This is a genomic window from Salmonella sp. SA14318 (assembly GCF_029866905.1).
Taxonomy (GTDB): Bacteria; Pseudomonadota; Gammaproteobacteria; order Enterobacterales; family Enterobacteriaceae; genus Salmonella; species Salmonella enterica.
In genome coordinates this window covers 516408-630810 of the sequence record NZ_CP123282.1, presented here as the reverse complement: position 1 = coordinate 630810, position 114403 = coordinate 516408, and the positions used below count along the sequence as shown (strand labels likewise).

115 protein-coding genes, 2 tRNA genes and 1 other RNA gene (2 of these 118 only partly in view) are annotated in these 114403 nt (G+C 53.5%); 45 read left to right on the top strand and 73 right to left on the bottom strand.

Annotated features, from left to right (window positions below; genetic code table 11):
• The 9 genes from tdcD to garL all read right to left on the bottom strand — a co-directional run.
• On the bottom strand, positions 1-823 hold the 5' portion of the coding sequence (tdcD, locus tag QEN32_RS03025) for a propionate kinase (protein WP_023205496.1). It extends 386 nt beyond the left edge of the window; 823 of the gene's 1209 nt are visible here — the first part of the coding sequence; the start codon lies at positions 821-823; the stop codon falls past the left edge of the window.
• Between the two features lie 66 nt (positions 824-889).
• Positions 890-2221, bottom strand: a complete 1332-nt coding sequence (gene tdcC / locus QEN32_RS03020) for a threonine/serine transporter TdcC (protein ID WP_000108129.1) — start codon at positions 2219-2221, stop codon at positions 890-892.
• A 20-nt stretch (positions 2222-2241) separates the two neighbouring features.
• Complete coding sequence (gene tdcB, locus QEN32_RS03015) at positions 2242-3231, bottom strand: bifunctional threonine ammonia-lyase/L-serine ammonia-lyase TdcB (protein WP_000548368.1); 990 nt, start codon at positions 3229-3231, stop codon at positions 2242-2244.
• A 97-nt stretch (positions 3232-3328) separates the two neighbouring features.
• Complete coding sequence (gene tdcA, locus QEN32_RS03010; RefSeq protein ID WP_001094907.1) at positions 3329-4267, bottom strand: transcriptional regulator TdcA; 939 nt, start codon at positions 4265-4267, stop codon at positions 3329-3331.
• A 540-nt stretch (positions 4268-4807) separates the two neighbouring features.
• Complete coding sequence (locus QEN32_RS03005) at positions 4808-5146, bottom strand: hypothetical protein (protein WP_265321931.1); 339 nt, start codon at positions 5144-5146, stop codon at positions 4808-4810.
• Between the two features lie 164 nt (positions 5147-5310).
• Positions 5311-5685: RNase P RNA component class A (gene rnpB / locus QEN32_RS03000), an RNA gene on the bottom strand.
• 32 nt (positions 5686-5717) lie between these two features.
• Positions 5718-6863, bottom strand: coding sequence for a glycerate 2-kinase (gene garK, locus QEN32_RS02995; RefSeq protein WP_000706464.1), 1146 nt, complete (start codon positions 6861-6863; stop codon positions 5718-5720).
• A gap of 97 nt (positions 6864-6960) precedes the next feature.
• Positions 6961-7851 (bottom strand): 2-hydroxy-3-oxopropionate reductase, encoded by an 891-nt coding sequence (garR, locus tag QEN32_RS02990; RefSeq protein WP_000178106.1) that lies wholly within the window; start codon positions 7849-7851, stop codon positions 6961-6963.
• Positions 7852-7876: 25 nt separating this feature from the next.
• Complete coding sequence (gene garL / locus QEN32_RS02985; RefSeq protein WP_001057715.1) at positions 7877-8647, bottom strand: 2-dehydro-3-deoxyglucarate aldolase; 771 nt, start codon at positions 8645-8647, stop codon at positions 7877-7879.
• A 529-nt stretch (positions 8648-9176) separates the two neighbouring features.
• Here garL and garD point away from each other — a divergent pair.
• The 8 genes from garD to QEN32_RS02945 all read left to right on the top strand — a co-directional run bounded on the left by garD (position 9177) and on the right by QEN32_RS02945 (position 17393).
• Positions 9177-10748, top strand: a complete 1572-nt coding sequence (gene garD / locus QEN32_RS02980) for a galactarate dehydratase (protein WP_001273720.1) — start codon at positions 9177-9179, stop codon at positions 10746-10748.
• Positions 10749-11005: 257 nt separating this feature from the next.
• Positions 11006-11860, top strand: coding sequence for a tagatose bisphosphate family class II aldolase (locus QEN32_RS02975; RefSeq protein WP_000469979.1), 855 nt, complete (start codon positions 11006-11008; stop codon positions 11858-11860).
• A gap of 119 nt (positions 11861-11979) precedes the next feature.
• The gene (gatZ, locus tag QEN32_RS02970; RefSeq protein ID WP_001805535.1) at positions 11980-13251 is read left to right on the top strand and encodes a tagatose-bisphosphate aldolase subunit GatZ; all 1272 of its coding nucleotides are present in this window, start codon (positions 11980-11982) and stop codon (positions 13249-13251) included.
• Between the two features lie 14 nt (positions 13252-13265).
• The gene (gene gatA / locus QEN32_RS02965; RefSeq protein WP_000080445.1) at positions 13266-13730 is read left to right on the top strand and encodes a PTS galactitol transporter subunit IIA; all 465 of its coding nucleotides are present in this window, start codon (positions 13266-13268) and stop codon (positions 13728-13730) included.
• Positions 13731-13760: 30 nt separating this feature from the next.
• Positions 13761-14045, top strand: coding sequence for a PTS galactitol transporter subunit IIB (gatB, locus tag QEN32_RS02960; RefSeq protein WP_000824293.1), 285 nt, complete (start codon positions 13761-13763; stop codon positions 14043-14045).
• Between the two features lie 3 nt (positions 14046-14048).
• Entirely contained in the window at positions 14049-15422 is a 1374-nt protein-coding gene (locus QEN32_RS02955) for a PTS galactitol transporter subunit IIC (protein WP_000490601.1), read from the top strand.
• Positions 15423-15465: 43 nt separating this feature from the next.
• Positions 15466-16509 (top strand): galactitol-1-phosphate 5-dehydrogenase, encoded by a 1044-nt coding sequence (gatD, locus tag QEN32_RS02950; RefSeq protein WP_000844174.1) that lies wholly within the window; start codon positions 15466-15468, stop codon positions 16507-16509.
• A gap of 110 nt (positions 16510-16619) precedes the next feature.
• Positions 16620-17393 (top strand): DeoR/GlpR family DNA-binding transcription regulator, encoded by a 774-nt coding sequence (locus tag QEN32_RS02945; protein WP_265321930.1) that lies wholly within the window; start codon positions 16620-16622, stop codon positions 17391-17393.
• Between the two features lie 157 nt (positions 17394-17550).
• Here QEN32_RS02945 and rsmI read toward each other — a convergent pair whose 3' ends face one another.
• Positions 17551-18414: a 16S rRNA (cytidine(1402)-2'-O)-methyltransferase gene (gene rsmI / locus QEN32_RS02940; protein ID WP_000812290.1), complete on the bottom strand. Its 864-nt coding sequence runs from the start codon at positions 18412-18414 to the stop codon at positions 17551-17553.
• Between the two features lie 63 nt (positions 18415-18477).
• Here rsmI and QEN32_RS02935 point away from each other — a divergent pair, with 63 nt between their 5' ends.
• The 4 genes from QEN32_RS02935 to dolP are packed head-to-tail and all read left to right on the top strand — an operon-like array spanning position 18478 to position 22070.
• A complete protein-coding gene (locus QEN32_RS02935) occupies positions 18478-20520 on the top strand; it encodes a penicillin-binding protein activator (RefSeq protein ID WP_265321929.1) in 2043 nt (680 codons plus the stop codon).
• The gene (locus tag QEN32_RS02930; RefSeq protein ID WP_000057285.1) at positions 20478-20873 is read left to right on the top strand and encodes a YraN family protein; all 396 of its coding nucleotides are present in this window, start codon (positions 20478-20480) and stop codon (positions 20871-20873) included. Before QEN32_RS02935 ends, QEN32_RS02930 begins: the two co-directional genes overlap by 43 nt.
• A gap of 21 nt (positions 20874-20894) precedes the next feature.
• Complete coding sequence (diaA, locus tag QEN32_RS02925; RefSeq protein ID WP_000893481.1) at positions 20895-21485, top strand: DnaA initiator-associating protein DiaA; 591 nt, start codon at positions 20895-20897, stop codon at positions 21483-21485.
• A 9-nt stretch (positions 21486-21494) separates the two neighbouring features.
• Positions 21495-22070, top strand: coding sequence for a division/outer membrane stress-associated lipid-binding lipoprotein (dolP, locus tag QEN32_RS02920; RefSeq protein ID WP_000643280.1), 576 nt, complete (start codon positions 21495-21497; stop codon positions 22068-22070).
• A gap of 66 nt (positions 22071-22136) precedes the next feature.
• On the opposite strand, the gene QEN32_RS02915 is transcribed toward dolP, so the two are convergent.
• Entirely contained in the window at positions 22137-22772 is a 636-nt protein-coding gene (locus tag QEN32_RS02915) for an NAD(P)H-binding protein (RefSeq protein ID WP_058110207.1), read from the bottom strand.
• A gap of 130 nt (positions 22773-22902) precedes the next feature.
• Between QEN32_RS02915 and yhbO the strand changes: the two genes are divergently transcribed.
• Positions 22903-23421 (top strand): protein/nucleic acid deglycase, encoded by a 519-nt coding sequence (yhbO, locus tag QEN32_RS02910; protein ID WP_000037599.1) that lies wholly within the window; start codon positions 22903-22905, stop codon positions 23419-23421.
• Here yhbO and QEN32_RS02905 read toward each other — a convergent pair.
• A complete protein-coding gene (locus tag QEN32_RS02905) occupies positions 23401-23844 on the bottom strand; it encodes a YhbP family protein (RefSeq protein WP_001608176.1) in 444 nt (147 codons plus the stop codon). The two genes, yhbO and QEN32_RS02905, sit on opposite strands and share 21 nt — an antisense overlap.
• 37 nt (positions 23845-23881) lie before the next feature.
• On the opposite strand from QEN32_RS02905, the gene QEN32_RS02900 reads away from it, so the two are divergent.
• Positions 23882-24199: a GIY-YIG nuclease family protein gene (locus QEN32_RS02900; protein WP_000928379.1), complete on the top strand. Its 318-nt coding sequence runs from the start codon at positions 23882-23884 to the stop codon at positions 24197-24199.
• On the opposite strand, the gene QEN32_RS02895 is transcribed toward QEN32_RS02900, so the two are convergent.
• A complete protein-coding gene (locus tag QEN32_RS02895) occupies positions 24186-24689 on the bottom strand; it encodes an N-acetyltransferase (protein ID WP_000908562.1) in 504 nt (167 codons plus the stop codon). The two genes, QEN32_RS02900 and QEN32_RS02895, sit on opposite strands and share 14 nt — an antisense overlap.
• Positions 24683-25207 carry an SCP2 domain-containing protein gene (locus QEN32_RS02890; protein ID WP_000884721.1) on the bottom strand — a complete coding sequence of 175 codons (525 nt, stop codon included), beginning with the start codon at positions 25205-25207 and terminating at the stop codon, positions 24683-24685. Before QEN32_RS02890 ends, QEN32_RS02895 begins: the two co-directional genes overlap by 7 nt.
• Positions 25208-25423: 216 nt before the next feature.
• On the opposite strand from QEN32_RS02890, the gene QEN32_RS02885 reads away from it, so the two are divergent.
• The 3 genes from QEN32_RS02885 to QEN32_RS02875 all read left to right on the top strand — a co-directional run bounded on the left by QEN32_RS02885 (position 25424) and on the right by QEN32_RS02875 (position 28491).
• On the top strand, positions 25424-26419 hold the full coding sequence (locus QEN32_RS02885) for a peptidase U32 family protein (protein WP_000421309.1): 996 nt from the start codon (positions 25424-25426) through the stop codon (positions 26417-26419).
• Complete coding sequence (locus tag QEN32_RS02880) at positions 26410-27306, top strand: U32 family peptidase (protein WP_077905270.1); 897 nt, start codon at positions 26410-26412, stop codon at positions 27304-27306. Before QEN32_RS02885 ends, QEN32_RS02880 begins: the two co-directional genes overlap by 10 nt.
• A gap of 177 nt (positions 27307-27483) precedes the next feature.
• Positions 27484-28491, top strand: coding sequence for a luciferase-like monooxygenase (locus QEN32_RS02875; protein ID WP_265321928.1), 1008 nt, complete (start codon positions 27484-27486; stop codon positions 28489-28491).
• Between the two features lie 90 nt (positions 28492-28581).
• Here the strand turns inward: QEN32_RS02875 and mtr are convergent, their stop codons facing one another.
• The 12 genes from mtr to QEN32_RS02815 all read right to left on the bottom strand — a co-directional run bounded on the left by mtr (position 28582) and on the right by QEN32_RS02815 (position 42374).
• Entirely contained in the window at positions 28582-29826 is a 1245-nt protein-coding gene (gene mtr / locus QEN32_RS02870; protein WP_023254747.1) for a tryptophan permease, read from the bottom strand.
• Between the two features lie 153 nt (positions 29827-29979).
• Positions 29980-31869 (bottom strand): ATP-dependent RNA helicase DeaD, encoded by a 1890-nt coding sequence (gene deaD, locus QEN32_RS02865; protein WP_000807248.1) that lies wholly within the window; start codon positions 31867-31869, stop codon positions 29980-29982.
• Positions 31862-31942 (bottom strand): protein YrbN, encoded by an 81-nt coding sequence (gene yrbN, locus QEN32_RS02860; protein WP_010723222.1) that lies wholly within the window; start codon positions 31940-31942, stop codon positions 31862-31864. The genes deaD and yrbN overlap by 8 nt, the downstream gene beginning before the upstream one ends.
• A gap of 105 nt (positions 31943-32047) precedes the next feature.
• Positions 32048-32932, bottom strand: coding sequence for a lipoprotein NlpI (nlpI, locus tag QEN32_RS02855; RefSeq protein ID WP_000802069.1), 885 nt, complete (start codon positions 32930-32932; stop codon positions 32048-32050).
• 109 nt (positions 32933-33041) lie between these two features.
• Positions 33042-35177: a polyribonucleotide nucleotidyltransferase gene (gene pnp, locus QEN32_RS02850; RefSeq protein WP_001670767.1), complete on the bottom strand. Its 2136-nt coding sequence runs from the start codon at positions 35175-35177 to the stop codon at positions 33042-33044.
• A 241-nt stretch (positions 35178-35418) separates the two neighbouring features.
• On the bottom strand, positions 35419-35688 hold the full coding sequence (rpsO, locus tag QEN32_RS02845; protein WP_000059465.1) for a 30S ribosomal protein S15: 270 nt from the start codon (positions 35686-35688) through the stop codon (positions 35419-35421).
• A 150-nt stretch (positions 35689-35838) separates the two neighbouring features.
• Positions 35839-36783, bottom strand: coding sequence for a tRNA pseudouridine(55) synthase TruB (truB, locus tag QEN32_RS02840; protein WP_000089678.1), 945 nt, complete (start codon positions 36781-36783; stop codon positions 35839-35841).
• On the bottom strand, positions 36783-37184 hold the full coding sequence (gene rbfA, locus QEN32_RS02835) for a 30S ribosome-binding factor RbfA (protein WP_001040200.1): 402 nt from the start codon (positions 37182-37184) through the stop codon (positions 36783-36785). The genes truB and rbfA overlap by 1 nt, the downstream gene beginning before the upstream one ends.
• Positions 37185-37404: 220 nt before the next feature.
• Positions 37405-40083, bottom strand: coding sequence for a translation initiation factor IF-2 (infB, locus tag QEN32_RS02830; protein WP_000133064.1), 2679 nt, complete (start codon positions 40081-40083; stop codon positions 37405-37407).
• 24 nt (positions 40084-40107) lie between these two features.
• Positions 40108-41610: a transcription termination factor NusA gene (gene nusA / locus QEN32_RS02825; RefSeq protein ID WP_001031038.1), complete on the bottom strand. Its 1503-nt coding sequence runs from the start codon at positions 41608-41610 to the stop codon at positions 40108-40110.
• 27 nt (positions 41611-41637) lie between these two features.
• Complete coding sequence (rimP, locus tag QEN32_RS02820) at positions 41638-42090, bottom strand: ribosome maturation factor RimP (RefSeq protein WP_000105461.1); 453 nt, start codon at positions 42088-42090, stop codon at positions 41638-41640.
• A 207-nt stretch (positions 42091-42297) separates the two neighbouring features.
• A tRNA-Met gene (locus QEN32_RS02815) sits at positions 42298-42374 on the bottom strand.
• A gap of 343 nt (positions 42375-42717) precedes the next feature.
• Between QEN32_RS02815 and argG the strand changes: the two genes are divergently transcribed.
• Complete coding sequence (gene argG, locus QEN32_RS02810) at positions 42718-44061, top strand: argininosuccinate synthase (RefSeq protein ID WP_265321927.1); 1344 nt, start codon at positions 42718-42720, stop codon at positions 44059-44061.
• Positions 44062-44146: 85 nt separating this feature from the next.
• On the opposite strand, the gene QEN32_RS02805 is transcribed toward argG, so the two are convergent.
• The 7 genes from QEN32_RS02805 to rlmE all read right to left on the bottom strand — a co-directional run bounded on the left by QEN32_RS02805 (position 44147) and on the right by rlmE (position 51148).
• Positions 44147-45211: a YwqG family protein gene (locus QEN32_RS02805; protein ID WP_265321926.1), complete on the bottom strand. Its 1065-nt coding sequence runs from the start codon at positions 45209-45211 to the stop codon at positions 44147-44149.
• Positions 45212-45546: 335 nt separating this feature from the next.
• Positions 45547-45633 (bottom strand) — tRNA-Leu (locus tag QEN32_RS02800).
• Positions 45634-45646: 13 nt separating this feature from the next.
• A complete protein-coding gene (gene secG / locus QEN32_RS02795) occupies positions 45647-45979 on the bottom strand; it encodes a preprotein translocase subunit SecG (RefSeq protein ID WP_000272680.1) in 333 nt (110 codons plus the stop codon).
• Positions 45980-46201: 222 nt separating this feature from the next.
• Positions 46202-47539, bottom strand: coding sequence for a phosphoglucosamine mutase (glmM, locus tag QEN32_RS02790; protein ID WP_000071169.1), 1338 nt, complete (start codon positions 47537-47539; stop codon positions 46202-46204).
• On the bottom strand, positions 47532-48380 hold the full coding sequence (folP, locus tag QEN32_RS02785) for a dihydropteroate synthase (RefSeq protein ID WP_265321925.1): 849 nt from the start codon (positions 48378-48380) through the stop codon (positions 47532-47534). The genes glmM and folP overlap by 8 nt, the downstream gene beginning before the upstream one ends.
• Positions 48381-48483: 103 nt before the next feature.
• Positions 48484-50418 (bottom strand): ATP-dependent zinc metalloprotease FtsH, encoded by a 1935-nt coding sequence (gene ftsH, locus QEN32_RS02780; protein ID WP_001107481.1) that lies wholly within the window; start codon positions 50416-50418, stop codon positions 48484-48486.
• Between the two features lie 103 nt (positions 50419-50521).
• Complete coding sequence (gene rlmE / locus QEN32_RS02775) at positions 50522-51148, bottom strand: 23S rRNA (uridine(2552)-2'-O)-methyltransferase RlmE (protein ID WP_000145974.1); 627 nt, start codon at positions 51146-51148, stop codon at positions 50522-50524.
• Between the two features lie 126 nt (positions 51149-51274).
• Here rlmE and yhbY point away from each other — a divergent pair, with 126 nt between their 5' ends.
• On the top strand, positions 51275-51568 hold the full coding sequence (gene yhbY / locus QEN32_RS02770) for a ribosome assembly RNA-binding protein YhbY (protein ID WP_001592995.1): 294 nt from the start codon (positions 51275-51277) through the stop codon (positions 51566-51568).
• A 155-nt stretch (positions 51569-51723) separates the two neighbouring features.
• Here the strand turns inward: yhbY and greA are convergent, their stop codons facing one another.
• Positions 51724-52200 carry a transcription elongation factor GreA gene (greA, locus tag QEN32_RS02765; protein ID WP_001148008.1) on the bottom strand — a complete coding sequence of 159 codons (477 nt, stop codon included), beginning with the start codon at positions 52198-52200 and terminating at the stop codon, positions 51724-51726.
• Positions 52201-52447: 247 nt separating this feature from the next.
• On the opposite strand from greA, the gene dacB reads away from it, so the two are divergent.
• Positions 52448-53881 carry a serine-type D-Ala-D-Ala carboxypeptidase gene (gene dacB, locus QEN32_RS02760; protein ID WP_265321924.1) on the top strand — a complete coding sequence of 478 codons (1434 nt, stop codon included), beginning with the start codon at positions 52448-52450 and terminating at the stop codon, positions 53879-53881.
• 130 nt (positions 53882-54011) lie between these two features.
• On the opposite strand, the gene cgtA is transcribed toward dacB, so the two are convergent.
• The 4 genes from cgtA to rplU all read right to left on the bottom strand — a co-directional run bounded on the left by cgtA (position 54012) and on the right by rplU (position 56883).
• A complete protein-coding gene (cgtA, locus tag QEN32_RS02755) occupies positions 54012-55184 on the bottom strand; it encodes an Obg family GTPase CgtA (protein ID WP_000673556.1) in 1173 nt (390 codons plus the stop codon).
• Between the two features lie 15 nt (positions 55185-55199).
• Positions 55200-56165 (bottom strand): DMT family transporter, encoded by a 966-nt coding sequence (locus tag QEN32_RS02750; protein WP_000813052.1) that lies wholly within the window; start codon positions 56163-56165, stop codon positions 55200-55202.
• Positions 56166-56294: 129 nt separating this feature from the next.
• Positions 56295-56552, bottom strand: coding sequence for a 50S ribosomal protein L27 (rpmA, locus tag QEN32_RS02745; protein WP_000940593.1), 258 nt, complete (start codon positions 56550-56552; stop codon positions 56295-56297).
• Positions 56553-56571: 19 nt separating this feature from the next.
• Positions 56572-56883 carry a 50S ribosomal protein L21 gene (gene rplU / locus QEN32_RS02740; RefSeq protein ID WP_000271396.1) on the bottom strand — a complete coding sequence of 104 codons (312 nt, stop codon included), beginning with the start codon at positions 56881-56883 and terminating at the stop codon, positions 56572-56574.
• Between the two features lie 257 nt (positions 56884-57140).
• On the opposite strand from rplU, the gene ispB reads away from it, so the two are divergent.
• A complete protein-coding gene (ispB, locus tag QEN32_RS02735) occupies positions 57141-58112 on the top strand; it encodes an octaprenyl diphosphate synthase (protein WP_001047354.1) in 972 nt (323 codons plus the stop codon).
• A gap of 231 nt (positions 58113-58343) precedes the next feature.
• Positions 58344-58631, top strand: coding sequence for a DNA-binding transcriptional regulator SfsB (sfsB, locus tag QEN32_RS02730; protein ID WP_000444168.1), 288 nt, complete (start codon positions 58344-58346; stop codon positions 58629-58631).
• A gap of 57 nt (positions 58632-58688) precedes the next feature.
• Here sfsB and murA read toward each other — a convergent pair whose 3' ends face one another.
• The 7 genes from murA to mlaF form a co-directional block, all read right to left on the bottom strand.
• Positions 58689-59948, bottom strand: coding sequence for a UDP-N-acetylglucosamine 1-carboxyvinyltransferase (gene murA / locus QEN32_RS02725; RefSeq protein ID WP_000357288.1), 1260 nt, complete (start codon positions 59946-59948; stop codon positions 58689-58691).
• Between the two features lie 53 nt (positions 59949-60001).
• Positions 60002-60256 (bottom strand): BolA family iron metabolism protein IbaG, encoded by a 255-nt coding sequence (gene ibaG, locus QEN32_RS02720; RefSeq protein ID WP_001518349.1) that lies wholly within the window; start codon positions 60254-60256, stop codon positions 60002-60004.
• 187 nt (positions 60257-60443) lie between these two features.
• Positions 60444-60740 carry a lipid asymmetry maintenance protein MlaB gene (gene mlaB, locus QEN32_RS02715; protein WP_265321923.1) on the bottom strand — a complete coding sequence of 99 codons (297 nt, stop codon included), beginning with the start codon at positions 60738-60740 and terminating at the stop codon, positions 60444-60446.
• A complete protein-coding gene (gene mlaC / locus QEN32_RS02710; protein ID WP_000476475.1) occupies positions 60740-61375 on the bottom strand; it encodes a phospholipid-binding protein MlaC in 636 nt (211 codons plus the stop codon). The genes mlaB and mlaC overlap by 1 nt, the downstream gene beginning before the upstream one ends.
• An 18-nt stretch (positions 61376-61393) precedes the next feature.
• Positions 61394-61945, bottom strand: a complete 552-nt coding sequence (gene mlaD / locus QEN32_RS02705; RefSeq protein ID WP_001193591.1) for an outer membrane lipid asymmetry maintenance protein MlaD — start codon at positions 61943-61945, stop codon at positions 61394-61396.
• A 4-nt stretch (positions 61946-61949) separates the two neighbouring features.
• Positions 61950-62732: a lipid asymmetry maintenance ABC transporter permease subunit MlaE gene (mlaE, locus tag QEN32_RS02700; protein ID WP_000925786.1), complete on the bottom strand. Its 783-nt coding sequence runs from the start codon at positions 62730-62732 to the stop codon at positions 61950-61952.
• A 7-nt stretch (positions 62733-62739) separates the two neighbouring features.
• Positions 62740-63552 (bottom strand): phospholipid ABC transporter ATP-binding protein MlaF, encoded by an 813-nt coding sequence (gene mlaF, locus QEN32_RS02695; RefSeq protein WP_000531566.1) that lies wholly within the window; start codon positions 63550-63552, stop codon positions 62740-62742.
• A gap of 212 nt (positions 63553-63764) precedes the next feature.
• On the opposite strand from mlaF, the gene QEN32_RS02690 reads away from it, so the two are divergent.
• From QEN32_RS02690 to yrbL, 12 genes are all read left to right on the top strand, one after another.
• On the top strand, positions 63765-64742 hold the full coding sequence (locus tag QEN32_RS02690) for a calcium/sodium antiporter (protein ID WP_000922736.1): 978 nt from the start codon (positions 63765-63767) through the stop codon (positions 64740-64742).
• A 13-nt stretch (positions 64743-64755) separates the two neighbouring features.
• Entirely contained in the window at positions 64756-65742 is a 987-nt protein-coding gene (gene kdsD, locus QEN32_RS02685) for an arabinose-5-phosphate isomerase KdsD (RefSeq protein WP_000018617.1), read from the top strand.
• A gap of 20 nt (positions 65743-65762) precedes the next feature.
• The gene (gene kdsC, locus QEN32_RS02680) at positions 65763-66329 is read left to right on the top strand and encodes a 3-deoxy-manno-octulosonate-8-phosphatase KdsC (RefSeq protein WP_000030029.1); all 567 of its coding nucleotides are present in this window, start codon (positions 65763-65765) and stop codon (positions 66327-66329) included.
• Entirely contained in the window at positions 66326-66901 is a 576-nt protein-coding gene (gene lptC / locus QEN32_RS02675) for an LPS export ABC transporter periplasmic protein LptC (protein ID WP_000047845.1), read from the top strand. Before kdsC ends, lptC begins: the two co-directional genes overlap by 4 nt.
• A complete protein-coding gene (gene lptA / locus QEN32_RS02670; RefSeq protein WP_000669770.1) occupies positions 66870-67424 on the top strand; it encodes a lipopolysaccharide ABC transporter substrate-binding protein LptA in 555 nt (184 codons plus the stop codon). Before lptC ends, lptA begins: the two co-directional genes overlap by 32 nt.
• A gap of 6 nt (positions 67425-67430) precedes the next feature.
• Positions 67431-68156, top strand: coding sequence for an LPS export ABC transporter ATP-binding protein (gene lptB / locus QEN32_RS02665; RefSeq protein WP_000224104.1), 726 nt, complete (start codon positions 67431-67433; stop codon positions 68154-68156).
• A gap of 47 nt (positions 68157-68203) precedes the next feature.
• Positions 68204-69637, top strand: coding sequence for an RNA polymerase factor sigma-54 (gene rpoN / locus QEN32_RS02660; protein WP_000809020.1), 1434 nt, complete (start codon positions 68204-68206; stop codon positions 69635-69637).
• Positions 69638-69659: 22 nt separating this feature from the next.
• Positions 69660-69947, top strand: a complete 288-nt coding sequence (hpf, locus tag QEN32_RS02655) for a ribosome hibernation promoting factor (protein ID WP_001176589.1) — start codon at positions 69660-69662, stop codon at positions 69945-69947.
• A gap of 117 nt (positions 69948-70064) precedes the next feature.
• Positions 70065-70556: a PTS IIA-like nitrogen regulatory protein PtsN gene (ptsN, locus tag QEN32_RS02650; protein WP_000609332.1), complete on the top strand. Its 492-nt coding sequence runs from the start codon at positions 70065-70067 to the stop codon at positions 70554-70556.
• A 45-nt stretch (positions 70557-70601) separates the two neighbouring features.
• Complete coding sequence (gene rapZ / locus QEN32_RS02645) at positions 70602-71456, top strand: RNase adapter RapZ (RefSeq protein ID WP_000243749.1); 855 nt, start codon at positions 70602-70604, stop codon at positions 71454-71456.
• Positions 71453-71725 carry a PTS phosphocarrier protein NPr gene (gene npr / locus QEN32_RS02640; RefSeq protein WP_000216797.1) on the top strand — a complete coding sequence of 91 codons (273 nt, stop codon included), beginning with the start codon at positions 71453-71455 and terminating at the stop codon, positions 71723-71725. The genes rapZ and npr overlap by 4 nt, the downstream gene beginning before the upstream one ends.
• A gap of 249 nt (positions 71726-71974) precedes the next feature.
• Entirely contained in the window at positions 71975-72607 is a 633-nt protein-coding gene (gene yrbL, locus QEN32_RS02635; RefSeq protein WP_000602192.1) for a PhoP regulatory network protein YrbL, read from the top strand.
• Between the two features lie 74 nt (positions 72608-72681).
• Here the strand turns inward: yrbL and mtgA are convergent, their stop codons facing one another.
• The 4 genes from mtgA to QEN32_RS02615 form a co-directional block, all read right to left on the bottom strand.
• On the bottom strand, positions 72682-73410 hold the full coding sequence (gene mtgA / locus QEN32_RS02630; protein ID WP_265321922.1) for a monofunctional biosynthetic peptidoglycan transglycosylase: 729 nt from the start codon (positions 73408-73410) through the stop codon (positions 72682-72684).
• Positions 73407-74060, bottom strand: a complete 654-nt coding sequence (gene elbB, locus QEN32_RS02625) for an isoprenoid biosynthesis glyoxalase ElbB (protein WP_000719811.1) — start codon at positions 74058-74060, stop codon at positions 73407-73409. Before elbB ends, mtgA begins: the two co-directional genes overlap by 4 nt.
• A 226-nt stretch (positions 74061-74286) precedes the next feature.
• Positions 74287-76623 (bottom strand): aerobic respiration two-component sensor histidine kinase ArcB, encoded by a 2337-nt coding sequence (gene arcB / locus QEN32_RS02620; protein ID WP_000809826.1) that lies wholly within the window; start codon positions 76621-76623, stop codon positions 74287-74289.
• Positions 76624-76716: 93 nt separating this feature from the next.
• Complete coding sequence (locus tag QEN32_RS02615) at positions 76717-77646, bottom strand: TIGR01212 family radical SAM protein (RefSeq protein WP_079841748.1); 930 nt, start codon at positions 77644-77646, stop codon at positions 76717-76719.
• A 671-nt stretch (positions 77647-78317) separates the two neighbouring features.
• Here QEN32_RS02615 and gltB point away from each other — a divergent pair.
• The 5 genes from gltB (at position 78318) to QEN32_RS02590 (ending at position 88153) form a co-directional block, all read left to right on the top strand.
• Positions 78318-82778: a glutamate synthase large subunit gene (gene gltB / locus QEN32_RS02610; RefSeq protein ID WP_001748595.1), complete on the top strand. Its 4461-nt coding sequence runs from the start codon at positions 78318-78320 to the stop codon at positions 82776-82778.
• Positions 82779-82787: 9 nt separating this feature from the next.
• On the top strand, positions 82788-84206 hold the full coding sequence (gltD, locus tag QEN32_RS02605; RefSeq protein ID WP_000081642.1) for a glutamate synthase subunit GltD: 1419 nt from the start codon (positions 82788-82790) through the stop codon (positions 84204-84206).
• Positions 84207-84413: 207 nt separating this feature from the next.
• Complete coding sequence (locus tag QEN32_RS02600; RefSeq protein ID WP_000184305.1) at positions 84414-85517, top strand: PDDEXK nuclease domain-containing protein; 1104 nt, start codon at positions 84414-84416, stop codon at positions 85515-85517.
• A gap of 115 nt (positions 85518-85632) precedes the next feature.
• Entirely contained in the window at positions 85633-86886 is a 1254-nt protein-coding gene (gene codB / locus QEN32_RS02595) for a cytosine permease (protein ID WP_079966984.1), read from the top strand.
• Positions 86873-88153 (top strand): cytosine deaminase, encoded by a 1281-nt coding sequence (locus tag QEN32_RS02590; protein WP_001648384.1) that lies wholly within the window; start codon positions 86873-86875, stop codon positions 88151-88153. Before codB ends, QEN32_RS02590 begins: the two co-directional genes overlap by 14 nt.
• 83 nt (positions 88154-88236) lie before the next feature.
• Here QEN32_RS02590 and nanQ read toward each other — a convergent pair whose 3' ends face one another.
• The 12 genes from nanQ to zapE all read right to left on the bottom strand — a co-directional run bounded on the left by nanQ (position 88237) and on the right by zapE (position 98465).
• A complete protein-coding gene (nanQ, locus tag QEN32_RS02585) occupies positions 88237-88704 on the bottom strand; it encodes an N-acetylneuraminate anomerase (protein WP_000979900.1) in 468 nt (155 codons plus the stop codon).
• Complete coding sequence (nanK, locus tag QEN32_RS02580) at positions 88701-89576, bottom strand: N-acetylmannosamine kinase (RefSeq protein WP_000208981.1); 876 nt, start codon at positions 89574-89576, stop codon at positions 88701-88703. The genes nanQ and nanK overlap by 4 nt, the downstream gene beginning before the upstream one ends.
• Positions 89573-90262: an N-acetylmannosamine-6-phosphate 2-epimerase gene (locus tag QEN32_RS02575; RefSeq protein ID WP_000054439.1), complete on the bottom strand. Its 690-nt coding sequence runs from the start codon at positions 90260-90262 to the stop codon at positions 89573-89575. Before QEN32_RS02575 ends, nanK begins: the two co-directional genes overlap by 4 nt.
• Positions 90263-90308: 46 nt before the next feature.
• Positions 90309-91799 (bottom strand): sialic acid transporter NanT, encoded by a 1491-nt coding sequence (gene nanT / locus QEN32_RS02570; RefSeq protein WP_000108074.1) that lies wholly within the window; start codon positions 91797-91799, stop codon positions 90309-90311.
• A 115-nt stretch (positions 91800-91914) separates the two neighbouring features.
• Positions 91915-92808, bottom strand: a complete 894-nt coding sequence (gene nanA / locus QEN32_RS02565; RefSeq protein ID WP_265321921.1) for an N-acetylneuraminate lyase — start codon at positions 92806-92808, stop codon at positions 91915-91917.
• Positions 92809-92942: 134 nt separating this feature from the next.
• Complete coding sequence (gene nanR / locus QEN32_RS02560) at positions 92943-93734, bottom strand: transcriptional regulator NanR (RefSeq protein ID WP_000382926.1); 792 nt, start codon at positions 93732-93734, stop codon at positions 92943-92945.
• 108 nt (positions 93735-93842) lie between these two features.
• Complete coding sequence (gene sspB / locus QEN32_RS02555) at positions 93843-94343, bottom strand: ClpXP protease specificity-enhancing factor (RefSeq protein ID WP_000366112.1); 501 nt, start codon at positions 94341-94343, stop codon at positions 93843-93845.
• Between the two features lie 5 nt (positions 94344-94348).
• Positions 94349-94987, bottom strand: coding sequence for a stringent starvation protein SspA (sspA, locus tag QEN32_RS02550; protein WP_000257298.1), 639 nt, complete (start codon positions 94985-94987; stop codon positions 94349-94351).
• Between the two features lie 262 nt (positions 94988-95249).
• Positions 95250-96002, bottom strand: coding sequence for a DUF695 domain-containing protein (locus QEN32_RS02545; RefSeq protein ID WP_000950539.1), 753 nt, complete (start codon positions 96000-96002; stop codon positions 95250-95252).
• 199 nt (positions 96003-96201) lie between these two features.
• Positions 96202-96594, bottom strand: coding sequence for a 30S ribosomal protein S9 (gene rpsI / locus QEN32_RS02540; RefSeq protein WP_000829815.1), 393 nt, complete (start codon positions 96592-96594; stop codon positions 96202-96204).
• Between the two features lie 15 nt (positions 96595-96609).
• The gene (rplM, locus tag QEN32_RS02535; protein ID WP_000847559.1) at positions 96610-97038 is read right to left on the bottom strand and encodes a 50S ribosomal protein L13; all 429 of its coding nucleotides are present in this window, start codon (positions 97036-97038) and stop codon (positions 96610-96612) included.
• A gap of 302 nt (positions 97039-97340) precedes the next feature.
• A complete protein-coding gene (gene zapE, locus QEN32_RS02530; RefSeq protein WP_001191220.1) occupies positions 97341-98465 on the bottom strand; it encodes a cell division protein ZapE in 1125 nt (374 codons plus the stop codon).
• Between the two features lie 192 nt (positions 98466-98657).
• Between zapE and zapG the strand changes: the two genes are divergently transcribed.
• The 3 genes from zapG to degS all read left to right on the top strand — a co-directional run bounded on the left by zapG (position 98658) and on the right by degS (position 101743).
• Positions 98658-99056, top strand: a complete 399-nt coding sequence (gene zapG / locus QEN32_RS02525) for a Z-ring associated protein ZapG (RefSeq protein WP_001519074.1) — start codon at positions 98658-98660, stop codon at positions 99054-99056.
• Positions 99057-99212: 156 nt separating this feature from the next.
• The gene (degQ, locus tag QEN32_RS02520) at positions 99213-100580 is read left to right on the top strand and encodes a serine endoprotease DegQ (protein WP_000716690.1); all 1368 of its coding nucleotides are present in this window, start codon (positions 99213-99215) and stop codon (positions 100578-100580) included.
• 92 nt (positions 100581-100672) lie between these two features.
• Positions 100673-101743, top strand: coding sequence for an outer membrane-stress sensor serine endopeptidase DegS (gene degS, locus QEN32_RS02515; RefSeq protein WP_000497705.1), 1071 nt, complete (start codon positions 100673-100675; stop codon positions 101741-101743).
• A 33-nt stretch (positions 101744-101776) separates the two neighbouring features.
• Here the strand turns inward: degS and QEN32_RS02510 are convergent, their stop codons facing one another.
• The 10 genes from QEN32_RS02510 to mdh all read right to left on the bottom strand — a co-directional run bounded on the left by QEN32_RS02510 (position 101777) and on the right by mdh (position 111399).
• Positions 101777-102508: a triphosphoribosyl-dephospho-CoA synthase gene (locus tag QEN32_RS02510; protein ID WP_023206698.1), complete on the bottom strand. Its 732-nt coding sequence runs from the start codon at positions 102506-102508 to the stop codon at positions 101777-101779.
• A gap of 19 nt (positions 102509-102527) precedes the next feature.
• On the bottom strand, positions 102528-103829 hold the full coding sequence (locus QEN32_RS02505) for an oxalacetate decarboxylase subunit beta (protein ID WP_265321920.1): 1302 nt from the start codon (positions 103827-103829) through the stop codon (positions 102528-102530).
• A gap of 12 nt (positions 103830-103841) precedes the next feature.
• The gene (oadA, locus tag QEN32_RS02500) at positions 103842-105617 is read right to left on the bottom strand and encodes a sodium-extruding oxaloacetate decarboxylase subunit alpha (RefSeq protein ID WP_280144439.1); all 1776 of its coding nucleotides are present in this window, start codon (positions 105615-105617) and stop codon (positions 103842-103844) included.
• A 15-nt stretch (positions 105618-105632) separates the two neighbouring features.
• Positions 105633-105875 carry an oxaloacetate decarboxylase subunit gamma gene (locus QEN32_RS02495; protein ID WP_265322417.1) on the bottom strand — a complete coding sequence of 81 codons (243 nt, stop codon included), beginning with the start codon at positions 105873-105875 and terminating at the stop codon, positions 105633-105635.
• Positions 105876-106031: 156 nt separating this feature from the next.
• Entirely contained in the window at positions 106032-106649 is a 618-nt protein-coding gene (ttdB, locus tag QEN32_RS02490) for a L(+)-tartrate dehydratase subunit beta (RefSeq protein WP_000162405.1), read from the bottom strand.
• Positions 106649-107548, bottom strand: a complete 900-nt coding sequence (ttdA, locus tag QEN32_RS02485; RefSeq protein WP_000045349.1) for a L(+)-tartrate dehydratase subunit alpha — start codon at positions 107546-107548, stop codon at positions 106649-106651. The genes ttdB and ttdA overlap by 1 nt, the downstream gene beginning before the upstream one ends.
• Positions 107549-107580: 32 nt before the next feature.
• Positions 107581-108849 (bottom strand): SLC13 family permease, encoded by a 1269-nt coding sequence (locus QEN32_RS02480; RefSeq protein WP_000433390.1) that lies wholly within the window; start codon positions 108847-108849, stop codon positions 107581-107583.
• A gap of 210 nt (positions 108850-109059) precedes the next feature.
• Positions 109060-109725 (bottom strand): GntR family transcriptional regulator, encoded by a 666-nt coding sequence (locus QEN32_RS02475; RefSeq protein ID WP_001171581.1) that lies wholly within the window; start codon positions 109723-109725, stop codon positions 109060-109062.
• Positions 109712-110341, bottom strand: a complete 630-nt coding sequence (locus QEN32_RS02470) for a GntR family transcriptional regulator (RefSeq protein WP_000723776.1) — start codon at positions 110339-110341, stop codon at positions 109712-109714. The genes QEN32_RS02475 and QEN32_RS02470 overlap by 14 nt, the downstream gene beginning before the upstream one ends.
• A 119-nt stretch (positions 110342-110460) precedes the next feature.
• Positions 110461-111399, bottom strand: coding sequence for a malate dehydrogenase (mdh, locus tag QEN32_RS02465; RefSeq protein ID WP_000861586.1), 939 nt, complete (start codon positions 111397-111399; stop codon positions 110461-110463).
• Between the two features lie 414 nt (positions 111400-111813).
• Here mdh and argR point away from each other — a divergent pair, with 414 nt between their 5' ends.
• The 3 genes from argR to yhcN-B all read left to right on the top strand — a co-directional run bounded on the left by argR (position 111814) and on the right by yhcN-B (position 113282).
• Positions 111814-112284, top strand: coding sequence for a transcriptional regulator ArgR (argR, locus tag QEN32_RS02460; protein WP_001257852.1), 471 nt, complete (start codon positions 111814-111816; stop codon positions 112282-112284).
• 364 nt (positions 112285-112648) lie between these two features.
• Positions 112649-112912, top strand: a complete 264-nt coding sequence (yhcN, locus tag QEN32_RS02455; RefSeq protein ID WP_000695693.1) for a peroxide/acid stress response protein YhcN — start codon at positions 112649-112651, stop codon at positions 112910-112912.
• Positions 112913-113015: 103 nt separating this feature from the next.
• A complete protein-coding gene (gene yhcN-B, locus QEN32_RS02450; RefSeq protein WP_000853277.1) occupies positions 113016-113282 on the top strand; it encodes a DUF1471 family stress response protein YhcN-B in 267 nt (88 codons plus the stop codon).
• Between the two features lie 59 nt (positions 113283-113341).
• Here the strand turns inward: yhcN-B and QEN32_RS02445 are convergent, their stop codons facing one another.
• Together QEN32_RS02445 and aaeB are read right to left on the bottom strand one after the other, a co-directional pair.
• Entirely contained in the window at positions 113342-113614 is a 273-nt protein-coding gene (locus tag QEN32_RS02445) for a barnase inhibitor (protein ID WP_023194496.1), read from the bottom strand.
• 171 nt (positions 113615-113785) lie between these two features.
• On the bottom strand, positions 113786-114403 hold the 3' end of the coding sequence (gene aaeB, locus QEN32_RS02440) for a p-hydroxybenzoic acid efflux pump subunit AaeB (protein WP_000510913.1). It continues 1350 nt past the right edge of the window; the window shows 618 of its 1968 coding nt (coding positions 1351-1968); the start codon falls outside the window, past its right edge — the gene reads right to left on this strand; its stop codon occupies positions 113786-113788.

The following is a 114403-nucleotide window of genomic DNA, read 5'->3' as shown; positions in this document are numbered from 1 at the left end:
AACCGGAGATGCCGAGCAAACCGGACTCTTTATTCACCACTCGCTCCAGATCGCTCAACGTCTGCCCGGTTTCTTTGGCTATCCACGCCATCGCGCCGAAATCAACGTCGCCGCTGCGAGTGCCCATCATCAGCCCCTCAAGCGGCGTCATCCCCATTGAGGTATCCACGCTCTGACCATTGCGTACCGCGCAGATAGACGCCCCATTGCCCAGATGCGCGACAATCAGACCCGAGTTTTTTTCATCGAGGTCAAGCAGTTCATACGCGCGCCGCGAAACATAGCGATGCGACGTACCGTGAAAGCCGTAGCGACGCACACCCAGGCTGGAAAAATATTCCCACGGCAATCCGTATAAATAGGCTTCCGGCGCCAGCGTCTGGTGGAAACTGGTATCAAATACCGCCACCTGACACACGGCCGGGAAAAGGTGCCGCGCCGCGTCAATGCCGCTTAAATTAGCGTAATTATGCAGCGGCGCTAAAGGCGATACCCGACGAATATTATCGATAATCTCATCGGTAATAATGACGGACTGCGTAAATAGCTCTCCGCCGTGCGCGATACGGTGGCCAATTAATGCCACGCTATCCGTTAAATCACGTTTTTCCAGCTCAAAGGCAATGGCTTTTAACGCGTCCTCATAATTAGAGTGCGCGAGGTTTATCGGCTTATCGCCATTAATAGATAAAAAGGCGTTTTCAGTATTCATTCCATCTGCTATTCCCGCCATTAAAACATCACAGGTAGCGACATCCAATACAGAGAATTTGATAGAAGATGATCCGCAATTAATGACCAGAACGACCGGAAATTCATTCATGTAGTGCCTCCGTCGATGTCAGCCTGCGTCCGCGCCCTGGGGCGGAACGCAGGCTAAACGTGAGGATTAGAACAATTTGTAGACAATATTCAGGATGGTCAGCAGACCAATCAGGGTGACGAACACGTTATCCAGACGACCACGGTACTTCGCCAGCGACGGCGCTTTACGAATGGCGTACATCGGCAGCAGGCATAACAGCGAGGCGATAATCGGCGCGCCCATCGCTTCAATCAGGTCCAGAATGTTCGGGTTTGCGTAAGCTACGACCCAGGTAGACCCCATAATGAAGATCATGCTGATGGTATTAAGCTTGCCCATAGAGACTTTGGTTTTATCGCCTTTATAACCGAATTTCAGCACCAGGCCGTTCAGCCCTTCCAGCGTCCCCAGGTAGTGGCCGAAGAAAGATTTGAAAATAGCAACCAGCGCGATGATAGACGCGCCATACTCCAGCACCGTTGCAAAAGTGGATTTTGTCCCCGACAAAGAGGCGAAATGGTTGGCCAGGTAGGAAAGTACCGGAATGTTCTGCGCTTTCGCATCCGCCATGTTCTGCGGAGAGAGCGTAAACAGGCAGCTAAAGGCGAAGAACATCACCACGGCGACCATCAGCATACTGGCGCGCGAGATGATCTGTGAACATTTACGCTCGGTAAATTCGCGGCCAAACTCTTTCTCATACTCTTCCCGCTTAGACACCACGAAGGAAGAGACGATGGGCGAAAAGTTAAAGGAGAACACCATGATAGAGATGCCCAGCCACACCGTAACCAGTATGCCATCGTGCCCGGTCAGCGCGATATTACTGAGATCAACCTGATCGATAACCGCCGAGTTCCAGTAAGGAATCAGCGATAATGAGATTAGCACCAGGCTGGCGATAAACGGCCATACCAGGTAACTCATCACCTTAACCATCAGATCTTTACCAAACCAGATCACAAAGGCCATCAGCAGCAGCAAGAACAGCGCCACGAAACCGCGATTCAACGCTGGCATCTGCAACTGGTTTTCCCAAAACGTCATGAACGTGTTAGTAATGGTGACGCCATAAATCCACAGCAGCGGACAAATCGCAAAGAAGTAAAGGAACGTGATAACTACCCCGCCCGTTTTACCAAAGTGCTCTTCGACCGTTTCCGTAATATTGCCGGACGGATTAGATCCGGATAAACACAGACGCGCCAGCGCCCGGTGACAATAGAACGCAATGGGGTAAGCTAAAACCAGCATCAGCAGAATGGGGATAAGCCCGCCAAACCCGGCGCGGATAGGGAAAAACAGCACCCCGGCGCCAATGGCGGTACCAAATAAACCCAGCGTCCACGTCGTGTCCGATTTACGCCATGACGACTGTTTTGCCTGGCTGGATACAATGCTATCAGTAGTACTCATATCCTATCCTCACGAAAAGATTAAGCGTCAACTAAACCCGTAATTTGTGATACACGAGAAAGATCGATATTGCCGCCAGAAATAATACTGACCGTTTTTCTGTTCTGAATATGGCTATCTAATTTCCCGCTTAATAGTGCGGCGCAGGCCAGAGCGCCAGCGCCTTCAGTAATAACCTTATTGCGCTGAATTAAAGCGATCATGCTGTTACGAATTTCATCTTCGCTAACCAGGACAATGTCATCGACTAATTCACGAACGATTTCATAGGTTAAATTACCCGGGCGGGAGACATCACAACCATCCGCCAGGGTGCCGGTCGTTCGGTGCGTGGTTATTTCGCCAGCGTAATAAGACGCCGCCATACCGTGAACATTTTCGGCCTGTACGCCGATAACTTTAATGGTCGGGTTAATCGATTTAATCGCAATGGCAATACCTGCAATTAAACCACCGCCGCCAATAGGCACGATGACATTATCGACATCGTACAGATCTTCCATAATTTCCAGACCAATAGTGCCCTGCCCGGCAATGACTTTTGGATCGTCGTAAGGCGGAATAAAAATGCGGCCTTCGGTTTCGACAATTTCACTCACCTTAGCAATGGTGTCATTGAAGTTGTCACCGTGGAGCACCACTTCCGCCGAATAATCACAGGTGGCCGCCACTTTTGACTTTGGCGCGCCCTTCGGCATCACGACTTTGCCGTCAATACCCAGCATTGCGCAAGAAAGAGAAACGCCCTGTGCATGATTACCTGCGGAACAGGCCACGACGCCTTTACGTTTTTCCGCCTCCGTTAACGAGCTAAGTTTGTTAAAAGCGCCACGAATTTTAAATGAACCCGTACGCTGCATATTTTCAAACTTGAGAAATATTTCGCCTTTGCAACGTTCACTAAAATAGTTAGAGCGAGGCATTCCCGTTTTATATATCTTCCCCGCCAGTCTTTTTTTCGCTTCGAGGATATCTTCAATTGCAACCGGGAGATCGTATGTAATGTGCATTATAACCTCTTAACCTGGGTATTAAAAATAAGTTACCGTTGCCCACTGTTCAAAAGAAACAGGTGGCGTCAATTTCGCTAAATATGTTTATTCCATATCATTCAATTTCTATTAACTGCCTGCGTCTGCATCCATTATATGATGAATATTGCTTAGCCAATTCCACTAATACTGAAGCGGCTTTTTTGATACGATAATTTTTAGACCATACCGCCGCATAACGTGCGACGGGTAACGTGTCTTTTATGGGTATCGTGATAAATTGATTAGAGCCAAAAGGCGTGGTCATATCGCAGGGAATAACAGTTAAGAAATCAGCATTGAGAACAAGATTATATATTGTGACAACGGAATCTGTTTTAACAATGTTTTCGATGCTGATGCCATTTCGTTGTAGAGTGGTGAGTAATTCGCTGTAGTAGCCCATATTCGTTTGCGGCAACACCCACTGTTCGTCTTTTAACGATTCCAGTGTGATGGTGCCGGTGCATGTTCGGGACTTGCTGGCTACCAGGACAAACTCTGATTCAAACAGCGGCTCGACATGCAGATCCTGTAGCTGCATTTCATTACTGAGCGTACCGATAGCAAAGTCCAGCCGCCCGTCGCGCAGGGCCGGCAGGAATGAAGAGAGCTGGGCTTCGTACATGGATACCTGCGCTTTTGGAAAGACCTCTTTGAACTTATGAATCATATCGGACATGAAGGTAAAGCCAATCAGCGAAGGAAAGCCAAACGAGACGTCGACAACGGTATTGCACGTCATACTGTTCATCTCGTTGATCATGTTTTTCATTTCGCGGGTGATAGATTCAGACCAGGAAAGCAGTACCTGTCCCGCTTCGGTCAACGTAACGCCGGTATTTTTACGTACAATTAGCTCAACGCCAAAATAGGCCTCAACATCGCTAATGATTTTACTGACGGCGGGCTGGGTTAACCCTAACGATTTTGCGGCAGAACCGATAGAACCACTTCTAATGACTTCCTGAAAGACCACCAAATGCTGTGTTTTAGGGAGAACAAGAGTATTCATATCTACCGCTCTGAAATAACATTGTGAACGGCAGGAAGTGTAGCAAATTAAATCTTAAAGGTTATGTGCGACCACTCACAAATTAACTTACCGCAATTTTTACATGGTCTTTATTAAATAAAGAAAGCCTATTACTTCAATGAGTTACAAAAATAAAACAGCAACTTAGTCTGATTTCAATCAAAAAATAGGGTCGGGATAACGATATATTATGGCGATAACCAGTCTATTTTACCTCCTATTTTCGACATCCCATGAAGACGATATTTCAATCAATTACGGGGCATTTTATCGACAATTCCAGCGTTAAATTTAAAACGTAATTTCTCAAATTTAAGTATAAACCGAAGGTAAATGCGCTTAAAAACCGTTACGCGTCACATTTTTTTACCTTATTTGTTTGTAAAGAAACATTTAATAAAATTTTAACCAAAATATTTCATACATTTAATTTTCATTTACAACAAATAATTTACACCGCTTTCTTGCTGTTTTTCAGGATGTAATTTTGTGAAAGAAATCGATTGCTTTTCACTTCAACTAAAAAGAGCGCAATCCATAGCGTTTTGTGTTTATCATCACAAAAACGAATAATATTATGTCACCACGGCTGTCAATTAATTGCCGGATGGTGACGCTGGCGTCTTCTGCAACCTCTATACCCTTCACCGGCCTGATAAGCAAAAACCCGCCGAAGCGGGTTTTATGAAGAGATGAAACTGACCGATAAGCCGCTTTCTTTTGGGTATAGCGTCGTGGACAGTCATTCATCCTGTCGCCCGGTAAAAGCATAAACCCGCCGAAGCGGGTTTTATGAAGAGGTGAAACTGACCGATAAGCCGCTTTCTTTTGGGTATAGCGTCGTGGACAGTCATTCATCCTGCCGCCCTGTAAAAGCAAAAACCCGCCAGCTTACACTGACGGGTTTTATGAAGAGGTGAAACTGACCGATAAGCCGCTTTCTTTTGGATATAGCGTCGTGGACAGTCATTCATCCTGCCGCCCTGTAAAAGCAAAAACCCGCCGAAGCGGGTTTTATGAAGAAGTGAAGCTGACCGATAAGCCGGGTTCTGTCGTGGACAGTCATTCATCTAGGCCAGCAATCGCTCACTGGCTCAAGCAGCCTACCCGGGTTCAGTACGGGCCGTACCTTATGAACCCCTATTTGGCCTTGCTCCGGGTGGAGTTTACCGTGCCACGGACTGTTACCAGCCGCGCGGTGCGCTCTTACCGCACCCTTTCACCCTTACCTGATCCCACTTGCGTGGGCCATCGGCGGTTTGCTCTCTGTTGCACTGGTCGTGGGTTTCCCCCCCAGGCGTTACCTGGCACCCTGCCCTATGGAGCCCGGACTTTCCTCCCCTCCGCCCGTCTCCCCGAAAGGACGACGACGAAGCGGCGACTGTCTGGTCAGCTTCGGCGCGCAGTATAGAGGGTTCGCGCGACTTTGTCACCCTGCGCTGCGCATTCCTATCGCCAGAGCGGCAGCAACATTTCTGGATGCCCGATAAATATTGTCAAAAGCGCCCCGAAAAGCCTCCTCCAGCGTCACGATGCGCGTGAGTACGCTAAAGACAGCGTCGATGCCATAATGATGCACTATCCCTACATCGTGCGTCAGGCTGCCGGCAATGCCAATCACTGGCTTATGATATTTTTTCGCCACATTCGCGACGCCAATCGGCACTTTACCGCGAATACTTTGGCTATCAATCCGCCCTTCTCCCGTCACCACCAGCGTACAGTCGTGGATATGCTCCTCCAGGTTCAGTGCCGCCGTGACAATTTCGATCCCGCTGCGTAATTCCGCGCCGAGAAAAGCCATTAACGCCGCCCCCATACCGCCTGCCGCGCCTGCGCCGGGCGCCGCCTTTACGTCGACATTCAGCGATTTTTTTATGATGTCGGCATAGTGAGCAAGATTTCTGTCCAGCTCAACAATGTTCTCTTCGGTCGCGCCTTTCTGCGGCCCAAAAATTCGTGATGCGCCGTTGTCGCCGATCAGAGGATTAGAGACATCGCAAGCGACACGAATCGCGCAGAGTTTTAAACGGGGATCGAGCTCTGAAATATCAATGTCGCTTAGACAATGAAGGCTTCCGCCACCGTAACCGATATCCGCGCCGTTTGCATCGCGCAGTTTTGCGCCCAGCGCCTGCATCATCCCTGCGCCGCCGTCATTTGTCGCGCTGCCGCCAATGCCGATAATGATATTGCTTGCGCCGCTTTCCAGCGCCTGCAATATCAGCTCCCCCGTTCCCCGCGAGGTAGTAATCAAAGGGTTGCGTTTTTCTGGTGGAACCAGCGCCAGTCCGCTGGCCGCCGCCATTTCAATAAACGCGGTTTTACCATCCCCGGACATTCCCCAGCAGGCTTTCACTTTTTCACCCAACGGCCCGGTCACCCATGCGGTGCGTTCAACGCCCTGCGTCGCGGCAATCATGGCTTCGACCGTTCCTTCGCCGCCATCGGCAACCGGAACAGAGACATATTGCGCATCGGGGAAAATTTCCCGAAATCCTTTTTCTATCGCCTGCGCTACCTCGGCGGCAGAAAGGCTTTCTTTATAGGAGTCGGGGGCAATTACGATTTTCATAGTGGTAGCCTGTTACTGCACAACGCCGGATGGCGTTTCACTTATCCAGCCTGAAATTCAGGCCCGGATCGCTACACGCCATCCGGGCACAACGTCGTTAGCGAGTGACTTCCACTTTCGCCAGTTTTTCGTAGTAGCACGCCAGCGCGCTATGGTCGTCATTACCGTGTCCATCCGCGCGTAACGCCTGCATCATTTCCATAACGGCGGCGGTCAGCGGGAGCTGCGCGCCAACGCCGTGGGAGGTATCCAGCGCATTCGCCAGATCTTTAATGTGCAGATCGATACGGAAACCTGGTTTAAAGTTTCGGTCCATGACCATCGGCGCTTTCGCATCCAGTACCGTACTGCCAGCCAGACCGCCGCGAATCGCCTGATAGACCAGATCCGGGTTGACGCCCGCTTTAGTCGCCAGCGTCAGCGCTTCAGACATGGCGGCGATATTCAACGCCACGATCACCTGGTTAGCCAGTTTTGTGACGTTGCCTGCGCCGATATCGCCGGTATGCACCACTGAACCCGCCATCGCTTTCATCAGGTCGTAGTACTTGTCGAAAATGGCTTTATCGCCCCCCACCATCACCGACAGCGTGCCATCAATCGCCTTCGGCTCGCCGCCGCTGACCGGCGCATCCAACATCTCAACGCCCTTCGCCTTCAGCGCATCGCTGATTTCACGGCTTGCCAGCGGCGCGATAGAACTCATATCAATCAATACGGTTCCCGGCTTCGCGCCTTCGATGATACCGTTCTCGCCCAGCGCAACCTCTTTCACATGCGGAGAGTTAGGCAGCATCGTGATGATGACGTCACACTGTTCAGCGATCGCCTTCGCCGTAGAGGCCGTTTCCGCGCCTGCGGCAATGACGTCGGCAATCGCTTCAGGATTACGATCGGACACCACCAGCGAATACCCTGCTTTCAGTAAGTTTTTGCTCATGGGCTTACCCATGATGCCTAAGCCAATAAAGCCAACTTTCATCGTCATAGCGTTCTCTCTTTCCATACCAGGATTATTTTTTAAAGGTGTCGGCAAGCTTCTGCGTGCTGGCGCGGAATGCGCCTAAATCGCTGCCAACGGCGACAAAGGTCGCGCCCCATTCCAGATAACGGCGGGCATCCGCCTCTACCGGCGCCAGAATGCCGCACGGTTTACCGTGCGCTTTAGCGCGGGCGAAAATATGTTGAATCGTCTGCTGCACGTCAGGGTGAGAAGCATTGCCGAGATGACCCAGCGCGGCGGCCAAATCGCTTGGGCCGACAAAAATGCCATCAACGCCTTCCGTTGCGGCGATGGCATCAACATTGTCGACACCCAACTGGCTTTCGATTTGAACAATAATGGTGATGTTTTTGTTCGACTGCGCAAAGTAATCAGGCACCGTACCGAACATATTCGCGCGGTGAGAAACGGAGACGCCGCGAATGCCTTCCGGCGGGTAACGCGTCGAGGCGACGGCGCGAGCCGCTTCCTCTTGCGTTTCAACAAAGGGGATCAGGAAGTTATAAAACCCAATATCCAGCATCCGTTTGATAATGACCGGTTCATTGGTTGGCACACGTACCACAGGCGCGCTGGCGCTGCCTTTCAATGCCATTAACTGCGGAATTAAGGTGGTCACATCGTTCGGCGCATGTTCGCCATCCAGCACCAGCCAGTCAAATCCCGCCAGACCAAGAACTTCGGTGGTGATTGGGCTTGCCAGTGCAGACCAGCAGCCAATCTGCACCTGTTGCGCCGCCAGCGCCGCTTTAAACTTATTCGGGAAAATAGCGTTATTCATCGCTTATACCTTCGCTTATTTCTTTAATTCTCTACATGTGATGCCGCCACCATAACTTATAGCAACGACAATAAAATGCTTATCTGAAATCAGAATGGGTCTCCGCATTCTATTTCTAATGTGGTACACATCCTGTAGCACAATATACCGTTCTGATATCTTTATCGTCTTTTATTATTATCATGGTATTTTCAAATAACTCGTCAGATACACTGAATTCGCCATTCAGTATAAACAGCCTATGGCGGATAATCATTGTGCAAACGCTCATTAAAAAGGGATTATTTAACGCTTATTTTTGAGCATACGCCCATGATACTGGGCGCTAATGCACACATTTACGCTTTACCCGGCCTACATAAAAAATTTCATAATTTGCGGTGATCTGGATCACATTCTTATATTTATACTCCTGTCATTCTTATTTCATTATGCATGAACTTTATTTCTTATATTGAGATTTAACGATTTAACCATAACCAAAATAGATAATCCTATTTCTATCATCCAGGCTGGAGAATGTTGAACAATGGCCAATATCGAAATTCGCCAGGAATCGCCATCGGCGTTTTATATAAAAGTACATGAAACCGATAATGTCGCAATTATTGTTAATGACCACGGTCTTAAAGCCGGAACACGTTTTCCGGATGGCCTGGAACTGACTGAACATATTCCGCAAGGCCATAAAGTTGCTCTGACGGATATCCCCGCTCACGGCGAAATCATCCGTTATGGCGAAGTCATCGGTTATGCGGTACGCGACATCCCACGCGGAAGCTGGATCGACGAGTCGCTGGTTGAACTGCCAAAAGCGCCGCCGCTGAATACGCTACCGCTGGCGACCAAAGTACCGGAACCGCTGCCGCCGCTGGAAGGCTATACGTTTGAGGGCTATCGTAACGCCGATGGCAGCGTCGGCACCAAAAATCTGCTTGGCATTACCACCAGCGTGCACTGTGTGGCGGGCGTGGTCGATTATGTGGTGAAAGTGATTGAGCGCGATCTCCTGCCCAAATACCCGAATGTCGATGGCGTTGTAGGGCTAAACCATCTGTACGGCTGCGGCGTGGCAATCAACGCGCCGGCGGCGGTCGTGCCGATTCGCACGATTCATAATATCGCGCTCAACCCCAATTTTGGCGGCGAAGTGATGGTGATTGGCCTCGGTTGCGAAAAACTGCAGCCGGAACGACTGCTGGAAGGCACCGAGGATGTTCCCGCCATCGCCGTTGAAAGCGCCAGTATTGTGCGTTTACAGGACGAGCAGCATGTCGGCTTTAAATCAATGGTCGACGATATTTTGCAGGTCGCCGAACGCCATCTGACGAAACTGAACCAGCGCCAGCGCGAAACCTGCCCGGCCTCCGAGCTGGTCGTCGGGATGCAGTGTGGCGGCAGCGATGCGTTTTCCGGCGTCACGGCAAACCCGGCGGTGGGTTATGCTTCCGATCTGCTGGTACGCTGCGGCGCGACCGTCATGTTCTCGGAGGTCACCGAAGTGCGCGATGCCATTCATCTTCTGACGCCGCGCGCCATCAACGAAGCCGTGGGTAAACGCCTGCTGGATGAGATGGCCTGGTACGATAACTATCTTGATATGGGGAAAACCGATCGCAGCGCTAACCCGTCCCCTGGCAACAAAAAAGGCGGCCTGGCGAACGTCGTGGAAAAAGCGTTGGGCTCTATCGCTAAATCGGGTAAGAGCGCCATTGTCGAAGTATTGTCGCCGGGCCAACGCCCCACCAAACGCGGCCTGATTTACGCCGCGACGCCCGCCAGCGATTTCGTCTGCGGCACGCAGCAGGTCGCTTCCGGCATTACCGTACAGGTCTTTACCACCGGACGCGGCACGCCGTACGGGCTGATGGCGGTGCCGGTCATTAAAATGGCGACGCGTACCGAGCTGGCGAACCGCTGGTATGACTTAATGGATATCAATGCAGGCACCATCGCCACGGGTGAAGAGACAATCGAAGATGTGGGCTGGAAGCTGTTTCACTTTATTCTCGATGTCGCCAGCGGCCGGAAAAAGACTTTCTCGGACCAGTGGGGCCTACATAACCAACTGGCGATATTTAACCCGGCGCCAGTGACCTGATCCAGTCAGTACCCTTCTCCGACCAGGGTATAACCGCATAATCTGTAGACCGGGTAAGCGCCAGCGCTACCCGGTATTTTTTCGCCCTTAGCCTGTAGCCTGAAGTATGTCTGCCCGACATGCTTTTTTTATGCCTGACTTTCGATAACTTCCATTTTATTTCGAAACTTTCACTTATCAGATCAAAATCACAAAAAAACATTCCGAAAGCCTATAAATTCTTTCACAGAAAACAAACGAAAGATTTCGGAGGAAGGATGTTTATCATTTCAGGCAGAACAATGCTAAAGAAGGCGCAGCAGGAAGGTTATGCTGTGCCGGCGTTTAACATCCACAACCTGGAGACATTGCAAGTGGTGGTGGAAACCGCCGCAGAATTGCGCTCTCCGCTGATTGTCGCCGGTACGCCAGGCACCTTTAGCTACGCAGGCGTCGGTAATATCGTGGCCATCGCCGCAGAACTGGCGAAAAGCTGGAACCATCCTCTCGCGGTACATCTCGATCATCATGAAAAACTGGCCGACATCAAAATGAAAGTCGCCGCCGGGGTACGCTCGGTCATGATCGACGGGTCGCATTTCCCCTTTGCCGACAATATTGCGCTGGTGAAAAGCGTGGTTGATTACTGTCATCGCTACGATGTCAGCGTTGAAGCTGAACTTGGGCGTCTCGGCGGGCAGGAAGACGATCTTATCGTTGACGGCAAAGATGCGCTTTATACCCATCCGGAACAGGCCCGGGAATTTGTAGAAAAAACGGGTATTGACTCGTTAGCCATTGCTATCGGCACCGCTCACGGCCTCTACACCGCTGAACCAAAACTTGATTTTGAACGACTGACGGAAATTCGTCAGCGGGTTGATGTCCCCTTAGTCCTTCACGGCGCCTCTGGCCTGCCGACCCGCGATATTACCCGCGCTATTTCGCTGGGCATCTGCAAAGTTAACGTCGCGACCGAGCTTAAAATCGCCTTTTCCGGCGCGCTTAAAAACTATTTAACGCAACACGCAGAGGCCAGCGATCCCCGCCATTACATGATCCCGGCGAAAGCGGCCATGAAAGAGGTTGTACGTAAAGTGATTGCCGACTGCGGTTGTGAAGGGAAGCTCTAAAGCCCCCGGATTTAGCACGGCAAAGGGCGTTTTCATAGCTGGATCACGAAAGCCATTATTATCCTTTGCCTTCAAACCAAAAATATTATGAAGATAAACAAAAGATATCGGAGCCAGAAGTGAAAGAAATAATTTCTCGTCACAAAGCAGGGGAACAGATAGGGATCTGTTCCGTATGTTCAGCACACCCGCTGGTGATTGAATCCGCATTACGTTTTGATCTGAATAGCGGGAACAAAGTTCTGATCGAAGCGACCTCTAACCAGGTGAATCAGTTTGGCGGTTATACCGGAATGAAACCGGCTGATTTTCGTGATTTTGTTTATGGCATTGCTCAGGAAGTGGGATTTCCACGTGAGCGGTTGATTCTTGGCGGCGATCATTTAGGGCCTAACTGCTGGCAGAACGAACCTGCAGATACGGCGATGGAAAAATCCGTCGAACTCATTAAGGCTTACGTCGCTGCCGGGTTTAGCAAAATCCATCTTGATGCCTCTATGTCCTGCGCTGACGATCCGACGCCGCTGGACCCAATGGTTGTCGCTAAACGCGCCGCCCTGCTTTGCCAGGCAGCGGAAACGACGGCGACCGACGAACAAAAACGCCATTTAACCTATGTTATCGGCACTGAAGTTCCGGTTCCGGGCGGGGAAGCCAGCGCCATTAACGCCGTGCATGTTACCCGCGAACAGGATGCGGCCCGCACGCTGCAAACGCATCAGGCTGCTTTTCGCGCCCTGGGGCTGGAGGAGGCATTGAACCGGGTTATCGCGATTGTCGTACAGCCGGGCGTAGAATTCGACCATACACAGATTATCCACTATCAACCGCAGGCCGCTAAAGCGCTTTCCGACTGGATAAAAGAAACGCCGATGGTCTATGAAGCACACTCCACCGATTACCAAACTCGCCAGGCCTACCGTGCGCTGGTACGCGATCATTACGCCATTCTGAAGGTCGGCCCGGCGCTCACTTTCGCGCTGCGCGAAGCCATTTTCGCACTTGCGCAAATGGAAAACGAACTGATCTCCCCGGAACAACGTAGTCGGGTATTGGAGGTCATTGATGAAGTTATGCTAAACGAACCGGGCTACTGGAAAAAATACTACCGTCCAACCTGGAGCCAGGCGATGGTCGACATCCACTTTAGTTTGTCTGACCGTATTCGCTATTACTGGCCGCACCCGCGTATTCGTCAAAGCGTAGAAAAGTTAATCGCCAATCTGAACAACGTCACATTGCCGCTGGGATTAATTAGCCAGTTTATGCCCGTACAGTTTGAACGCCTGTCTGAGGGCGTGCTCACCCCCACGCCGCATAACCTGATTATTGACAAAATTCAGGATGTTCTGCGCGCTTATCGCTTCGGTTGCACGCCGGATGTCGCCTGAATAATGGAGAATTTATGAGCCAACTATTTGTCCGAACCGGAATCACATTCGACTCGAGCCAACAGGCGCTGGCGCACATTGGCAAAGAGATGCTGGCGAAAGGCGTGGTACATGATAGTTATCCGCAGGCGCTGGTGGAACGTGAAGCGTCTTTTCCTACCGGCATTGCGCTGGAGCGTCACGCCGTCGCTATCCCTCATTGCGAGGCGGTTCATGCGAAATCACCCGCTATCTATCTGATTCGTCCAGATAAGCCGGTCATGTTTCAACAGGCGGATGATGACGAAGAGATTGCTGTTTCGTTAATCATCGCCTTAATCGTTGAAAACCCGGCGGCACAGCTAAAACTTCTGCGCCGCCTGTTTAGTGAGCTACAGAACCCGAGCACCCTCGATGCCCTGTTAAGCGCGCCGGATGCCGAACTGGCGATACGCTTTCAGGAAACCATCCTTGAGCCTGAGCAGTGCGTCCAGGTTTGATAATAAATTGATAATAATGAGGAATACCCTATGAAACGTAAAGTAATTGTGGCCTGTGGCGGTGCGGTTGCAACCTCAACGATGGCTGCGGAAGAAATTAAAGAGCTATGTGATGCCAACCATATTGAGCTCGACTTAGTGCAATGCCGGGTCACCGAAATCGAAACCTATATGGACGGCGCCGATCTTATCTGTACCACTGCCAGGGTCGATCGCGCCTTTGGCGATATTCCCGTCGTTCACGGTATGCCTTTTGTTTCCGGCGTGGGTATTGAAGCATTACAGCAAAAAATTCTGTCCATTCTCATGGGGTAACGTATGTTTAGCGAAATAATGCGTTATATCCTCGACTTAGGCCCAACGGTGATGCTGCCTCTGGTGATCATCGTGTTCTCTAAACTGCTGGGAATGAAGCTTGGGGATTGTTTTAAATCGGGTTTGCATATTGGTATCGGCTTCGTGGGTATTGGTCTGGTCATCGGCCTGATGCTGGACTCTATCGGCCCCGCGGCGAAAGCCATGGCGGAACATTTCCAAATCAATCTCCACGTTATTGACGTCGGCTGGCCGGGTTCATCGCCCATGACCTGGGCGTCACAAATCGCGCTGGTCGCGATCCCTGTCGCCATCGGAGTTAACGTCCTGATGCTGGTGACCCGCATGACCCGCGTGGTGAATGTCGATATCTGGAATATCTGGCACATGACCTTCACGGGCGCCATGCTGCATCTGGCGACCGGTTCATACTGGCTGGGGATTCTGGGCGTTGTGGTTCATGCCGCCTTTGTCTACAAACTGGGGGACTGGTTTGCCAAAGATACCCGCGACTATTTTGGCCTCGAGGGGATTGCAATCCCACACGGTTCATCCGCATACCTGGGCCCCGTGGCGGTGCTCGTTGATACCATTATCGAAAAAATTCCGGGCCTCAATCGTATTCACTTTAGCGCAGACGATGTCCAGAAACGCTTCGGACCGTTTGGCGAGCCGGTGACTGTCGGCTTCGTGATGGGGCTGGTGATTGGTGTACTGGCAGGCTACGACGCCAAAGCCGTTCTGCAACTGGCGGTCAAAACCGCAGCGGTGATGCTGCTTATGCCACGCGTCATTAAACCTATTATGGATGGCCTAACGCCTATCGCGAAACATGCGCGTAAACGTCTACAGGCCAAATTTGGCGGGCAGGAGTTCCTGATAGGCCTTGATCCAGCGCTACTGCTCGGTCATACCTCTGTTGTCTCCGCGAGCCTGATATTCATTCCTCTGACCATCCTGATTGCCGTCTTAGTACCGGGGAACCAGGTGCTGCCGTTCGGCGACCTCGCCACCATCGGTTTCTTTATTGCGATGGCGGTTGCGGTACACCAGGGCAACCTGTTCCGCACGCTGATTTCAGGTGTCATTATTATGGGTATCACCCTGTGGATAGCCACCCAGACGATTGGCCTGCATACCCAACTGGCTGCCAATGCCGGAGCGCTAAAAGCTGGCGGACAAGTCGCCTCGCTGGATCAGGGCGGTTCTCCCATCACCTGGCTGCTGATTCAACTTTTTACCTGGCAGAATATCGTCGGCTTCGCCGTCATTGCCATTATCTATCTGGCCGGCGTACTGCTGACCTGGCGTCGCGCCCGACAATTTGTCGCGGCTGAGAAAGCCACGGCGCTACAGCAAAGTCAAATCGCCTCTTAATTTTAGGGGAGCAATCGCTCCCCTCACCTTCCTGGAGAATGTTATGAAATCAGTGGTTATTCACGCTGAGGGAGACGTGCGCGTTGAAGAACGTCCCTTACCACAACTGCAAGCCGAGGACGATGTGTTGGTCAAAGTCGTTAGCTCAGGGCTTTGCGGGTCGGATATCCCGCGTATTTTCGCGCAGGGCGCCCATTATTATCCTATTACGTTAGGCCATGAATTCAGCGGCTACGTTGAATCCTACGGCACAGGCGTAACGGATATGCAGCCTGGCGATGCCGTCGCTTGTGTCCCGCTTCTTCCCTGCTTTCACTGTCCGCAATGCGAACGCGGTTACTTTTCTTTATGCAAACAGTATCAGTTTGTAGGATCGCGCAGCGAAGGCGGTAATGCGGAATATGTGGTGGTCAAACGGGCCAATCTTTTCCGCTTGCCGTCTGATATGCCGATTGAAGATGGCGCGTTTATCGAACCGATTACCGTGGGCTTGCACGCCTTTCATCTGGCGCAGGGCTGCGAGGGGAAAAACGTAATTATCGTCGGGGCCGGGACAATTGGCCTGCTGGCCTTACAGTGCGCGCGGGAACTGGGCGCGCGAAGCGTAACGGCGATTGATATCAATCCGCAGAAACTGGAACTGGCGAAAGCGCTCGGCGCAACGCATACCTGTAATAGCCGGGAAATGACCGCCGACGACATCCAGACCGCGTTGTCCGACATTCAGTTTGATCAACTGGTTCTCGAAACGGCAGGAACTCCCCAGACCGTCTCGCTGGCTATCGATATCGCCGGGCCGCGCGCGCAACTGGCGCTGGTGGGGACGTTACATCACGATCTCACCCTGACAACGCGCACATTCGGGTTAATTTTGCGTAAAGAACTCACGCTCCTCGGCAGTTGGATGAACTACTCCGCGCCATGGCCAGGAGAAGAATGGGAAACCGCAGCGCGCCTGTTGGCTGAAAAACGTCTTCAACTGACCCCTCTCATTGCCCATCGCGGCGATGCGGAAAGCTTTGCAGAAGCAGTCAAAGCGCTTAATGGCGCGCCCATGCAGGGCAAAATCCTACTTCAACTTTCCTGATGGTACGAGCCAGCAACCTGCGCTGGCTCACATTTCCTTTCGAAATTTAGCGTTCACCTTTCGCAATCCTTCGTTTAAACTAGTTACAGTTAATTATCAGGCAAATCAATATGAACTCATTTGAGCGAAGAAATAAAATTGTCGACCTGATTAATACGCAAGGCAGCGTGCTGGTGATGGACCTTTCAAATACCTTTGGTATTTCTGAAGTGACTATCCGTGCTGACCTGCGTCTGCTGGAAGAGAAAGGCCTTGTCACCCGTTTTCATGGCGGCGCGGCAAAACCGGGAAGTCATCTGGCGGAAGGCGACAATCAGGAAGTCATTCTGGAAGATCGGTATCAACTCGCCAGCGATCCGAAAAAGCGGATTGCCCAGGCGGCTGCGGCAATGGTTGAAGAAGGAATGACCATCATTCTGGATAGCGGGAGCACAACATTACTGATTGCAGAAGCGCTCGCGCGAAAAAGCAATATTACGGTGATCACTAACAGCTTGCCTGCCGCTTTTACGCTATCAGAAAATAAAGATCTCACGCTGGTGGTCTGCGGCGGTACGGTACGGCATAAAACCCACTCAATGCACGGCACGATTGCGGAACGCTCGCTATACGGCATCAGCGCCGATGTCATGTTTGTCGGGGCGGATGGCATTGATGCGACAAACGGTATTACCACGTTTAACGAAGGTTATTCCATTAGCGGCGTCATGGCGGCGGCGGCACACAAAGTTATCGCGGTACTGGACGCGACCAAATTTAACCGTCGCGGCTTTAACCAGGTATTGCCGATGGACAAGATCGACTGTGTGATAACCGATGACACCATCAGCAAACAGGATAAAGCGGCATTAGCGAAAACAGGCGTGGAATTAATGATCGTCTAAAAAGGAGTCGGTTATGCGTTGCTGATCGCGAGAGTAAGCCCGAAGGAAAGGCCCGGCCCGCTATCACCGCCCAATGCCCCCATTACTTTACCCACATCAATCACCTGATTGAGTATTAACACGATGGCGATAAAAGGCGGTTCCCGGGCGCTCGCTTTTACTCTTCCTGCTGCCCCAGCGCATACTTATACAGCGCATTTTTCTTCACACCGTGAATTTCTGCTGCCAGCGCCGCCGCTTTTTTCAGCGGCAGTTCTGCCTGTAGCAGCGCCAGCGTGCGCAGCGCGTCGGCGGGCAGGTCGTCTTCTTGCGCTTTATGGCCTTCGACAATCAGCACCATTTCGCCTTTGCGACGGTTTTCATCTTCTTTGACCCACGCCAGCAGCTCGCCGACCGGCGCGCCGTGAATGGTTTCCCAGGTTTTGGTCAGCTCACGCGCCAGCACCACATAACGGGATTCTCCCAATACCGCGACGATATCTTCCAGGCTATCTAACAGGCGGTGGGTTGACTCATAAAAAATCAGCGTTCGCGGTTCCGTTTCAATGGCTTTTAACGCATCACGGCGGCCTTTGGATTTCGCCGGTAAAAAGCCTTCATAGCAGAAACGGTCGGATGGCAGGCCAGCGGCGCTCAGGGCGGCAATCGCCGCACACGGCCCCGGTAGCGGCACCACGCGAATCCCCGCTTCGCGACAAGTACGCACCAGGTGGTAGCCCGGATCGTTAATCAGCGGCGTACCGGCGTCGGAAACCAGCGCAATGTTCTGCCCTTCTTTTAGCTTCGCGACCAGCGTTTCCGCTTTTTGTTGTTCGTTATGGTCGTGCAGCGCGAACAATCGGGCATTAATCCCAAAATGTTGCAGCAATAAACCGGTGTGACGAGTATCCTCGGCGGCAATCAGATCTACAGCCTGTAACACCTCCAACGCACGCTGGGTGATATCCGCCAGATTACCGATAGGAGTAGGTACAATAAAGAGTTGGCCCTGAGAATTATCCGCCGATTCGTTTTGTTTCATTGTGTCGTCCGTATTGCCGATTTAATATTGAGCATTGCGTAAAAAAATATCACTGGATACAGTATGGTACCCTCAACATTTTCTCGTTTGAACGCCGCACGCGCGCTGCCTGTCGTCCTGGCTGCGCTACTTTTCGCCGGGTGCGGCACCCAGGCGCCAGATCAAAGCGCAGCCTATATGCAGGGTTCAGCGCAAGCTGATTCCGCCTTTTACCTGCATCAGATGCAGCAAAGCGCAGATGATAGCAAGACCAACTGGCAATTACTCGCCATTCATGCACTGCTGAAAGAAGGAAAAAGCCAGCAGGCCGTCGACCTGTTCAACCAACTCCCGCAAAATCTGAACGATACCCAGCGTCGCGAACAGTCTTTATTAGCGGTAGAAATCAAACTGGCGCAAAAAGATGTCGCAGGCGCGCAGGCCTTGCTGGATAAACTAAAACCCGCCGACTTTGCGCCACATCAGCAAGCGCGTTACTGGCAGGCGCAGATCGTTGCCAGCCAGGGACGCCCGTCGCTTACCCTGTTGCGGGCGTTAATCGCCCAGGAACCGCTACTGGCGGCGAAAGATAAACAAAAAAATATCGACGCCACCTGGCAGGCGCTCTCCGCCATGACGCCGGATCAGGCCAGGACGCTGGTTATCAACGCCGATGAAAATGTGCTTCAGGGCTGGCTGGATCTGCAACGCGTCTGGTTTGACAACCGCAACGATCCAGACATGCTGAAAGCCGGGATCGCCGACTGGCAAAAACGCTACCCGCAAAATCCGGGGGCGAAAATGCTGCCGACGCAGCTCGTCAATGTGCAACGTTTTAAACCAGCTTCCACCAGCAAAATCGCTCTGCTGCTGCCGCTGAACGGTCAGGCTGCCGTGTTTGGCCGTACCATCCAGCAAGGTTTCGAAGCCGCGAAAAACCTCGGCACCCAGGCGGTGGAGATGCAGCCTGCCGCCGCTCCTGACGCGCCGGTCGAACCTGGCGTGGAGGAGACGCAACCACAAATGACCAACGGCGTCGCCAGTCCGTCGCAGGCCTCGGTGAGCGATCTGACTGATGACGCTCCATCCCAGTCCGCTACGCCAGTCAGCGCGCCACAAACTCCCCCTGCTACAGCAAGCGCACCGGCGGATCCCTCCGCTGAATTAAAAATCTACGATACCTCTTCCCAGCCGTTGGATCAGGTGCTTGCTCAGGTACAGCAAGACGGCGCCAGTATCGTGGTCGGGCCGCTGTTGAAAAACAATGTGGAAGCGCTGATGAAAAGCAACACGCCGCTCAACGTGCTGGCGCTCAACCAGCCGGAAACGGTACGTAGCTTCCCTAATATCTGCTATTTCGCGCTCTCTCCAGAAGATGAAGCCCGTGACGCGGCGCATCATATTTATGACCAGGGCAAGCAGTCGCCGCTGCTGTTGATCCCACGCAGCACGCTTGGCGATCGCGTGGCGAACGCCTTCACCCAGGAGTGGCAAAAACTGGGCGGCGGCATCGTGTTACAGCAAAAATTCGGCTCCGTAGCCGAGCTGAAAATGGGCGTGAACGGCGGCGCGGGTATCGCGTTGACGGGCAGTCCGGTCGCCGCCAGCGTGCCTGCGCAACCGGGCGTCACCATTGGCGGTCTGACTATCCCTGCGCCGCCGACCGACGCGCAAATCACCAGCGGCGGACGCGTAGACGCGGTCTATATTCTGGCTACGCCGGAAGAGATTGGCTTTATCAAACCGATGATCGCCATGCGTAACGGCACCCAGAGCGGCGCGACGCTGTATGCCAGCTCTCGCAGCGCGCAAGGCACCTCCGGCCCCGACTTCCGTCTGGAAATGGAGGGTTTGCAATACAGTGAAATTCCTATGCTGGCAGGCGGCAATATGCCGTTGATGCAGCAGGCGCTGAGCGCTGTACATAACGACTATTCTCTGGCGCGGATGTACGCCATGGGCGTGGATGCCTGGACGCTGGCGAACCACTTTTCGCAGATGCGTCAGGTGCAGGGATTTGAGATCAATGGTAATACCGGCGCATTAACCGCCAGCCCGGATTGTGTGATTAACAGGAAGTTATCATGGCTCAAATACCAGCAAGGGGAGATTGTTCCCGCCAGCTAACGCGTAAACAGGCTGGCGACGCGTGGGAAGCTGCCGCGCGTCGCTGGCTGGAAAGCAAAGGACTGCGGTTTATCGCCGCCAACGTGCGCGAGCGCGGCGGCGAAATCGATCTGATCATGCGCGACGGAAAAACGACGGTTTTTGTTGAGGTCCGCTATCGGCGCTCCGGGCTTTATGGCGGCGCGGCGGCCAGTGTGACCCGCAGCAAGCAACACAAATTATTACATACTGCCCGCTTGTGGCTCGCCCGCCAGAATGGGAGTTTTGATACTGTGGATTGTCGGTTCGATGTGTTAGCCTTCACCGGAAATGAGATTGAGTGGTTTCGGGATGCGTTTAACGACCACTCATAATTGAAGATTTTAAGGATTAGCGTGCTCGAAAGAATCAAAGTTTGCTTTACAGAAAGCATTCAAACTCAAATTGCTGCGGCGGAAGCGCTTCCGGATGCCATTTCCCGCGCCGCCATGACGCTGGTTCATTCCCTGCTTAACGGCAACAAAATCCTCTGTTGTGGAAACGGGACGTCCGCGGCCAACGCACAGCATTTTGCTGCCAGCATGATTAACCGCTTTGAAACGGAGCGACCCAGTTTACCCGCCATTGCACTAAATACCGATAATGTGGTCTTAACTGCGATCGCTAACGATCGCCTGCACGATGAAGTTTATGCAAAACAAGTCCGGGCGCTGGGACATGCAGGCGATGTTTTATTGGCGATCTCTACGCGTGGTAATAGTCGCGATATCGTAAAAGCCGTTGAAGCAGCCGTCACACGTGACATGACCATTGTGGCGCTAACCGGGTATGACGGGGGTGAGCTGGCCGGACTATTAGGGCCGCAGGATGTCGAAATTCGTATCCCTTCACACCACAGCGCGCGCATTCAGGAAATGCATATGCTGACGGTAAACTGCCTGTGCGATTTGATCGATAACACGCTTTTTCCTCACCAGGATGATTAAGGAGTACACATGAAGGCATTTTCGCCGCTCGCAGTCCTTATTTCTGCGTTGCTATTGCAAGGTTGCGTCGCCGCCGCGGTAGTGGGTACGGCAGCCGTCGGCACCAAAGCCGCAACCGACCCGCGTAGCGTGGGCACCCAGGTGGATGACGGAACGCTGGAACTGCGTGTCAGCAGCGCGCTGTCGAAAGATGAGCAAATCAAAAAAGAGACGCGCATCAATGTCACGGCTTATCAGGGCAAAGTTTTGTTAGTGGGGCAGTCGCCAAACAGCGAACTCTCCGCACGCGCGAAACAGATAGCGATGGGCGTTGAAGGCACCACCGAGGTCTATAACGAGATTCGCCAGGGTCAGCCTATCGGCCTGGGGACCGCCTCTAACGATACCTGGATCACCACGAAAGTTCGCTCACAGCTACTGACCAGCGATCAGGTAAAATCGTCAAATGTGAAAGTCACCACCGAAAATGGCGAAGTGTTCCTGCTGGGCCTGGTGACTGAACGTGAAGGTAAAGCGGCAGCGGACATCGCCAGCCGGGTGAGCGGCGTGAAACGCGTGACCACCGCCTTTACGTATATTAAGTAACCGGTGTGCCGGGTGGCGATAAAAATGTGTAAACCGCGTCGCCATCCGGTAAATCATCCGGCTTCGCTATTCCGCTTTTTCCCGCAGTTGCGATGAGGTCAGAATCGTCACGCCTTCTTGTGCTGGCGCCAGCGCTTCCGCCAGCATGGCCCGCGCCACATCCCGCGCATCAATCGATTTCCAGTTTCCTGGCAACAGCCGAAATAGCGGAGCGAAAAGCGTTTCATTCACCCGCCGCGTTGTTCTGTCGCCGAGCAGCATAGAAGGCCGGGCAATCGTCAAACGAGGCCATTTTTGCGCGATTAACGCCTCCTCCATTTCTCCTTTCACCCGATTGTAGAAAAACGGAGAGTGCGCGTTTGCTCCCATTGCGCTGACCACCACCATGTGCTGCGCGCCCAGTCGACGCCCGGTCAGCGCGGTATCAACCACCAGCGTATAATCCGCATGAATAAACGCCGCTTTACTTCCCGCTTCACGCCGGGTCGTGCCCAGGCAGCAAAAAACAATATCTACCGGGTCGGTCACCTGAGCTAACGCGTCGGTAAGCTGCGGATCGTGAGGGTTATAAACGCCGACAATATCCGTCAGCGGACGACGCGTCGGCGCGGCGATAGCGCTCACCTGCGGCGTGTTGATTAACATTCTCAGCAGATGTCCGCCGACCAGTCCGGTCGCGCCGGTAATCAGTACCTGACTCATCCTCGCTCCTTTACAGATTTGTCCACCTTGCACTCTCGGCCCTATCGACCAGGCTTAATAGTCTACGAGGTAAGTATCCATCATTGTGGAAAATTTGCCTTACCCGACGCCACCACTGCGGAGGAAACGCATGAGTAAGAAAATTGCCGTTTTGATTACCGATGAATTTGAAGATTCAGAATTTACCTCGCCGGCAGCAGAATTCCGTCAGGCCGGCCATGAGGTCATCACCATCGAAAAAGAGGCGGGTAAAACGGTGAAAGGAAAAAAAGGCGAGGCCAGCGTCACCATTGATAAGGCTATTGATGACGTTCGTCCCGACGAGTTCGACGCCTTGCTATTGCCGGGAGGTCATTCGCCGGACTACCTGCGCGGCGACAGCCGTTTCGTGGATTTTACCCGCGATTTCGTTAACAGCGGTAAACCGGTTTTTGCCATTTGCCACGGCCCGCAGTTGTTGATCAGCGCCGATGTCATTCGTGGCCGCAAACTCACGGCGGTGAAACCGATTATTATCGATGTGAAGAACGCGGGCGCGGAATTTTACGATCAGGAAGTCGTCGTCGATAAAGATCAGCTGGTGACCAGCCGCACGCCTGACGACCTGCCGGCATTTAACCGTGAGGCGCTACGCCTGCTGGGCGCGTGAGTCGCGTAACCAGTGCAGTTTTTTACCAAACCCCAGCGTGTTGTCGGTGAATTTAATTTCATCCAGCCGGATTTCCCATACCGGCGCTGGCAGCACCCTGGCGACCGGGAAGCGACGAAGGTAAGCTTTACGCGCGGCGTCGCTCTCCTCCCCCTCCAGACGGCGAATTTCCCCTTTAAACTGTACGCCGCGAATGCGCGCCACCGTTTTCGGCTGACCATTGACCGTTCCCGCAACTGGCGCGCACGCGCCGGACATTTGCGCATGGCGGGTTTTATCATCCGTTAACAGATACAGCGCGACGTTTTGCGCATCGAACAAATAAAACGCATTGGCGCACCACAGCTCTCCTTCATGGTGTACGCACCAGGTCACCACGTGTTGTTTCGCCAGCCAACGGCCAATAGCGGTAAGTGTGTCCATCTTTATTCTCGCTTATACTGGGAACCTGAAAATTATCATGCTGATGGCGACAATGACACCCTGGTATCTGTATCTTATTCGTACCGCAGACAATGCGCTTTACACCGGAATAACCACCGATGTGGCGCGTCGTTACAGGCAGCATCAAACGGGAAAAGGCGCAAAAGCATTACGGGGAAAAGGCGAGTTAACGCTGGCGTTTGCGGCGCAGGTCGGCGATCGCTCGCTGGCCCTGCGCATAGAATATCGCATCAAACAGCTCACAAAGCGCCAGAAGGAGCGCCTTGTGACGGAACGCGAAGCGTTTGAGGCGCTGCTGTCCAGCCTGCAAACGCCGGTGCTTAAAAACGATTGAAGTGGTCGTGATACTCCACCAGCCCCGTCACGCCTTCCAGCGCATCCTCAGCCAAACGGTGTACCTGGAAAGCGCTTTCCGTACCGGGCCAACGGCAGTGAAGATCGTAATGCGCGGCCAGTTCAAAACCGAAGCGGCTATATAACGCCGGATCGCCCAGCGTCACGACCGCCGCGTAGCCGAACTCGTTGAGCGAATCCAGCCCTTCATACACTAACTGGCGCGCCAGCCCTTGCCCGCGATACTTTTCATCGACCGCCAGCGGCGCCATGCCGACCCACTGTAAATCTTCGCCCTGCACATCAACCGGGCTAAAGGCGACATAGCCCACCACCTGACCTTCATCATCCGTGGCCACCAGTCCGAGCGTCAGAAAACCATCTTCACGCAAATCGTGAACCAGCTTCGCTTCCGCATCGCTTTCGAATGAACGGCGTAACAGCGCATCAATACCAGGCGCATCAATGGGAATTTCTACTCGAATTAGCATGGTTCACCTACCGAGGTCTGTTTGGTTTCCGGCGAGTTTTTCATTCCCGCCTCAACAAAATCCGCCAGTTGCAGCAGCATAACGCGTAACGCTTTCGGCATCTGCTCCAGTTCGATGGCGTCCATCAGATTCTTCACATACAACCCTAACTCAGTATCGCCTTCAATGACCAGTCGACGCTGGAAAAAGAGCGTATCCGGATCCTGTTTACGGGCGGCGATCATTAGCAGATCGCTGGCGTCGGCGCTAAAACTGACGTCAGCATCCGCCTGCTGGCTAACGATCAGCTTTTCATTTTCAACCGTGGTATACCATTTTAAGTCGATGTCACGAACATGAATGCTTAACCAACGACCTTCGAGGAATTCCAGCTCTCCATCGGCCAGCGCCTGACGAAACTGCCAGCTCAGAACCTGTTCCAGAACCTGGCGCTTTAGCGCAAAGGGCGTCAGTTTAACCGGTACACTCATCAGAGACGGGCCAGCATGGACTAAGCGTGAACGCAGTTTATCTAACACGAGCTTTACTCCCTGTTTCAATAGTCCTGTTATTTTGCCATATCCAATAAATCACATGGCGGCGTAAATCAACAATTGGGTCTGATTTTCTACCCCATTATTGGTGTTACCAATACGCCTTTAACTGCCTTAAATCAAAAATTGTCGCAGCAAGGTTAACTAAAATCCCTGTTCGTTAACAATTTTGCGTCTCAGACGTAACCCTCAGGATAAATTATGGAGCTGCTCTGCCCTGCCGGAAATCTCCCGGCGCTGAAGGCGGCCATCGAAAACGGCGCTGACGCCGTTTATATCGGGTTAAAAGACGATACCAATGCCCGTCATTTTGCCGGCCTTAACTTTACCGAAAAAAAATTGCAGGAAGCGGTGAGTTTTGTTCACCAGCATCGCCGCAAATTACACATCGCCATTAATACTTTTGCGCATCCGGACGGCTATGCCCGCTGGCAGCGCGCCGTGGATATGGCGGCGCAGCTTGGCGCCGACGCGCTGATTCTTGCCGACCTCGCTATGCTGGAATATGCCGCAGAGCGTTACCCACATATTGAGCGCCATGTTTCCGTTCAGGCCTCGGCAACCAACGAAGAGGCGATTCGCTTTTATCACCGCAACTTTGATGTCCACCGCGTAGTACTGCCGCGTGTACTGTCGATTCACCAGGTAAAACAACTGGCCCGCGTCACGCCGGTGCCGCTGGAGGTATTCGCGTTTGGCAGCCTGTGCATTATGGCGGAAGGTCGCTGCTATCTTTCTTCCTACCTGACGGGGGAGTCACCCAATACCGTCGGCGCCTGCTCTCCCGCCCGCTTTGTCCGTTGGCAGCAAACGCCGCAGGGGCTGGAATCGCGCCTGAATGATGTCCTGATTGACCGTTACCAGGATGGCGAAAACGCGGGCTACCCAACGCTGTGCAAAGGCCGCTATTTAGTGGACGGCGAGCGCTATCACGCGCTGGAGGAGCCAACCAGCCTGAACACGCTGGAACTGCTGCCGGAGCTCATGGCGGCGAACATCGCTTCGGTGAAGATCGAAGGCCGCCAGCGCAGCCCGGCCTACGTTAGCCAAGTGGCGAAAGTGTGGCGCCAGGCGATCGATCGCTGCAAAGCCGCCCCGCAAAACTTCGTTCCACAGCGCGACTGGATGGAGACGCTCGGCGCGATGTCCGAAGGCACTCAAACCACGCTTGGCGCATATCACCGTAAATGGCAGTGAGAGGAGCTATGAAATATTCCTTAGGACCGGTGCTTTATTACTGGCCGAAAGAGACGCTGGAAGATTTTTATCAGCAGGCCGCAAAAAGCAGCGCTGACGTCATTTATCTGGGCGAAGCGGTGTGCAGCAAGCGTCGCGCGACCAAAGTCGGCGACTGGCTGGAAATGGCGAAATCCCTCGCCGCCAGCGGTAAGCAGGTGGCGCTCTCCACCCTGGCGCTGGTACAGGCGTCATCTGAATTAAGCGAGCTGAAACGCTATGTGGACAACGGCGATTTTCTGCTGGAAGCCAGCGATCTTGGCGTGGTGAATCTGTGCGCCGAGCGCAAACTGCCGTTTGTCGCCGGCCATGCGCTGAATTGCTACAACGCGGTCACGCTGCGCCGGTTGCTGAAAGAAGGCATGGTACGCTGGTGTATGCCGGTGGAGCTGTCCCGCGACTGGCTGGTGAATTTGCTTAATCAGTGCGATGAACTGGGCATCCGCAATCAGTTTGAAGTGGAAGTGTTGAGCTACGGGCATCTGCCGCTGGCCTACTCCGCTCGCTGCTTTACCGCCCGTTCGGAAGACCGCCCGAAAGATGAGTGCGAAACCTGCTGTATCAAGTATCCAAACGGTCGTGACGTGTTCTCGCAAGAGAATCAGCAGGTGTTTGTGCTTAACGGTATTCAGACCATGAGCGGCTATGTCTATAACCTTGGCAACGAACTGACGTCGATGCAGGGATTGGTCGATATCGTGCGGCTGTCGCCGTTGGGTACGGAGACATTTGCCATGCTTGATGCCTTCCGCGCTAACGAAAACGGCGGCGCGCCATTACCGCTTGCCGCCCATAGTGACTGCAACGGTTACTGGAAACGTCTGGCCGGGCTGGAGCTGCAGGCCTAGCCGGATGGCGGCATAAAGACCTTATCCGGCCTACAAATAGCGATCCCGTAGGCCCGATAAGCGCAGCGCCATCGGGCATTGTTTTTGCCGTCAGTCTCATAAAGCTCACTTTGTTAACAACATTCGCTAATCTTTAATGCAGTATTAAAAGATTAACCGGTAACAAAGTGAGCCGTTATGACTGACAAAACTATTCCATTCTCGGTGCTGGATCTGGCGCCGATCCCTGAAGGATCTCCGGCAAAAGAAGCCTTCACGCACTCGCTTGATCTCGCACGGCTGGCTGAAAAGCGCGGCTATCACCGCTACTGGCTGGCGGAACATCACAACATGACCGGTATCGCCAGCGCGGCGACCTCGGTATTGATTGGTTATCTGGCGGCCAATACCACAACATTACATCTTGGCTCCGGCGGCGTGATGCTGCCTAACCATTCACCGCTGGTAATTGCCGAGCAGTTCGGCACGCTGAATACGCTCTACCCGGGACGTATAGACTTAGGGTTGGGACGCGCGCCGGGTAGCGATCAGCCGACGATGCGCGCGCTGCGTCGCCATATGAGCGGCGATATCGATAACTTTCCACGCGATGTCGCAGAGCTGGTGGACTGGTTCGACGCTCGCGACCCTAATCCGCATGTGCGCCCGGTGCCCGGCTACGGCGAGCAGATCCCGGTCTGGCTACTAGGCTCCAGCCTGTATAGCGCACAGTTGGCGGCCCAGCTTGGCCTACCGTTCGCCTTTGCTTCGCATTTCGCGCCGGATATGTTGTTCCAGGCGCTGCATCTGTACCGTACCCAGTTCAAACCTTCAGCGCGGCTGGAAAAACCGTACGCGATGGTGTGTATCAATATTATCGCCGCCGACAGCAACCGCGACGCCGAATTCCTGTTTACCTCTATGCAGCAGGCTTTTGTGAAGCTACGCCGTGGGGAAACCGGCCAACTGCCGCCGCCGATTGAGAATATGGAGACCTTCTGGTCGCCATCCGAGCAGTATGGCGTGCAACAGGCGCTGAGTATGTCGCTGGTCGGTGATAAAGCGAAAGTCCGCCACGGGCTGGAATCCATCCTGCGGGAGACCCAGGCGGATGAAATTATGGTCAACGGGCAGATTTTCGATCATCAGGCGCGGCTGCATTCGTTTGATTTGGCGATGGATGTTAAGCAGGAACTGTTGGGGTAGCGCATTGTTTTGCCCGGTGGCGCTTCGCTTACCGGGCCTACAGCATCAAGTAGGCCGGATAAGGTGCAACCGCCATCCGGCACAATAACGTTACTGGTACACCGGCAGCAAATTAAAGCTCGACAGAATATGGATAACCGCGTTGCCGACACCGAAGACCAGAATCAGGGCAATCATCGGTTTACCGCCCCAGACGCGAAATTTTGGGCTGCCGAAACGTTCGCGAGATTTGCGCGCCAACAGCGCAGGCACAATGGCCGCCCAGATAGTTGCAGCTAAACCTGCATAGCCAATGGCGTACAGAAAACCGTTCGGGTACAGCAGGCCACCGACAATCGGCGGTACGAAGGTCAGTAGCGCCGTTTTAAAACGCCCCATTGCCGAGTCATCAAAACCAAACAGATCCGCCAGATAGTCAAACAGCCCCAGCGTGACGCCGAGGAAGGAACTGGCGACCGCAAAGTTAGAGAACACCACCAGCAGCAGATCCAGGCTGCGGCTGTTCAGCACGCCGCTCAACGCCTGTACCAGCACATCAATATTGCCGCCTTTCTGCGCAATGCCGATAAATTCCGGACGCGGGATGTTGCCCATCGTCCCCAGCAGCCAGACGGAATAGAGCGCTAGCGCCAGTAACGTCCCATAAATCAGGCACTTGACGATGGTGCGCGGATCTTTGCCGTAATATTTCATCAGGCTCGGTACGTTACCGTGATAACCAAAAGAGGCCAGACAAAATGGCAGCGTCATCAGCAGGTACGGCGTATATGACGCGTGGCTTTCAGCCACGTTAAACAACGTGGCAGGCTGAACGTGCCCTAACAGGCTGCCGAAAGTCAGGAAGAAAGTAATCACTTTCGCGCCCAGCACAATCGCCGTCATCCGGCTGACCGCCTTCGTACTCAGCCACACCACAAACGCCACCAGCAGCGCAAAGGCAAAACCTGCCGCTCGCGCCGGAACGTTCAGCGACATCTCAGCAAAGGTATGATGCAGAATTGAGCCGCTCGCCGAAATATAGGCGTAAGTCAGGATGTAGAGCACAAAGGCAATAGAAATGCCGTTGACCACGTTCCAGCCTTTCCCCAACAGATCTTTGGTGATGGTGTCGAAACTCGAACCAATGCGGTAGTTAAGGTTGGCTTCGAGAATCATCAGCCCGGAGTGCAGCATACAAAACCAGGTAAAGACCAGCGCCGCCATCGACCAGAAGAACCACGCCCCGGACATGACCACCGGCAGGGAGAACATCCCCGCGCCAATGATGGTGCCGCCGATAATCACCACGCCGCCAAGCAGCGAAGGTGACGTTTGGGTAGTGGTAAGTGTTGCCATTCAGCTCTCTCTCCAGTCATTTATAATGTGACTATCTCTCAATACGTTGCACTGTACCAGTACACGAGTACAAAAGAAATAAAAAAAGCCCCGATTGTGACGATCGGGGCTGTATATTTTACTTTACGCTGTGAATGCGCAGGTCAGCGAGAGTTACGCATCACCGCCGAAACGACGGCGACCGGTAGAGTCATCACGACGCGGACCACGGCTTTCACGACGCTCGCCGCTGAAGCGACGACCATCACCACGACCACCTTCACGACGTTCGCCGCTGAAATTACGACCGCCTTCACGACGTTCGCCACTGAAGCTACGACCACCGCCGCGACGTTCGCCGCCCGCGTGCGGAACAGCATCACCCAACAGCTGCATATTCATCGGCTTGTTCAGAATGCGGGTACGCGTGAAGTGCTGCAACACTTCGCCCGGCATACCTTTCGGCAGCTCGATGGTGGAGTGAGACGCGAACAGCTTAATGTTACCAATGTAACGGCTGCTGATGTCGCCTTCGTTAGCGATAGCGCCCACGATATGACGAACTTCAACGCCGTCATCACGGCCCACTTCAATGCGGTATAACTGCATATCGCCAACGTCACGACGTTCACGACGCGGACGTTCTTCACGGTCGCCACGCGGGCCACGGTCATTACGATCGCGCGGACCACGGTCGTCACGGTCACGGAATTCACGCTTAGGACGCATCGGCGCATCCGGCGGCAGAATCAGCGGACGCTCGCCCTGCGCCATTTTCAGCAGTGCGGCGGCCAGCGTTTCGAGATCCAGCTCTTCGCCTTCAGCAGACGGCTGGATTTTCGCCAGCAGCGCACGGTACTGATCCAGATCGCTGCTTTCCAGTTGCTGTTGAACTTTCGCGGCGAATTTTTCCAGACGGCGTTTACCCAGCAGTTCTGCGTTCGGCAGTTCCACTTCCGGAATGGTCAGCTTCATGGTGCGTTCGATGTTGCGCAGCAGACGACGCTCGCGGTTCTCAACGAACAGCAGCGCGCGACCGGCGCGACCCGCACGGCCGGTACGACCGATACGGTGAACGTAGGACTCGGAGTCCATCGGAATATCGTAGTTCACCACCAGGCTGATACGTTCAACGTCCAGACCACGTGCCGCAACGTCGGTGGCGATCAGGATGTCCAGACGACCATCTTTCAGGCGTTCCAGAGTCTGCTCACGCAGCGCCTGGTTCATATCGCCATTCAACGCGGCGCTGTTGTAGCCGCTACGTTCCAGCGCTTCTGCTACTTCCAGGGTCGCGTTTTTGGTACGCACGAAGATAATCGCCGCATCAAAGTCTTCCGCTTCCAGGAAACGCACCAGCGCTTCGTTTTTACGCATACCCCAGACAGTCCAGTAGCTCTGGCTGATGTCAGGACGGGTAGTCACGCTGGACTGAATGCGCACTTCCTGCGGCTCTTTCATAAAGCGGCGGGTAATGCGACGAATCGCTTCCGGCATGGTGGCGGAGAACAGAGCGGTCTGATGACCTTCCGGGATCTGCGCCATAATAGTTTCAACGTCTTCGATGAAGCCCATACGCAGCATTTCGTCGGCTTCATCCAGCACCAGACCACTCAGTTTAGAGAGGTCGAGGGTGCCGCGTTTTAAGTGATCAAGCAGACGTCCCGGCGTACCGACAACGATCTGCGGCCCCTGACGCAGGGCGCGTAACTGCACGTCATAACGCTGACCGCCGTACAGGGCAACCACGTTTACGCCGCGCATGTGTTTAGAGAAATCCGTCATGGCTTCGGCAACCTGTACCGCCAGTTCGCGGGTTGGCGCCAGCACCAGAATCTGAGGTGCCTTCAGCTCAGGATCAAGATTGTTGAGCAGCGGTAAAGAGAACGCTGCGGTTTTGCCGCTACCGGTCTGGGCCATGCCCAGCACGTCGCGACCGCCCAGCAGATGCGGAATGCACTCTGCCTGGATTGGAGATGGTTTTTCGTAACCCAGATCGGTAAGGGCTTCAAGGATAGGAGCCTTCAGCCCCAGATCTGCAAAAGTGGTTTCGAATTCAGCCATGTAGTACGTGTGCCTCAAAATTAATGGCGGCCAGTCTACATAACTCATCATGAAATTGATCTGCAATTTTCATTGAAAAGTGTGAACCGGCTCAAAGTAGGTGTATTAACGAACAACAACGCCCTCACCCGCGAAGGTGATGGCAATCAAAAAGATTACGGGCTGATATGTTCGTCAGCTATTGCTGGTCCGATTCTGCCAGGTCATCTTGGTCCTGGCCCAGGAGCGATAATTCCAACAATGCGTATCGGTGCTCAACAAAGTTATGAACGTTGTTGGCCACCGCCAGTTTGAACAGAGCCGTGGCGCTGTCCAAATCCCCCAGACTTAGGTAATACTTACCTAAATAGAAGTTGGTTTCACTGAGATGCTCAGCGAGCGAGGTGTTATCCGTTGCGTCCGCCTTGAGCCTTTCCATCAGCGTTGCTTCGCTAATGTCGCCCAGGTAGAACTCGACAATGTTCCATCCCCATTGCTCTTTATCCGATTTTTCGAAGCGTGCTTTTAACGCTTCTTTCGCCTGCTTCTCATTAAGCTTCTGCTCAACAAGATACAGCCACAGGCTGCGGTAAGGATCATTGGGATCGTCTTGATAAAACGCCAGCAGATCATCTTGCGCTAACTTATCACGGCCGCCGTAATACAATGCGATACCGCGGTTTAAGTGCGCGTAGTTGTAAGTTGGATCAAGCTCTAGTACAGAATCAAACGCTTCATAGGCAGCATCAAAATTGCCTGCCTGCGTTAAATAAATGCCTAAGTAATTGAATACTTCAGGCATATCCGGTCTGATTGCCAGCGCTTGTGAAAAATCATTTCGCGCTAATGCCCTCAAACCAAGACTATCATACAACACTCCGCGCTCATATAAAAGCTGTGCGCGTTCGTCATCGGTTAAAGCCCGACTGGCAAGAATCTGTTCCATACGCGCCAGAATCACTTCCTGCTGTAAAGTCGGTTGCAATGGTACTGCGAGGACTTCACTTTTACGCCAGGCGGAATTACTGCATCCTGCAAGCGTAAGTGCTGTCGCAACGAAACACCAGCGCAAAAAAGGCTTCATTTCCCACTCCCGAAGACAACGATTGAATGAACGTCCTGTTCCCCGGTGGCTCAACAAGGCGTCCAGCCAGGTCTAAAGCCCTCCGCAGTGCGGAGGGCAAAAGGCTACCTTACTCGGCCTGTTCGCTCGCCGGAGCTTCCGGCGCAGCCGCAGGTTGAGACTGCTCGGTTGCTTCTTTAATGCTCAGACGTACACGGCCCTGGCGGTCAACTTCCAGAACCTTAACCGGGACTTCCTGACCCATCTGCAGATAATCGGTCACTTTCTCTACACGCTTATCCGCGATTTGAGAGATGTGAACCAGACCTTCTTTACCGCCGCCGATGGCAACAAACGCGCCAAAGTCAACGATACGGGTCACTTTACCATTGTAGATACGGCCGACTTCGATCTCCGCGGTAATCTCTTCGATACGACGGATAGCGTATTTCGCTTTTTCACCGTCGGTCGCCGCGATCTTCACAGTACCGTCATCTTCAATTTCGATGGTGGTGCCGGTCTCTTCAGTCAGCGCGCGGATCACAGAACCGCCTTTACCGATCACGTCTTTGATCTTGTCCGTGCTGATCTTGATGGTATGGATACGCGGCGCGAATTCAGAGATATCGCCGCGCGGCGCGTTGATCGCCTGTTCCATCACGCCCAGGATGTGCAGACGCGCGCCTTTAGCCTGGTTCAACGCAACCTGCATGATCTCTTTGGTGATACCTTCAATTTTGATATCCATCTGCAGCGCAGAGATACCGTCGCGGGAACCCGCCACTTTGAAGTCCATATCGCCCAGGTGATCTTCGTCGCCCAGAATGTCAGACAGTACAACGTAGTTGTCGCCTTCTTTCACCAGACCCATAGCGATACCTGCTACGGCGGCTTTAATTGGCACGCCAGCGTCCATCAGCGCCAGAGAAGCGCCGCACACGGAAGCCATAGAGGAAGAACCGTTGGATTCGGTGATTTCAGACACCACGCGAACGGTGTACGGGAATTTATCCATGTCCGGCATCACTGCCAGCACGCCGCGCTTCGCCAGACGACCGTGACCAATTTCACGACGCTTCGGAGAACCGACCATGCCGGTTTCGCCTACGGAGTACGGAGGGAAGTTGTAGTGGAACAGGAAGCTGTCAGTACGCTCGCCCATCAGTTCATCAAGCACCTGCGCGTCACGGGCAGTACCCAGAGTTGCGGTAACCAGCGCCTGCGTTTCACCACGGGTAAACAGAGCGGAACCGTGAGTACGCGGCAGTACGCCAGTGCGCACGTCCAGACCACGGATCATGTCTTTTTCACGGCCATCAATACGCGGCTCGCCTGCCAGTACGCGGCTACGCACCACGTTTTTCTCGATAGCGTGCAGGATTTCGCCCAGCTCGTTAGCATCCAGAGTTTCATCTTCTGCAATAAGCTGCTCGATGGTTTCGGATTTGATTACGTCAACCTGAGCATAGCGTTCTTGTTTATCGGTGATGCGGTACGCGTCGCTCAGACGAGATTCAGCCAGCGCAGCAACACGCGCGTTCAACGCGTCGTTGACGGCTTCCGGCTGCCAGTCCCAACGCGGTTTGCCGGCTTCTTTCACCAGATCGTTGATCGCCTGGATAACAACCTGCTGCTGCTCGTGACCGAATACCACCGCGCCCAGCATAGTGTCTTCGCTCAGCAGTTCAGCTTCGGATTCCACCATCAGCACAGCCGCTTCGGTACCGGCAACCACCAGGTCCAGCTTGCTTTCTTTCAGCTCGTCCTGGGTCGGGTTCAGCACGTACTGGTCATTGATGTAACCTACGCGCGCCGCGCCGATTGGGCCGTTGAACGGAATGCCGGACAGCGACAGCGCAGCAGATGCGCCGATCATGGCAACGATGTCCGGGTTAACCTGCGGGTTAACGGAAACGACGGTCGCAATAACCTGCACTTCGTTAACGAAGCCTTCCGGGAACAGCGGACGAACCGGGCGGTCAATCAGACGCGCGATCAGGGTTTCGCCTTCGCTTGGACGGCCTTCACGACGGAAGAAGCTGCCCGGGATACGACCAGCAGCGTAGGTACGCTCCTGATAGTTAACGGTCAGTGGGAAGAAGTCCTGGCCTGGCTTGGCTTTTTTCTGGCCGACAACGGTAACGAATACGGCGGTGTCATCCATGCTTACCATAACAGCGGCAGTGGCCTGACGCGCCATCATGCCAGTTTCCAGCGTAACGGTATGCTGACCGTACTGGAATTTACGAACGATCGGATTAAGCAAAATAATATCCTTTCCAATTTTTGACGGCATAATACGCGCCGTCGTTAATACCCGATCTTCTGCGCATCCTCGCGACTAATGACAACCCTAACCCTGATATGGGTAAAGCCTCTCATTAGCCGCGCGAACCTCTGCAACGGAAGATCATTCATAGCAACAATACATTAGTTTCCAGCGAATTGCTGCCATCTGCTGGAAAAAAGGGGCCATGAAGGCCCCCTCTTTCTGAAACTCGAAAGAATTAGCGACGCAGACCCAGACGCTCAATCAGCGCGGTGTAGCGTGCAACATCTTTACGTTTCAGGTAGTCGAGCAGTTTACGACGCTGAGAAACCATACGCAGCAGACCACGACGGCTGTGGTGATCTTTTTTATGCTCTGCAAAGTGACCCTGCAGGTGGTTAATCTGTGCAGTCAACAGAGCAACCTGAACATCGGTAGAACCGGTGTCGTTTGCGTCACGACCGAACTCAGAAACGATTTTAGCTGTAGCTTCAGTACTTAGAGACATTTTAAAACTCCAAAGTATTTAAGAATGAGAGGACGCCGATCTCTAATTCAGCGATCCCAGTGTACGCCGCGTAAACTGTTAAATAATTTACGCGACGTTAAGCGGCAGTATTCTACTCGCAGCGCTCTCTTATCGCAAGACGAAGCGACATTACGCCGGGTACTCTACTACCAGCCGACGAGGCGCGACACGGCCTTCGTCGTCAATTTCGCCCATACCGATAAATTTATCGTCTTCACCTTCCGTCACACGAACCAGTCCCTTCAACGGTGCGCCCGTGGTACGAACCGGGTTGCCATTTTTGAAGTATACCGAAGATGTTAACGGCAGATTAACAACAGGATAGTCCGAAGCTGGACTGTCCATTGGCATCAATAATGGATCGAGCAACTGCGCCGCCGGAACGCCCTGCTGCTCCGCCTGTGCTACCAGCTCGCGCAAGTGCTCCAGCGTCACCATACGATCCACCGGATACTTGCTGACCGTCAGACGACGCAGGTAGGTTACGTGCGCGCCACAGCCCAGTTTCTCACCTAAATCATCAATAATGGTACGAATATAGGTGCCTTTGGAGCAATGAACTTCCAGCTCCAGCTCGTTACCTTCATGGCGAATAAACAGCAGCTCATAGACGGTAATCGGGCGGGCTTCGCGCGGCACTTCGATACCCTGGCGGGCATATTCGTACAGCTTCTTGCCCTGATACTTCAGCGCCGAATACATCGAGGGAATCTGTTCGATATCCCCACGAAAGGTCTCCAGCGCGCTCGCAAGCTGCTCAGCGCTGAAAGTCACCGGACGCTCCTGCACGATTTGACCATCGGCGTCAGAGGTATCCGTGCGCTGCCCCAGACGGGCAATAACACGATAGCGTTTGTCAGAATCCAGCAGGTACTGCGAAAATTTTGTCGCTTCGCCGAGGCAAATCGGCAACATGCCGGTCGCCAGCGGGTCCAGCGCGCCGGTATGCCCGGCGCGGTTAGCATTGTAGATGCGCTTAACTTTCTGCAGCACGTCATTGCTGGACATACCCTGCGGCTTGTCCAGCAGCAGAACGCCGTGAATGTCGCGGCCACGACGACGAGGACGACTCATCAGTCCTCCTTGCTGTCGTCCGGGTTCACACGACGTTCTTCGTCATGTTTCACCACGTTAGTCACCAGGTTGGACATACGCATCCCTTCCACCAGCGAGTTGTCGTAGAAGAAGGTCAGTTCCGGCACGATGCGCAGACGCATCGCTTTACCCAGCAAGCTGCGGATGAAACCAGACGCTTCCTGCAGGGCCTTAATGCCGTTTTTCACAGCCGCTTCGTCCTGATCGTTGAGGAACGTCACGAATACTTTGGCGTATGCCAGATCGCGGGACATTTCGACACCGGAGACGGTAGTCATCATGCCCAGGCGCGGGTCTTTAATTTCGCGCTGCAGGATGATTGCGATCTCTTTCTGCATCTCTTGCGCTACGCGCTGAGGGCGACCAAATTCTTTCGCCATAATAAATTCTCCAGAATAAAGACAAAAAAGGGGCCATAAGCCCCTTTTTCAATTTCTTGCCGGGTGGCGCTTCGCTTACCCGGCCTACGCCTAATCATCTTCTAAGGATTTTGGATTGCAACAAGGCGGCAAGCTCGTAAATCCCCGGGAGCATAGATAACTATGTGACCGGGGTGAGCGAGCGCAGCCAACGCCGTTGCGGCCCAAAAGACGACGAAGATTAAGCGATGGTACGTTGGATCTCGATAATTTCGAATACTTCAATCATATCGCCAACGCGAACGTCGTTGTAGTTCTTCACGCCGATACCACATTCCATGCCGTTACGGACTTCGTTAACGTCATCTTTGAAGCGGCGCAGGGATTCCAGCTCGCCTTCATAGATAACCACGTTGTCGCGCAGAACGCGGATTGGGTTATGGCGTTTAATCGTACCTTCGGTAACCATACAGCCCGCGATCGCGCCGAATTTCGGCGATTTGAACACATCGCGCACTTCAGCCAGACCGATGATCTGCTGTTTCAGTTCCGGAGACAGCATGCCGCTCATCGCCGCTTTCACTTCGTCGATCAGGTTATAGATGACGGAGTAGTAACGCAGATCCAGGCTTTCAGATTCGATCACTTTACGCGCAGAGGCATCGGCACGAACGTTGAAGCCCACCAGAATGGCGTTGGACGCCGCAGCCAGGGTCGCGTCGGTTTCGGTGATACCACCTACGCCAGAACCGATGATCTTCACTTTCACTTCGTCGGTAGACAGTTTCAGCAAGGAGTCGGAGATCGCTTCCACAGAACCCTGTACGTCGGCCTTCAGCACGATGTTCACTTCGTGAACTTCGCCTTCGGTCATGTTGGCGAACATGTTCTCGAGTTTAGATTTCTGCTGACGCGCCAGTTTAACTTCACGGAATTTACCCTGACGATACAGAGCAACTTCACGGGCTTTCTTCTCGTCGCGAACGACGGTCACTTCGTCACCCGCAGCCGGAACGCCGGACAGGCCGAGGATTTCCACCGGAATGGACGGACCCGCTTCCAGCACTTCCTGACCCAGTTCGTTACGCATCGCACGCACGCGGCCGTATTCGAAGCCACACAGCACGATATCGCCCTTATGCAGCGTACCTTCACGAACCAGCACGGTAGCCACCGGACCACGACCTTTATCCAGGAAGGATTCGATCACCGCGCCGCTCGCCATACCTTTGCGTACCGCTTTCAGCTCCAGAACTTCGGCCTGCAGCAGGATAGCGTCCAGCAGTTCGTCAATACCGGTACCCGCTTTCGCAGACACGTGAACGAACTGGCTTTCACCGCCCCACTCTTCCGGCAGAATGCCGTACTGGGACAGTTCGTTCTTAACGCGATCCGGATCGGCTTCCGGCTTATCGATTTTGTTCACCGCAACCACGACCGGCACACCTGCCGCTTTCGCGTGCTGGATAGCTTCGATAGTCTGCGGCATCACGCCGTCGTCTGCCGCTACCACCAGAACCACGATATCCGTTGCCTGCGCACCACGAGCACGCATAGAAGTAAATGCGGCGTGACCCGGGGTGTCCAGGAAGGTGATCATCCCGTTGTCAGTTTCAACGTGGTAAGCACCGATGTGCTGGGTAATGCCGCCCGCTTCGCCAGAGGCTACTTTCGTGGAACGAATGTAGTCCAGCAGAGAGGTTTTACCGTGGTCAACGTGGCCCATGATGGTCACAACCGGTGCGCGCGGTTCAGCCGCAGCGCCGGTATCACGGTCGCTCATTACCGCTTCTTCCAGTTCGTTTTCACGACGCAGGATAACTTTGTGGCCCATCTCTTCGGCAACCAGCTGTGCGGTTTCCTGGTCGATGACCTGGTTGATGGTGGCCATGGCGCCCAGCTTCATCATCGCTTTGATGACCTGAGAACCTTTCACCGCCATCTTGTTCGCCAGTTCGCCAACGGTGATGGTTTCACCGATCACCACGTCGCGGTTAACGGCCTGAGCGGGCTTCTGGAAGCCTTGCTGTAAAGAAGACCCTTTACGCTTGCCGCCTTTACCGCCGCGAACCGCAGCACGAGCTTCTTCGCGATCGGCTTTGGATTCGGCATGTTTGCCTTTTTTCGCCGGACGCGCCGCTTTTGCATTACGGCCACGACCACGACCGCCTTCAACTTCACGATCATTTTCGTCTTCGGCCTGGCGAGCGTGCTGAGAAGTGGTGACATGATAGTCACTGGTGTCTTCTACTGGCTCAGGCGTTGCGGTCCATTTGTTTTCTTCCGCCATGCGGCGAGCTTCTTCTGCTACACGACGCGCTTCTTCTTCGAGTTTGCGACGTGCTTCTTCTTCCGCTTTACGCTTCAGCTCTGCAGCTTCATTCTCACGGCGGGCTTTTTCGGCCTGGGCGGTTTTGGTCATATCGTCAGTCTGTTGATTGCTCACTTTGTCTTTTTCCGCAGCTTCACGTTTCGCTTTTTCAGCGGCTTCACGCTTAGCTTGTTCTGCGGCCTCGCGTTCAGCTTTTTGTTGCGCCTCGCGTTTGGCCTGTTCTTCTGCCTCACGACGGGCTTGCTCTTCCGCTTCACGCTGCGCCTGCTCTTCCGCGGCCAGGCGTTCAGCCTCTTGCGGATCGCGTTTCACAAAGGTGCGCTTCTTGCGGACTTCGATTTGTACCGATTTACTTTTTCCACCGGTACCAGGAATATTCAGGGTGCTGCGCGTTTTACGCTGCAGCGTCAGTTTATCGGGACCAGAAACCGCTTCGCGGTTCAGGTGCGCCAGTAAAGTCTGTTTTTCTTGTGCGGACACAGAGTCGTCAGCAGATTTCCGGATACCTGCATCAGCAAACTGCTGTACCAGGCGATCCACGGAAACCTGTCTCTCTGCGGCCAGCGCTTTTAGGGTTACATCTGTCATGCTGTTCCTTCCTGCTACAGTTTATTACGCTTCGTCGCCGAACCAGCAAATATTACGGGCAGCCATAATCAGCTCACCGGCTTTTTCGTCGGTCAACCCTTCGATATCAGCCAGATCATCAATGCCCTGGTCGGCGAGATCTTCCAGCGTACAAACACCACGAGCCGCCAGTTTGAAAGCCATATCGCGATCTAATCCTTCCAGATTCAGCAGATCGTCAGCCGGTTTGTTATCACCGAGGCTTGCTTCCTGGTCCTGCGCCAGAGTGGCCAGTGCGTTTTTAGCACGCTCGCGCAGTGCTTCAACGGTCGGCTCATCAAGGCCGTCAATTTCCAGCAGTTCTTTCATTGGCACATAGGCCAGTTCTTCGAGCGTGGAGAAACCTTCTTCTACCAGAACGGTCGCGAACTCTTCATCAATATCAAGATATTTAGTAAAGATCTCGATAGCGGCATGTGCTTCAGCCTGATGTTTAGCCTGCAAGTCATCAACGGTCATTACGTTGAGTTCCCAGCCGCTCAATTGCGAAGCCAGGCGGACGTTCTGACCATTACGTCCGATCGCCTGCGCCAGATTACCGGCTTCAACGGCGATATCCATGGTATGTTTATCTTCGTCCACCACGATAGACGCGACGTCTGCCGGCGCCATCGCATTAATGACGAACTGCGCCGGGTTATCATCCCACAGCACGATATCGATACGCTCACCGCCCAGTTCGGTAGAGACCGCCTGAACGCGCGCGCCGCGCATCCCCACGCAAGCGCCGACCGGATCGATACGTTTATCGTTGGTTTTCACTGCGATTTTCGCACGAGAGCCCGGATCGCGAGCCGCCGCTTTAATTTCAATCACTTCTTCGCCGATTTCCGGCACTTCGATGCGGAACAGTTCGATCAGCATTTCCGGCTTGGAACGGGTGACGAACAGCTGCGCGCCACGCGCTTCCGGGCGAACAGCATACAGCACGCCGCGAATACGGTCGCCAGGACGGAAGTTTTCGCGCGGCAGCATATCTTCACGCAGAATCACTGCTTCAGCGTTACCGGCCATCCCTTCGGATTTAATTTCCAGAGAGATATTGTCGCGGTTCACTTTCTTCACCACGCCAGTGACGATTTCGCCTTCCTGGTCGCGGAACTGATCGACAACCATCGCGCGTTCAGCTTCACGGACCTTCTGTACGATAACCTGTTTCGCAGTCTGCGTGGTGATACGGTCAAAGGTGACAGATTCAATCTGATCTTCAACATAGTCGCCGACATTCAGGCTTTCGTCTTCAAAACGCGCCGCTTCCAGCGTAATTTCCTTCGTCGGCATGGTCACTTCTTCAACGATCAACCAACGGCGGAAAGTATCAAAATCACCGCTTTTACGATCGATTTCTACACGAACATCGATCTCCTGCTCATATTTTTTCTTTGTTGCTGTCGCCAGCGCACTTTCCAGCGCTTCAAAAATTTTTTCGCGTGGCAGCGCTTTTTCGTTGGAGACGGCTTCAACAACAGCCAAAATTTCTTTGTTCATCGCGGGCTTTTCACCTCATCCAGACTGTTAAAAGTGGGGAACCAGGTTCGCCTTCTGGATATTACTCAGCGCGAACACTTCATCTTTGCCTTCGACTGTGACGGTAATCATTTCACCGTCCACCGCTTTGATAATGCCCTGCCACTTGCGACGGTTCTGTACCGCCATGCGAAGAACCAGCGCAACTTCTTCACCCTGGAAACGCGCATAATGATCAGCAGTGAACATAGGACGGTCGAGACCCGGTGACGAGACTTCAAGGTTGTAAGCCACGGAGATAGGATCTTCAACGTCCAGCACCGCGCTTACCTGGTGGCTCACATCAGCACAATCATCAACATTGATGCCATCTTCACTATCAATATAGATGCGCAGTGTGGATGTGCGACCGCGAATAAATTCGATGCCGACCAGCTCGTAGCCTAAGGCTTCAACTGGCGCTGTAATCATCTCTGTTAATTTTTGCTCTAATGTGGACAAGCCCACCCCCAAGACATAAAAAAAGGGCCTAAAGCCCAGTTATTCTGTAGTCAGATAACAAAAAACCCCGATAAATCGGGGCTTTAGATAACTGAACCCTATAACCGCAACGGCGGTCTGGTGTACCTTCCGAAAGAATTTTTTTCAAATCCAGCTACGAAGGACATAATCTTCACAGTATATTTGAAAAAGAACTCTAAGGGAAAGTGGTTGCGGGGGCCGGATTTGAACCGACGACCTTCGGGTTATGAGCCCGACGAGCTACCAGGCTGCTCCACCCCGCGCCTGAAACGTGGCAAATTCTACTCGTTTTGGGCAAAATTTGCAAATACTGCTGGGATTTGGTACCGAGGACGGGACGTAAAATCTGCGCACAGTATAGTGACCAGGCATGAGTTATGTCAACCCTATTCCCAATATGCAGATGAATGAATATCACTCTTCGTTATACTCATCCCACCTCTCCGGCTTATACACGCATTTCACAACGTTATTTCAGTAAACCTTCACTAAACGCTTCCTGTCTCTGCTAAAAGATGATTAAATGAAAACTCATTTATTTTGCATAAAAATGCACTAAAGCAGAAACCGATCTCATTATCAGTCAATCAAGCAGGGTTCTATTCTATGACGACGATTCTTAAGCATCTTCCAGCAGGTCAACGTATTGGTATCGCTTTTTCCGGCGGTCTGGACACCAGCGCCGCACTGCTGTGGATGCGACAAAAAGGAGCTGTCCCATATGCCTATACTGCGAATCTGGGACAACCGGATGAGGATGACTATGACGCCATTCCTCGTCGCGCAATGGAGTATGGCGCAGAGAATGCTCGCCTGATTGATTGCCGCAAGCAGTTGGTTGCAGAAGGGATCGCAGCGATTCAGTGCGGCGCTTTCCATAATACGACTGGCGGGCTGACCTATTTCAATACCACGCCGCTGGGCCGTGCCGTAACCGGCACGATGCTGGTCGCCGCGATGAAAGAAGACGGCGTGAATATCTGGGGCGACGGCAGTACCTATAAAGGCAACGATATTGAACGTTTCTATCGTTACGGCCTGCTGACGAATGCTGAATTACAGATTTACAAACCGTGGCTGGATACCGACTTTATCGATGAGCTGGGTGGTCGCCATGAGATGTCTGAATTTATGATTGCCTGCGGTTTCGACTATAAGATGTCAGTCGAAAAAGCCTACTCCACCGACTCCAACATGCTCGGCGCCACGCATGAAGCGAAAGATCTGGAGTTTCTTAACTCCAGCGTCAAGATCGTCAACCCGATTATGGGCGTGAAGTTCTGGGACGAGAGCGTGAAGATCCCGGCAGAAGTTGTGACCGTCAGCTTCGAGCAGGGTCACCCTGTTGCCCTGAACGGTAAAACCTTCAGCGATGATGTTGAGATGATGCTGGAAGCGAACCGCATCGGCGGCCGTCACGGCCTGGGTATGAGCGACCAAATTGAAAACCGCATCATTGAAGCAAAAAGCCGCGGTATTTATGAAGCCCCCGGAATGGCACTGCTGCACATCGCTTACGAGCGTCTGTTGACCGGTATTCACAACGAAGACACCATTGAGCAATATCACTCTCATGGTCGTCAGTTGGGCAAACTGCTGTATCAGGGCCGCTGGTTCGACTCGCAGGCGCTGATGCTGCGTGATGGCCTGCAACGTTGGGTCGCCAGCCAGATTACCGGTGAAGTGACGTTGGAGCTGCGTCGCGGCAACGACTACTCCATCCTGAACACCGTGTCAGACAACCTGACCTATAAGGCTGAGCGTCTGACCATGGAGAAAGGCGAGTCCGTATTCTCACCGGACGATCGTATTGGCCAGCTGACCATGCGTAATCTGGACATTACCGATACCCGCGAGAAACTGTTCGGCTACGCGAAAGCGGGTCTGTTAACCGCCTCTTCCGCGACCGGTCTGCCGCAGGTTGAGAATCTGGAAAACAAAGGCAAATAAGCCCGCGTCGTTGATGCAACAGGCCGCGAAAGCGGCCTTTTTTATGAACATCACCCCAGGTTGATGCAAATGGCTGATTTGCCGGTTAATCTAACTGGACAACATTTCGCACCCTGTCAAAGCATTGTGCAGCCATGTCTTTTTCAGTCATCATTATATAGTCAATGCCCCCGCCAAAATCCGGCCCAGCGACAGCCAGTAATGCTGTTGTAGAATGAATTTCTTCATCCCAGCTAAAAAGCTGTCGCCATCTTGTATCATTTTGATTCAGTTCATCTTCCACACTACGTTGGAGAGGAATTGTCCACCCTCCCAGAAGATCGCCGGAATAGCAGGCATCAACTCGATACGGGTTATCCTGTTCGTAATCACTTAACGCGTCATACCATGATTCATACGCTTTCTGCTGCGTAACGCTTAATCCCTCGCAGACTGACGGAACACTGATAACGGAAAGAGGTTCCAGGCACTCAACCTGTGTACACAATTGCCATGGTTCACGAAATTCAATCTTATTGTAAAAAGCCAGCAAGTCATCTGGCACAGGTAGCGTGCTTAATGCATCTACCTCAACATCGTGCCAGAAAACAAAGGGCTGCCGATCTTCCCAGGTAACATCGACAAAGAAGCTCAATAACCCCCGCCTGGGAAGCAGTGGATCAAACCCTGGGAGTAACGCCAGGTCACTCAAATTTAGTTGGGCAACGAAAGCAAGCGGAAAATCAACCAACTGATTCTCTATGCGGATGTCAATTTCGGTTAATAACCGTTGCTGCACCAACCGACACCTCTCCTCGTCAAAATCTTCCGCTGGCTGCCCAAGCAGCTTACGCCCTTCATTGAGCAGCTCATAACTCATTTTCATTTCATGAACAAACATGGCATTTCGCGTTTTTTCAGCTTTCAGCTTTAGCACGCGAGATGTGGCATTAACCGATTTTTTTCGTATAGGCCAGTTTTGTCCTAATGGCCAGTCGGGTAGACCGCCCAACCGCGATGCCCCCACCTTTACTGTTTCCATATCCCGCAGACAACGTTTAAATGCAATAGCAGCACGTGCCTGTTGCACGACTTTCTCCTGAATAGCAGAGCTCAAATTGGATGTGCGCAATTCGGCAATCAATCCAGCACGATCGAAAAATAAACTCATTAATCTCTTCCTTAGATATTCGGCTCAGTGCAAAGGAAGATTAGATAAAACTACTTGAGCAAAAGATATGGAGGGGGATAACAGATACAAGCATTTCAGATTATAGCTGAGCAACTACCGTCTTCAATGAACGGAGATGATCTCGTAATCGGTGGAGTGAACCTGACGCAGGGAGATCACCAGAGAGGACATACATGAGTATGTATAGAGGGCTATCTCAACGTATTGACGGGGCCATGCCAGGGACGCGTGTAAGCGTGCTTCAACCTCCTCTCTGAGAGCAGTTTCAACAGACGAAAAAAAAGACGCTTTTCAGCGTCTTTCTTTCGGAATATTGGTACCGAGGACGGGACTTGAACCCGTAAGCCCTATTGGGCACTACCACCTCAAGGTAGCGTGTCTACCAATTCCACCACCTCGGCACGGATACTGCTATTAGCGCGGGATATCGCTGGTCGGCTGGGCCGGTGCAGCAGGTTGAGTCTGCTCGGTCTTCGCCGGCGCGCTCAGATTTTCCCACTCGCTTCCTTTATTGGTTTTATTGCTATTGATATTACCCAACACCAGACTGATGATGAAGAACAGCGTCGCCAATACCGCCGTCATTCGGGTCATGAAGTTACCAGAACCACTTGAACCAAATAGCGTAGCGGAAGCGCCTGCTCCGAAGGAGGCTCCCATATCAGCGCCTTTACCTTGCTGCAGCATGATCAGACCTACAAGGCCAATTGCCACAATAAGGAAAACAACTAAAAGAGCTTCGTACATAATCAACCTGTTCCTTGCGGAGTTGCCGCGTACCAATGCTTCTACCAATAAAGCGGGATTTTTACTGTTTCCCACTGAAGCGGGTGTGAATACTAACCAAAGCGAATGACCTTCGCAAGGGCAATTTAAGCGCATTGTATCAACTGCGGAAAAAAACAGCAAAAGCGTTGTTTTTTGCGGGCAGTAAGGCGGCAACCGCCGCCTTTTTAGTCACTTAAACGCTTAAACGGCTTTTACCGCATCCGCGATACGATGGGCGAATGCCGTAACCTGCGCTTCATCCTCGCCTTCCACCATCACGCGAATCAGCGGTTCGGTACCGGATTTACGTAGCAGTACCCGCCCACGATTGCCGAGCGTGGCTTCTACGTCTGCCGTTACCGCTTTCACCGCTTCATTTTCCAGCGGATCGCCGCTACCGGCGGTGTAACGCACGTTAACCAGAATCTGCGGGAACATTTTCATACCGCTGCACAGATCGTGCAGACTCATATGATTACGCACCATCGCCGCCAGAACTTGTAGCCCCGCTACAATACCGTCGCCAGTGGTCGTTTTATCCAACAGAATAACGTGACCAGAGTTTTCCGCGCCGATGCGCCAGCCTTTTTCCTGCAATTTTTCCAGCACGTAGCGGTCGCCCACTTTCGCCCGGGCAAACGGAATGCCAAGCTGCTTGAGCGCCAGCTCCAGCCCCATATTGCTCATCAGCGTCCCCACCGCGCCGCCGCGCAGTTGCCCCTGGCGCAGCCCTTCGCGCGCGATGATATACATGATCTGATCGCCATCGACTTTATTGCCTTCATGGTCAACCATGATGACCCGGTCGCCGTCGCCGTCAAGCGCGATGCCGAGGTCCGCCTTCTCCGCCAACACGCGCGCCTGCAACGCGCGCACGTCGGTCGCGCCCACTTCTTCGTTAATGTTGACGCCGTTTGGCTCACAGCCGATGGCGATAACGGTCGCGCCCAGCTCGCGCAGCACATTCGGCGCGATATGGTAGGTAGCGCCGTTGGCGCAATCTACAACCACTTTCAGGCCATTGAGGCTCAGTTCGTTCGGGAAGGTGCCTTTACAGAACTCGATATAGCGTCCGGCGGCGTCGACGATGCGGCTGGCTTTACCCAGCTCGGCGGAGTCTACGCAGGTGATCTCTTTTTCCATTTCGGCTTCGATGGCTTCTTCCACATCGTCAGGCAGTTTCGTACCGTCGATAGAGAAGAATTTAATGCCGTTATCATAGAACGGGTTATGCGAAGCCGAGATAACGATACCCGCCTCCGCGCGGAAAGTCCGCGTCAGATAGGCGACGGCTGGCGTTGGCATAGGTCCGGTAAACGAGGCCGACAGCCCCGCAGCGGCAAGGCCCGCCTCCAGCGCGGACTCCAGCATATAGCCGGAAATACGCGTATCTTTACCGATAATGATTTTACGCGAGCCATGACGCGCCAGCACTTTTCCGGCAGCCCAACCCAGTTTAAGCACGAAATCAGGTGTAATGGGGGCATTGCCTACACGTCCGCGAATCCCATCGGTACCGAAATATTTACGATTACTCATAGCGTTTGTTTCCCTTTGCAGACAGAGTGGCTTCTACCACCCGCATCGCCTCTACGGTTTCTTTGACGTCATGGACGCGAATGATCTGCGCGCCCTGCATCGCGGCAATTACCGCGCACGCAAGGCTGCCGTTCAGACGGTCTGATGGTCCCACGTTAAGTAACTGACCAACCATCGTTTTACGTGACATGCCCACCAGCAGCGGCAGGTTAAAATGATGAAACTCACCCAGTCGCGCCAGTAAGGTATAATTGTGAGAGAGATTTTTACCGAAACCGAATCCGGGGTCGAGCAACAATTTCTCTTTTGCGATGCCGGCCTTCTCACAACGTGCTATTTGCTCAATAAAGTAGCGATTCACCTCGGCAAAGACATCGTCATATTTCGGCGCCTCCTGCATGGTTTTGGGGTTGCCCTGCATGTGCATAAGACTGACCGGCAAGCCGGTTTCCGCTGCCGCTTCCAACGCGCCGGGCTCGGAGAGCGAACGGACATCATTGATAATATGCGCGCCCGCCCTTACCGCTTCACGGATCACCTCGGGTTTAGAGGTATCCACAGAAATCCACACTTCAAAACGTTGCGCGATTGCTTCCAGTACCGGAATAACGCGATCCAGCTCTTCTTCCACGCTCACTTCCGCCGCGCCTGGTCGCGTTGATTCCCCCCCCACATCAATAATTGTCGCCCCGGCATTCACCATTAAATTCGCATGTTTCACCGCCTCAATCAGCGTGTTATGCGCGCCGCCGTCGGAGAACGAATCCGGCGTTACGTTCAGGATACCCATAACATGCGGATGAGTGAGATCGAGCGTGGCGCCCTGAGCGAAGAGTTTCATGGTCAAAATCCCTGTTTTATTTATGGTGAGTTAAAAAAGAAAAACCCCGGGGCAAGCCCCAGGGTTTCGGTGAGCGCTAAACATAATGTTGTACAACAAATGCTTATTTGTCGCCCAGCTGCTCTGACATCGTGTTGCCCGGGTTCGGCGTGCGTGGTTCATCAACCGGACGCGGCGCCTGAGGCGTACCATTGCTGTCAGAGTTATTGGTGCCGTTTGGATCTTCCCAGCCCGCAGGCGGACGCACTTCACGACGCGCCATCAGGTCATCAATCTGCGGCGCATCGATGGTTTCATATTTCATCAGCGCATCTTTCATCGCGTGCAGAATATCCATATTGTCAGTCAGGATCTGACGAGCGCGATTGTAGTTACGTTCAATCAGCGCTTTCACTTCCTGGTCGATGATACGCGCAGTTTCATCAGACATATGTTTCGCTTTTGCGACGCTACGGCCGAGGAACACTTCGCCCTCTTCTTCCGCATACAGCAACGGACCGAGTTTCTCCGAGAAGCCCCACTGGGTGACCATGTTACGCGCCAGGTTAGTCGCGACTTTAATGTCGTTCGACGCGCCGGTGGAAACATGCTCAACGCCGTAGATAATCTCTTCCGCCAGACGGCCGCCGTACAGCGTGCTGATTTGGCTTTCCAGCTTCTGACGGCTGGCGCTGATCGCGTCGCCTTCAGGCAGGAAGAAGGTCACGCCCAGCGCACGACCACGCGGGATAATCGTCACTTTGTGCACCGGATCGTGTTCCGGCACCAGGCGACCGATAATCGCGTGGCCCGCTTCGTGGTACGCGGTCGACTCTTTCTGCGCTTCCGTCATCACCATGGAGCGACGTTCGGCGCCCATCATGATTTTGTCTTTCGCTTTCTCGAACTCAACCATCGACACAACGCGCTTGTTGCCGCGTGCGGCAAACAGCGCCGCTTCGTTCACCAGGTTCGCCAGGTCCGCACCGGAGAAGCCCGGCGTACCGCGCGCAATGATCGCCGCATCAATGTCCGTCGCTAACGGTACGCGACGCATATGCACCTTCAGAATCTGCTCACGACCGCGAACATCCGGCAGGCCTACCACCACCTGACGGTCGAAACGGCCAGGACGCAGCAGCGCCGGGTCCAGAACGTCCGGACGGTTAGTTGCCGCGATAACGATGATACCTTCGTTACCTTCGAAGCCGTCCATCTCAACCAGCATCTGGTTCAACGTCTGCTCACGTTCATCGTGACCGCCGCCCAGACCAGCGCCACGCTGGCGACCTACGGCGTCGATTTCATCGATGAAGATAATGCACGGCGCCGCTTTCTTGGCCTGTTCGAACATGTCACGCACTCGAGACGCGCCGACACCGACGAACATTTCCACAAAGTCAGAACCGGAAATCGTAAAGAATGGCACCTTCGCTTCACCCGCAATGGCTTTTGCCAGCAGGGTTTTACCGGTACCCGGCGGGCCGACCATCAGGACGCCTTTCGGAATTTTACCGCCCAGCTTCTGGAAACGGCTCGGTTCACGCAGGTATTCAACCAGTTCCGCCACTTCTTCTTTCGCTTCGTCACAACCCGCGACGTCAGCAAACGTGGTTTTGATCTGATCTTCCGTCAGCATACGCGCCTTGCTCTTACCGAACGACATGGCGCCTTTGCCACCGCCGCCCTGCATCTGACGCATGAAGAAGATCCAGACGCCGATCAGCAACAGCATCGGGAACCAGGAAATGAAGATAGAAGCCAGCAGGCTTGGCTCTTCAGGTGGTTCGCCAACAACCTTGACGTTTTTAGTCAGCAGGTTATCAAGCAGCTTCGGATCATTAATCGGAATGTAAGTCGTGTAACGGTTACTATCTTTCTTGGTAACGTTGATCTCACGTCCGTTGATACGCGCTTCGCGAACCTGGTCCTGATTGACCTCTTGCAGGAAGGTAGAGTAATCCACCTTACGGCCATTAGACTCGCTGGGCCCAAAGCTCTGGAATACTGACATCAGCACAACGGCAATGACCAGCCAGAGTATTAGGTTTTTCGCCATGTCACTCAAGGGATTAACCTCTTATTACAACTGTGTTAAAAACAGCGTCAGGATACTCTATATCCAGTTTCTTTCAAACCTTACGTCTGAAATCTGCCGGTTATCACTTTCGCCCGGTCGCTACAATGTACACTTCACGCGAACGCGCACGCGAAGAGTCCGGCTTACGAACTTTAACCTTCGTAAACAGGGAGCGAATTTCCCTTAGATACTCATCGAAACCTTCGCCCTGGAACACCTTCACTACAAAACTTCCGCCTGGCGCCAGCACATCGCGGCACATCTCTAACGCCAGCTCCACCAGATACATGGCGCGGGGGATATCCACCGCCGGTGTTCCGCTCATGTTTGGTGCCATATCCGACATGACAACTTGTACTTTACTGTCACCCACGCGTTCCAGTAACGCTTTCATGACAAGTTCATCACGAAAATCGCCCTGAAGAAAGTCCACACCAACGATAGGATCCATAGGTAAAAGATCACAAGCGATGATGCGGCCTTTGCCGCCAATCTGCGTGACCACATACTGTGACCAGCCTCCTGGCGCAGCGCCGAGATCGACTACCGTCATTCCCGGCTTAAAAAGTTTGTCACTTTGCTGTATTTCATCAAGTTTAAACCAGGCACGGGAGCGTAGCCCCTTTTTCTGCGCCTGTTGAACATATTTATCGCTAAAGTGTTCCTGAAGCCAGCGGCTTGAGCTGGCAGAACGCTTTTTACCTGTCATTTAACTTTCCCGTCGGGGCAGTTCATCGTAGCCAATGGCGTAAATTTCTACACGCCTATTTGGCGATATAAGGGAGATGGCGGTAGAATGACCCGTTTTCAATCCCAACGTAAGCAAAAATATACGATGAATCTGAGTACTAAACAAAAACAGCACCTAAAAGGTCTGGCACATCCGCTCAAGCCTGTTGTTATGCTTGGCAATAATGGTTTGACCGAAGGGGTACTGGCCGAGATTGAACAAGCGTTAGAGCACCATGAACTTATCAAGGTGAAAATCGCCTCGGAAGATCGCGAAACAAAAACCTTGATCGTGGACGCTATCGTGCGCGAAACCGGCGCCTGTAACGTACAGGTCATCGGTAAAACGCTGGTACTGTATCGCCCAACTAAAGAGCGTAAAATCTCGCTGCCGCGTTAAGGATATCCTAAAGTCGAACACAAAATCTGTGTAAAACGAGGGGTTTTCCACGAGCAGGAGAGCAAAATGCCACGCTCTCTCCGTTGATAAAAGGCCGCTATGCGGCCTTTTTCCTTTCTTTACAATACACCAACAATTTGCGTATTGAGTACTACTTAAAGGTATTCCACTTTAAGCACTTCGTATTCCACATCGCCGCCAGGCGTTTTTATCACCACGACGTCATCCTGCTCTTTGCCGATCAGGCCGCGAGCGATTGGCGAGTTTACCGAAATGAGATTTTGCTTAAAATCCGCCTCATCATCGCCAACAATGCGGTAGGTCTGCTCTTCGTCAGTGTCCAGGTTCAGCACCGTGACGGTAGCGCCGAAAATCACGCGACCATTGTTCGGCATTTTAGTGACATCAATCACCTGCGCATTCGACAGTTTTGCTTCGATATCTTTAATGCGCCCTTCGCAGAAACCCTGCTGTTCGCGTGCAGCATGATACTCCGCGTTTTCTTTTAAATCGCCATGTTCGCGCGCTTCGGCGATAGCGGCGATGATTTCAGGACGGCGCACAGATTTCAGAAAATCCAGCTCTTCGCGCAGTTTTTCGGCTCCGCGTAAGGTCATCGGAATAGCTTGCATTTGTTATACCTCTTGAACATTCCTGTAGGGGGCAATGAACTCTACCCCGGCTGCTAAGCCAGCCCCGGCATATGCCATACCAGGGTCAGAAGCAAAAAAACACCAACCCGGGCGCGCAGTCCCAGGTCAGCTACAATTTCCTCTTTGATAACCATTTTACCCTGGAGTTCCCTATGGGTCATCGTTTACTTTTTAGGGCGTTGCGCCGTAGTATGACGGCTTGTTTCCAGGGTGTTAGCGCGAGATTATGCGATTTTCCAGATTTATCATCGGATTGACCACCAGTATAGCGTTCAGCGTTCAGGCCGCGAATATTGACGAATACATCAAACAGCTTCCGGCCGGCGCCAACCTCGCGCTGATGGTGCAAAAGATTGGCGCGCCCGCGCCGGCTATTGATTATCATAGTCAGCAGATGGCGCTTCCCGCCAGTACCCAAAAGGTGATTACCGCGCTGGCGGCGCTGATTCAACTCGGCCCGGATTTCCGTTTTACGACCACGCTGGAGACTAAAGGTAACGTCGATAACGGCATCCTGAAAGGTGACGTAATTGCGCGCTTCGGTGGCGATCCAACGCTAAGACGTCAGGATATTCGCAATATGGTCGCGACGCTGAAAAAGTCCGGCGTCACGCAAATCGACGGCAATGTGCTTATCGACACGTCGATTTTCGCCAGCCACGATAAAGCGCCAGGCTGGCCGTGGAACGACCTGACCCAGTGTTTCAGCGCGCCTCCCGCCGCCGCCATTGTTGACCGCAACTGTTTTTCTGTGTCGCTTTATAGCGCGCAAAAACCAAACGATTTAGCCTTTATTCGCGTGGCCTCTTATTATCCGGTAACGATGTTCAGCCAGGTACGGACTCTGCCGCGCGGTTCGGCAGACGCGCAGTATTGCGAGCTGGATGTTGTGCCTGGCGATTTGAACCGTTATACGCTTACCGGCTGTTTACCACAGCGCGCCGACCCGCTGCCGCTGGCCTTTGCTATTCAGGACGGCGCCAGCTACGCGGGCGCGATCCTCAAGCAGGAACTGAAAGAGGCCGGGATAACTTACCGCGGCACGCTGCTGCGCCAGACGCAGGTTAACGAGCCCGGAACGATCGTCGCCAGTAAACAGTCGGCGCCACTGCACGATCTGCTTAAGATTATGCTGAAAAAGTCAGACAACATGATCGCCGATACTGTTTTTCGGATGATTGGTCATGTCAGGTTTAACGTGCCTGGCACCTGGCGGGCGGGATCGGATGCCGTTCGCCAGATCCTGCGCCAACAGGCGGGAATTGATATCGGCAATACCATTATTGCCGACGGTTCCGGTCTTTCTCGCCATAATCTGATCGCTCCCGCCACGATGATACAGGTGCTGCAATATATCGCCCAACACGATAACGAGCTGAACTTTATCTCTATGCTGCCGCTGGCGGGCTATGATGGTTCATTGCAATACCGCGCCGGGCTACATCAGGCGGGCGTAGACGGTAAGGTTTCGGCGAAAACCGGGTCACTGCAGGGCGTGTATAATCTGGCGGGCTTTATTACCACCGCAAGCGGGCAACGGATGGCATTTGTACAGTATTTGTCCGGCTACGCGGTTCCACCTGCCGATCAGCGTAATCGCCGAATCCCGCTGGTACGCTTCGAGAGTCGGTTATACAAGGATATTTATCAGAATAACTGAGTGCATTATTGCCGGATGGCGGCGCTAACGCGTCTTATCTGGCCTACAAAGAACATAATAAAACGGGCCGCAAATGCGGCCCGTTGGCTTTTGTAGGCCGGATAAGCGTTAGCGCCATCCGGCTACGAGATTAACGTTTGTAGATGAACTCGACGCCTTCTTCGTCGTCTTCATCCCAGTCGTCATCCCAGTCATCGTCTGCGTCTTCTTCCACTTCAGCCAACTGCTGGCGATGATAATCGTCCCACATGAACTCGACTTTTTCCGGCTGTTTTGCTTCTTCAGCCTGCGCGATCGGATTCTCGATGATAAAGGTCATCACATCCCAGCAGAGATCTTTCACCCCCAGCTGACTGGCGGCGGAAATCAGATAGTATTTCCCTTCCCAGCCCAACGCTTCGGCGATCGCTTTCGCTTTCTCTTCCGCTTCGGTTTTATCCATCAGATCGATCTTGTTGAACACTAACCAGCGCGGTTTAGCCGCCAGATCCTGGCTGTATTTTTCCAGTTCGCCAATAATGATACGGGCGTTTTCCACCGGATCGGAACCGTCGATCGGATCGATATCAATGAGGTGCAGCAGTACGCGGCAACGTTCGAGGTGCTTCAGGAAGCGAATCCCCAGGCCCGCGCCTTCCGCCGCGCCTTCGATCAACCCCGGAATGTCGGCCACCACAAAACTCTTTTCGCTGTCCATTCGTACCACGCCCAGGCTCGGCACCAGCGTGGTAAACGGATAGTCCGCGACTTTCGGTTTTGCTGCCGATACCGCACGAATGAACGTTGATTTACCGGCGTTTGGCATCCCCAGCATCCCGACATCCGCCAGCAGCATCAGTTCCAGCAGCAGGTCGCGCTTATCGCCCGGCGTACCATTGGTTTTCTGGCGCGGCGTACGGTTAACCGAGGATTTAAAACGGGTATTGCCTAACCCATGCCAGCCGCCCTTCGCGACCAACAGACGCTGACCGTGTTTGGTCATGTCGCCCATCGTTTCACCGGTTCCCTGGTCGATAACGCGTGTACCGACCGGCACTTTAATGGTCACGTCTTTACCGCGTTTACCGGTACAGTCGCGGCTCGCGCCATTCTGACCACGTTCAGCGCGGAACGATTTTTCAAAGCGGTAATCGATCAGCGTATTCAGGTTTTCATCGGCTTCCATCCAGACGTCGCCGCCGTCGCCGCCATCACCGCCGTCCGGGCCGCCTTTCGGGATATATTTTTCGCGGCGGAAGCTCACACAGCCATTACCGCCATCGCCTGCAACGACCAGAATCGATGCTTCATCAACAAACTTCATTTTATTCTCCGTAAATCATTCGCCTGAGCGGGGTTGCGAAACCACCGTTTCATGCTTGCGTAAACCGCCCCAAATACGATGACCAATGGCGGAATACATCGCGCCCGCAACCACGACAAACGCACCGAGATAACCTAAAAGGTTTAACATCGGTCTGGCGAAGAAATCGGGCCAGGCCATAGATAAAAGATCTGAAAACAGCAGGGTAAATAGCGGTGTAAGCGTGATTATCGCGCTCACCTGCGCCGCCTGCCAACGCGCCATCGCTTCCGCCAGGGCGCCATATCCTACCAGCGTATTTAGCCCGCAGAAAATCAAACAGGCGAGCTGCCAGTCGCTCAGTTGCGCTATCACCATCGGTTTTGCCAGCGGCAAGAGCGCTATCGTACATAAAGTGTACAGTAAAAACAGGATCTGCTGCGAGGCCAGACGTCGCAATAATACTTTTTGCGCCACGCCATAGCTCACCCACACCATCGCCGCGCCTACGCCAAAAATAACGCCCCAGGTGTAGTCGGTCAGTCGGGTAAAAATCTCGATCAGACTGGTGTTAAAAAACATCACCAGCCCGCTCAATAACATCAGCGCGCCAATCACCTGCGTACCGCGCATCTTTTCTTTCAGAATAAAGACGCTGGCGACCATCATGCCAACCGGCGAGAGCTGGCCGATAACCTGCGACGCGGTTGGGCTTAAATATTGCAGGGAAGAACTGAACAAAATGAAATTACCGAACAGTCCGCAGGTCGCTATCGCCAATAACACCAACCAGCGCGGCTTACGAAAAATACGCAGCGGCGGCAGCTTTCTTTTTACTGCCAGTATCGCCCCGAGGCCAATACTGGCCATTAAGAAGCGGTAGAAGACAATGGTTGAAGGCTCCATCACCTCCAGCACTTGCTTCATTGCTATTGGCAACGCTCCCCAGCACATCGCGGTAGTGAGCGCTAAAAGAATGCCAATGCCTGCCTGCTGCTTCATGCCGTGTTCCCTGCAAAGACCCGTTAACGGCATTCGCACAGCCACACGGGTATATTTTAGTCGGCCATCGAATGTAAAAAGCCCCGCAACAGGTGCGGGGCTTTCATCCGTTACCGGACCACAAAAAACTTACTCAGCAACGATGCTGATGTATTTACGGTTTTTCGGGCCTTTAACTTCGAATTTCACTTTACCGTCTGCTTTAGCAAACAGAGTGTGGTCACGACCGCAACCAACGTTGGTGCCAGCGTGGAATTTAGTACCACGTTGACGAACGATGATGCTGCCTGCCAGAACTGCTTCACCGCCAAAGCGTTTTACGCCCAGACGTTTAGCTTCAGAATCGCGACCGTTACGAGTCGAGCCGCCAGCCTTTTTATGTGCCATTTAATCTGCTCCCCTAATCTTAAGCGCTGATGCCGGTAATTTTCACATCAGTGAACCACTGACGATGGCCCTGCTGCTTACGGTAGTGTTTACGGCGACGAAACTTAACGATTTTAACTTTCTCGCCACGACCGTGGGCAACAACTTCAGCTTTGATTACGCCGCCATCAACGAAAGGAACGCCGATTTTGACTTCTTCACCGTTTGCGATCATCAGAACTTCAGCGAACTCGATAGTTTCGCCAGTTGCGATGTCCAGCTTTTCCAGGCGAACGGTCTGACCTTCGCTTACTCGGTGTTGTTTACCACCACTTTGGAAAACCGCGTACATAAAAAACTCCGCTTCCGCGCACACCTTTCAATGATTCAGAGCGCGCTATAAATATTCACAATAGGGCGCGAATATTACGCAAATTGCACGGCTTTGACAAGTGCTACCATCAATACATGAAGAAAAAAAACACAACGCATACGGTAACGTTTATCTGCGGCGTTTTTTCAGTACAATCAGGGTATATTTCTAACCATAAACCCTACGTTACCTCATTCAGACATGGGATAATCGGGGCGATAAGCCCGGCTTTTGCGATGAATTTAGAAAAAATCAACGAGTTAACCGCGCAAGATATGGCGGGTGTCAATGCGACAATCCTTGAACAGCTTAATTCCGACGTTCAACTGATTAATCAGCTAGGATATTACATTATTAGCGGCGGCGGAAAACGCATTCGTCCGATGATTGCCGTTCTTGCCGCGCGCGCGGTGGGTTATCAGGGTAACGCGCACGTGACTATCGCCGCTCTGATCGAGTTTATCCACACGGCGACGCTGCTACATGATGATGTGGTGGATGAATCTGATATGCGTCGCGGCAAAGCGACGGCAAATGCCGCTTTCGGTAATGCCGCCAGCGTGTTGGTCGGCGACTTTATCTATACCCGCGCCTTCCAGATGATGACCAGCCTCGGCTCGTTAAAAGTGCTGGAAGTTATGTCGGAAGCGGTCAACGTGATTGCAGAAGGCGAAGTGCTGCAATTGATGAACGTGAATGACCCGGACATTACCGAAGAAAATTACATGCGGGTGATTTACAGTAAAACGGCCCGTCTGTTCGAAGCCGCCGCCCAGTGCTCCGGTATTCTTGCCGGTTGTACGCCTGAGCAAGAGAAAGGGTTGCAGGACTATGGCCGCTACCTTGGTACGGCTTTCCAGCTCATTGACGATCTGCTGGATTACAGTGCCGACGGCGAGCATCTCGGTAAAAATGTGGGTGATGACCTCAATGAGGGCAAACCTACCTTACCGTTGCTTCACGCCATGCGCCACGGTACGCCAGAACAGTCAGCGATGATCCGTACCGCTATTGAACAAGGCAATGGCCGTCATCTTCTGGAACCGGTTCTGGAAGCGATGACCACCTGCGGTTCGCTGGAATGGACGCGTCAGCGAGCGGAAGAAGAAGCCGACAAAGCGATATCCGCGTTGCAGATATTGCCGGATACTCCATGGCGTGAGGCGCTAATCGGTCTCGCACACATCGCGGTGCAGCGCGATCGTTAATGCCATTCTCTTATCCCGCGCACTGCGCGGGATATCCCATTAAGTTCTAATAAACTCCAGATACCCTATCGCCTGTCTTTCACATACTCCTCCAGGACTTCCCCTGGCATATTCTGAATATTGCCGCCACTTACATGAACTTTTTAGAACATTCCTTCACGAAGCGTTATAGTATCGAACGTCGTCGGGTTGTTAAAACCGTAAGTGATTAACCTAAGGAGTGATGGATGTATGGAAAGCAAGCTTATTGACTGGCATCCGGCCGATATCATTGCCGGACTACGTAAAAAAGGGACTTCAATGGCCGCTGAGTCACGTCGGAATGGATTGAGTTCATCCACGCTGGCCAATGCATTAACGCGCCCGTGGCCGAAAGGAGAGTTGATTATCGCGAAAGCATTGGGAACGGAACCCTGGGTTATTTGGCCATCGCGTTATCACGATCCGCGCACGCATGAGTTTATCGACAGAACGCGGCTTATGAGAGCGCGTAATAAAAACAAACAGAATGTAGAGTAAGTGCCTGTAAAACAACCCCCGCATCGCGTTCGCGGGGGTTATTCAGCGTACAGAAGGTTATTCGCCTTTCACGCGTTCAATATTCGCGCCTAGCGCGCGCAGTTTGTCTTCGATGCGCTCATAACCGCGATCGATGTGATAAATGCGATCCACAATCGTCGTGCCTTCCGCAATACAGCCCGCCAGCACCAGGCTCGCAGATGCCCGCAGATCTGTCGCCATGACCTGGGCGCCAGAGAGCGTTTCTACACCATGGCATATGACGGTATTGCTTTCAATTTCCGCACGCGCGCCCATGCGGCTGAGTTCAGGCACGTGCATAAAACGGTTTTCAAAGACGGTTTCAGTGATAAAGCCCGTCCCTTCCGCCACCAGGTTCAGCAACGTGAACTGCGCCTGCATATCGGTCGGAAATGCCGGGTGCGGCGCGGTACGGACATTGACCGCCTTCGGCCGTTTGCCGTGCATGTCCAGACTAATCCAGTCCTCGCCCACTTCGATATCCGCGCCAGCATCGCGCAGTTTCGCCAGTACCGCGTCCAGAGTGTCCGGTTGCGCGTTACGGCAGAGGATTTTGCCGCGAGAGATCGCTGCCGCCACCAGGAAAGTCCCCGTTTCGATACGATCCGGCAGCACACGATAAACGCCGCCGCCCAGACGCTCTACGCCCTCGATCGTAATACGATCGGTGCCCTGCCCGGCGATCTTCGCCCCCAGCGTAACCAGGAAGTTAGCGGTGTCGACAATTTCCGGCTCGCGCGCGGCGTTTTCAATGATGGTCGTCCCTTCCGCCAGCGTGGCGGCGCACATAATGGTGACGGTCGCGCCGACGCTGACCTTATCCATCACGATATGCGCCCCTTTAAGACGCCCTTCGACGGAGGCCTTTACGTAGCCCTCTTCCAGCTTGATGGTCGCACCCAGTTGTTCCAGACCGGTAATATGCAGATCAACCGGACGCGCGCCGATAGTACAGCCCCCCGGCAGAGAGACTTGTCCCTGACCAAAACGGGCAACCAGCGGCCCCAGCGCCCATATCGAGGCGCGCATGGTCTTAACCAGATCATAAGGCGCGCAGAACACGTTCACCTGGCTGGCGTCAATGTGTACCGATCCATTGCGTTCCACTTTCGCGCCTAATTGGCTCAGGAGCTTCATCGACGTATCCACGTCTTTCAGTTTTGGAACGTTTTGGATCTCTACCGGTTCTTCTGCCAGCAGAGCGGCGAACAGGATCGGCAGCGCGGCGTTTTTGGCGCCGGAAATTGTGACTTCGCCCTGGAGCGTCGTTGGCCCCTGTACACGAAATTTATCCATTATTGTATTCTCAGTTAAGCATTCATCTCCGCTACCGGCAGGTTACCCGTAGCTTAAAATCCGTTAAGTTTACGATCGCGCGCCCATTCCGCCGGGGTATATGCTTTGATCGATACGGCATGGATACGGTTGTCCGCAATGTACTCCATTAGCGGCCCATAGACCGTTTGCTGTTTCTTGACCCGGCTCATGCCGTCAAACATCTCGCCCACGGCAATAACCTGAAAGTGACTGCCATCGCCGGAGACGTGGACTTCCTGGAGGGAGAGGGCATTCATCAGCACACTCTGAATTTCATGATTTTCCATGGGTTCTTTATTCGTCAAATAGTGAAAACAGCCCAACATCTTAGAGCAAAGTCGCGCCGTCTTAAATAAGCAAAAGATTACGCTGATAAATCAGCGCGGTAAAAGTGCCGGATGGTGCTGCTAACGCAACTTATCCGGCCTACGGGGATCATGCGAAGTGTAGGCCGGATAAACCATCCGGCATTCATTACATACGGGGAAGTACGTCTTCGGGCAAGTTATATAATTGCGCCAGCGCGTAAACCTTGTCGTTAACGCCAGACAGCGACACGGCATTGCCCTGCTTTTTTGCCTGGTTCACAAGGTGCACCAGCAGCGCCAGTCCCCCCGTATCCACCCTGGAGATCTGGCTCAGGTCGATACGGGTAACGCCAGTCATCGCTTCTACGCGCGCGTCCCATAGCGGCGCCAACACGTCCTGATCCAGCTCTCCCGCCAGCACCAGAGTGTCCGCCTCACGCGTCCAGGTGAGTTGCGGCGTCATTACTGTTTCTCGTCCAAAGTAATTTTCTGCTGAGAGATAGATTTCAGTTGTGCGGTCAGGCCGTCGATGCCTTTAGTACGCAGCAGGTCGCTCCACTCATTTTGCTTGGTGGTGATCATGCTGACGCCTTCCGCAATCATGTCATACGCCTGCCAGTTGCCGGTCTGAGTGTTTTTGCGCCACTGGAAATCCAGGCGTACCGGCGGACGACCGTTGGGATCGATAATCGTTACACGGATAGGCACAATAGTCGCATCGCCCAGCGGTTGCTCAGGCGCTATCTGGTAAGTCTGGCCGTGGTACATCGCCAGCGCCTGACCGTATGCCTGTTTCAGGTATTCGCGAAACGCTGCAAAATAGGCTTCACGCTGCGCCGGGGTCGCCTCTTTGTAGTAGCGGCCCAGCACCAGCGCGCCGGCATATTTTACCTGCACGTACGGCAGAAGTTCCTGATCAACAACGTCTCGCAGGTAATCCGGATTGGCACGAATTTTCGGCTGTTCGTTTTTCAGGCGATCAAAAGTTTTCTGCGCCGCCTCGTTCATCAGTTTATAAGGATTGCTCTGATCCGCTGCCGTTGCTGCGCTTAATGGCGCAATGACCAGCAGGGCCACCATCATCAGTCGTTTAAACATGCCTCAATTCTCCTGAGATTATTTCGTTTCGCCCGCGGGCGTTGTGGCTTCAGTATGACCTTCCGTTGCGGCTGGCGCATCGCCAGAATTCTTATTGTCGTCGCCTTTGCTGTTATAAAGGAACTGGCCAATCATATCTTCCAGCACCATTGCAGACTTGGTGTCCTGAATCGTACTCCCATCTTTGAGGATAGACGTTCCCAGCTCAGGATCTTCAAAACCGACGTTTAATGCCAGATATTGCTCCCCCAGCAGCCCGGAAGTACGAATACTCAACGAGCTGGTATCGGGAATATGGTTATAACGCTCTTCGATGTCGAGCGTTACGCGCGGCAGGTATGTTTTCGGATCAAGCGAGATATCTTCAACCCGCCCGACAACCACCCCGCCGATGCGTACCGGGGAACGCACTTTCAGACCGCCGATGTTATCGAAGGTCGCATAAACCTTATAGGTCGGCTCCGTGCGCATAGAGGTCACATTTGCCGCCTTCAGGCAAACAAACAGCGCCGCCAGCAACGCTACCAGCAAAAAAACGCCTACCCAAATTTCATTTTTTTTCGTTTGCATGAACTCAATTCCCAAACATCAGTGCGGTCAGCACAAAATCCAGCCCCAGAACGGCCAACGATGCGTGAACCACGGTACGCGTCGTTGCCCGGCTAATCCCGGCAGAAGTCGGTATTGCGTCATAACCGTTGAATAACGCAATCCATGTTACCGTAATGGCGAACACCACGCTCTTTATCAGACAGTTCACCAGGTCCATACGCCAGTCGACGGCATTCTGCATCGCGGACCAGAAGAACCCGGCGTCGATTCCCTTCCAGCTTACGCCGACCAGCGAGCCGCCCCAGATACCGACCGCCACAAAGATAATGGTCAGTAGCGGCAATGAAATCACGCCCGCCCAAAAGCGCGGCGAAATCACCCGGCGCAATGGATCGACCGCCATCATCTCCATACTGGAGAGCTGCTCCGTCGCCCGCATCAGGCCGATTTCCGCCGTCAACGCCGACCCGGCCCGCCCGGCAAACAGCAACGCCGCGACCACCGGCCCCAGCTCGCGCAGCAGCGAAAGCGCCACTAACATGCCAAGACTGGTCTCCGCGCTGTAAGTGGTCAGAACCAGATAGCCTTGCAGCCCCAGCACCATACCGATGAATACGCCGGAGACAATAATGATAAGCATCGACAAGACGCCCACATTATAAAGCTGGCGCACCAGCAGCGGCGCATGTTTGCGAAACTCCGGCTTACCGATAATCGCATTGAATAACATTAACCCGGCGCGCCCGAACGTCCTGACGGTTTTGATCCCGCTGTGTCCGAGTGCTGCCAGCGCATTTAACAGCATGAGTGGCTTAACTCCCTGTTTCGAGTAAATCAAGGTGATAGTCGCCCGCCGGATAGCGGAACGGAACCGGCCCGTCGGCAATGCCGTCAAGGAACTGACGCACGCGCGGGTCCGTATTCTCCTGCAACGCCTGAGCGCTACCGTGAGCGACGATTTTTTTGTCCGCCATGATCCAGGCGTGATCCGCAATACTGAGCACCTCAGGCACATCATGCGAGACCACCACGCAGGTCACGCCCAGCGCGCTGTTCAATTCTGAAATCAGCTTCACCAGAACGCCCATGGTAATCGGGTCCTGGCCGACAAACGGCTCATCGAACATGATGAGATCCGGTTCCAGAGCGATGGCGCGCGCCAACGCGGCGCGGCGCGCCATCCCACCGGAGAGCTCGGAAGGCATCAGTTTTGCCGCGCCGCGCAGCCCGACAGCTTCCAGTTTCATCATCACGACGCTTTTTAGCAGCGGCGCGGGTAAATTGGTGTGCTCCCGTAGCGGATAGGCCACATTGTCAAACACGTTCATGTCGGTAAACAGCGCTCCCGACTGAAACAGCATACTCATACGTTTACGGACGGTGTAGAGCCGCGAACGGGACATGGCCGGCACATTCTCGCCATCAAATAAGATCTCGCCCTTATCCGGCGGGATCTGTCCGCCAATCAGGCGCAACAGCGTGGTTTTACCGATGCCCGACGGCCCCATGATCGCCGTGATCTTCCCGCGCGGCACCGTCAGGGAAATATTATCGAAAATGCAGCGTTCGCCACGGGAAAAGCTGACGTCGCGCATATCGACTAAATTGGCCGCAGACTGACCCATTGATTCATCCTTCGTATTGCCTTGTTGAGGTAACCATGGCGCTGAATTTAACCATGGGTTCGACATAATTACAGAATATTAACTGACAGGGTTAGCGAAAGCTGGCATTCGTTTTACTTTTTAGCCGCATAAAGTCAAAATTAGGACTTCGTTACGGCTTCCAGATATCCCTTCCAGGGGACCGGCGAGTATACCTGAAGAAAGGACTTTAGATGCTTTTAGCGATGGCGCTACTCATAATTGGTTTGCTTCTGGTGGCCTACGGCGCCGATCGTCTGGTGTTTGCGGCCTCTATTTTATGCCGTACATTCGGTATTCCCCCGCTGATCATCGGGATGACGGTCGTGAGTATCGGCACCTCGCTGCCGGAAATTATTGTGTCGGCCGCCGCATCGCTACACGGTCAGCTCGATTTGGCCGTCGGCGCGGCGCTCGGTTCTAACATCACCAATATTTTGCTGATCTTAGGGCTGGCGGCGCTGGTTCGTCCATTTACCGTGCATTCCGATGTTCTACGTCGCGAATTGCCATTAATGTTATTTGTTAGCGTGGTAGCCGGTTCCGTACTGCATGACGGACAGTTAAGTCGCAGTGATGGTATCTTTCTCCTGCTTCTGGCTGTGCTATGGCTGTTATTCATTGTTAAAATCGCGCGTCTGGCCGAACGCCAGGGGAATGACAGCCTCACCCGCGAACAACTGGCGGAGCTACCGCGCGAAGGCGGGCTCCCCGTCGCGTTCTTATGGCTGGGCATTGCGCTGGTCATCATGCCGATGGCGACGCGCATGGTAATCGATAACGCTACGGTGCTGGCGAACTATTTCGCCATGAGTGAATTAACGCTCGGTCTGACAGTCATCGCCGTCGGCACCAGTCTGCCAGAGCTGGCGACGGCGATTGCCGGCGTGCGAAAAGGCGAAAATGATATTGCCGTTGGTAATCTCATTGGCGCCAATATTTTTAATCTCGCCATCGTGCTGGGACTGCCTGCGCTGATCGCGCCGGGAGAGATCAACCCGCTGGCGTTTGGGCGTGATTATAGCGTGATGTTGCTGGTTAGCGTGGTTTTCGCTTTACTTTGCTGGCGGCATCCGCGTCAGATTGGTCGGGGCGCAGGTATACTGCTGACCGGCGGGTTTATCGTATGGCTGGCGATGCTCTATTGGCTATCGCCACTTCTTGTTGGATAACTGGAAACGGATTATGTCGCATTTAGCGTTGCAACCGGGGTTTGACTTTCAGCAGGCAGGCAAAGAGGTCCTGGAAATTGAACGTGAAGGCCTGGCGGAGCTTGATCAATATATCAACCAGCATTTCACGCTGGCCTGTGAAAAAATGTTCAACTGCACCGGAAAAGTGGTGGTCATGGGGATGGGGAAATCCGGCCATATCGGACGGAAAATGGCCGCCACCTTCGCCAGTACCGGCACCTCTTCCTTTTTTGTACATCCGGGCGAAGCCGCGCACGGCGATTTGGGGATGGTTACGCCGCAGGATGTGGTTATCGCTATCTCCAACTCCGGCGAATCCAGCGAGATCGCGGCGCTAATACCGGTGCTTAAACGTCTGCACGTACCGTTAATTTGCATTACCGGGCGACCGGAAAGCAGCATGGCGCGTGCGGCAGATGTGCATCTGTGTGTTAAAGTGCCCAAAGAAGCGTGTCCGTTAGGCCTGGCGCCTACCAGTAGTACCACCGCAACGCTGGTGATGGGCGACGCGCTCGCCGTGGCATTGTTAAAAGCGCGCGGCTTTACCGCCGAGGATTTCGCTCTGTCGCATCCTGGCGGCGCGCTGGGACGTAAGCTACTGCTGCGCGTAAGCGATATTATGCATACTGGCGATGAAATCCCGCATGTTAATAAACATGCCACCCTGCGTGATGCGCTGTTAGAAATTACGCGTAAAAATCTCGGTATGACCGTCATTTGCGATGAATCCATGAAGATCGACGGTATCTTCACCGACGGCGATTTACGTCGCGTGTTCGATATGGGCGGCGATATGCGCCAGTTGGGGATCGCCGAGGTGATGACGCCAGGGGGCATTCGCGTGCGTCCCGGTATTCTCGCTGTCGATGCGCTGAATTTAATGCAGTCCCGCCATATCACCTCCGTACTGGTTGCTGATGGCGACCAGTTACTCGGTGTGTTACATATGCATGATCTCCTGCGTGCAGGCGTCGTGTAGAAACTCAAGGATAATTAACGATGAGTAAAGCAGGTGCGTCGCTTGCGACCTGTTATGGCCCCGTCAGCACCCATGTCATGACCAAAGCGGAGAATATCCGCCTGCTCATCCTGGACGTGGATGGCGTATTGTCTGACGGCCTGATTTATATGGGCAATAACGGCGAAGAGCTGAAGGCTTTCAACGTTCGTGACGGCTATGGTATTCGCTGTGCTTTGACCTCCAATATCGAGGTTGCCATTATTACCGGACGAAAGGCTAAACTTGTAGAAGATCGCTGCGCCACGCTGGGGATTGTCCATCTTTATCAGGGGCAGTCGAATAAGCTGATCGCCTTTAGCGATCTGCTGGAAAAACTGGCCATTGCGCCGGAAAATGTTGCCTATGTCGGCGATGATCTGATTGACTGGCCAGTGATGGAAAAAGTGGGGTTAAGCGTTGCCGTTGCGGATGCGCATCCGCTGCTGATCCCCCGCGCTGACTATGTGACGCACATTGCCGGCGGGCGCGGCGCGGTACGTGAGGTGTGCGATTTGCTGCTGCTGGCGCAGGGCAAGCTGGATGAGGCCAAAGGGCAATCGATATGAGTAAAACCAGACGTTGGGTTATCATTCTACTGTCGCTGGCCATTCTGGTACTGATTGGTATCAATCTGGCGGATAAAGACGATCCTGCTGCCGTGATGGTCAACAGCAACGATCCCACGTATAAAAGCGAGCATACGGATACCGTCGTGTACAGTCCGGAAGGCGCGTTGAGCTATCGTCTGATCGCGCAGCACGTTGAATATTTTTCCGATCAGGCGGTCTCATGGTTTACGCAACCGGTATTAACCACCTTTGATAAGGATAAAGTGCCGACATGGTCGATCAAGGCCGATAAAGCCAAATTGACTAACGATCGGATGCTCTATCTGTATGGCCATGTTGAAGTCAACGCCCTGGTGCCTGACGCTCAATTACGCAGAATTACCACCGATAACGCGCAGATTAATCTGGTGACGCAGGATGTTACCTCGAACGATCTGGTGACGTTATACGGCACAACATTTAACTCCAGCGGACTGAAAATGCGCGGTAACTTACGCAGCAAGAACGCCGAGCTGATTGAAAAGGTTAGAACCTCTTATGAAATTCAAAACAAACAAACTCAGCCTTAATCTTATGCTTGCCGGCTCGCTGCTGGCCGCCAGCATTCCGGCCTTCGCCGTCACGGGCGATACCGAACAGCCTATTCATATTGACTCGGATCAACAGTCGCTGGATATGCAAGGCAACGTCGTGACCTTTACGGGCAACGTGGTAATGACCCAAGGCACGATTAAGATCAACGCCGATAAAGTCGTGGTTACCCGCCCTGGCGGCGAACAGGGGAAAGAGGTGATCGACGGTTACGGCAATCCGGCCACCTTCTACCAGATGCAGGACAACGGTAAGCCGGTGAAAGGCCACGCTTCCCATATGCATTACGAGCTGGCGAAAGATTTTGTGGTGCTGACCGGCAACGCTTATCTGGAGCAGCTTGACAGCAACATTACCGGCGACAAAATCACCTACCTGGTGAAAGAGCAGAAAATGCAGGCCTTCAGCGAGAAAGGCAAACGCGTCACCACCGTTCTGGTGCCGTCGCAATTGCAAGACAAAAACAAAGGCCAGACTCCGGCGCAAAAGAAGAGTAACTAATTCGTTATGGCAACATTAACTGCAAAGAATCTGGCGAAGGCCTATAAAGGCCGTCGCGTAGTGGAAGATGTCAGTCTGACCGTTAACTCCGGGGAGATTGTCGGGCTGCTCGGTCCAAACGGCGCGGGTAAAACCACCACCTTTTATATGGTCGTCGGTATCGTGCCGCGTGACGCGGGCAATATCATCATCGATGATGAAGATATCAGTCTGCTGCCGCTGCACGCGCGCGCGCGCCGCGGTATCGGCTATTTGCCGCAGGAAGCCTCTATTTTCCGCCGTCTCAGCGTATTTGATAACCTGATGGCGGTACTGCAAATTCGTGACGATTTGACCGCAGAACAGCGAGAAGACCGCGCCAACGAGCTGATGGAAGAGTTTCATATCGAGCATCTGCGCGACAGCATGGGACAGGCGCTGTCCGGTGGTGAACGCCGTCGTGTAGAAATAGCCCGCGCGTTGGCCGCTAATCCCAAATTTATCCTGCTGGATGAACCCTTTGCCGGCGTTGACCCGATTTCCGTTATCGACATCAAACGCATTATTGAGCATCTGCGCGATAGCGGGCTCGGCGTGCTGATCACCGACCATAACGTCCGTGAGACGCTGGCAGTCTGTGAACGCGCCTATATCGTGAGCCAGGGCCACCTTATTGCCCACGGTACGCCGACAGAAATCCTGCAAGACGAACACGTTAAGCGTGTATATCTTGGGGAAGACTTCAGACTCTGATAGGGTAGAGGGCTATGCTGCTCTAGCGGGAGAAAACGACTCTGAATATGAAGCAAGGTTTGCAACTCAGGCTTAGCCAACAACTGGCGATGACGCCTCAGCTACAACAGGCCATCCGTCTGTTGCAGTTGTCTACGCTGGAACTTCAGCAGGAACTCCAGCAAGCGCTGGAAAATAACCCGCTGCTTGAGCAAACCGATCTTCATGACGAAATCGACACTCAGCAACCTCAGGATAACGATCCTCTCGATACCGCCGACGCGCTCGAACAAAAAGAGATGCCGGAAGAGCTGCCGCTTGACGCCAGTTGGGATGAAATTTACACCGCCGGGACGCCGTCCGGCCCCAGCGGCGATTATATCGACGATGAGCTGCCCGTCTATCAGGGCGAAACGACGCAGTCGTTGCAGGATTATCTGATGTGGCAGGTTGAGCTAACGCCCTTCTCGGATACCGATCGCGCTATTGCGACATCCATTGTCGATGCGGTAGATGATACCGGTTATCTCACCGTATCCCTGGACGAAATTCGCGAAAGCATGGGCGATGTAGAGGTGGATCTCGATGAGGTTGAAGCCGTTCTGAAGCGCATTCAGCGTTTTGATCCGGTAGGCGTCGCGGCAAAAGATCTTCGCGACTGTCTGCTGATCCAGCTTTCACAATTCGACAAATCCACGCCGTGGCTGGAAGAGGCGCGGCTTATTATCTGCGATCACCTTGATCTGCTGGCCAACCACGATTTCCGCACGTTGATGCGCGTTACCCGACTGAAAGAAGAGGTGCTGAAAGAGGCGGTAAACCTGATTCAGTCGCTCGATCCCAGACCCGGTCAATCGATCCAGACCGGCGAGCCGGAGTACGTTATCCCGGATGTGCTGGTACGCAAGCATAACGGTCGCTGGACGGTGGAGCTTAATAGCGACAGTATTCCCCGTTTACAGATTAACCAGCACTATGCCGCCATGTGCAATAGCGCGCGCAACGATGCCGACAGCCAGTTCATCCGCAGTAATTTACAGGATGCGAAATGGCTGATAAAAAGCCTTGAAAGCCGTAACGACACGCTGCTGCGCGTCAGTCGCTGCATCGTCGAGCAACAGCAAGCCTTTTTTGAACAGGGCGAAGAATATATGAAACCGATGGTACTGGCGGATATCGCCCAGGCCGTCGAGATGCACGAATCCACCATATCCCGCGTGACCACGCAGAAGTATCTGCACAGCCCGCGCGGTATTTTTGAACTCAAATATTTCTTTTCCAGCCACGTCAATACCGAAGGCGGAGGCGAAGCCTCTTCCACCGCGATTCGCGCGCTGGTGAAGAAGTTAATTGCGGCGGAAAACCCCGCGAAACCACTGAGCGACAGCAAGTTAACCTCTCTGCTGTCAGAACAAGGTATCATGGTGGCGCGCCGCACTGTTGCGAAGTACCGAGAGTCTTTATCCATTCCGCCGTCAAACCAACGCAAACAGCTGGTTTGACCCAACCGATAAGGAAGACACTATGCAGCTCAATATCACCGGACATAATGTCGAAATTACTGAAGCCCTGCGTGAATTTGTGACGACAAAATTCGCCAAACTTGAACAGTATTTTGAGCGGATTAATCAGGTATACGTGGTGTTGAAAGTGGAGAAGGTCACGCATATCTCGGATGCGACGCTACACGTTAACGGCGGCGAAATTCACGCCAGCGCGGAAGGCCAGGATATGTATGCCGCCATTGACGGCTTGATTGATAAACTGGCAAGGCAGTTAACCAGGCATAAAGATAAACTGAAACAACACTAATTGTCCGGGCAGTTAGCCAGTGCAGGACGGCCTGTTGTATGACACAACGGGCCATTTGTACAGTTAGCGCTCCGAACCTGGCCATCAACCTGACAGGACAGGTTCTTAGGTGAAATTATGATAAATAACGATACGACTCTACAACTGAGCAGTGTACTTAACCAGGAGTGTACGCGTAGCGGCGTTCATTGTCAGAGTAAGAAACGCGCGCTGGAAATCATCAGCGAACTGGCGGCAAAACAGCTCAGTTTACCTCCTCAGGTCGTGTTTGAAGCCATTCTGACACGCGAAAAAATGGGCAGTACCGGTATTGGTAATGGTATCGCCATCCCACACGGGAAACTGGAAGAAGATACCTTACGCGCCGTCGGCGTGTTCGTTCAGCTCGAAACGCCAATCGCGTTCGACGCCATCGATAACCAGCCGGTCGATCTCCTCTTCGCCCTGCTGGTGCCCGCCGATCAAACTAAAACGCATCTGCACACGCTGTCGCTGGTGGCGAAACGTCTGGCGGATAAAACGATCTGCCGCCGCCTGCGCGCGGCGCTGAATGATGAAGAGCTGTATCAAATCATTACTGACACCGAAGGTGAGCAGAATGAGGCATAACAACTCAATGGCATTTATTTCTGTCGTTGTGAGGAGAAACGGTACATGGTACTGATGATCGTCAGCGGGCGTTCCGGATCAGGTAAATCTGTCGCTCTGCGCGCGCTGGAAGATATGGGATTTTACTGCGTGGATAACCTCCCCGTCGTGCTGTTGCCCGATCTGGCGCGAACGCTGGCCGATCGCCAGATTTCCGCCGCCGTCAGCATTGATGTGCGCAATATGCCTGAATCACCTGAGATTTTTGAACAGGCGATGAATAATCTGCCTGGCGCTTTCTCGCCGCAATTGCTGTTTCTTGATGCCGACCGCAATACCTTGATTCGCCGCTACAGCGACACGCGCCGTTTGCATCCGCTTTCCAGCAAAAATCTTTCTTTAGAGAGTGCGATCGATAAAGAGAGTGACTTGCTGGAGCCGTTACGCTCACGTGCGGATCTGATCGTCGACACTTCAGAAATGTCCGTCCATGAGCTGGCGGAGATGCTGCGTACCCGGCTGTTGGGCAAACGCGAGCGCGAACTGACGATGGTATTTGAGTCCTTCGGCTTTAAACATGGTATCCCGATTGATGCGGACTATGTGTTTGATGTCCGCTTTCTGCCCAACCCGCACTGGGATCCAAAACTGCGCCCCATGACCGGGCTTGATAAGCCGGTAGCCGCGTTTCTTGACCGACACACAGAAGTTCACAATTTTATCTATCAGACTCGCAGCTATCTTGAGCTATGGTTACCGATGCTGGAGACCAACAACCGCAGCTACCTTACCGTCGCTATCGGTTGTACCGGCGGGAAACACCGTTCGGTGTATATTGCAGAACAGCTGGCAGACTACTTCCGCTCGCGCGGTAAAAATGTCCAGTCTCGCCATCGCACGCTGGAAAAACGCAAAACATGACCGTAAAGCAAACTGTTGAAGTCACCAATAAGCTGGGCATGCATGCCCGGCCTGCCATGAAGCTTTTCGAACTGATGCAGGGTTTTGACGCCGAGGTGCTATTACGCAATGACGAAGGCACCGAAGCGGAAGCAAATAGCGTCATCGCTCTGTTAATGCTCGACTCCGCCAAAGGGCGTCAGATCGAAATTGAAGCCACCGGCCCGCAAGAAGTTGAAGCGCTGGCGGCGGTTATCGCGCTGTTCAATTCCGGCTTTGACGAAGACTAAACCTCCCCCTCTATACCCTATTTTCCCCCAACGCCGTCCCGGTATTTGATGACAGTCACCCCAAAACCGGGCGTGTTACGCCTGCCTGCCACTTGTCCCGCAGCCCCACCCTTTCGTAAGATTTGTACATTTCGTGCGCTTTACCTATGCATAAAAACATTAAGAAAACCTTAAAAAATTTCGTTTAGGTTTTGTTTAAGTTCTTTGTCCATACTAAATTTATGTGAATAAATTTTTCCAGGACTTGCCATGATCCTTTTATCCGAACAGACTCCGCTGGGCGCTGGTCGACATCGTAAATGCTATACGCATCCGGATAATGCCCGGCGTTGCATAAAAGTTATTTACAACCGTGACCACGGCGGTGATAAAGAGATTCGGCGTGAACTGAGCTACTATGCGCATCTGTCCCGCTACCTGACGGACTGGAGCGCTATCCCCCGTTATTACGGCACGGTAGAAACCGATTGCGGCACCGGCTATGTCTACGACATGATTACCGATTTCAACGGCGCGCCCTCTATTACCCTGACCGAGTTCGCCGCGCAATGTCGTTATGAAGAGGATGTCGCTGTCCTGCGGCGGCTACTGAAAAAACTGAAACGTTACCTGCTGGATAACCATATTGTGACGATGTCGCTGAAGCCGCAAAATATCCTGTGCCAGCGTATCAGCGAGTCAGAAGTGGTTCCGGTGGTTTGCGACAATCTGGGGGAAAGTACCTTTATCCCGCTGGCGACCTGGTCAACATGGTGCTGTGAACGCAAACTGGAGAGAGTGTGGCAGCGGTTTATCGCCCAGCCTGCGCTGGCCGTTGCCCTGGAGAGGGACGCGCAGCCAAAAGACAAGAAACGGCTGGCGCTTACTTCTCACGAAGCTTAATGGCCTGTGCTTATCAGGCCTGGACGACACAGATCGCAGGCCAGATAAGGCGTTCGCGCCGCCATTCGACAAAATTAATTAAGCTGGTTGCGCGTCATAAAAGATTCCCCGCCCAGTTGGCGCATCTGGCGCATAATCCACGCCTGCCGGCTACGCACATAGCCGGAAGGCGCATTCGCCTTATAGCGTAACGGATTTGGCAATACCGCCGCCAGCAACGCGGCTTCAGACATACTCAAGCGACTGGCAGGTTTATGAAAATACCGTTGTGCCGCAGCCTCCACGCCGAAAATACCATCGCCAAACTCCGCAATATTCAGATAAACCGTGAGAATGCGCTTTTTGCTCCAGACAGTTTCAATGCCCAGCGTTAGCCCGGCCTCCAGACCTTTGCGCAGCCAACTGCGTCCATCCCATAAAAAGAGATTTTTCGCCGTTTGCTGCGAAAGCGTAGAGGCGCCGCGAATACGGCTCTCATTCCGCTCATTATGCGCCAGCGCTTTTTCAATCGCCGGAACATCAAAGCCCCAGTGCTCAGGGAACTTCTGGTCTTCCGCCGCAATTACCGCCAGCCCCATCCACGGCGAGATATCCGCCATACTGACCCAGTCAGAATGCGCCACATAACCGAACTCTCCGCCGAGCCAGGCGCTAAACTGCCGTTCCGCCATCACCGCCGAAAAAGGCACCGGAACCACGCTAAACAGCGCAATGCCGCCGCCCCAAAAGACGGCGAGCGCAGCAAGGATACGTAAAAGTAGACGGCGCAAAAACGTTAACGGCGCGATGCGTCGTTTGCTCATTCCGCCAGAACCAGCACGCGCGACACTAATTTATCAATGCCGCTTGCCGCCTGGGCGATATCCTGCGCCAGCATATAGGCAGGGGTGGTCACGACCTTGTTATCCTCGTCCACAACGATATCATCAACCGGGCAAGGTACGTGTTCGGCGCCCATCTCTTCAAGTACTTCAGCGGTATCAATATCCGTCCCTATTGTCAGACGTAGCGGGAAGTCAAAGATTTTCGGCAACATTGCGGGCGCGATACAGATGAATCCCAGCGGCTTGCCGGACTGGTGCATGGCCTTCGCCAGCGCGACGACATCGCTATCCACCCGGCATTCGCTCCCCTGGCTGGCGAAATTACTCAGGTTCTTCGCCGCACCGAAACCACCAGGCACAATGAGCGCATCCAGTTCCTCTGGTTGAGCCTGGGACAGGGGACGAATATCGCCCCGCGTAATACGCGCCGCCTCAATCAGGACGTTACGCGTTTCCGCCATCGCTTCGCCGGTCAGGTGATTAATAACATCCGCTTGTGGTTTATCCGGCGCGAAGCAAACAGCCTGCGCGCCGCTGCGGGCAATGGCCAACAGCGTCAGAACGGCCTCATGAATTTCGGCGCCGTCATAGACGCCGCATCCGCTGAGCACTACGCCAATTTTTTTCATGGTGAACATCCTCCTGCAACCGACTCAAGCCCATTAATAATTTTGATTAAAATGCTACGCTTCACACATTTAAATGATTCATGTAACAAATCATTTAGGATTTGCTATCTTAACTGCGTGCGGCCTGAAAACAGGACTGCGCCTTTGACATCATCATAATAAGCACGGCGCAGCCACGATTTCCCTGGTGTTGGCGCAGTATTCGCGCACCCCGGTCAAACCGGGGTCATTTTTTTTCCGCGTTTGCCACCCAGGCTTTCAGCACCGCGACATCGTGCTGCCACTCCTGCTTCATCTCTTCAATCCATTCCGCGACATTATCTTCCCAGGCGGGAAGATCCGGCGACTGGATTTGCTGGCCAAGTTGTTGCAGATGACGCAGCCCTACCGAACCGGCGGCGCCTTTAATCTTATGCCCTTCCTCAACGACGCCTTTTTTGTCACGCGCCGTCAGATTGGACTCCAGCACGCTTAAATAGCCAGGCATCATTTTTTCAAACACCGCGAGACCGTCGGTGATCAATTTAGGCCCAACCAACTCGATGTATTGTTCCAGCATCGGGATATCCAGCAGCGCTTGCGCTTTATCGCTCTCTTCAGGCGTCACGGTACTCTCCTCTTTATCGGTGGCATCCCAGAATTTTTTAATCATCGCGGTTAAGGCTGGCACCGACAGCGGCTTACTCAGCACATCGTCCATACCGGCGTCCAGATACTCTTTTTTATCTTTCAGAACGTTAGCCGTAAGCGCTACCAGCGGCGGTAAATCTTCCCGCGTGTGGCGACGGGTTAGTTCTCTGGCGATATCCAGACCCGTCATATCCGGTAGCTGAATATCCAGTAAGACCAGGTCATATTCGCCCGGCGCGAACATCTCCAGCGCCGCCTTGCCGGTCATCGCGACATCCACGCTGTTCCCCAGTTTTTCCAGTACCGAACGCGCCACAATCACGTTCAGTTCAATATCTTCGACCAGCAGAACGTGCAGCGCGGGCAGCGGCATGTCATCTTCATCAAAGGCGTCCTCCACCTCTTCCGCCACCGCTGGCGCATGAACCGTTAGCGTAAAGGTCGATCCTTTGCCCGGCAGACTGGAAACGGTAATATCGCCGCCCATATTTTTCGCCAGCCGACGGGAGACCGCTAGCCCGATACCGGTACCCGTCGCCGGTTTACCGCCATGACTGTCTTTCACCTGATAATACATGGCGAAAATTTTATCCTGCTCATCCTGCGGAATGCCGATCCCGGAATCTTCCACTTCAAAGTGCAGCATGTCGCCTTCATCATAGCGCGCCCGCACCGTCACCTGGCCCTGCTGAGTAAACTTCACCGCATTGCTGATCAAATTCCATAAAATCTGGCGCAGACGCGTTCCGTCGGTAATGACTTTGTGCGGCAGCGGCAGCGTCGGCTCAAGCACAAAACGTAGCCCTTTTTGCTGCGCCTGCAAACCGGAAAGGTTTTCCAGATCGGCCATAAAGCTGGTGAAATCAACCGGTTGGTTATCAAGCTGAACCTTACGCCGCTCCATCTTATCCATATCAATGATATCATTGAAAATATTGCCTAACGTCACGGCGGAGACATGGATTGTTTTAAGGTATTTTTCCTGTTCGACGGTGAGATCGGTATCCAGCAGGATGCGACTTAAACCGACGATGCCGTTAAGCGGAGTGCGCAGCTCATGACTGATGGTAGAGATAAATGTGGTCTTGTCGCGGCTGGCGCGTTCCAGCGCGTCCTGATAACGCTTACGTTCGGTAATATCACGACCAAATCCCATCAGGCCATGACGTTTACCGACACGGTCGTAATAAGGCACTTTACGAATTTCAAAGCAGGCCTTTCGTCCGTCCGGGTAATCCAGCCACTGTTCGTAGGTCAGGGAGACGTTATGGCGGAATACTTTTTCATCGGTTTCAATGACTTTCTCCGCCGCTTCGGGAGAGTACACATCTTCCGGCTTCAAATGCACCAGCTGTTTTTCGCTCTTGCCGGTTAGCAATTCCATTGCGCGGTTACAGCCGGAAAATTCTTTATCCTCATTACGATAAAAAACCAAATCCGGCGAGGCGTCCAGAAAGGAGCGCAGAAAAGAGGATTGCTGTTCTAGCTGGATTTGCGCTTCTTCACGCTCTTTAATTTCTACTTTTAGCTGTTCAAATGTCTCTTGCAGCTCCGCTTCCGCTTTTTCGCGATCGGCAATTTCCTGATTAAGCTGGGCAATATTGTCCTTCAACTGTACGTTAAGCTTGAGATCGCGCTCGCGCATCTCCTCCAGCTTTTGCACCAGACGCGACAGTCGCTGCCTTGACTCTTCCAGTTGTTCAACAACAACGGATAAGAAATAGACCGCCCAGGGCGTAATTAACAGGCCAAAAAAGATGGAGCGAATGACGTCGATACTTTCAACCTGACCATGCAGCACCATGGTCACCGCCATCTGCACGACAATCGCCAGCACCACCAATGCCAACGCCAGGAGCATGGAAAAGCGCACCAGACCCAATTTCATCATCAGGTCGACATAGTATTGCGCCAGCATACGAATTTGCTTCATAGAGGATTCCTTCACCACAACTTCGCACATAATACCCAATTATGGGAACCGCGTTGAATATTGTGCGAAATATGCGTAGCGCCCCTCATCACGCTACGCTACAGGTGGTATCCAGGGACGGGCCAGCGCAGAGCCCTGTACGCCATGCTCATTCAGGTATTTGTCCAGCTCAACCATCCCCGTCCAGCGATTCTCGCACCACAGCGGGGCAAGCAGCGTCGGACGGCGAGCGCTGGCTGAAATTCGGTGATAAATTACCTCCGGCGGCGTATGACGAATCATCTCACCTGCCGTTAGCGTGTAGTCGTCCAGTTCGATGCCGTTCAGCCGCCCCGCTTCCCAGGCTTTGGCCATCGTACTGCCTTTCACAATATGCAGCGGATGCAGTTTAATACCGTCAACGCCCGTCTCCACCACACGCTCCATGGTTTGCAGGCATTCTGCCTGCCCTTCGCCCGGCAGCCCCACAATCAGATGCGCGCACACTTTCAGCCCGCGCTCCCGGGCAATCCGGGTGGTACGCTGATAGCAGGCGAAGTCATGCCCGCGGTTAATTCGGTGCAGGGTTTTATCGTGCGCGGTTTGCAATCCCAGTTCCAGCCATACCTCGTAGCCTTGATCTTTATATTCACACAGTAAATCTACTACTGCCTGCGGGACGCAATCCGGACGCGTACCGACGCATAACCCGACGATACTGGCCTGGCTGACCGCCTGTTGATACATGGAACGCAGCACCTGCACTTCCGCAAAGGTGCTGGTGTAGGCCTGGAAATAGGCCAGATAGCGTTTAGCGCGGTTCACCAGATGCGCCTGATGCGCAAGCTGCTCGGCAATCGAATGCTGCTGCTGCGCCTCATCGGCAAAAGAGGCGACATTACAGAAGGTGCAACCGCCACGCCCGATGGTGCCGTCGCGATTAGGGCAGCTAAAACCGCCATGAAGCGTCAGCTTATGAACCTTTTGCCCATACCGACGTAAAAGATCCCCACCAAACATATTGACTAATTTCTGTAACTGCATAATCTGATAGACCGCCTCTTAAAAAGAGGCCAAAGCCTGCCATTTTTAGTCTCCTTTGGCGATGACCTGGATCAATCGTCCCGGAAGGCTTTTATCCATTGCATAATCAAGCAAAATAAACGATATTTCATTCATAATCCCGCTGATGATTTTTCCTGATATTCCCCTCTTTTTTCAGCGTTTGCTGGGTCATCGATAAAAACAGTAGCATTCAATACTGCTCACGCTTAAAACAGCATAAAATGCCAAGATTTTTGAAAAAGCAAGGTCAGATAATGCCTGGCGAGCGGCTCTTATAGTGAGACAGATCACAGGCTTTCTGCCGCTCCGTATTAGCAGCCCTTCTATAAAAAACCTTTTAATTTCAACAGATTCAAAAAGTTATCTGTGCTACAGCACACTTTTGCATAAATCAGTTTGCCATTTGACCTGGGTGTGGATTCCCGATAAGTTGGGGATCCGCTGGAAGCTTTCTGGATGAGCCGTCTGCTCATCATATTTATGCAGTAATTGAGATTCCCTCTTAACCGTATTTACCAATGCGCAAAGGACACAAAGAGGGCGAATGCGAGGTAAGCGTATGATGCGCCAGCCCCGTCGCCATGCTCTTGCTGTGCCCGCGCGCCGTCGGTTGGGAGAGCGTCCCGTAGAGCCTGGGGAGGTTCACTGATATGTTGTACGATAAATCCCTTGAGAAGGATAACTGTGGTTTCGGCCTGATCGCCCACATAGAAGGCGAACCTAGCCACAAGGTAGTGCGTACCGCCATACACGCGCTGGCCCGGATGCAGCACCGTGGCGCGATCCTTGCCGACGGTAAAACCGGCGACGGTTGCGGCTTGCTGTTACAAAAACCTGACCGTTTCTTTCGCATCGTGGCCGAAGAGCGCGGCTGGCGCTTAGCCAAAAACTACGCCGTCGGGATGATCTTTTTGAATAAAGATCCTGAACTGGCCGCCGCGTCACGCCATATTGTCGAAGAAGAATTACAGCAGGAAACCCTGTCGATTGTCGGCTGGCGCGATGTGCCAACCAATGAAGGCGTGCTCGGTGAAATCGCCCTCTCCTCCCTGCCGCGTATTGAGCAGATTTTTGTCAACGCTCCGGCGGGCTGGCGTCCGCGCGATATGGAGCGCCGTCTGTTTATCGCCCGCCGACGCATTGAAAAACGTCTGCAGGACGACAAAGATTTCTACGTATGCAGCCTGTCGAACCTGGTCAACATTTATAAAGGTCTGTGTATGCCGGCGGATCTGCCGCGCTTCTACCTGGATCTTGCGGATCTGCGTCTGGAATCGGCCATCTGTCTGTTCCACCAGCGCTTTTCCACTAACACCGTGCCGCGTTGGCCGCTGGCGCAGCCGTTCCGCTACCTGGCGCATAACGGCGAGATTAACACCATCACCGGCAACCGCCAGTGGGCGCGCGCCCGTACCTATAAATTCCAGACGCCGCTGATCCCGGATTTACAGTCCGCTGCGCCGTTTGTTAACGAAACCGGTTCGGATTCCAGCTCGCTGGACAACATGTTGGAACTGCTGCTGGCAGGCGGGATGGACATTATCCGCGCCATGCGCCTGTTGGTGCCGCCCGCCTGGCAGAACAACCCCGATATGGACCAGGATCTGCGCGCCTTCTTTGACTTTAACTCCATGCATATGGAGCCGTGGGACGGGCCGGCAGGCATCGTGATGTCCGACGGGCGCTTCGCCGCCTGTAACCTTGACCGTAACGGCCTGCGCCCGGCACGCTATGTCATTACCAAAGACAAGCTGATCACCTGCGCCTCCGAAGTCGGTATCTGGGACTATCAGCCGGATGAAGTGGTCGAGAAAGGCCGCGTCGGCCCAGGCGAGCTGATGGTGATCGACACCCGCGGCGGACGTATTCTGCATTCCGCGGAAACCGATGACGATCTGAAAAGCCGCCATCCGTATAAAGCGTGGATGGAAAAGAATGTTCGCCGTCTGGTGCCGTTTGAAGAGTTGCCAGATGAAGAAGTCGGTAGCCGCGAACTGGACGATGACCTGCTCGCCAGCTATCAGAAACAGTTTAACTACAGCGCCGAAGAGCTGGACTCGGTTATCCGCGTATTGGGCGAAAACGGCCAGGAAGCCGTCGGTTCAATGGGCGACGATACCCCCTTTGCCGTGCTCTCCAGCCAGCCGCGTATTATTTACGACTACTTCCGCCAGCAGTTCGCGCAGGTCACTAACCCGCCTATCGACCCGCTGCGTGAAGCGCACGTCATGTCGCTCGCCACCAGCATCGGTCGCGAAATGAACGTCTTCTGCGAAGCGGAAGGTCAGGCCCATCGCCTGAGTTTTAAATCGCCAATTCTGCTGTACTCCGATTTCAAACAGCTCACCACCATGAGCGAGCATCACTACCGCGCCGACTGGCTTGATATTACCTTTGATGTCACCGAAACCACACTGGACGCGACGGTTAAGGCGCTGTGCGATAAAGCGGAACAGATGGTGCGTAACGGTACCGTGCTACTGGTCCTCTCGGATCGCAATATCGGTAAGAATCGCTTGCCGGTGCCCGCGCCGATGGCGGTGGGCGCGGTGCAGACTCGTCTGGTAGAACAAAGCCTGCGCTGCGACGCCAACATCATCGTAGAAACCGGAAGCGCCCGCGATCCGCATCACTTTGCGGTACTGCTCGGCTTTGGCGCAACGGCCATCTATCCGTACCTGGCCTACGAAACGCTGGGGCGTCTGATTGATACCCAGGCCATCGCCAAAAACTACCGTACCGTGATGCAGAACTACCGTAACGGCATCAACAAGGGGCTGTACAAGATTATGTCCAAAATGGGCATTTCGACCATTGCCTCTTACCGCTGCTCCAAACTGTTTGAAGCGGTCGGACTGCACGATGATGTGGTAAACCTGTGCTTCCAGGGCGTGGTCAGCCGTATCGGCGGCGCGAGCTTTGATGACTTCCAGCAGGATCTGCTGAATCTCTCCAAACGCGCCTGGCTGGCGCGCAAACCCATTAGCCCGGGCGGCCTGCTGAAGTACGTCCACGGCGGCGAATATCACGCCTATAACCCGGATGTCGTGCGTACCCTGCAACAGGCGGTACAGAGCGGCGAGTACAGCGATTATCAGGAATACGCCAAACTGGTCAATGAGCGTCCGGCGGCAACGCTGCGCGATCTGCTGGCGATACATCCAGACGGCGAGGCGGTGACTATCGACGAGGTTGAGCCCGCCAGTGAGCTGTTTAAACGCTTTGATACCGCAGCCATGTCTATCGGCGCATTAAGTCCGGAAGCGCACGAAGCGCTGGCGGAAGCGATGAACAGCCTCGGCGGCAACTCCAACTCCGGCGAAGGCGGCGAAGACCCGGCGCGCTACGGCACCAATAAAGTGTCGCGTATCAAGCAGGTGGCTTCCGGCCGTTTTGGCGTGACGCCGGCCTACCTGGTCAATGCCGATGTGATTCAGATTAAAGTCGCGCAGGGCGCGAAACCGGGCGAAGGCGGTCAGTTGCCGGGGGATAAAGTCACTCCGTATATCGCTAAACTGCGCTATTCAGTGCCGGGCGTGACGCTGATCTCCCCGCCGCCGCACCACGATATTTACTCTATCGAGGACTTAGCGCAGCTCATTTTCGACCTCAAACAGGTCAACCCGAAGGCGATGATCTCCGTGAAGCTGGTGTCCGAACCGGGCGTCGGCACCATCGCGACCGGCGTGGCGAAAGCCTATGCGGATCTGATTACTATCGCCGGTTACGACGGCGGTACTGGCGCCAGCCCGCTCTCTTCGGTGAAATATGCTGGCTGCCCGTGGGAACTCGGACTTGTTGAAACCCAGCAGGCGCTGGTCGCCAACGGTCTGCGTCACAAGATTCGTCTGCAGGTGGACGGCGGTCTGAAAACCGGCGTCGACATCATTAAAGCGGCGATTCTCGGTGCGGAAAGTTTCGGCTTCGGCACCGGTCCGATGGTGGCGCTGGGCTGTAAATACCTGCGCATCTGCCATCTGAACAACTGTGCAACCGGCGTAGCGACGCAGGATGAAAAACTGCGTAAGAACCACTATCACGGCCTGCCGTTCAAAGTAACCAACTACTTTGAATTTATCGCCCGCGAAGTGCGCGAGCTGATGGCTTCGCTTGGCGTGACCCGCCTGGTGGATTTGATTGGCCGTACCGACCTGCTGAAAGAGCTGGAGGGCTTCACCGCTAAACAGCAGAAGCTGGCGCTGTCTCGTCTACTGGAAACCGCTGAACCTCATCCGGGTAAAGCGCTGTACTGCACCGAGAATAACCCGCCGTTTGATAACGGCGTGCTGAATGCGCAACTGTTGCAGCAGGCGAAGCCGTTTGTCGATGCGCGCCAGAGCAAAACCTTCTGGTTCGACATCCGCAACACCGATCGTTCCGTCGGCGCGTCGCTTTCCGGCTACATCGCACAGACCCACGGCGATCAGGGGCTGGCTTCCGATCCGATTAAAGCGCACTTCAGCGGTACCGCAGGCCAGAGCTTTGGCGTGTGGAACGCGGGCGGCGTAGAGTTATATCTGACTGGCGATGCCAACGACTATGTCGGTAAAGGTATGGCAGGCGGTTTGATCGCCATCAGACCACCGGTAGGTTCCGCCTTCCTCAGTCATAAAGCCAGCATTATCGGCAACACCTGCCTGTATGGAGCCACCGGTGGCCGTCTGTACGCGGCGGGCCGCGCGGGCGAACGTTTCGGCGTGCGTAACTCCGGGGCGATTACCGTAGTAGAGGGCATCGGCGACAACGGCTGTGAATACATGACCGGCGGCATCGTCTGCGTGCTGGGTAAAACCGGCGTTAACTTCGGCGCGGGCATGACCGGCGGCTTCGCCTATGTACTGGACGAAGATGGCGAATTCCGTAAACGCGTGAACCCGGAACTGGTAGAAGTACTGGACGTTGATTCGCTGGCTATCCACGAAGAGCATCTGCGCGGCCTGATCACCGAGCACGTGCAGCATACTGGTTCGCAACGCGGCGAAGAGATCCTGTCCAGGTGGTCAAGCTTCTCAACCCAATTCGCGTTAGTTAAGCCCAAGTCCAGCGATGTCAAAGCCCTGTTGGGCCACCGTAGTCGTAGTGCGGCAGAATTGCGCGTGCAGGCGCAGTAAGGAATTGAAATGAGCCAGAATGTTTATCAATTTATCGACCTGCAGCGCGTTGATCCGCCGAAGAAACCGCTGAAGATCCGTAAGATCGAGTTTGTTGAAATCTACGAACCGTTTTCTGAAGGTCAGGCGAAAGCCCAGGCGGATCGCTGTTTGTCCTGCGGGAACCCCTACTGCGAGTGGAAATGTCCGGTACATAACTACATCCCGAACTGGCTGAAACTGGCTAACGAAGGGCGTATTTTTGAGGCGGCTGAGCTATCGCACCAGACCAACACCCTGCCGGAAGTGTGTGGCCGCGTCTGCCCGCAGGACCGCCTGTGCGAAGGCTCCTGTACGCTGCACGATGAGTTCGGCGCAGTGACCATCGGTAACATTGAGCGCTATATCAACGATAAAGCGTTCGAAATGGGCTGGCGCCCGGATATGACCGGCGTGCGCCAGACGGACAAACGGGTAGCGATTATCGGCGCAGGTCCGGCAGGGCTGGCGTGCGCCGACGTGCTGACCCGCAACGGCGTGAAGGCGGTGGTCTTTGATCGCCATCCGGAAATCGGCGGCCTGCTGACCTTCGGTATTCCAGCTTTCAAACTGGAAAAAGAGGTGATGACCCGCCGTCGCGAGATCTTCACCGGCATGGGTATTGAATTCAAACTCAACGTCGAAGTAGGCCGTGACGTACAGCTCGACGACCTGCTGAAAGATTACGATGCGGTATTCCTTGGCGTCGGCACCTATCAGTCGATGCGCGGCGGGCTGGAAAATGAAGATGCGGACGGGGTTTTCGACGCTCTGCCGTTCCTGATCGCCAATACGAAGCAGATCATGGGGTTTGGCGAAACCAGCGACGAACCATATGTCAGCATGGAAGGAAAGCGCGTGGTGGTGCTGGGCGGCGGCGATACCGCAATGGACTGCGTACGTACCTCCATTCGTCAGGGTGCAACGCACGTAACCTGTGCTTATCGTCGTGATGAAGAGAACATGCCGGGCTCCAGACGCGAAGTGAAAAACGCGCGCGAGGAAGGTGTCGAGTTTCAGTTTAACGTTCAACCGCTGGGCATTGAAGTCAATGCCAACGGCAAAGTGAGCGGCGTAAAAATGGTGCGCACTGAAATGGGCGAACCGGATGCCAAAGGCCGTCGGCGGGCGGAGATCGTCGCCGGTTCTGAGCATGTGGTTCCGGCTGATGCGGTGGTGATGGCGTTTGGTTTTCGTCCACACAGCATGGAATGGCTGGCGAAACACAGCGTGGAACTGGACTCGCAGGGACGAATTATCGCGCCGGAACGCAGCGATAATGCTTTCCAGACCAGCAACCCGAAAATCTTCGCCGGTGGCGACATCGTGCGCGGTTCCGATCTGGTGGTGACGGCGATTGCCGAAGGCCGTAAGGCGGCTGACGGGATTATGAACTACCTCGAAGTGTAACCCTTCCGGCTCCCCGGTTGATGCCTTGTGCTGATGGCTGGGGAGCCGATATTCCTCTCCTCAATATCTCTCCTGCCGATTCTGGAAACCCGCTCGTAAATCGAGATGTAATGCCATGTAAAATCCGTTCATAGATTGATCCGTTTACGCCTGAAGCGTATTGATAGCGTTCTAATTTCACAATGAAACTATCACGTAAGGGATGACATGACGAATCCAACTTTAGCGCCACAGTCTGATGAATATCAGCAAATTCATGACGGTATTATTCGTCTGGTCGATACGGCACGTACCGAGACCGTGCGCAGCATCAATGCCATTATGACTGCCACCTACTGGGAAATTGGCCGACGCATTGTCGAATTTGAACAGGGAGGAGAAGCGCGAGCGGCCTATGGCACCCAGCTTATCGAACGATTATCGGTAGATTTAAGTCAGCGCTATAAGCGCGGTTTTTCCACCAGAAACCTATGGCAAATTCGTACATTTTATCTTTGTTTTCAACACATTGAAATTCCGCAGACACTGTCTGCGGAATCTTCAAATCTCATACCGCTCGCCAAAACATTCCCTCTTCCCTGGTCAGCGTATGTCCGCCTCTTGTCGGTAAAAAATCCCGATGCCCGCACTTTTTACGAGAAAGAGACGCTACGTAACGGCTGGTCCGTACGGCAGCTCGACAGGCAAATCGCCACTCAATTTTACGAACGAACGCTACTGTCCCACGACAAATCCGCCATGTTGCAGCAGCCTGCACCCGCCGAGCCAAACGTTTTGCCGGAGCAAGCCATACGCGACCCGTTCATTCTGGAATTTCTTAACCTGAAGGACGAATATTCCGAATCAGATCTCGAAGACGCGCTGCTCAGCCACCTGATGGACTTTATGCTGGAGCTCGGTGACGATTTTGCTTTTGTTGGCCGCCAACGCCGACTACGCATAGACGATAGCTGGTTCCGCGTCGACCTGCTGTTCTTCCATCGTCGCTTGCGCTGCCTGTTGCTCGTTGACCTGAAGGTAGGCAAATTCGGTTATGCGGATGCCGGGCAGATGAATATGTACCTGAACTATGCCAAAGAGCACTGGACAATGCCCGGAGAAAACCCGCCAGTCGGCTTGGTTTTGTGCGCAGGGAAAGGCGCGGGGGAAGCGCATTACGCGCTGACTGGCCTGCCAAACACCATCATGGCGAGCGAGTACAAAGTGCAGTTGCCCGACGAAAAATTACTCACAGACGAACTTATTCGTTCGCAAACCATGCTAGAAACTCAACTCACACGCGGTGGTTCACTGACAACGGAGAAAAACTAGCGAACCATTAATGCCATGAATAATTATCAAAAAAATATCATACGAAAACGTTTGCTTTATTCTGAGAACTGTATATTATGCGGCGGATTTTTTGGGCAAAATTCATGGAGGCGTTGTGTCGCAGGACAACAATTATAGCCAGGGCCCCGTCCCTCTGGCGGCACGGAAGGGCGTGATTCCACTGACGTTTGTCATGTTGGGTTTAACGTTTTTTTCCGCCAGTATGTGGACCGGAGGGACACTCGGCACCGGTCTTTCTTATAATGATTTCTTCCTCGCAGTTTTCTTCGGTAATCTCCTCCTCGGTATCTACACTGCATTTCTTGGCTACATCGGCGCAAAAACCGGACTCTCCACCCACCTCCTTGCACGTTACTCCTTTGGCGTTAAAGGCTCATGGCTTCCCTCGCTACTGCTAGGCGGTACTCAAGTGGGCTGGTTTGGCGTTGGCGTAGCGATGTTCGCTATTCCGGTCAGTAAAGCGACGGGCATTGATGCCAATATTCTGATTGCCGTTTCGGGTCTGCTGATGACCCTGACCATTTTTTTCGGCATCTCGGCGTTGACCATTTTGTCTATCATTGCCGTACCCGCGATCGTTATACTGGGCAGCTACTCCGTCTGGCTGGCGATCAGCGGCGTGGGTGGGCTGGAGCATTTAAAAACGATAGTGCCGCAGACGCCGCTGGATTTTTCCAGCGCGCTGGCGCTGGTGGTGGGCTCGTTTGTCAGCGCCGGTACATTGACCGCCGACTTCGTCCGCTTCGGGCGTCATGCCAAAAGCGCCGTACTGATTGCGATGGTCGCTTTTTTCCTCGGCAACTCGCTGATGTTTATCTTTGGCGCGGCAGGCGCTGCCGCCGTCGGTCAGGCGGATATCTCTGACGTGATGATAGCGCAGGGGCTGCTGCTGCCCGCGATTGTGGTGCTTGGCCTGAATATCTGGACCACCAACGATAACGCGCTGTACGCATCGGGTCTGGGCTTCGCCAATATTACCGGTCTTTCCAGCCGTACGCTGTCGGTGGTGAACGGGATTATCGGTACCGTGTGCGCGCTGTGGCTTTACAATAATTTTGTCGGCTGGCTGACGTTCCTGTCATCTGCCATCCCACCGATTGGCGGAGTGATTATTGCCGACTATCTGGTGAACCGCCGCCGCTATGCCGACTTCAACACCGTGCGCTTTATTCCCGTTAACTGGATTGCTATTCTTTCCGTCGCGCTGGGCATCGCCGCCGGACATTATGTTCCTGGTATTGTGCCCGTCAACGCCGTACTCGGCGGCGTCTTCAGCTATATCCTGCTGAATCCACTTTTCAACCGCAGCCTTGCTAAATCACCAGAGGTCAGCCATGCAGAACAATAACATCACCATTCGTCAGGCGCGTCTGCAGGGACACGAAGGATTATGGCAGATTACGATTGAAAACGGGCGCTTTAGCCGGATTGAGCCTCAGGAAGCCGCATCGTTACCGCAGGGCGAAGTGCTTGATGCCGAAGGCGGTCTGGCTATTCCACCGTTTGTTGAGCCACATATCCACCTGGATACCACGCAAACGGCGGGTGAACCGAGCTGGAACCAGTCCGGCACACTGTTTGAAGGGATTGAGCGCTGGGCAGAACGTAAAGCAATGCTCACGCATGAAGATGTGAAAGCGCGCGCGATGCAGACCCTGAAATGGCAGATGGCTAACGGCATCCAGTACGTTCGTACTCACGTTGACGTTTCAGATCCTACGCTCACCGCGCTGAAAGCCATGCTGGAAGTGAAGCAAGAGGTTGCGCCGTGGGTAGATCTGCAAATCGTCGCCTTTCCGCAAGAAGGTATTCTGTCTTATCCCAACGGTGAAGCGCTGTTAGAGGAAGCCGTGCGTTTGGGCGCTGACGTTATTGGTGCCATTCCGCACTTTGAGTTCACGCGGGAATATGGCGTTGAATCGCTGCACAAAATCTTTGCACTGGCGCAGAAATACGATCGCTTGATCGATGTGCACTGCGACGAAATTGATGACGAGCAGTCTCGCTTTGTCGAAACGGTCGCGGCGCTGGCGCATCGTGATGGCATGGGGGCGCGCGTGACCGCCAGCCACACCACGGCTATGCACTCGTACAACGGCGCGTATGCGTCACGCCTGTTCCGCCTGTTGAAAATGTCGGGGATTAACTTCGTCGCCAACCCGCTGGTGAATATTCATCTGCAAGGGCGGTTTGACACTTACCCGAAACGTCGTGGCGTCACGCGGGTGAAAGAGATGCTGGAAGCGGGGATCAACGTCTGCTTTGGCCATGATGACGTCTTCGACCCGTGGTATCCATTAGGCACAGCAAATATGCTGCAGGTGTTGCATATGGGGTTACACGTTTGCCAGTTGATGGGGTATGGGCAAATCAACGACGGGTTAAATCTGATCACTACCCACAGCGCAAAAACCCTGCATTTACAGGACTACGGTCTGAGTGTCGGCCATGCCGCGAATCTGGTTATCTTACCCGCTGAGAATGGATTCGATGCGGTACGTCGCCAGACGCCTGCCCGTTACTCGATTCGCCACGGGCGGGTAATTGCCGAGACGGTGCCGAGCCAGACGACGCTGCACCTGACCCAGCCGGAAGCCGTGACGTTTAAGCGTTAACCCGTCATACCCGCGCTCTCCGGCACATTCACCACGCAGCCCCGTAAGGGGGCTGCGTTCGGAAGACTGCTCCGGCAAGAGATTTAGGCCGCCAGCAAACTGGCGCGTACTTTCACTACCACTTTCTTGATGTCATCCGGCTCACCCACTGCACATCCCGGTTTATGCGGTTCTCCCGGCATAAACACAGCAAACATCCCCGCTTGCAGCGTAATAGTCTGCTCGTCGGCAATTTGACTACAAAGCTGGTAATCCTCTTCAACGTGCATCTCCTCGCACTGGCGAGCGGCACCGGACATCCCAAACGCAATACGCTCGACGCCGGTTAGTAGTAGCTGAATATCAATGTATTGTTCATGCAATTCCGCTTTCTTCTCGGCCGGCATTTGCGTCGTTAACTGCATTACATTCATAAAGATATTGTCGCCCTGCAATTCATAGCGCCCCGGCGCTTTCTCCTGCGGCCTTGCCGCCAGCGCGAGAGTCAAGGCATCCAGCAGTCGCGGATGCAACCCGCAAGAAGGCAACGACTGTACTTCCCCCATCATCATAATGTGTCTCCTTGAGCTAACAAAGCAGCGCCTAATAATCCTGCGTCATGCCGATAGCGAGCGGCGCTCAGCGCCACGTGATAAGGCGCAGGCTCTTGCATCAAAAACGCGCGAACCTGCTCCAGGTATCCCTCAGCTAACCCTACGCTGCCGCCAATGACCACACACTGGCAGTCGGTAATCGCTTTCACATCGGCGATCATTCGCGCTATTACCTGCGCGGATTGGCTTACCAGATGTCGCGCCTGCTGATGACCTTCGCCAGCGCGAATAAATAGGGTTTTGGCGTCGCATCCCGCCAGATCGTCCCGCGCCGCCGCGGCCATCCCTCGTCCGGAGGCGATGGCCTCTACGCAGCCAACGCGTCCACAACCGCATACGGGCCCGTGTGGGTCCGCCAGGGTGTGTCCCAGGTGCCCGGCCAGACCGCCTTTTCCGGTAAGGAGCTTGCCGTCACAGACAACGCCGCCGCCAACGCCGGTTGAAACGGTGATAAATACCATATCGCGGATATCATCAGGGAGCGCGTGATACTCCGCCCAGGCCGCCGCCTGCGCGTCGTTCACCGCCAGCGTCGGCAGGCCAGCGATCGTTTCCAGTGTTTGTACTAACGGAAAGTGTAGCAAGCCGCCCAGATTATGGGGGTTTAGCGCCAGCAGCATCCCTTCCTGAATGATCCCGGTAGAAGCTATCGCTACCTGACGCGCCTCTGCCCGTAGTGGTTCAACCAGCGCCTTTAATGCTTCACGTAACGCATCCGGCGTTTTGCTCGCGGGGGTCGGCAGCTCGCGACGCTGGCTAATGCGCAAGTTGTTGTCGATGAGCGCGGCGGCAAGTTTAGTACCGCCAATATCGATTGCTAACGTAGTCATGACGCCGCCTTTTTTAATGCGTCGTTATACCATCCACAGATATGTTCCAGACGGGTAATGGCGGACCCCACCGTCACCGCCCATGCGCCATAACGGATCGCCTCCGCCGCCAGTGCTGGCGAGTTATAGCGCCCTTCGGCTATTACCCGGCATCCGGCGTCATGCAACGCTTTGACTAAGGGCAGATCGGGTTCCTCCGGCGTATCGGGGGTGGTGTAGCCGGACATTGTCGTGCCGATAATGTCCGCGCCCAACCGTTGGCAGGCGAGGCCATCGTCCACGGATGAGCAGTCGGCCATCGCCAGTAGATGGTGGTGATGAATGCGCGCCAACAACGCCTCAACGGCTACCGGCCGTTGCCGAGCGGTTCCATCAACGGCGATAATAGCTGCGCCGGCCTGCGCCAGCGCATCTACATCGTCGAGAAAAGGGGTAATGCGCACTGGAGAGTCGTCCAGATCGCGTTTGATAATGCCGATAATGGGTACCGAAACGAGCGAGCGGGTCATACGCAGGTTGTCTATGCCTTCAATACGCACCGCAACCGCGCCCGCCTGTTCCGCCGCCAACGCCATTGCCGCTACAATCTCCGGCTTATCCAGCGGACTGCCCGGAACGGGCTGGCAGGAGACAATCAGGCCGCCAGAAGCGGCAATATTTTTATCCAGTTGTTCAAGTAACGACATACTACTCCCTTACAAATATTGCCCGGTTGAAAACCGGGCAAGCGGATTAACTTTTCGTTTTTACAAAGGCACCTTTACCACTGCCAAGCGGTACGGCTCCGCTGAACGGTTTGTCGTCAATAGCATCGTGGGTGCGTAACGCTTCCGGACGTAGCCAACGCTGTACGCGAGACGGCATATCAAGCCCAATAAGCAGGATCACGACAAACGTCAGGCTGAAAGAGAGCGATGCCAGCGCAGTGCCCAAATCCAGACGTTGAGCGATCAGCGCTCCCAGGATCGGCGCCAGCGCGCCGCCGAGCGCGCCGACGTTATAAGTAAAGCCCAGCCCCGCCGCGCGCTGATCGGTATCGAAGTAACCGCCGATCAGTTTCGGTAGAATCCCGGCAATCCCCTGCCCCAACATCTGTTGGAAAAACAGTAGCAGACCCAGAACCCAGACGTTTGTGCCGCCAATCGCAAAGACCGGAATAATGAGGATTTGCGAGGCCAGCAGGCTACAGACATATGCTTTACGCGTTCCCAGCCAGTCGCCAAGAAAACCGCCTACGCAGCAACCAACCGCCGCGCCAAATCCGCTAAAGAACAGGACATTCGCCACCGTATGCGGATCGTAGGCCAGCTCGGTTTTCAGATAAGTGGGTAATAGCGCCTGAATCGGCCAGGAATAGAGGAAAGCAAACAGTACCACCAGCATCAGCATGACGCCAGTGGGCCAGCGTTTACCGCTGCTCTGCACCATAAAGCTGATAAAGATAACCGCGCACAGTAGTCCCAGCCCCGCCACAATCGCAGCATTTTGTAGGTTACCGGCAAAACAGAACCACAGCGCAGCGGCGGCGACGAAAGTCATTAAAATGTTGATGATGCGATGTTCGCCCCGATAAAGAATGTCGACCATCGTACGTACCGGCGCTTTACCCGCGTGTTTTTCTTTCCAGTCTTCCGCTTCCGGAATGTTTTTCCGCAGCCAGAGGGCGAAGATAATTGGCAAAATGCCAATGAAAAACAGCGCGCGCCAGCCCCAGACAGGCACCACCAGGCTGTACACCTGCGCGGCAACGACCGCGCCGACGGAGAAGCCGGAAATCAGAAAACCACTGGCCTTATTGCGTAAATGTTTTGGCCAGCTTTCAATCACATAGGTCGCGCTGGAACCATATTCGCCCGCCATGCCCATACCAATCACCAGTCGGGCGATGAACATGGTGGTGTAACCGGGCGCAAACCCGCAGGCCAGGGTTCCCACCGAAAACAGAATGATGCTGCTGACCATCGCCAGACGACGCCCATAGCGATCGCCCATCGCGCCCAGTAATAACCCGCCGAACCAGCGAGAGATAAAAGCCGCAGAAATCAGGCTTGCCGCCTGTACCGTCGTCAGCCCAAATTCGCTTTGTACCTCAGTCAGTACAAGAGCAATTAACACAAAATCAAAACCATCAAGCAGATATCCCAGCCAGGCAGCGGAAAATGCCCGCCACTGCGCCCGGTTGAGATGGCGATACCACGGGATGTTCTGGGTAGAAGTACTCATTTTACTCTCCCGACGATTTTTGTTGTCGTTATGCCGAATGGCGGCTCCGCCTTATCCGGCCTACTGTTCACACTGTTGTAGGCCGGGCAAGCGTAGCGCCCCCGGCATTATGCTGTTACGCCTTTTCTTCCATCAGTTGTTGAGCCAGCGCCTTGAGCGCCGGCAGGTATTTTTCATCAACAGGCGCAAACGGTTTACGACACAGCGGCACCGATAGCACGTCCATATAATGCAGGACCGTTTTCAGGCCGCGGAATACGCCGGTTTTAATCAGTAAATCAATAACCTTATTGCACTCGGTTTGCAGACGCTGCGCTTTCGCCACATCGCCCTCACGTAATGCCTGCATAATCCCCTGGTAACGCCAGCCCATAATGTTGTATGTGCTGCCGATACCGCCGTCCGCGCCCGCCAGCAGGCCGGAAGCGAAGATTTCGTCATAACCGTTGTACAGCACCAGATCCGGATGCGCGCGGCGGATCTGCTCCATCTGGAAGAGATCGCCGGAGGTTTGCTTCAGCGCGCTCACGCCCGGTAATGTCACCAGCGTATTGATCTGATCGAGGGTAAGTTTTACGCCGCTTAACGCCGGAATGTTGTATACCACCATCGGCAATCCATCTGCGGAATCAATGATTGCCCGATAATGGTCACAGTGCTCTTCAAAACTGAAAGGGTAATAAAAAGGCGTCACCGCAGAGACCGCATCAAAACCGTAACGCTTTGCGGCGCTGGCAAGCTGCTGGCTTTCTGCGGTGCTTACCGTCCCGACATGGGCGATCAGCGTGATTTTTCCCTTCGCCTCTTCGGCGACAATCTCCAGTACCTGCTCTCTTTCAGCAAGGCTCTGTACGAATGCTTCCCCGGTGGAACCGCCAACGTACAGCCCATCGATACCCTGCCCGATGTTAAAACGCACCAGACGGCGCAGGCTTTCGCTATCCAGTTGCTGCTGATGATCAAATGGGGTCAACAACGCCGCCATTACGCCTTGCAATGCTTTTGCCATACCTACCTCTACGGATGATGAATATATTAACTACCTACCTTTATACCTGTTATACCAGATCAAATAAGCAGCAAATAATACAGAACGCTTATAGTGCGATCTGCTTCACTAAACTGGGATCGGAGGCGCGATCGCTACCGCATTTTTTGACTTTTTTTACCGAGCGCGTGCCAGGTAGCGGAAACGCTATTGAGGTGGGTTTGCAGAGCGCGATCCGCTTTATCGGGATCTCGCTGGCGAATGGCATCAACAATCACAATATGCTGTTGATAACTCACGTTATTATGTTCATGCAGCTCACGATCGGGAACGCTTGGGCGGGCGGCGATTAGCCAGTCCAGCAGAGCAACATGAATAGCCATAAAGATCGGATTGCCGGGAATTTCAGCCAGCACCCGGTGAAACTCGACATCCGAACGAATAAACAGCGCGTTGTCATCCAGCGACTGGCTATTAATTTCCAGCGCTTTCGTTAACAACGCGATCTGCTCGTCGGTGGCATGTTCCGCCGCATAGCGTACCAGGCTGGATTCAAAGAAAAGCCGTAGCTGTTCAAAGTGAGCGATGCCGCCAGGATGAGTAAGAAAATCTTTCGCCATACCCGACAGTTCGCTGATGATGGTATCAGCAGAGGGGCGCGAGACGCGGGCGCGTTCGCCGTTATTGATTTGCACCAGACCTTTACGCTTCAGCGCAGCTAACGCTTCACGCACAGAGGGACGTCCCACATTGAAGAAGGCCATTAATTCACGTTCAGACGGTAGCTGTTCTCCCTCGCCAAACTCATGACGGCGGATCATCTGCTCCAGCTCTTCCTCAACCATTTCAGACAGTTTTTTACGCGCCAGCGGGCGGCGGCGCAAACTACGCCCGAGGGATGTCGGTGAATCTTCTGCTTGCGAATCAAATGCGTTCATAACGTCCATTCATGAGTGGTCGGTGGCAAATAATAGCAAGCTTATCGTAACACAGCTTCAAAAGCAGGGTGAACCCGCGAGGAGACCAAACAAAACAGGCCCTTCAGGGCCTGTTGATTATTTTACTACGCGCAGCGCCGGACGTCCGCCACGCGGCGGAGGCGGCTCGTCATCAGGACTACTGTCGTCATCGTGGTCGGGCTTATCGCCATCAATGACGGACATCACGGTCTCGCTTTCCGCGCCTGCGGTATTGTCATCATCATTTAAGCTGACAACGTCTTCATCATAGGCGGCTTCAGGCTCAAACATGGTGCCTGCGCCGTTTTCACGGGCGTAAATCGCCAGCACCGCAGCCAAAGGCACAGAAACCTGACGGGGAACGCCGCCGAAGCGCGCATTAAAACGCACTTCATCATTAGACAGCTCCAGATTACCTACCGCTCGCGGCGCAATATTGAGGACGATTTGCCCATCGCGCGCATATTCCATAGGGACATGCACGCCAGGCAGCATCACATCCACCACCAGATGCGGGGTCAACTGGTTATCCAGCAACCACTCGTAGAAAGCACGCAACAGATAAGGACGACGCGGCGTCAACTGTGACAAATCCATACAGGTTAACCCCGACCGAGGCGCATTTCACGTTCAGCTTCGGTTAAAGAAGCCAGGAAAGAATCACGCTCAAAGACGCGGGTCATATAGCCTTTCAGCTCTTTCGCCCCTGCACCGCTGAATTCAATACCCAACTGCGGTAAACGCCACAGGAGAGGCGCCAGGTAGCAATCAACCAGGCTGAATTCGTCGCTCAGGAAATACGGTTTCTGACCAAATACCGGCGCAATCGCCAGCAGCTCTTCACGCAGTTGTTTACGCGCAGAGTCGGCCTCGGAAGCAGACCCGTTTACGATGACGTTCATCAGCGTATACCAGTCTTTTTCAATACGGTGCATGTACAGACGGCTTTCACCGCGCGCGACCGGATAAACCGGCATCAGCGGCGGATGAGGGAAACGCTCATCCAGATATTCCATAATGATGCGAGATTCCCACAGGGTCAGCTCACGATCCACCAGTGTCGGAACGCTTTGATTCGGATTGAGGTCAATCAGATCCTGAGGTGGATTGTCCTTTTCCACATGTTCGATCTCAAAACTAACACCCTTTTCAGCCAACACAATGCGGACCTGATGGCTATAGATGTCAGTAGGACCAGAAAACAGCGTCATTACCGAACGTTTGTTGGCAGCGACAGCCATGAAAACCTCCAGGTATATTCAGAATTTTTACTGCTACCAGCCACAATGTGACCAGCCAGATGTTATGTCACCCAGGGCGAAAAAAGCCATCATTGCTCAGAAACGAGACAAAAAATGAACATTCCCCGCTATTTGGGCAGAAAATTGGATGATAGTTTACCAGATTTTGTGACCTTTGTGGTGAGTCGATTCTGGAAATGAGGAAAAAGAGATATTCCTGGTCTGAAATGCTCGCCCCACCTGAGATATTGTCTTTCGCCTGTTATGCCTGTACTACCGGTGCGCCCCAGCCATCAAAACTGCCGCCATGTTTTTCAGCCAGATCGGTAAGCTGGCAAGTGATTTCTGTCATATGCCATTGTTGCGGAGCATCGGTGCTGATAAAAGACGCCATAAACCCCTGTTGCGGGTCATTCATTCGAATACTGACCAGCGTTATGCCATACGGTAATGCAGCAATATCTTGCGCCAGGTCGCGCGCTGCGACCTCTGTAGGCAATGTCGCATAATAATCAATAGCGCGCGGAAGCGTCAGATCATCACCTTGTTCCTGTAATCCCCGGCACACACGGGAATCGTGTATCCAGTTCCAGTCGTATCGGGTTGGATACAAGAACTGGCGGTAAAAGTTTCCTTTATCATTGTGACTCTCTCTATAACTAAAAGAGATTTCCGGGCCACCAGCGAGCAATTTATCCAGCGTCTTTTCCCAGTTAAGATCCTCTTCCGACATGAACACAAAATCGCGCCAGCCTTGTTGGGTAACCACACCCACCAGCCAGATCGGAAACGTCTTCCCCTTTTCATCAAGCCAGTCCTCTATACGATTTAAACGCTGTGTTTCATCGGGCTGCGGCAAACCATTTTCATAACAGTTGGTGTAATGAACACGTAAGAACCCGGTATGGATAAGGCGATCAAATTTTTCATCCTGGATGGCGCCGATATCCACACGTATCCCCGTAACATGGTCATCCACCGTTGTTATAAAGAATTCCCATTTATTCGACAGCATTAACGACTCTTTCTTAGTAAACAATGCGTTAAAAAATCCCACTGTGACTTCCTTTTCTCTGAGCGTACATGAAAAATGAATAAGATGAGAATAATGCTAAAGATAGGGAGGAAAAGAGACTGGATTCGGACTTTAGCCATAAAAAAACCCGCCGAAGCGGGTTTTTTCGCTAACAGTTGTCTGCCGAAGCAGAAACCCATTAACGTTTGGAGAACTGCGGACGACGACGTGCTTTACGCAGGCCGACTTTCTTACGTTCAACCTGACGAGCGTCACGAGTAACGAAGCCAGCTTTACGCAGTTCGCCACGCAGGGACTCGTCGTACTCCATCAGAGCGCGGGTGATACCGTGACGGATCGCACCAGCCTGACCAGAGATACCACCACCTTTAACAGTGATGTACAGATCCAGTTTCTCAACCATGTCGACCAGTTCCAGCGGCTGACGAACTACCATGCGGGCAGTTTCACGACCGAAGTACTGTTCCAGAGAACGTTGGTTGATAACGATTTTACCGTTGCCCGGTTTGATGAACACGCGAGCTGCGGAACTTTTGCGGCGACCAGTGCCGTAGTATTGATTTTCAGCCATTGCCTATAATCCCGATTAGATGTCAAGAACTTGCGGTTGCTGTGCCGCGTGGTTGTGCTCGTTGCCCGCGTAAACTTTCAGTTTACGGAACATAGCACGACCCAGCGGGCCTTTTGGCAGCATGCCTTTAACCGCGATTTCAATCACACGCTCAGGACGGCGGGCAATCATCTCTTCAAAGGTCGCTTGTTTGATACCACCGATGTGGCCGGTGTGGTGATAGTACACTTTGTCAGTACGCTTGTTGCCGGTTACAGCAACTTTGTCAGCGTTCAGAACGATGATGTAATCACCGGTATCTACGTGCGGAGTGTATTCCGCTTTGTGCTTACCGCGCAGGCGACGAGCCAGTTCAGTAGCCAGACGGCCCAGAGTTTTACCGGTCGCGTCAACAACATACCAGTCGCGTTTTACGGTTTCTGGTTTAGCTGTAAAAGTTTTCATTAAAAGCTTACCCAAATAAATAAGTTACACGTTGGTGAACACCCAAACGTTTTAAATAGTTGAGGTTCACACGACAAAGTCCGGTAAACCTACCCCCTCGGATATGTTTGGCCGGCACAGAGAAAGTTTGGGAAAAAACTCTCTTGTAACGTGGGGTCGCAGGATTATAGAGAAGTCCAGGTCAAAGATCGACCCCTTTTTGCGATTTGCCGCGGGTTTTGTTCAGGCCTGGTTCACCCTCCGGTAGGGGAGGTTGCACAGATATGATACCGCACAATGCCGGGGCGCTGCGCTTGTCCGGCTTACGGCATATGCTCCCGCTTGAGATACTCCGCACTCTGCATCTCTTGCAGGCGCGACAGACAGCGCTGAAATTCAAACTTGAGTCGCTCCCCCTGATAAATCTCATATAACGGCGCGGCGGCGCTGACCACCAGCTTAACGTGGCGCTCGTAAAACTCATCCACCAGCGCAATAAAGCGGCGCGCTTCGTTCTCCATCAGCGGCGTCATGACCGGCACGTCAAACAGCAGAACCGTGTGAAATAACCTTGAGAGCGCAATGTAATCATGCTGGCTGCGGGCCTCGACGCACAGCGTAGCGAAAGAGACCGCTAGCGTTTGGTTTTCAACGCCCAGGGTGGATAAAGGGCGATGATTGATTTCCAGCGTCGGAGCGTGCTCGCGCGCGGCCCCCGCTAACGCCAGCCACAGTTTATCCATTTGCCGCCGGGTTTCATCATTAAGCGGCGTTAGCCATAAATGGGCCTGCGTCAGCGTCCGCAGTCGGTAATCGACGCCGGCGTCCACATTCATAATGTCGCAGTGCTGTTTAATGGCATCGATAGCTGGCAGGAAGCGGGCGCGTTGCAAACCGTTGCGGTAGAGTTCATCCGGCGGAATATTGGAGGTCGCGACCAGCGTAATGCCGCGTGCAAACAGCGCTTTCATTAAACCGCCCAGCAGCATGGCGTCGGTAATATCGGTGACGAAAAACTCATCGAAACACAGTACGTCCGTCTCGGTTTTAAACCGATCGGCAATAATGTCTAACGGATCGATCTGTCCCTGTAACGCGGTAAGTTCTTCATGCACGCGCAGCATAAACCGATGAAAATGCAGACGTAGTTTTCGCTCGCCCGGCAGGCTGTGGTAGAAGAGATCCATGAGCCAGGTTTTGCCGCGCCCCACGCCCCCCCACATATACAGCCCGCGAACCGGTATTTGCGCGTCCGGTTCGTTTTTGCCTAATAATTTCCCCAGTCGCGCTATCAGTCCGCCGGGTGGCGTAGCCGACGATTTTTTCGCGGTGAGCGCCTGATAAAGGGTTTCCAGACGGTCGACCGCCTCTTTCTGTACGTCGTCAGGCTGATGGGTGCCTTCGTTGAGTGCCTGGAGATAACGCGATGTAGGGGAAAGGCTTTGCATAATGTTATTGTTATTCCTTGAAAATCGATGTGCCGTCGTTCACGGCTGACGAAAAAAAGGCCGTTCTACACTACGCGATATGCTGTCGGGATTCCACTTCTACGGAATTAGCGGTTATAGTGGCATAATCAGGCGCGGGCATGGAGCCTGGAGCCAACACCCTACGGAAACATAAGACAACGGGAGATGTTCATGACCTGGGAATATGCGCTAATTGGATTAGTCGTCGGTATCATCATTGGTGCCGTGGCCATGCGTTTTGGTAATCGTAAGTTACGTCAACAGCAGGCATTGCAGTACGAACTGGAAAAAAACAAAGCTGAGCTGGAAGAGTACCGTGAAGAGCTGGTTAGCCACTTTGCCCGCAGCGCGGAACTGCTGGATACCATGGCGCATGATTATCGCCAGCTATATCAGCATATGGCGAAAAGCTCCAGCAGCCTGCTGCCGGAAATGTCTGCGGAGTCGAATCCGTTCCGTAACCGTCTGGCGGAGTCTGAGGCGAGCAACGATCAGGCGCCGGTGCAAATGCCACGTGATTATTCTGAAGGCGCGTCTGGCCTGTTACGTAGCGGCGCAAAGCGCGATTAATCGCACGCCGTTAAGAAATTTATCGGGCGCATCGCTTGCGCCCTCTCTCTATCTTTCCTGTCCCAGCTATTATCATTGTTACCAGGCTGAAAATTCAATAACATCAATCTGTTTTGAATTGTCTATCCGTTCATTCAAGGTACGAGAGCAGCATCCATGAAAAAACACACCCAGCTGTTAAGTGCATTAGCGTTAAGTGTCGGGTTAACTCTTTCGGCGCCGTTTCCAGCCCTTGCATCGATACCAGGCCAGGTGCCAGGCCAGGCGACGCTGCCAAGCCTTGCCCCTATGCTGGAGAAAGTGCTGCCTGCTGTCGTCAGCGTAAAAGTCGAGGGAACCGCCGCCCAGAGCCAAAAAGTGCCGGAGGAGTTTAAAAAATTCTTTGGCGAGGATCTGCCAGACCAGCCGTCCCAGCCGTTTGAAGGACTCGGTTCGGGGGTGATTATCGATGCCGCGAAAGGCTATGTATTAACCAATAATCATGTGATTAATCAGGCACAGAAGATCAGCATTCAACTGAATGACGGACGCGAATTCGACGCGAAGCTGATCGGCGGCGACGACCAGAGCGATATCGCTCTGTTACAAATTCAGAATCCCAGCAAGTTAACGCAAATTGCCATCGCCGATTCCGACAAACTCCGCGTCGGCGATTTCGCCGTGGCAGTCGGTAATCCGTTTGGCCTTGGGCAAACCGCCACCTCCGGGATTATTTCAGCGCTGGGACGCAGCGGGCTTAATCTGGAAGGGCTTGAGAACTTTATTCAAACCGATGCCTCTATTAACCGCGGCAACTCCGGCGGCGCGCTGCTTAACCTGAACGGCGAGCTGATCGGGATTAATACCGCGATCCTCGCGCCAGGGGGCGGGAGCATCGGCATTGGCTTTGCTATTCCTTCCAATATGGCGCAGACGCTGGCGCAGCAGTTGATTCAGTTCGGCGAAATCAAACGCGGATTGCTGGGAATTAAAGGCACTGAAATGACCGCTGATATCGCTAAGGCATTCAAACTGAACGTTCAGCGTGGCGCTTTTGTCAGCGAGGTTTTACCCAATTCAGGTTCGGCGAAGGCCGGGGTGAAATCCGGAGACGTGATTATCAGTCTTAACGGTAAGCCGCTGAATAGCTTTGCCGAACTGCGTTCGCGTATCGCCACCACCGAACCGGGCACGAAAGTGAAGCTGGGCCTGCTGCGCGATGGTAAGCCGCTGGAGGTGGAAGTCACGCTGGATTCCAATACCTCTTCTTCCGCCAGCGCCGAAATGATCGCCCCGGCGTTGCAAGGCGCGACGTTGAGCGACGGCCAGCTGAAAGACGGGACGAAAGGCGTTAAGGTTGATAGCGTCGAAAAAAGCAGTCCTGCCGCGCAGGCCGGTTTGCAAAAAGATGATGTTATCATCGGCGTTAATCGCGATCGCATCAGTTCTATCGCCGAAATGCGCAAAGTGATGGCGGCAAAACCGTCCATCATTGCTCTTCAGGTAGTACGCGGCAACGAGAACATTTATCTGTTGCTGCGCTAATCCTGTCTTAAACCGGGCATCAGCCTGCGATGTGATGTCCGGTTAACTCATGGTATGCTGCTGCCGTTCCCTTTTTTAACGACGCCTCCATCATGTTTGTGAAGCTCTTACGTTCGGTCGCAATAGGTTTAATTGTCGGCGCTATTCTGTTGGCCGTCATGCCTTCTTTGCGCAAAATTAATCCTATCGCCGTCCCGCAATTCGACAGTACCGATGAGACGCCAGCCAGTTATAATTTTGCGGTTCGCCGCGCCGCGCCTGCCGTCGTCAATGTCTATAACCGCAGTATGAACAGTACCGCGCATAATCAACTGGAGATCCGCACGCTGGGTTCCGGCGTGATCATGGATCAACGCGGTTATATTATTACCAACAAGCACGTGATTAACGATGCCGATCAGATTATCGTCGCGCTACAGGATGGCCGCGTCTTTGAAGCGCTACTGGTGGGCTCCGATTCGCTTACCGACCTGGCGGTGCTGAAGATCAACGCCACTGGCGGGCTGCCTACCATCCCGATTAATACAAAGCGTACACCGCATATTGGCGACGTCGTACTGGCTATCGGCAACCCATATAATCTGGGACAGACCATTACCCAGGGGATCATCAGCGCAACGGGTCGTATCGGCCTGAACCCGACGGGGCGACAGAATTTTCTCCAGACCGACGCCTCGATTAACCACGGTAATTCCGGCGGCGCGCTGGTCAACTCGTTAGGCGAACTGATGGGGATCAACACCCTCTCTTTTGATAAGAGTAACGATGGCGAAACGCCGGAAGGCCTTGGTTTTGCGATTCCCTTCCAGCTAGCCACGAAAATTATGGATAAGCTTATCCGCGACGGTCGCGTGATTCGCGGCTATATCGGTATTGGCGGACGAGAAATCGCGCCGCTGCACGCGCAGCAGGGTAGCGGCATGGACCCGATTCAGGGCATTGTCGTTAATGAAGTGACGCCAAACGGCCCCGCCGCGCTTGCCGGTATTCAGGTTAATGATTTGATTATTTCGGTCAATAATAAACCCGCCGTGTCCGCGCTGGAGACGATGGATCAGGTGGCGGAAATTCGCCCGGGCTCCGTCATTCCGGTCGTGGTAATGCGGGATGATAAGCAGCTCACGTTCCAGGTGACGGTGCAGGAATACCCGGCGTCGAACTAAAACGACGCGGCTTTTGCCCGCGTCGTTCGACGGCTAGTCAATGAAGACTGGCCCTGCCGGAAAATGCGCCAGGAAACTCGTGAAGATCAGCAGAGCGGGGAAACTCTTTTCCCCAACGGCCTCTTCACGCAGCGCCTTATCCAGTGCAAGCAGGCTATGCTCCCCCCCTTCCCCCAGAATGCCGCCCATCCAGAGCAGTCGTTGCGCCTGTTGACGCGCATACTGCGATGCGCTTTTCCAGGCAACCAGATGCAGCAACGTTTGTAACAGCAGGATCCGAGACGCGTGACCATCGCGTTGTAATCGCCTGAATACGGGTAATGCAATACTACGTACCGTCGAGAAACCGCTCGCCGCCTCCCCCTCAATCGGCGATAAACCAACAGCCGCCTGTTTGACGAAATCGCATAACTGATTGTGTGTTAATGGCCGCTCGCCTGCGCTCATATACCCTGCGGCAAAACAGAGTAACCCGATACCCTGAGCCCAATCGGTCGATGGCAGAATCCCCTGCGGAACATTCGGTGCCGACGTCTGTGCGGCACAAAGCCCCTCGTCGTAACACTGTGCAAAACGTTGCTCATATATTGCTGAGTTGACGCCAGACCACGGCAGCAAATGCAGCGCTGGCTCCAGCTCAGTTATCTGATTCACCGTCTCAACAACATAATGCAAGATGGTTTCTCTGGATGGCATGGATGTACCTTGCCGAAACGCAACCATTTCACTCATTACTGTGTCCTCATTTTGCGGGAACAGAATCACTGCTCCCGATTAGATTGGATTACATTGCCAGCACGTACTTGAGCATCACCCCGGCGGCTATCGCCGAGCCAATCACACCCGCCACGTTCGGCCCCATCGCGTGCATCAGCAGGAAGTTCTGTGCGTCCGACTCCAGCCCCACTTTGTTCGATACGCGTGCCGCCATCGGCACCGCCGAGACCCCCGCCGAACCAATTAACGGGTTGATTTTGTTCCTGCTGAACACGTTCATCAGCTTCGCCATCAGTACCCCGGCCGCCGTCCCAATCCCGAACGCAATCACACCCAGCAGCAGAATGCCCAGCGTCTGCGGCTGCAGGAACTTGTCCGCCACCAGCTTCGCGCCCACCGACAGCCCGAGGAAGATGGTGACGATATTAATCAGACCGTTCTGTACCGTGTCGCTCAGACGCTCCACCACGCCGCTTTCACGCATCAGATTGCCAAAGCAGAACATCCCCAGCAGCGGCGCGGCGTCCGGCAGCAGCAGCGCCACCAGTAGTAACAGCACCACCGGGAACAGAATCTTCTCCCGCTTACTCACCGTGCGCAGCTGCACCATGCGGATTTTCCGCTCTTTCTCGCTGGTCAGCGCGCGCATAATCGGCGGCTGGATTAACGGCACCAGCGCCATATACGAGTACGCCGCCACCGCGATGGCCCCCAGCAGCTCCGGCGCCAGTTTGCCCGACAGGTAAATGGCCGTCGGGCCGTCCGCGCCGCCGATAATGCCTATCGCCGCCGCCTGCGGCAGGGTGAAGGAAATCAGGCCGAAGTAGTTCAGCGTCAGCGCCCCCAGCACGGTGGCGAAGATGCCGAACTGCGCCGCCGCCCCCAGCAGCAGGGTGCGGGGATTCGCCAGCAGCGGGCCGAAGTCGGTCATCGCGCCGACGCCCATAAAGATGACCAGCGGCGCGACGCCGGAGCCAATCGCCACTTTATAGAACAGCGCCAGCACCCCCGGCGTGTAGCCCATGTCCACCGCCAGGTTCTCCATCTGGCTCTGCACCGACGGCAGAGCAAGGGCCAGCGCTTCCTTGATGGCGTGCACGTCCGGCGCGCAGTTCAGCTTCGCGGCAATCACCGCCAGCTGCCCGGCGTCGTGGTGCGCCAGCAGGCTTTCCAGCGCGGTCAGCGCCATGCCCGCTTCCGGGATGTTGGAGAGCAGGCCGCCGAAGCCAATCGGCAGCAGCAGTAACGGTTCGAACTTTTTCGCAATCGCCAGCCACAGCAGCAGCAGGCTGACCAGCAGCATGATGGCCTGGCCTGCGCCAAGGTGCATCAGCCCCATGCCCTGAAGCAGGGCGTTCAGACTTTCCATTTCAGTTCTCCGTTACGCCAGCGTCATCAGGGTGTCGCCCACAGAGACCGCGTCCCCGGACTTCACCGCGATACCGCGTACCGTCCCGGCCTGCGCGGCGCGGATTTCGGTTTCCATTTTCATGGCTTCCAGAATCAGCAGCACATCACCTTCGGCCACCGTCTGGCCTTCAGCGGCAATCACCTTCCAGATATTCCCCGCCAGCGGCGCGGTGACCGGGGTGCCGGCGCCTGCGGGAGCGGCAGCCTGAACCGGTGCGGAAGAGGCCGCCGGAACAGCCGTAGTAAGCTGGCTGATATCGCCGCCGTCGCTGACCTTCACCACAAAGGCTTTGCCTTCCACTTCCACGGTGTAGATACCGGAGGCGGCAGGCTTCTCTGCTTTTGCCACCGGCTGCGCGGCTTCCGCCTGCGGTACCGGCTCAAACGCCGCCGGGTTATGGCGGTTCTCAAGGAATTTAAGGCCAATCTGCGGGAACAGCGCCACGGTGAGCACGTCGTCGATGGCGTTTCCCGCCAGAGTAATCCCCTTCTCCTGCGCCTGGCGCCTGACGTCCGCTTCCAGTTCAGCCAGTTCCGGTTTGAGTAAATCCGCCGGACGGCAGGTCACCGGGGCGCCCCCTTCCAGCACGCGGGCCTGTAACGCGGCGTTCACCGGCACCGGGGTGTGGCCGTATTCGCCTTTCAGAATGCCGGCGGTCTCTTTGGCGATGGTTTTGTAGCGTTCGCCCGTCAGCACGTTGAGCACCGCCTGGGTGCCGACAATCTGCGAGGTGGGGGTCACCAGCGGGATGAAGCCGAGGTCCTCGCGCACGCGGGGGATTTCCGCCAGCACCTGGTCGAGTTTGTCCGCCGCGTTCTGCTGCTTCAGCTGGCTTTCGAGGTTAGTGAGCATTCCGCCCGGCACCTGGGCCACCAGAATACGGCTGTCGTAGCCTTTCAGCTGGCCTTCAAAGGCATGGTATTTTTTGCGCACCTCGCGGAAGTACGCGGCGATGCTCTCCAGCTTCAGGATATCCAGCCCGGTGTCGTGCTCAGTACCTGCCAACGTCGCCACCAGCGCCTCGGTGGCCGGGTGGCCGTAGGTGGCGCTCATGGACGAAATCGCCGTGTCCACGCCGTCAGCACCCGCCTCGATAGCCTTCAGCAGGGCCATCTCCGCCATCCCGGTGGTGGCGTGACAGTGCAGGTGCAGGCGCACCTCAAAACGTTTTTTGATTTCGCTGACCAGCTCAAAAGCGGCCATCGGGGTGAGAATGCCGGACATATCCTTGATGGCAATCGAGTCAACGCCGGTTTCCAGCAGCTGTTCGGTTAAATCCAGCCAGGTCTGCAGCGTGTGTGCCGGGCTGGTGGTGTAACTCAGGGTCCCCTGGGCGTGCGCGCCGTGGCTGCGCACCGCCTGCAGTGCGGCTTTCATATTGCGCGGGTCGTTCATGGCATCGAACACGCGGAACACGTCCATGCCGTTTTTGACGGCGCGCTCGACAAAGCGGGCGACCACGTCATCGGCGTAGTGGCGGTAGCCGAGCAGGTTCTGGCCGCGCAGCAGCATCTGCAGCGGGGTTTTGGGCATGGCCTTTTTAAGCTCGCGCAGGCGCAGCCACGGGTCTTCGCCGAGGAAGCGGATGCAGGCGTCAAAGGTGGCGCCGCCCCAGCACTCCAGCGAGCCGTAGCCCACGTCGTCGAGCTGGGCGGCAATCGGCAGCATGTCATCAAGGCGCAGGCGGGTGGCGAACAGGGACTGGTGGGCGTCACGCAGGACGACGTCGGTAATGGCAATGGTCATGGATCCCTCCGGGAATTAAGCGTTAAGGCGGTGATGGTGAATGGCGGCGGCAATCACCGGCTTTAAGCGGGTGAAGTCGTCCACGACGGGAACGGCGCGCGGTGTGGGCGCGGCGACGGGTTCCGGGAAGAAGCGAGTAATCACGGCGGACATGCCCTGAATGGCGAAAATCAGCAGGAACAGAAACGCCAGCACGAACCCCATGCCGAGGAACATCAGGGTGAAGCCTTCACCTAATAGCAGAGCTGCATCAGTCATAAAATAGCCTTCAGGCAGGAGGCACGATAATGGTGCTATTTATGACGATGAAATAATAAGGGTGGATTTCCCTGAGCCGCCCCCGGCCAGAACCCTTGGTTATTATTATCGTCATAACGTATTACCACCATTATCGTGCAATTTACGTAATCAGGTTTATTTGATGAAACTTACGTTCTGGCATATTTCATCAGCGACGATCTCTTTACGCTGATTAAAAATAATTTTGTTCTGTTCAAACAGATTATTCCCATGGGTATCAATAGAAACAATCAGCGGGCCAAACTCTTTAACCCGACAGACCCACAGCGTTTCCGGCATCCCCAGATCGCGCCATTGGGCATCTTCAATTTCTTCCACGCACACGGCGGCTACAACCGCACAACCGGCAGGGAATACGCAGTGCAGCGCTTTGTGTTCAGCACAGCCCTCTTCCGTGCCTTTGCCCATTCCGCCTTTACCCACAATTAATTTCACGCCGGTCTGCGCAATAAATTCTTTTTCGAATTTCTCCATACGCATGCTGGTGGTTGGTCCAACGGAGACCATTTCAAACTTATCGTCTTCGCCTTTAATTGGGCGGACAATTGGGCCAGCGTGTAAAATAGCGCCGCCGCGAACATCTACCGGAAGTTCGCGACCACCTTCAATTAAACGGCGATGGGCTACGTCACGGCAGGTAACAATATGACCGTTGAGATAAATAATATCGCCAGCCTTAATATCCGCTAAATCTTCATCTTTAATTGGCGTAGTCAGGATTTTTTTAGTCATCAGAAATTCACTCCGCTGTGAGACGTAATGGTGTAATTCAAATCTTTATCGAAAACGATGTGCCCTTTACGGTGCGACCAGCAGCCGACGTTTACCGCCACGCCGATGGTAGAAGGATGACGCGCGGTGTTTTCAATGTTCACGCCCATAACGGAGGTATTACCGGACATCCCCTGCGGCCCCAGGCCAATTTTGTTAATGCCGTCTTCCAGCATTTTTTCCAGCGAGGCTGCACGCTCATTCTCGTTATGCGAACCGATCGGACGCATCAGCGCTTTTTTCGATAGCAGTGCCGCCGTTTCAACAGAGGTCGCTACGCCCACGCCAACCAGCAGCGGCGGACACGCGTTGAGGCCGTAGCTGGTCATCACATCCAGTACAAAGCGGGTCACACCTTCATAGCCTGCACCCGGCATCAGCACCATCGCTTTCCCCGGCAGAGAACAACCACCGCCTGCCATATAGGTATAAATGCTGCACTGATCGGAATTGGGAACGATCTCCCAGAAGACCGTCGGCGTGCCTTTACCCACGTTTTTACCGGTGTTGTATTCATCAAAAGTTTCTACGCTGTTGTGGCGCAGCGGAGAATCTACAGTTGCTTTGATCACCGCCTCACGCAACAACGCTTCCAGCTCGCCAATCAGCGGAAAGTTCGTCCCGCACTCCACCAGAAACTGAATGACACCGGTGTCCTGGCAGGAAGGCCGATCCAGCTCTTTCGCCAGACGCTGGTTCTCAATCATGGTAGTAAAGATGACGTCGGCCAGTTTACTGGTCTCTTTCTTATGCAAATCTTCCAGTTTTGCAGTGACATCATCAGGCAAAACTTTGCCGGTATATCCCACAAACTTGGCCATAACGTCGGTCATATGGGATATCTGTTCACTTTTGCTCATAAATGCTCCTTAGTCAGAACAGCTTCCGTTAATTACGGATGAAAAGGGAAAAGGATTGGCAGCAGGATCAAGCTGACAATGGTTGAAACGATAATCAGGGGGATACCGGCCTTAGCGTAGTCGACAAATTTATAGCCACCCGCGGAGAGCACCATCATGTTGGCAGGCATACCGATAGGGGTTGCGTAGGCGCAGGAACCGCCAATGACCGTCGCCATCAGAACCGCACGCGGGTCGGCCCCCATGCCTGCGGCAATGGACAAACTCACCGGCACCAATAGCGCTGTCGTTGCGGTATTGGACATAAAGTTGGTCATCACAACGGATAAGGCGAAAACGGCGATCAGCAACATGAACGGTGAGGAGTTTTGCCCCAGCATGCCGATTACATAGTCCGCAACCAGCTTGCCTGCCCCGGTCATTTCCAGCGCTTTTGCCAGCGCCAGGGTGCCGCCAAAGATAAAAATAGTCTGTGAATCAATGGCTTTATAGGCCTGTTTTTCCGTGAGTACGCCGCTTACGACCAGCACAAGAGCGCCAATACAACCGGTCACGGCCAGGCTGACACCGATCTTCTTCTCAAAGATCATGCCGAGGATCGTTGCGATCAACACCACGAGTGAGAGCCGTTGTTTCCACTGTGGAACATGGCTGTAGTCACGTTGCTCCCCGACGCTCCCCACCTCACCGCCGGTCGCATTATTCGGCAGAAAGCGATAGCCAATAGTCAGGAAGTAGAGAATGCCGCAGATGAGCATCGGGAGACCGATTTTTGCGTATTCAAAAAAGCCAAAGCCGCCGCCAATATTCTGTAGCGCAGACTGCGCGATAAGATTTCCCGGCGCGCCAATTAACGACAGGTTACCGCCCAACGCAGCGGCGAAAACCAGCGGCATCAGTAGACGAGAACGCGAGAAGCCCGATTTTGCCGCCACGCCGATCACCACCGGAATCAAAACCGCAGCGGTACCGGTGTTAGAGAGGACGCCAGACATCAAACCCACCACCACCATAATGGTGAAGATCAGCTGTTTTTCTGTTTTCGCGAAGCGCGTGATGACGCCGCCCACTTTGTTTGCCATACCGGTCTCGAACAACGCGCCGCCCACGATGAACATCGCGACAAAGAGGATGACGTTAGTGTCGATAAAGCCAGCAAAGGCCTGTTTGATATTCAGAACTCCGGTGATCACTAAGGCCACGCAGACAATCATGGAAGTGACGGCCAGTGGCACTTTTTCCCATACAAACATGACGATAGCGAACACCAATAAACATAAGGTAAGGGTAATGGGTTCCATATTTATAATTATCCAATCAATGATATATGATATTGTATCCAATGTTGACAGGGAGAAATTATTCCCATACAAAAACTAAGTCAAATCGTTTCTCAGGAAAGATGCAGGAGTGGGATCTACATCAAGATCGTGGTTAGATCGTTACTGGACGTGATTAATAGAATTGAAGAATTGGTTGAAGCGCCTGCGATGCTCACGCAGGCGAAAAGATCAGGCAGAAGGGTCACCAACATAGCGGGTCAGCATATTCTCCATTGAGCGAATAATGTGTTCGCGCATGCGCTGGCGTGCCAATGTTTCATCATGAAGTTCAAGAGCTTGCAGAATACTTTTATGTTCCTGAATGGAAATCACGGCATACTCTTCTTCGGTGACCTTATGGCCCATCGACAGGCCGTTCCACATATTACAGAGCAACATTTTCATTTTTTCGTTGCCAGCAACATTCCATATTTCCATATGAAATGCCTGATTCAGGTCGGAGTATTCCGCCGAGTTATTTTCCGCGAGAGCCTTTTCAGCGGCATAATGCACCTGGGCTATCCGCGAGATATCGGTGCCAGGACGAGAAGCTTTAGCCACCGCCTCACTTTCTAACAGCGCGCGAATTTCATAGTGTTCGCGGATCGTTTGTTCATTGATGCCCAACACCACCGCCCCTTTATTAGGGCGCACTTTTATCAGCCCATCCGCCGCCAGAATCTGAAACGCCTCGCGCACTGGCATACTGGACACGCCGACCATTCCGGCAATGCCTTCTAACGTAATCTCCTGCCCTTCCACTAACTCCCTCGAAAGAATCGCTTTACGCAGCACTGCCGCGACCTGTTCTTTCGCTGAAAGAAGCTTAATCTTCCCTAACTTAGGCTTCTGCACTTTCCCAATCCTTCATATGTTGACGCATTATTTCTGCTAAAGAGAGGAAATAACGCTGCATAACTTGCCCAATCTCATCACGCCGCCCCTGGCGTATGACGTCAGCCAGTTCAGCGAAAAGCTGCGCCGACTCCTGATTATCTTTTTTCAGATGCAAAATAACATAAGAGACATAACCGTCCAGGAACTGCTGATACACCTTTTCCAGATAGCGGTTATTCACATAAGAAATCAGCATCGCATGACACTCCAGTTCGCAGGATTTGTCTTCTGCGACAGCCAGCGCTTGCGCACGTATCAGGAGGGCATCGCCTACTTCGCTGGGTATCAGCGAAAACATTTCGGCGGCCATCGCGGCAATCACGCGAAAAATATGACTCACGCGATCGGCCTCAAGATGCGCGACCTGCATGTGCCTGTTGGGCAGTCGGATTAAAAAACCTTCCTGTTCGAGTGACTGTAGCGCTTCTCGAACCGGCATTCGTGAAAGACCAAGCTGCTCCGCAATACTTTCCTGCGCGAGTTCTTCTCCCGCTTTTATATTGCCGGAAAGAATTTCATAGCGAAGCATTTGCGTAATGTGATCGCGGGTTTGCGTTCTTTGGATCTTTTTCACGACGTTCTCGTTAATAACCGATAAGACGTGAGGAGTTTAGCAGATTTAGTACTTGATTTCGTGGCTTGTTTACAGTCAAAGAAGCCGGAGCAAAAGCCCCGGCATCGGGCAGGAACAGCTTATTTATTAATAAAATCTTCACCCAACTGAATATCTTTTTTCAGCGTATCCAGCATAGCGTCCAGCGAATGTTGCTCGAAAGCGCTCAGTGTGCCGATGGATTTACGCTCTTCTACACCGTTTTTACCCAGCAGCAGCGGCTGAGAGAAGAAACGGGCATACTGACCGTCGCCTTCCACATAGGCGCATTCCACCACGCCTTTTTCGCCCTGCAGAGCGCGAACCAGAGAAAGACCGAAACGCGCGGCAGCCTGGCCCATAGAGAGGGTTGCCGATCCGCCGCCGGCTTTCGCCTCGACGACTTCAGTACCGGCGTTCTGAATACGTTTAGTCAGCTCGGCCGCTTCTTGTTCGGTAAAACTTACGCCTGGAATCTGCGACAGCAGCGGCAGAATCGTCACGCCGGAGTGTCCGCCAATCACCGGAACTTCAACTTCCGTTGGCAGCTTACCTTTCAGCTCTGCGACAAAGGTATTAGAGCGGATGATATCCAGCGTGGTAACGCCAAACAGTTTGTTTTTGTCGTATACGCCTGCTTTTTTCAGCACTTCCGCCGCAATCGCAACGGTGGTGTTCACCGGGTTGGTGATAATGCCCACGCACGCTTTCGGGCAGGTTTTAGCGATCTGCTGCACCAGGTTTTTCACGATGCCGGCGTTAACGTTAAACAGGTCGGAACGGTCCATACCCGGCTTACGCGCCACACCCGCAGAAATCAGTACTACGTCAGCGCCTTCAAGCGCCGGGGTTGCGTCTTCACCGGAGAAACCTTTGATTTTTACAGCGGTGGGGATGTGGCTCAAATCAACGGCCACACCGGGAGTCACTGGAGCGATGTCGTACAGGGAGAGTTCTGAACCTGAAGGCAGTTGGTTTTTTAAAAGTAATGCCAGCGCCTGACCGATACCACCAGCAGCGCCGAGGACTGCGACTTTCATCCTAAACTCCTTATTATATGATTAGCTAAGTGTCTATTGCTCCGCGGCGGCGACCTTAATTCACAAATTCAATGATTACAATCCTCACTCATCAAGAATGCGGAGTCGCGCAATTTTGGCTTTTATGCATTTAATTTGCGTAATCCGGATCGACTGCAACCAGAGAGCAACGTTCCTACAGGTGGTGACAATATACTCTACTATCCTCTCAAAACAACATCATTTTGATAACAATTAATTTACTTTTAATCTTATTTGCGAGGCGTGACACAGGCATGTTTCTTGATAACGAAATTTGATAAAATTCCGCTCTTTCATAACATTATTTCAGCCTTAAACAAGGCAGACTGTTTGCATAAAAATTCATCTGTATGCACAATAATGTTGTTTCTACCGCCATATTACGGGTGACTTATGCGAAGCTCGGCTAAACAAGAAGAACTAGTAAGAGCGTTTAAAGCGCTCCTCAAAGAAGAAAAATTCAGCTCACAGGGCGAAATCGTCCTCGCGTTGCAGGATCAGGGCTTTGAAAATATCAATCAGTCCAAGGTCTCGCGCATGTTGACTAAGTTCGGCGCAGTGCGTACACGTAACGCAAAAATGGAAATGGTGTACTGTCTTCCGGCTGAACTGGGCGTCCCAACAACATCCAGTCCGTTGAAAAATCTGGTGCTGGATATCGACTATAACGACGCTGTCGTGGTGATTCATACCAGCCCCGGCGCGGCACAACTCATCGCGCGCCTGCTGGATTCACTGGGGAAAGCAGAAGGTATTCTCGGCACGATTGCCGGCGACGATACTATCTTCACTACGCCTGCCAGCGGCTTTTCCGTAAGAGATCTGTACGAAGCCATTCTGGAACTTTTTGAACAAGAGCTTTAGTCCCACTTCCTCCGTCGTCGTACGGCGGAGGCACCTTTTTGTCCTCTCCCCTCGCCGCTTTCCTGTACGGCTATCATTTGGCAAATCATGCCCTTAAACATTCACTACATGAATGACAAATCAAAAAAACGCACAAAATGTCAAATTTTTTAACCGATTGATTTTCTTTTATTTTTTAAATGACAGCGGCGAAAAACAGCAATTTTAATTCCATAACGTTATAAAAAATAAAATTTTTAATGTCTTTAAAAAGCAGAAACAATTAGCGTGGTATTAATTAGTTGCGTGATTAGTGTATACTTAATTTTGTGATGAGGGTCACGAAACAAAGACCCCAGTAAAGGAATTCGACGAGGTAAAAATCATGAAAATCAAAACCACTGTTGCAACATTAAGTATTCTGTCCGTTCTCTCTTTTGGCGCTTTCGCCGCAGAACCTATCAGCGCAGAGCAAGCGCAAAATCGTGAAGCAATCGGATCGGTTTCAGTCAGCGCTATCGGCTCATCGCCTATGGATATGAATGCCATGCTGAGCAAAAAAGCGGATGAACAAGGCGCTACAGCCTACCACATTACCGAAGCGCGTAGCGGCAGCAACTGGCACGCCACTGCCGAACTGTACAAATAAAATTCACCTGCCATCGCATATAACGTGTCATTGCTTCGCGGAGATATCGCATAAGAAAAGCCCATTAATCCGCGAGGTTGACCCTATAAAGGAATAAAAGACCATGAAAACGAAATACATTATCGCATCACTCGGCCTGGCCACTCTGCTCTCTTTCGGCGCAAATGCCGCAGTACACCAGGTCAACGCGGAACAGGCGCAGAATCTGCAACCGATGGGCACCATTTCCGTCTCGCAGATTGGCAGTACGCCAATGGATATGCGCCAGGAGATCGTCGCTAAAGCTGAAAAAGCAGGCGCTAATAGCTATCGCATCATCGAATTAAAAGAAGGTGATAACTGGCACGCCACCGCCGAGTTGTATAAGTAAACCCTCGTCGTCTAACCCGACGACTTGCCCCCGCCTGCCGGGGGCTTTTTTATGCTTTTTCAATGCCGGACATTAAACCGTAGCCGCCCCTCCAGCTCTTCTTCCGCTTCATCAAAGAGTAAAATCAGCGCCCCGTAGCGCCTGCGCAGTTTATCAGGCAGGTGAACGAACTCAATCTCTAGCGGTAGAGGTAAGATATCGCTCATTACCGCATCCCATAATGTATCAAGATCGCTTACTTTCTCACTGGCAAGACCAAACGTCTGCGTAAACTCGCGATAAAAATCGCTTTGGTTTTTAATATCACTAAAATCAAAAGTATAGACATTCATAGCCAGCCACCATCCCCGACAGACAATTGTCTGTTTTACTACTAAGCATCATTATGCAGAGGTTTCACTTCCAGAAACGCTTTTAGCCCCGGAGCACTCTTGCGCTGTTTTTGTATCTCAAATAAGTATAGTCATAAAAAAACCGACGCTTTTGGCATCGGTTCTTGTGGGTTAGCTATCGGTAAGCGCGTTCTGGTATTTATGTAACATGCCCGTCAGGCGTTTAACCGGTTCCGTCACCTGCGGCGGCGCCTCCCAGATACGTAATTTCTCCTGATAGATATCCAGCTCATCCAGCAACTGACCAAAGTAGCGTCGCCGTTTATCATCGCTTCCGGCGGAAATAACATGGTCTGCGGTACGACGAAGCTGACGGTGGAACACTGACAGATCCTCATTAACCGGTATCGGCGCGTCGCGCAGACGTTGATGAGCAATGATCATCGTTAGCGCCAGGCGAAACTTCGGCAAATCGCCAGGGAATTTATTCATCAGCAAAAAGAGTTGCTGATATAACGCAGGCAGACGGTTTTCTTTACGACGTACCACGTTGGTCGTCATTGCCGAGACCGCAGCGGAAACAAACTGATTAAGCAGCACGCGACCGGTTCGATCTTTGGATTTATCACGCACCAGCAGGATGACGATAAACGCCAGCATACAGCCGACAATTTGCCCCAACGCGCTGTCGAGGAACTGGCTGAAATGGAACGTCATCGGATTATCCAACACAATAATGTTAATCGTACTGGCCAGCGCCCCCATCGACCCCAGACGCCGTTTCTGGAC

Bases quoted from the DNA above. Each gene is read 5' to 3' on its own strand.
- tdcC (WP_000108129.1), bottom strand. From the start codon at position 2,221: ATGAGTACTACTGATAGCATTGTATCCAGCCAGGCAAAACAGTCGTCA.
- tdcB (WP_000548368.1), bottom strand. From the start codon at position 3,231: ATGCACATTACATACGATCTCCCGGTTGCAATTGAAGATATCCTCGAA.
- tdcA (WP_001094907.1), bottom strand. From the start codon at position 4,267: ATGAATACTCTTGTTCTCCCTAAAACACAGCATTTGGTGGTCTTTCAG.
- QEN32_RS03005 (WP_265321931.1), bottom strand. From the start codon at position 5,146: ATGAATGACTGTCCACGACGCTATACCCAAAAGAAAGCGGCTTATCGG.
- garK (WP_000706464.1), bottom strand. From the start codon at position 6,863: ATGAAAATCGTAATTGCCCCCGACTCCTATAAAGAAAGCCTTTCTGCC.
- garR (WP_000178106.1), bottom strand. From the start codon at position 7,851: ATGACGATGAAAGTTGGCTTTATTGGCTTAGGCATCATGGGTAAGCCC.
- garL (WP_001057715.1), bottom strand. From the start codon at position 8,647: ATGAATAACGCTATTTTCCCGAATAAGTTTAAAGCGGCGCTGGCGGCG.
- garD (WP_001273720.1), top strand. From the start codon at position 9,177: ATGGCCAATATCGAAATTCGCCAGGAATCGCCATCGGCGTTTTATATA.
- QEN32_RS02975 (WP_000469979.1), top strand. From the start codon at position 11,006: ATGTTTATCATTTCAGGCAGAACAATGCTAAAGAAGGCGCAGCAGGAA.
- gatA (WP_000080445.1), top strand. From the start codon at position 13,266: ATGAGCCAACTATTTGTCCGAACCGGAATCACATTCGACTCGAGCCAA.
- gatB (WP_000824293.1), top strand. From the start codon at position 13,761: ATGAAACGTAAAGTAATTGTGGCCTGTGGCGGTGCGGTTGCAACCTCA.
- QEN32_RS02955 (WP_000490601.1), top strand. From the start codon at position 14,049: ATGTTTAGCGAAATAATGCGTTATATCCTCGACTTAGGCCCAACGGTG.
- gatD (WP_000844174.1), top strand. From the start codon at position 15,466: ATGAAATCAGTGGTTATTCACGCTGAGGGAGACGTGCGCGTTGAAGAA.
- QEN32_RS02945 (WP_265321930.1), top strand. From the start codon at position 16,620: ATGAACTCATTTGAGCGAAGAAATAAAATTGTCGACCTGATTAATACG.
- rsmI (WP_000812290.1), bottom strand. From the start codon at position 18,414: ATGAAACAAAACGAATCGGCGGATAATTCTCAGGGCCAACTCTTTATT.
- QEN32_RS02935 (WP_265321929.1), top strand. From the start codon at position 18,478: ATGGTACCCTCAACATTTTCTCGTTTGAACGCCGCACGCGCGCTGCCT.
- QEN32_RS02930 (WP_000057285.1), top strand. From the start codon at position 20,478: ATGGCTCAAATACCAGCAAGGGGAGATTGTTCCCGCCAGCTAACGCGT.
- dolP (WP_000643280.1), top strand. From the start codon at position 21,495: ATGAAGGCATTTTCGCCGCTCGCAGTCCTTATTTCTGCGTTGCTATTG.
- QEN32_RS02915 (WP_058110207.1), bottom strand. From the start codon at position 22,772: ATGAGTCAGGTACTGATTACCGGCGCGACCGGACTGGTCGGCGGACAT.
- yhbO (WP_000037599.1), top strand. From the start codon at position 22,903: ATGAGTAAGAAAATTGCCGTTTTGATTACCGATGAATTTGAAGATTCA.
- QEN32_RS02905 (WP_001608176.1), bottom strand. From the start codon at position 23,844: ATGGACACACTTACCGCTATTGGCCGTTGGCTGGCGAAACAACACGTG.
- QEN32_RS02900 (WP_000928379.1), top strand. From the start codon at position 23,882: ATGCTGATGGCGACAATGACACCCTGGTATCTGTATCTTATTCGTACC.
- QEN32_RS02895 (WP_000908562.1), bottom strand. From the start codon at position 24,689: ATGCTAATTCGAGTAGAAATTCCCATTGATGCGCCTGGTATTGATGCG.
- QEN32_RS02885 (WP_000421309.1), top strand. From the start codon at position 25,424: ATGGAGCTGCTCTGCCCTGCCGGAAATCTCCCGGCGCTGAAGGCGGCC.
- QEN32_RS02880 (WP_077905270.1), top strand. From the start codon at position 26,410: ATGGCAGTGAGAGGAGCTATGAAATATTCCTTAGGACCGGTGCTTTAT.
- QEN32_RS02875 (WP_265321928.1), top strand. From the start codon at position 27,484: ATGACTGACAAAACTATTCCATTCTCGGTGCTGGATCTGGCGCCGATC.
- mtr (WP_023254747.1), bottom strand. From the start codon at position 29,826: ATGGCAACACTTACCACTACCCAAACGTCACCTTCGCTGCTTGGCGGC.
- deaD (WP_000807248.1), bottom strand. From the start codon at position 31,869: ATGGCTGAATTCGAAACCACTTTTGCAGATCTGGGGCTGAAGGCTCCT.
- yrbN (WP_010723222.1), bottom strand. From the start codon at position 31,942: ATGAAAATTGCAGATCAATTTCATGATGAGTTATGTAGACTGGCCGCC.
- nlpI (WP_000802069.1), bottom strand. From the start codon at position 32,932: ATGAAGCCTTTTTTGCGCTGGTGTTTCGTTGCGACAGCACTTACGCTT.
- rpsO (WP_000059465.1), bottom strand. From the start codon at position 35,688: ATGTCTCTAAGTACTGAAGCTACAGCTAAAATCGTTTCTGAGTTCGGT.
- truB (WP_000089678.1), bottom strand. From the start codon at position 36,783: ATGAGTCGTCCTCGTCGTCGTGGCCGCGACATTCACGGCGTTCTGCTG.
- rbfA (WP_001040200.1), bottom strand. From the start codon at position 37,184: ATGGCGAAAGAATTTGGTCGCCCTCAGCGCGTAGCGCAAGAGATGCAG.
- infB (WP_000133064.1), bottom strand. From the start codon at position 40,083: ATGACAGATGTAACCCTAAAAGCGCTGGCCGCAGAGAGACAGGTTTCC.
- nusA (WP_001031038.1), bottom strand. From the start codon at position 41,610: ATGAACAAAGAAATTTTGGCTGTTGTTGAAGCCGTCTCCAACGAAAAA.
- argG (WP_265321927.1), top strand. From the start codon at position 42,718: ATGACGACGATTCTTAAGCATCTTCCAGCAGGTCAACGTATTGGTATC.
- QEN32_RS02805 (WP_265321926.1), bottom strand. From the start codon at position 45,211: ATGAGTTTATTTTTCGATCGTGCTGGATTGATTGCCGAATTGCGCACA.
- secG (WP_000272680.1), bottom strand. From the start codon at position 45,979: ATGTACGAAGCTCTTTTAGTTGTTTTCCTTATTGTGGCAATTGGCCTT.
- glmM (WP_000071169.1), bottom strand. From the start codon at position 47,539: ATGAGTAATCGTAAATATTTCGGTACCGATGGGATTCGCGGACGTGTA.
- folP (WP_265321925.1), bottom strand. From the start codon at position 48,380: ATGAAACTCTTCGCTCAGGGCGCCACGCTCGATCTCACTCATCCGCAT.
- ftsH (WP_001107481.1), bottom strand. From the start codon at position 50,418: ATGGCGAAAAACCTAATACTCTGGCTGGTCATTGCCGTTGTGCTGATG.
- rlmE (WP_000145974.1), bottom strand. From the start codon at position 51,148: ATGACAGGTAAAAAGCGTTCTGCCAGCTCAAGCCGCTGGCTTCAGGAA.
- yhbY (WP_001592995.1), top strand. From the start codon at position 51,275: ATGAATCTGAGTACTAAACAAAAACAGCACCTAAAAGGTCTGGCACAT.
- greA (WP_001148008.1), bottom strand. From the start codon at position 52,200: ATGCAAGCTATTCCGATGACCTTACGCGGAGCCGAAAAACTGCGCGAA.
- dacB (WP_265321924.1), top strand. From the start codon at position 52,448: ATGCGATTTTCCAGATTTATCATCGGATTGACCACCAGTATAGCGTTC.
- cgtA (WP_000673556.1), bottom strand. From the start codon at position 55,184: ATGAAGTTTGTTGATGAAGCATCGATTCTGGTCGTTGCAGGCGATGGC.
- QEN32_RS02750 (WP_000813052.1), bottom strand. From the start codon at position 56,165: ATGAAGCAGCAGGCAGGCATTGGCATTCTTTTAGCGCTCACTACCGCG.
- rpmA (WP_000940593.1), bottom strand. From the start codon at position 56,552: ATGGCACATAAAAAGGCTGGCGGCTCGACTCGTAACGGTCGCGATTCT.
- rplU (WP_000271396.1), bottom strand. From the start codon at position 56,883: ATGTACGCGGTTTTCCAAAGTGGTGGTAAACAACACCGAGTAAGCGAA.
- ispB (WP_001047354.1), top strand. From the start codon at position 57,141: ATGAATTTAGAAAAAATCAACGAGTTAACCGCGCAAGATATGGCGGGT.
- sfsB (WP_000444168.1), top strand. From the start codon at position 58,344: ATGGAAAGCAAGCTTATTGACTGGCATCCGGCCGATATCATTGCCGGA.
- murA (WP_000357288.1), bottom strand. From the start codon at position 59,948: ATGGATAAATTTCGTGTACAGGGGCCAACGACGCTCCAGGGCGAAGTC.
- ibaG (WP_001518349.1), bottom strand. From the start codon at position 60,256: ATGGAAAATCATGAAATTCAGAGTGTGCTGATGAATGCCCTCTCCCTC.
- mlaB (WP_265321923.1), bottom strand. From the start codon at position 60,740: ATGACGCCGCAACTCACCTGGACGCGTGAGGCGGACACTCTGGTGCTG.
- mlaC (WP_000476475.1), bottom strand. From the start codon at position 61,375: ATGTTTAAACGACTGATGATGGTGGCCCTGCTGGTCATTGCGCCATTA.
- mlaD (WP_001193591.1), bottom strand. From the start codon at position 61,945: ATGCAAACGAAAAAAAATGAAATTTGGGTAGGCGTTTTTTTGCTGGTA.
- mlaE (WP_000925786.1), bottom strand. From the start codon at position 62,732: ATGCTGTTAAATGCGCTGGCAGCACTCGGACACAGCGGGATCAAAACC.
- mlaF (WP_000531566.1), bottom strand. From the start codon at position 63,552: ATGGGTCAGTCTGCGGCCAATTTAGTCGATATGCGCGACGTCAGCTTT.
- QEN32_RS02690 (WP_000922736.1), top strand. From the start codon at position 63,765: ATGCTTTTAGCGATGGCGCTACTCATAATTGGTTTGCTTCTGGTGGCC.
- kdsD (WP_000018617.1), top strand. From the start codon at position 64,756: ATGTCGCATTTAGCGTTGCAACCGGGGTTTGACTTTCAGCAGGCAGGC.
- kdsC (WP_000030029.1), top strand. From the start codon at position 65,763: ATGAGTAAAGCAGGTGCGTCGCTTGCGACCTGTTATGGCCCCGTCAGC.
- lptC (WP_000047845.1), top strand. From the start codon at position 66,326: ATGAGTAAAACCAGACGTTGGGTTATCATTCTACTGTCGCTGGCCATT.
- lptA (WP_000669770.1), top strand. From the start codon at position 66,870: ATGAAATTCAAAACAAACAAACTCAGCCTTAATCTTATGCTTGCCGGC.
- lptB (WP_000224104.1), top strand. From the start codon at position 67,431: ATGGCAACATTAACTGCAAAGAATCTGGCGAAGGCCTATAAAGGCCGT.
- rpoN (WP_000809020.1), top strand. From the start codon at position 68,204: ATGAAGCAAGGTTTGCAACTCAGGCTTAGCCAACAACTGGCGATGACG.
- hpf (WP_001176589.1), top strand. From the start codon at position 69,660: ATGCAGCTCAATATCACCGGACATAATGTCGAAATTACTGAAGCCCTG.
- ptsN (WP_000609332.1), top strand. From the start codon at position 70,065: ATGATAAATAACGATACGACTCTACAACTGAGCAGTGTACTTAACCAG.
- rapZ (WP_000243749.1), top strand. From the start codon at position 70,602: ATGGTACTGATGATCGTCAGCGGGCGTTCCGGATCAGGTAAATCTGTC.
- npr (WP_000216797.1), top strand. From the start codon at position 71,453: ATGACCGTAAAGCAAACTGTTGAAGTCACCAATAAGCTGGGCATGCAT.
- yrbL (WP_000602192.1), top strand. From the start codon at position 71,975: ATGATCCTTTTATCCGAACAGACTCCGCTGGGCGCTGGTCGACATCGT.
- mtgA (WP_265321922.1), bottom strand. From the start codon at position 73,410: ATGAGCAAACGACGCATCGCGCCGTTAACGTTTTTGCGCCGTCTACTT.
- elbB (WP_000719811.1), bottom strand. From the start codon at position 74,060: ATGAAAAAAATTGGCGTAGTGCTCAGCGGATGCGGCGTCTATGACGGC.
- arcB (WP_000809826.1), bottom strand. From the start codon at position 76,623: ATGAAGCAAATTCGTATGCTGGCGCAATACTATGTCGACCTGATGATG.
- QEN32_RS02615 (WP_079841748.1), bottom strand. From the start codon at position 77,646: ATGCAGTTACAGAAATTAGTCAATATGTTTGGTGGGGATCTTTTACGT.
- gltB (WP_001748595.1), top strand. From the start codon at position 78,318: ATGTTGTACGATAAATCCCTTGAGAAGGATAACTGTGGTTTCGGCCTG.
- gltD (WP_000081642.1), top strand. From the start codon at position 82,788: ATGAGCCAGAATGTTTATCAATTTATCGACCTGCAGCGCGTTGATCCG.
- QEN32_RS02600 (WP_000184305.1), top strand. From the start codon at position 84,414: ATGACGAATCCAACTTTAGCGCCACAGTCTGATGAATATCAGCAAATT.
- QEN32_RS02590 (WP_001648384.1), top strand. From the start codon at position 86,873: ATGCAGAACAATAACATCACCATTCGTCAGGCGCGTCTGCAGGGACAC.
- nanQ (WP_000979900.1), bottom strand. From the start codon at position 88,704: ATGATGATGGGGGAAGTACAGTCGTTGCCTTCTTGCGGGTTGCATCCG.
- nanK (WP_000208981.1), bottom strand. From the start codon at position 89,576: ATGACTACGTTAGCAATCGATATTGGCGGTACTAAACTTGCCGCCGCG.
- QEN32_RS02575 (WP_000054439.1), bottom strand. From the start codon at position 90,262: ATGTCGTTACTTGAACAACTGGATAAAAATATTGCCGCTTCTGGCGGC.
- nanT (WP_000108074.1), bottom strand. From the start codon at position 91,799: ATGAGTACTTCTACCCAGAACATCCCGTGGTATCGCCATCTCAACCGG.
- nanA (WP_265321921.1), bottom strand. From the start codon at position 92,808: ATGGCAAAAGCATTGCAAGGCGTAATGGCGGCGTTGTTGACCCCATTT.
- nanR (WP_000382926.1), bottom strand. From the start codon at position 93,734: ATGGACGTTATGAACGCATTTGATTCGCAAGCAGAAGATTCACCGACA.
- sspB (WP_000366112.1), bottom strand. From the start codon at position 94,343: ATGGATTTGTCACAGTTGACGCCGCGTCGTCCTTATCTGTTGCGTGCT.
- sspA (WP_000257298.1), bottom strand. From the start codon at position 94,987: ATGGCTGTCGCTGCCAACAAACGTTCGGTAATGACGCTGTTTTCTGGT.
- QEN32_RS02545 (WP_000950539.1), bottom strand. From the start codon at position 96,002: ATGCTGTCGAATAAATGGGAATTCTTTATAACAACGGTGGATGACCAT.
- rpsI (WP_000829815.1), bottom strand. From the start codon at position 96,594: ATGGCTGAAAATCAATACTACGGCACTGGTCGCCGCAAAAGTTCCGCA.
- rplM (WP_000847559.1), bottom strand. From the start codon at position 97,038: ATGAAAACTTTTACAGCTAAACCAGAAACCGTAAAACGCGACTGGTAT.
- zapE (WP_001191220.1), bottom strand. From the start codon at position 98,465: ATGCAAAGCCTTTCCCCTACATCGCGTTATCTCCAGGCACTCAACGAA.
- zapG (WP_001519074.1), top strand. From the start codon at position 98,658: ATGACCTGGGAATATGCGCTAATTGGATTAGTCGTCGGTATCATCATT.
- degQ (WP_000716690.1), top strand. From the start codon at position 99,213: ATGAAAAAACACACCCAGCTGTTAAGTGCATTAGCGTTAAGTGTCGGG.
- degS (WP_000497705.1), top strand. From the start codon at position 100,673: ATGTTTGTGAAGCTCTTACGTTCGGTCGCAATAGGTTTAATTGTCGGC.
- QEN32_RS02505 (WP_265321920.1), bottom strand. From the start codon at position 103,829: ATGGAAAGTCTGAACGCCCTGCTTCAGGGCATGGGGCTGATGCACCTT.
- oadA (WP_280144439.1), bottom strand. From the start codon at position 105,617: ATGACCATTGCCATTACCGACGTCGTCCTGCGTGACGCCCACCAGTCC.
- QEN32_RS02495 (WP_265322417.1), bottom strand. From the start codon at position 105,875: ATGACTGATGCAGCTCTGCTATTAGGTGAAGGCTTCACCCTGATGTTC.
- ttdB (WP_000162405.1), bottom strand. From the start codon at position 106,649: ATGACTAAAAAAATCCTGACTACGCCAATTAAAGATGAAGATTTAGCG.
- ttdA (WP_000045349.1), bottom strand. From the start codon at position 107,548: ATGAGCAAAAGTGAACAGATATCCCATATGACCGACGTTATGGCCAAG.
- QEN32_RS02480 (WP_000433390.1), bottom strand. From the start codon at position 108,849: ATGGAACCCATTACCCTTACCTTATGTTTATTGGTGTTCGCTATCGTC.
- mdh (WP_000861586.1), bottom strand. From the start codon at position 111,399: ATGAAAGTCGCAGTCCTCGGCGCTGCTGGTGGTATCGGTCAGGCGCTG.
- argR (WP_001257852.1), top strand. From the start codon at position 111,814: ATGCGAAGCTCGGCTAAACAAGAAGAACTAGTAAGAGCGTTTAAAGCG.
- yhcN (WP_000695693.1), top strand. From the start codon at position 112,649: ATGAAAATCAAAACCACTGTTGCAACATTAAGTATTCTGTCCGTTCTC.
- yhcN-B (WP_000853277.1), top strand. From the start codon at position 113,016: ATGAAAACGAAATACATTATCGCATCACTCGGCCTGGCCACTCTGCTC.
- QEN32_RS02445 (WP_023194496.1), bottom strand. From the start codon at position 113,614: ATGAATGTCTATACTTTTGATTTTAGTGATATTAAAAACCAAAGCGAT.